Raw genomic sequence first — 113,686 nt, 5'->3', positions numbered from 1 at the left:
CCAACTGTGGCGCAAGACAAACAGCACCAGGATGCACAGCCCCGGCAGCAACGCCACCAGCCACTGGTAGCCCTGGCCCAGGCGGGCCATCCCGCCCTTGGCGTTGAGCAGGCCATGGGCCGCCACGGCAGCGAACATCGGCACCATGGGCAGGATGTAGTAGGCGCGCTTGAAGTGGGGCAGCGATAGTCCGACCAGGACCATCAGGCCGCAAGCCCCCAGGCGCAGTACCAGTTGCAACTGCGCGTCGACATGCCGTCGCGCCCACTGGCGCCGGAGCCCCCAGAGGGTCGCCAGGGCCAGCAGCATCACCGGGAAATAGCGATACAAGGCCAGCTGGAAGTAGAAGTAGAACGGCTCGCCGCTTTCATCCAGGCGCCCGCGAACCTGCATGTCGTAGACCTGCCGGACAAAACCGTCACCGCCGCTGATATAGGCAAGCTTCATCAGCAGCCACCAGCAGCCGGCCAGAAGCGCCAGCCCCGCGATGCCGTAACCCACTACACGCCTGAACATCGCCTTGCGCGCTTCTGGGGTACGAGCATCGCCCAGCAACCAGTAGAAGCAGATCACGCCACACACCTCCACCAGCCCCAGGGGCCCGCGGATGGCGAAAGCCAGCACCAGCAGCGGCAACACCGCCAGTTGCCGCCACCGCGAGCCCGTCTGCTCGCCAGTGTGCAGCAGGTAGAAGGCGCCCAGGCACAACAGGGAAATCATCTGGTCCAGGCAAACCGAGCGCGACTTGTCGAGCAACTGGCTGGTCAACGCCGTGAGCAGTACCGAGAGCAAGGCCCAGGTTCGCCCCTGGGGCGCCAGCAGGCGATACAACAGGGCCAGCACCCCGGCCGAGGCCAGGGCCGTGGGCAGGATATTGGCCAGGTGGTTGGGGGCGCCGAACGCCTGGGCGAACAGGTAGCTGAGAAAGGTCGCGGTTGCGGGGTAATCCGGATAGGGCTGGCCATAGGTGGTGGGAAACAAACTGGCACCGTGGCGAAACATCTCCTGCAGGAAAAACGCCCAACGCCCATCGAAGCCCTGGGGCTGCTCGTCCCAGATGCCCCAGGTGAACAACACCAGCGCCACCAGGTAGACCGCCCAGGACTCGACACCGAAACGCTTTTCTCGAACCATCTTCGCTCCACCAGAAAGTGCCGTTGCCAGGGCTCGGCGCAAAGCAGGCAATGTTGCCGGAGCGGGTACTGAACAGTGCCTGAACGACCCTTGAAAACCGCTGCGCTTCTTCAGCGGGCCAGCGCCAACCGGCGCCAGCGCACCTGGCCCACCACCAGCGCCAGCAGCACCAGGGCCATGGACAGCCCGTCGTCCAGGCTGATGCCTTGGCCCAGCAACAACATCGAGCCCGCGGTACCGAACAGCGGAATCAGCAGCGACAAGGGCGCCACCCGTGATACCGGGTACTCGCGCAGCAGCAGGTTCCACCCCCAGTAGCAGAAGTGCGTCGCGGCATAGACCTGGAACAACAGCGACAGCACGGCGGCCCAGCGGAACGGCCCAAGCACTTGCACGAACGGCGCCGGGCCGTGGGCCAGCCAGGTCAGCGCCAGCAACGGCAGCGGCGCGAAGAGACTGGCCCAGACCACGAAGGCGAATACCTCGCGCACCCCGCAGCGCTTGATGATCACGTTGCCCAGGCTCCAGCTCAAAGCGCTGGCCAACAGCAAACCATAGCCCTGGCTGGTGGCCTGCCCGGGGCTGGAACCGATGATCCGCAACAGGCCCCAAAGGGCGATCGCCATGGCCAGCCACTGTGCCGGGCGCAAGCGCTCACCGAACAACAAGGCTCCCCAGCCCAGGGAAAAGAACGCGCTGAACTGGATCAGCAACGACGCGGTGCCAGGGGCGACGCCCTGGTCGATCCCCAGGTTGATCAAGGCCCACATGGCCACGCCGAAGATCAACCCATAGGCCACCAGCCAACCCATGGCCACCTGCGGCCGTGGCACCAGGAACACCCAGGGCAACGCCGCCAGGGTGAAACGCAGGGCCGTGAGCAGCAATGGGTCGATGCTCGCCAGTCCGAGCTTGGTGATGGGAAAGTTCAGGCCCCACAAGGCCGTCACCAGCAAGGCCAGGAGCCAGTGTTTGTTCTGCATGTCGCACGATCCGTGGAAAGCGGTCGTGGGCCAGTCCCCGACCGGGTCGCCACTATCGCCGCTCGACCTGCTGGCCCGCTTGCAGTATCAGGTCAGATACCAGTAAATTCGGGCCATGCCACCCATCACCCTCGACCCGTACCAGGATTCCCCACGGGATGCGCTGGTCACCGCCATCGACTACCAGGACGGACAGCACTTCGCCGAGCACCAACATCGGCGCGGGCAGTTCGCCTACGCCGCTTGCGGGGTGATCAGCGTATTCACCGACCAGGGCAACTGGGTGGTGCCGCCACGCCGGGCAATCTGGGTTCCCGCCGAAGTGCCCCACGCCATGCACATGAGCGGCTCGGTACTGATGCTCAACACCTATGTCCACCCGCAGGCGGCGCAACGCCTGGGCCTGCCGGGGCATTGCCAGGTGCTGGAGGTTTCCGAGCTGCTGCGCCAGTTGCTGCTACGTGCCGTGGACGTTCCCGCGCACTACGCCACCGAGGGGGCCCACGGCCAGTTGATGGGCCTGTTGCTGCACGAGATCGCGGCGATGGCGCCGCTGTCGCTCAATGCCCCGCTCCCCGCCGAACCGCGCCTGATGAAGGCTTGCCGCAGCCTGCTGGAACAGCCGTCGCTGCAATGGCCAGTGGATGAAATGGCCCAACGGGCCGGCATGAGCCGCCGCACCTTCACCCGCCTGTTCCGCCAGCACACCGGCATCAGTTTCGTGGAGTGGCGCCAGCAAGCCTGCCTCTTGGCCGCCGTGGTACGCCTGGGCAATGGCGAACCCGTGACCCGGGTGGCCATGGACCTGGGCTATAGCAGCCCGAGCGCCTTCACCGGGGTGTTTCGCAGGATATTGGGGCAGGCGCCCAGTCGCTACTTCGCCCGGGACCGGGCCTGAAAGGCCGCAGGCCCGGCAGTTGAACGGCCAGGCCCGGCCTGCGAGATCCGCGCTACAGGAACACGGCGGACAACATGCCCAGCGCGCCCAGGCAGAAGCCGATCAGCGCGCCGCGCCCGGGCATCTGCTGGAACAGCGCCCAGATCACCAGCGGTTCCAGGAGCAGCAGCGAAGTCACCGAGACCACGGTGACGATCCAGATATCCCCTACCGCCATGTACCCCAGCCAGTAGGCCGCCAGCAGGCACAGGCCGCCCAGGCACATGATCAGCACTGGCACCAGGAGCCCGCTGCTCCCCGTGTCGCCGGCATGGGCCAGCCGCGCCACCACCACTTCACTGTAGATGGCGCAGAACTCGCCCAGCACCATCAGCCCTACAGCAGAAACTCCGAGTAATTCTTTGGACATGAAACAAACCCCTTCGTATTGAGAGCCCGATTTTTCAGCTCCCAGGCATTGATCGCTCCGCTGACGGAGCCGGCATGGCAATGCACAGGGGTACGAGGCAACTCGGTTACGTTGAGGAACTTGTTCATTTCCATCTCCTTTTGGGTGACTGACACCAACAGGGTTCACAGCCCTGCTTGTATAAGTGATTTGCTCCCCCGGTGTCATCCGCTCGTGAGCCTCCCTCACAAAAAAACCACGCAAACTCCACAGTCCACCCGCGCACTTGCCGATAGCCTGGGTCGGTCATCCTCAACCTGCAGGCAGCGCCTACCATGTCCCAGCCGTCCCTCCCTGTTCGTACCGTACGACCCAGCGAATGGGTCGCCACCTACTTCATCGGCGTCGCGGCGCTGGCCCTGGTGCTGACGCTCACGCTCTGCCTGATAGTGCAGGTCTCCAGACGGGATCCGTGGAGCGACCTGGGCAGTTCGATATCGTTCTACGTGACGGGGCTGCTGCTGAGCACGGTGGTGATCGGAATCAGCGCCGCACTGCCCAGTGCCCTGTTCTTTTGGCTGGCCCAGCGGTTTGCCTGGCACCGCCTGCCGATCTACTTGCTGTGCGGCGCCCTGGCCGCCCTGCCCACCATTGCGGTGGTAATGACCTTGCTTTTCGGTTCCTTCAACCTTTCATCCAACGCCCCCGGCGTGCTCCGCTATCTGCCTGAAGCGCTGCTGTTCAGCGCTTCGGGAGCCTTTCTGGGGGGCATCTTCTGGTGGCGCAGCGGACGTCACCTGCGCTGACGCCATTCCCAGGGACCGGCTTGCTGGCGAAAAGACACGGGCCATGACCTTGGCCAGCCCACCTACCTGCTCAAGCGATGTTTCCATGCCCTCGACACCCCCAACCCAACGTACCGTGCAACCTGAAGACTGGTTCGCCGCCTACTTCATCGGCGTCACCGCCCTGGCCCTGGTCCTGTCGGCAGGGCTCATGCTGATGATGCTGGCCGGCGCCGGTACCGTGCGCTGGACCGAGATTGTCCAAGTGCTGTTCATGGGCCTGCTGACCCTGGTGGCCAGCGGCCTGGTGATCGCTATTCTCACAGCCCTGCCCTGCGTCCTGTTCTTCTGGCTGGCCCATCGTTTTGCCTGGCGCAACGTGCTGATCTATCTGTTCTGTGGTGCGGTCTTTGCCTTGCCGACCATTCCCGTGGTGATGACCCTGATGCCCGACTCCTATATCGACCCGCCCGAAGATCCGCCAGTGCCCAGCCTGCTGGAAAACTGCTCGTCCATGGCGCCGCTGTTCAGCACTTCGGGGGCATTCCTGGGGTTGATATTCTGGTGGCGTAGCGGGCGTCACCTGCGCTGACCGGTCAGTGACCGATACCGGCATCGGGATCATGGGCCACCACCACCTTGCCGGGCTGGCCGCCCAGCTCCACCTGCCCATGGGCCAAGAGCAGGTTATCCACGGTAAAAGGGCTCAGGACCTCCCGCAGGGTGCAGCGGATAACGCCCTGGTCCAGCAGCTGCGCCACACGTTCCAGGATGCGATGTTGCTCGTGCATGTCCGGGGTCTGGAACAGCGCCCGGGTGAAGACCATCTCCCAATGCAAGGACACGCTCTTGCTCTTGAGCGGTACGGCATCGAAAGACTGATGATCGTCGATCAGCGCGATATGCCCATGGGGCTCGATGATCTCCACCAGCTCGGCGAAGTGCTCTGCGGTGTGGGCCAGGGCCGCGATATGGGTCACGCCCGGCAGTTGCAACTGCGCCAGCTGCGGCACCAGCGGGCGGGAATGATCCAGCACATGCTGGGCTCCCAACTCCAGGCACCACTGGCGGCTGGAGGGCCGCGAAGCAGTGGCGATCACCGTCATGCCGGTCAACTTGCGCGCCAGCTGGATCAGCATCGACCCCACGCCACCAGCCCCGCCGAGGATCAGCAAGGTCCCCTGGCTGGCCAGATCGCCGGGCACCCGGGCCAAGCGCTCGAACAACAACTGCCAGGCCGTCAGCGAAGTCAGTGGCATCGCCGCCGCCTGGGCGAAGGACAGGCTCTTGGGCTTGTGCCCCACCAGGCGCTCGTCGACCCGGTGCAACTGGGCATTGGCGCCATCGCGAGTGAAAGTCCCGGCATAGAACACCGTGTCGCCCGGTGCGAACAGGGTCACAGCACGGCCCACTGCACGCACCACCCCACTGGCATCCCAACCCAGGACCCGCACGCTATCGGGCACCGCCACCAGCCCCGCCCGGACCTTGGTATCCAGCGGGTTGACCGATACCGCGCGCACCTCCACCAGCAAGTCATGAGGGGCGGGCGACGGTACTGGTCGTTGCTGCTCGAAAAGGGCCTGGGGATCGGTCAGATCCGACCCTGGAAGATAGTGGATGACGTGCATTGCAAGGCTTTCCCGAAGACTGAAAGCGCACACTTAAATCCTTCATGCCCCATCGGCACAAGTACGGTACTTTTGCGTACCAGCTACGCAAAAGGGTCGTCAGGCAATGAAGAACAAGCACTACCAGGACATTCCCGGATGCCCGGTCGAGGTCACCCTGGACCTGATCGATGGACGCTGGAAAGGCGTGGTCCTGCACCAACTGCTCAACAATGACTACCTGCGCTTCAATGAACTGCAACGTCGCCTGCCCGGGATTTCCCAGCGCCTGCTGACCAAACAGCTGCGCGACCTGGAAGCCGCCGGCCTGGTGCTGCGCACGGTGTACGCCGAAGTCCCGCCGCGGGTGGAATATCGCCTGAGCGAAGAAGGTCGCTCGCTGCAGCCGGTAATCGAGGCGCTGTCCGCCTGGGGCCAGGGACGCATAGCCCGTCTGCAACAGGCCGCGAGCGCCTGAACACTGGAACCTGCATGTGCTCTCGCCTTTCCCATCCCTCAAGATTCGGCATTTTCCAGGGATCGACCCTGTTGGGCTGGTCGGCGCTCGAATCGAGCGATCCACCGATGGGCGTCGCTTGCGGCCAGCTTTTCGTCCCCCCGGCCTATGCCGCGCTCCAGAAACAGGTGCGTACAAGCAATGGCACAGACCAGAGCGACCTGCACCTGGTGGCCTACCACCTCGGCCCCCCTGCCGGCCATGGCAGTGAGCATCCTGGACGCAGACGCCCGACTGAACCGACGCACCTGCCCAGTGGGATGCCGGCGGCAAAACCTCCTACTTATTCACAATTCGTTAAGACTCGCCTGCGTATACTCCGGCGCTTGCCCGCAGCCCTCGCCTGCCTCCCGGACGTTCCCCATGTCACGACCTGCCCCATTGTTGTTCCTGCTGGCCTGCCTGCTGTTCTTCTTCGCCCTGGGCAACCATGAGTTGCAGGGCTCCACCGAAGCCCGGGTCGCCGGGATCGCCATGCAGATGCACCTGGATGACGACTGGGTCACCCCGCGCCTGTTCGGCACACCATTTTTGGAGAAACCGCCGCTGAGCCTGTGGCTCGATGCCGGCGCCATCCGCGCCTTTGGCGGCACGCCCCTGGCGGTACGCCTGGCCTCGGCCTTTGCCGGGCTGTTCAGCGTGATGCTGCTGTATGGCCTGTTGCGGCGTTTCGGGCGTCCCGCCGGGGTGGCGCTGATGGCCGGGCTGATGCTGGCGACCATGGCCAGCTACTGGAGCAACGTGCGCGGCGTGGGCGAGGATGCACTGCTGAGCCTGGGCGTGACCCTGGCCCTGCTGGCGTTTTTCCAGGCCCACCGGCGCCAGCAAGCACGACAACCAGCCCCCCTGGCCTGGCTGGCATTCGCCGCCGGGATCGCCATCGCTACCCTGAGCAAGGGGGTGCTGGGCCTGGCCATGCCGGGGGTGGTGATCTTCGCCTACCTGCTAGTGGACAGCCTGCTAGCCAGGCGCCTGGCCCTGGGCCATTGGCTGCGCCCTGCATTGCTGACCCTGCTGGGCCTGGTGCCCCTGGCGATCTGGCTGGCGCTGCTGTACCAGCGCGGTGGCCCGGCCGCCCTGGCGGAGGTGCTGTGGACCAACAGCGTCGGACGCTTCGGTGGCTCCTTCGTCGAGGCCGGCCACTACGAGCCCTTTTATTACTACCTGGCCAAGCTGCCCCAGGCCTTCCTGCCCTGGAACCTCCTGCTCTACCTGGGCCTGTGGCACTGGCGCAAGGAACTGGCGAACAACCGCTACCTGCTGTTCTTCGTGCTCTGGCTGCTGGCGCAGTTCGCCCTGCTGTGCCTGGCGTCGAGCAAGCGCACCGTGTACCTGATGTCGCTGACCCCGGCGGCGGCGGTGCTGGCGGCCGAGTACGGGGCGGTGCTGTACCAGCGCCTCGCCCGGCGTGCCGCGGGCAGTGGGTTCTGGAGCGCGGTGGGACGCCGACGCAAGGGCCTGGTCGTGGGGCTGATGAGCCTGGTGGTGGCCGCCTACCTGGCGAACGCCCAGTGGTTTGCACCACGCCTGGACCGTGAACTGTCGTTCGTGCCGGTAACCGACCAGATCATGGCGCTCGAGGCCGACGGCCACCCATTGGCGCTGTACCAGGCCAACGAACGCATCGCCGGGGCCAGCGTGTTCTACACCCAGCGCCTGCTCGGGGACCTGCAGACCGAGCCGCAACTCATGGCATTTCTCGCCGAGTCGCCCCGCCACATGGCGGTGCTCGGTGGTGCCGAGGCCCCCAAGCCACCACTGCAGATACAAAAGACGTTGATGGTGGGACGCCAGGCCTATTACTTCGTCAACCTGGCGCCCGCCAACTGACACAAGGAAAAACGGCACCCACCGGGGTGCCGTCGAGCTTGTCGGGCCGAGTAGGTCGCACCCGGCAAGCGCAGGATTACTGCGGATTCTTCAGCTTGACCACGTCACCGGACACCTTGGTGGTGTAGCCGTTGAGCACCCAGGCCCAAAACCAGGTTTCCTGGACTTGGGTATTGATCAGCGCATCGCCGCCCTTGGCCTTGATCGCAGCATTCTGGGCGCGCACGAAACGGCTGTTCTGCTGGATCGGGATGAACCCGAACAGCATGATCCCGGTAGCAGTCGCTTCACTGTGACCGATGACCGTGTACTGGCTGCTGTCCAGTTGCTGGGTTTTCATCGGGGTGCCGGTGCAGCCGGCAAGAACCAGGCCTAGACAGGCAGTGGCAACGACTTTATTGATGTACTTCAAGACACGACTCCATGGGGAAAAACGCCGGGGAATCATTTCCCGGGCGGCGGCACTCTACTCGGCAACTTGGCAAATAGCCATCACTGTACCCATCCAGGAAATGTCTCCTTCCATCATTCCCCACCGCCATAGCTAACCCCCGTGGCGGTCGCAGGAGTTGGCGACACCTGGCGCGCACCTCTTCAGTTCATCGGACGCAATCCAGCGCAGCAGCGTGGGACCGATACAACACCTGGATGTAATAGTTCCCCGAAATAAGGGAGAGATTTCCTACTGCAAACATGAATGGACCTCTCCTTAGCATCGAACCGGCTTTATCTATAATTCCAAGGAGGTACCAAATGGACGTGAAAGACCTCAGCCTTATCGATGTTCGCCAACTTCCCCATTCGCTCCAGGCCCTTATCGACTGCATCGGACTGGAGAACGCCTATCGCCTGACCTGTGAATACGGCGGCCGTCCTAAATACATCCCCAAGCATGCCCAACGCACCACCCTGGCCCAGATCCTCCCGGCCGATGCCCTCGATGCCTTGATCGAGCGCTTCGCCGGCCTGGCCCTGGAGATTCCCAAGGCCGACCACTTCTGCCGGCAGATCCGCAACCAGAACATCCAGCTGGAAAGCTTGGGCGGGATTTCGCGTAGCGTCCTGGCGGACAAGTACGGCCTGAGCCTGAGGCAAATCGGCAATATCCGGCGCCTGGAGGCCAGCACTTCCCGCTGATCGAGCCCCTCTGGCCTGTGCCGATGAGGCGCCCGGCAGGCCAGGGCACCGTCCTTCCATGAAGAGCCTGGACGCGAATCGCCAGAGCCACGCCCACTCGGTGACCTCAGGGCTTGAGGTTCACCGAGCGCCAGTCGCTGGCCTCGATCGACCCGAGCATCTTCGGTGTGCCGTCCAGGGTGTCGGTGGAGACGAACAGGGCTGCGCCGTAGCCCAGGGTCGGTGTCGCCAGCTTCAAGTCACGTTCCAGTTGCGCCATGCACTCACTGTGAGTCACCAGCACCAGGTTGTGTCCGGCAACCTTATGCGCCAGGGCATCGCGCAACATGCTGCCCTTGCAGTTGAAAAGCCAGTTATCGCCGCTGCTGACCTTGCTGAACATGTAGCTGGCAGTCTGCGCGGTACGGGTCAGGGGGCTGTTGTAGATATCGGTCCGGGCCAGGCCCAGTTGCTCGAACCGGGCGCCGAGTGCCACCGCCACTGCCCGGGCACGGTCGGTGATGCCATCGGCCGGGCCCAGGCAAGCGGCATTGGAACGATCGCAGCGCTCCACATGGCGCACCAGGACGATCATGTCGCCCTTGGCCCAACCGCTGGCCAACGCCTCGAGTCCGCTCGCATTGCCATGGGCCAAGTCGGGAACCGCCGCCGGCTGGAGCAGGTACAGGCCCAGCAGCAGGGTCAGGCCCAGGCCCAGCAACCAGGCCAGACGCCGTTTGTAACGGGCCAGGGTACGCCCCGGGAATGGGCCCTTGGCCTGTGCCAATACCAGTCTTGTGGTCACGTTCCAGCCGCCCTTTAGAGAAATGATCCGGGTATCGAGCAGCTCGTGCCGAGCCAGGCGGGCCTGATGGCAGACGAGCTTCGCCGCATGCACGAGGGCAGCGACCGGCCAGACTCTAGGGTGGCGCCCGTGGGGCGAGGGTGAAATCGATGTGAAAAAAAGCTCAACGCCCAGCGGGTTCATCCCGCAAAATAGCCGTCAAACCCTGAAACATTGTCTTGGCGCAATGCCGACGAAATCGTTTCAGCTATGGCACATCCCGCCGATACACCCCCTACAAAACACCTTGCTGGTCACCAAGAACAACAATCTTCCGGCCAACTGAGATCAAGAAGCACTACGTTCCTGGAGGAATTCAATGAATAGCTGGTTCGCCAACATCAGCGTCAACCTTAAGTTGGGCCTGGGCTTCGGCCTGGTCCTGGCCCTGACCACCGTTCTTGCACTGACCAGCTGGACCAGCCTGGGCGGCATGATCGACCGCAGTAACTGGATGAGCGACATCACCCAGTTGAACATCGGCCTGACCAAGCTGCGGGTCACCCGCTTGCAATACATGCTGACCAACGGCGACGAGACCGCCGCGCAGAGTGTCCAGGCCACCCTGGACGACTTCAGCGCCCAGCAGAAGAAGCTCCTGACGTCGTTCCAGAGCCCGGAAAACATCAAGCTGCTGCAAGGCCTGGGCGCGACCATCGCCGCCTATCAGGACTCGCTGAACAAGATGCGCAACGCCTACCGCACCGGCAACGCCGCGCGCCAAGCCATGAACCAGAATGCCGACGACGCCAACGACTTGATCAACGGGATCAACGAGCGGGTCAAGCAGATGTCCCTGAGCGACGAGCGTTTCGAGCAGTTCCAGGCCATCACCGAGGCCAAGGAAGCCTTCCAGCTGGCCCGCTATGAGGTGCGTGGCTACGTCACCACCAGCAACCCGGAGACCGAACAGAAGGCCGTCGCCCAGCTTAACGCCGCAATCACTGAGCTTGAGCAGTTGAACAAGCACTTCGGCCGCACCCAGGGCGATGCCCTGCAGCGCCTGGCCAGTGCCCTGACCCACTACCGCAGCTCGCTGCAGACCTTCAAGGCAGCCTTCTCCGACGCCGTGCAGGCGCGCAAGGAAATGACCGACCAAGGCGCCGACATTGTCGAGCGCAGCGACGCCCTGTACCAGATCCAGCTGGATCGCCGCGATGTCGAAAGCGCCCAGGCCCGTAGCCTGCAACTGACCAGCACCCTGCTGGCGCTGCTGGTGGGCGTACTGGCCGCGGTGATCATCACCCGCCAGATCACCCGCCCGCTGCGCGAGACCCTGGTGGTGGTCGAACGCATTGCCTCCGGCGACCTGACCCAGGACCTGCACGTTACCCGCCGCGACGAGCTGGGCGTGCTGCAACAAGGCATCGCCCGCATGGGCGTGACCCTGCGCGAGCTGATCGGTGGTATTCGCGACGGCGTGACCCAGATCGCCAGCGCCGCCGAGGAACTGTCGGCGGTGACCGAGGAAACCAGCGCCGGGGTCAACAGCCAGAAAGTCGAGACCGACCAGGTGGCCACCGCCATGCACGAGATGACCGCCACCGTGCAGGAAGTCGCGCGCAACGCCGAGGAAGCCTCCCAGGCCGCTGCCGCCGCCGACGGCGAAGCCCGCGAAGGCGACAAGGTGGTGGCCCAGGCCATCGAGCAGATCGAGCGCCTGGCCAGCGAAGTGGTGCGTTCCACCGACGCCATGAGCATGCTGCAACAGGAAAGCGACAAGATCGGCAGCGTCATGGACGTGATCAAGGCCGTGGCCGAACAGACCAACCTGCTGGCCCTGAACGCCGCCATCGAAGCCGCCCGCGCCGGTGAGGCCGGTCGTGGTTTCGCGGTGGTGGCCGACGAGGTCCGGGCCCTGGCCCAGCGTACCCAGAAGTCCACCGAAGAAATCGAGGAGCTGGTGGCCGGCCTGCAGAACGGCACCCAGCAAGTGGCGACCGTGATGCACAACAGCCGCGTGCTGACCGACAGCAGTGTCGACCTGACGCGCAAGGCCGGTGCTTCCCTGGAGAACATCACCCGCACGGTGTCCAACATCCAGTCGATGAACCAGCAGATCGCCGCCGCGGCCGAAGAACAGAGCGCCGTGGCCGAGGAGATCAGCCGCAGCATCATCAACGTGCGCGATGTGTCGGAACAGACCGCCGCCGCCAGCGAGGAAACCGCTGCCTCCAGCGTCGAGCTGGCCCGCCTGGGCGGCCAACTGCAAATGATGGTCAGCCACTTCCGCGTCTGACTTGTACCCCATGGCCGCCGCCTTTGAACAAGGCTGGCGGTCATGTGCAGGACACCAGATACCCGGCGCACGCAAGGTGCGCCACGCCTGGATGCTCGACTTCTGTAGCCGCTGCCGCAAGGCCCGCAGGGCCTTCCTGGGCCCTCAAGAGCGGCGTCCCCTTCGGGGCCCAGCGGCTACAAGAGGCAGGGTGGACAGGCATTTACAGCGCGCGCGGTTTGCCCTTACCTTTCCCGGTCTCCATCCTGCTGTCCGAAGGATTCGTTGCCAGGAACCCAAACATGCCCAGCCTCGGCTTTACCTCGGTCCCGCCCCTGCTCAAGTACCTGCTGTATGCCGAGCAATTGGGCATCGCCACGGAACCGGCGCTGGCGGCCGCGGGTTTGCAGGCGACGCAGTTGAACGACACCAGCCTGCGCCTGCCGGTGGAGGTCCACGAGCGCCTGCTGGACTACTTCTGCCTGCACTCGGGCGACCCGCTGTTCGGGCTCAACTCGGCCCGCTTCGTCAAGCCCAGCTCCTGGAACGTGCTGGGCTACATCACCATGAACTGCGCGACCCTGGGCGAGGCCATGGGCCGCATCATGCCGTTCGAGAAACTGGTGGGGGACATGGGTACCAGCCGCGCCGAGGTGCTAGGCGACGAAGTACGCCTGATCTGGAGCTGCCGCCACCAGCGCCCGGACATCCGCCGGCACCTGGTGGAAAACGTGCTCGCTTCCTGGTTGCTGTATGCCCGCTGGATCGCCGATTCGCAATTGTCGCCTCGCGCCGTGTGGTTCGAGCACCCGCTGCCGGAGCCAGCCCAGGTCGAGCCATACGAGGCGCTATTCGGCTGTCCGGTGCTGTTCCAGCAACCGTGCTCGGCTTTGGTGGCACCGCTGCACTACCTGCAACTGCCCCTGCGCCAGGCCGATGCGCGGCTGCTCAAGACCCTGGAAGACCATGCCCAGGCGATGATGGCCTCGCTGGTCGATGCGCCGGTGGCGCTGCAAGTGCAGAACGTCCTGCGCCAACTGCTCAAGGATGGCCTGCCGCGCAAGGAACAGGTGGCCGATCAACTGCAAGTGTCGGTCAGCACCCTGCAGCGCCAGTTGCTCAAGGCCGGCACCTCCTACCAGCAGATCCTCGACGACCTGCGCCAGGAACTGGCCGAGCACCACCTGCTGCACAGCGAGCTGTCGATCCAGGCCATCGCCGATCGCCTGGGCTTCACCGAGCCCCGCTCGTTCCATCGCAGCTTCAAGAATCGCACCGGCCTGACTCCCGGCCAGTTTCGCCAGGCCGCCCAGGGCCAGGGCTGAGCCCCTCAGGCGCTGATGGTGCGGGTGAACACCAGGCGGTTGCCGAACGGATCGTCGATGGTCATGTCCAGGCTGCCCCAGGGCATGGCCTGGATACGCGGATCGGTGAACGGCAGTTGCCTGGCCAGCAGCTGCTGCTGGAAGTCTTCCAGTTCGTCGGTATGGATGCGCAGCGCGGCCCCAGGGCTGCCGTCGCCCTGGTGCTCGGACAGATGCAGCACGCACTCGCCCCGGGAGACCTGCATGTACAGCGGCAGGTCGTGGGTACAGCGGTGCTGCCAATCGAGGTGGAAGCCGAGGAAGTCCAGGTAAAACGCCCGGGCCTCGGCTTCATCGAAGATGCGCAGGACGGGGGTGGTTTTGCCAAAGCTCATTAGGTGACTCCCTGACTGGAAACAGGTCGCTGAGAGCGACCCCGATTGCCAGCACTTCGGCGCCACGCGAGCTTTCTTTAATATCAATGCGCCACCACTGTGACGGCGATCAACAAATCAGCCTGGCGCATCGAAGCCCTGGCGCAAATCGCCCTCCCGGGGCAGGAAGCGCCCATGGCGCTGCTCGCTGGCCTGGCCGGCGGCATAACTGCTCACGCCATTGACCCAGACCCCGTCGATCCCCTGGGCCGGGCGCCGTGGTTCCTGGAAGTCGGCCACGTCCCGGACCCGCTCGGGATCGAACAGCACCAGGTCGGCCCAATAGCCCTCGCGGATCTCGCCGCGCTGGCGCAGGCCGAAACGCGCCGCCGACAGGCCGGTCATCTTGTGCACCGCGGTGTGCAGCGGGAACAACCCCAGGTCGCGACTGAAGTGGCCCAGCACCCGGGGAAAGGCGCCCCACAACCGCGGATGGGGGAACGGGTCTTCCGGCAGGCCATCGGAGCCGACCATCGTCAGCGGGTGGGCGAGGATGCGCCGCACGTCGCTTTCGTCCATGCCGTAGTACACCGCCCCCGCCGGTTGCAGGCGCTTGGCGGCGGCCTGCAGGTCCAGGCCCCAGTCGGCGGCGATCTGCGAAAGGTCGCGTCCGCCCTGCTCGGGATGTGGCGTGGACCAGGTGATGGTGATGCGATAGGCCTCGGTGACCTGCTTGAGGTCCAGGGTCGAGGAGCTGGCGGCATAGGGATAGCAGTCGCAGCCCACCGGATGCTCCTGCGTCGCCTGTTCCAGGGCCGCCAGCAGTTGCGGGCTGCGCCCCCAGTTGCCGGCGCCGGCGCACTTGAGGTGGGAGATGATCACCGGTGCCCTGGCCGAACGGCCGATCAGGAAGGCTTCGTCCATGGCCTCCAGCACCGGCTCGAACTCGCTGCGCAGATGCGTGGCATACAGCGCGCCGAAGGCCGTCAACTCCTCGGCCAGCTGCCGCACCTCATCGGTCTCGGCGCAGAAGGCGCTGGCGTAGGCCAGCCCGGTGGACAGGCCCAGGGCGCCCTGCTCCAGGCTGTCGCGCAATTGCCCGCGCATCGCCGCGATCTCGCTGGCGGTGGCCGTGCGGTACAGGTCCGCCAGGTGGTTGCTGCGCAGGGCGGTATGCCCCACCAGGGCCGCGACATTCACCGCCGGGCGGGCCGCATCCACCGCCGCGCGGTAGTCGGCGAAACGCGGGTAGACGAACATCTCGCGCGGCCCCAGCAGGTTCATCGGGTCCGGCGGATCGCCCTTGAGGGTCACCGGCGCGGCGCTGATGCCGCAGTTGCCGACCACCACCGTGGTCACCCCCTGGCTGAGCTTGGGCAGCATCTGCGGCTGGCGGATCACCACCGTGTCGTCATGGGTGTGCACATCGATGAAGCCCGGGGCCAGCACGCGGCCGGCGGCATCGATCTCGACCTCGGCGAGCGCGCCGGCCAGCTCGCCGATGCGCTGGATGCGCCCGTCGAGGATCGCCAGGTCGGCGCGATAGCCGGGACGATCGCTGCCGTCGATGACCAGGGCATTGCGGATCAGGGTGTCGTAGCGCATGTCAGTCTCCCAGGGGCAGGCTGTCGGCGCCGCCACGGTAATGGTCCAGGGCCAGCTTGATCCTGCGCAGGCGCTCTTGATTGTCGTCGGGCATGGCCAGGGCCAGCTCCGTGGCCAACACGTCGATGGCCAGCAGCATGCCGTAGCGGGCGGCGGTGGGTTTGTAGATGAACGGAGTCTCGGCGCTGTGCAATGGCAACAGCACGTCCGCCAGCCCGGCCAGGGGCGAGTCGGGCAAGGTGATGGCGAGCACGCCGGCGCCGTAGCTGCGGGCCAGGGTCACCGCGTCCAGCAGTTCCGGGGTGAGGCCGCTGAGGGAGCAGGCGATCACTGCGTGTTGCGACCCCAGGGAAGCGGCGGTCACCCGCATCATCACCGGGTCATGGCAGGCGGCGATGCAATAGCCCAGGCGCACCAGGCGCACCTGCAGCTCGGCGCTGCACAGGGTCGAACAGCCGCCGGTGCCGAAGGCGTGGATCATCCGCGCGCGCCCCAGCAGGCGCACCGCATCGGCGAACTGCGCCTCCTCGAAACCCGCCAGGTGGCGGTGCAGCGTCGCCTCGATATCGCCGACGATCTGCCGGTAGAAACCGGACGCCTCGGTGCTCGCCCCCGGATCGAGGAAGCGGCTGCCCACGCCGCTGGCCTGGGCCAGTTGCAGGCGCAGCTGGCGCAAGTCCCGGCAGCCGATGCTGCGGGCGAAGCGCGACAGGGTCGCGGCGCTGACCTCGGCCCGCCGCGCCAGCTCCTCGAGGCTGGCGGAGGCGGCGAAGCCCACGTCATCGAGCATCAGCCGGGCGATCCGCGCTTCCCCGGTGCTCAGATCGTCCAGGCGCGAGCGGATCTGGTAAAGGATGTCCATCTAGAGAAACTCCGCGAGAACCAGGGTCAGGCCGAAGGCGATCAGCGAGATCAGGGTCTCCAGCACGGTCCAGGTCTTGAAGGTCTGGATGACGCTCATATTGAAGTATTCCTTGACCAGCCAGAAGCCGCCGTCGTTGACGTGGGAGAGGATCACCGAGCCGGCGCCGGTGGCGATCACCAGCAGTTCCGGGTGGGGATAACCCAGGCCGACCGCCACCGGCGCCACCACCCCCGAGGCGGTGGTCAGGGCCACCGTGGCCGAACCGGTGGCGACCCGCATCAGCACCGCGAACAGCCAGCCCATCCACAACGGCGACAGCTGGAACTGGTGGGCCAGGCCGGTCACCTGCTCGGTCACCCCGGAGTCGATGAGGATGCGGTTCAGGCCGCCACCGGCGCCCACCAGGAGGGTGATGCCGGCGGTCGGCGCCAGGCATTCGTTGGTGAACCTGAGGATCGACTCGCGGTTCAGGCCCTGGGCCAGGCCCAGGGTCCAGAAGCTCACCAGGGTGGCGATCAGCAGGGCGATCACCGAGTTGCCGATGAACGACAGGAACTGGTTGAGCGCGGTACCCGGCGCGGCGATCAGGTTGGCCCAACCGCCCAGCAGCATCAGCACCACCGGCAGCAGGATGGTGCCCAGGGTCAGGCGAAAGCTTGGCAGTCGCACGCGCGGTTCACGGTTGATGAACTGCTGCTCCAGCGGGTTGTGCGCCGGCAACTGGATGTGCGGCACGATCAGCCGCGCATACAGCGGGCCGGCGACGATCGCCGTGGGCACGCCGATCAGGATCGCGTACAGCAAGGTCTGCCCCACCGGCGCCTGGTAGGCCTGCACCGCCAACATCGCCCCCGGGTGCGGCGGCACCAGGGCATGCACCACCGACAACCCGGCGACCATCGGCAAGCCGACCATCAGCAGCGATACCCCGACCCGCCGCGCCACGGTGAAGGCGATCGGCACCAGCAGCACGAAACCCACCTCGAAGAACAGCGGCAACCCCACCAGGAAAGCGATGCAGACCATGGCCCAGTGGGCGTTGCGCTCGCCGAAACGGGCCACCAGGGTGCGCGCCACCTGCTCGGCCCCGCCGGATTCGGCCATCAGCTTGCCGAGCATGGTGCCCAGGGCCACCACCAGGGCGATATGCCCCAGGGTCTTGCCGACCCCGGCCTCGTAGGCCGCCACCACCCCGGAGGCCGGCATGCCGGCCACCAGCGCCAGGCCCACCGAGACCAGGGTAATGACGATAAAGGGATTGAGCCGGTAGCGAGCGATCAGGACGATCAACGCGATGATGGCGACTGCGGCGTAACCCAGCAGTCCGTAAGCCGATACAGGAGCCACGGATACCTCCTTGAAAACAGCGTCGTTTCGAATGGTTATGAAAGTTTTTAATCACTTTAGGCAGTGAATTTCAAACCGTATGAAACTGATTTTCGTAAAGAGGCAGGCTTTGTCGTGCAGGGCTATGCAAAAGCCCCGGTGATGAAAATCGGCACCGGGTATTTTCATGCGCGGGACGGGCGAGCACGACGGCTCGCCCGTAGGCCATCAGTCGTGCTGGACCCGGGCGCGCTTGAGCAGCTTCTTGCAGCGCTCGGACAGGTGCAGCACCCGCAACTGCTTGCCGGCCTTGGCATAGCGCTCGCGCAGGGTCATGAGCGCGGCGATGGCCGAATAGTCGACGAAGCTCAGGTGCCGGCAGTCGAGGGTCACCCGCGCGGGGTCGTTGGCCGGGTCGAACTGGTTGAGGAACGGCGTGGTGGAAGCGAAGAACAAGGTGCCGTGCAGGTGGTAGAGCTTGCTGCCATCGGCCTCGAGGTGGCTGTCGGCGTACAGCTCGCGGGCCTGCTGCCAGGCGAAGTTGAGGGCGGCAATGACGATGCCGCAAAACACCGCCATGGCCAGGTCGGTGAACACCGTGATCACGGTCACCGCGAGGATCACCAGCACGTCGTTGAGCGGTACCTTGTTGACCACCCGCAAGGAAGCCCAGGCGAAGGTCTGCTGCGACACCACGAACATCACGCCCACCAGTGCCGCCAGGGGAATGCGCTCGATCAGCGGCGACAAGAACAGTATGAACAGCAGGATCAGCCCCCCGGCCACGACCCCGGACAAGCGCCCACGGCCGCCGGAACTGAGGTTGATCACGGTCTGGCCGATCATCGCGCAGCCGCCCATGCCGCCGAAGGCGCCGGAGACCATGTTCGCCGCGCCCAGGGCCACGCACTCGCGGTTGGTGTAGCCGCGAGTCTCGGTGATCTCGTCGGTGAGGTTCAGGGTCAGCAGGGTTTCCAGCAGGCCGACCATGGCCATCAGGAAGGCATAGGGGGCGACGATGCGCAGGGTTTCCAGGGTCCAGGGCACGGCCGGCAGCGCCAGCACCGGCAAGCCGCCGGCGATGTGCGCCATGTCCCCCAGGGTGCGGGTCGGCAGCCCCAGCAGGTACACCAGCAGACCCACGCCGAGGATCGCCACCAGCGCCGGCGGCACCGCCCGGGTCAGGCGCGGCAGCAGGTAGACGATGGCCATGGTCAGCGCCACCAGGCCGGCCATCAGGTACAGCGGCCGGCCGCTGAGCCAGTGCTCGCCGCTTTTGAAATGCTCCAGCTGGGCCAGGGCGATAACGATCGCTAGGCCGTTGACGAAGCCCAGCATCACCGGGTGAGGCACCATGCGCACCAGCTTGCCCAGGCGCAACAGGCCGAAGGCGACCATCACCAGCCCGCCCAGCAGCACCGTGGCCAGCAGGTACTGCACGCCGTGCTGCACCACCAGGGCGACGATCACCACCGCCATGGAGCCGGCCGCGCCGGAAATCATGCCCGGACGGCCGCCGAACAGCGCGGTCAGGGTGCAGATGAAAAAGGCGCCATACAGGCCCATCAACGGGTTGAGGTGGGCGACCAGGGCGAAGGCGATGCATTCGGGCAGCAGGGCGAAGGAGGTGGTGAGTCCGGCCAGGACATCGGCACGCAGACGTTTTGCTTTCATGATTGACCTGATAGTTGGGCCGCGCAGGGGGCCCGGGCAATGGCGGGGGGGAAACAGGCGGGAATGGTACGGAATCGAGACGCCGCCGACCAGCCGGCCGTCGGCGCGTAGCCAAGCCCTTGCCGGAACCGGCGTACCGGCTCAGGCAAGGGCGCGGCGGTTACTTGACGACTTTGCCTACGCCACGCCCGCGCGGGTCGGAAGCGGTTTCAAGGCGGGCGCCGTCGACCCGGATGGCCTGGATATCGCCCATCTCCCAACCCTGGTCCTCGAGGGTGTAGCCCATGGCCTTGAGTTCATCGGCGACCTGGCCGGTGAGCGGTGCATAGGCGTCGTAGTAGATCGTGTCCTTGGGCAGCAGCTGGTGATGCACGCGCTGCGCGGCCACGGCTTTCTCCAGGGGCAGGTGGAAGTCGTAGAGGTTGTTCAGCACCTGGAAGATCGAGGTGAAGATCCGCGACCCGCCCGGAGTCCCCAGGACCAGGGTGACCTTGCCGTCGCGGGTCACCAGGCTCGGGCTCATGGACGACAGCATGCGCTTGCCCGGGGCGATGGCATTGGCATCGCCGCCCACCACGCCGAAGGCATTGGCCACGCCGGGCTTGGCGCTGAAGTCGTCCATCTCGTCGTTGAGCAGGAACCCCGCGCCCTTGACCACCACGCCGCTGCCGTAGTCCCAGTTCAGGGTGTAGGTGTTGCTCACCGCATTGCCCTGGGCATCGACGATGGAGAAATGGGTGGTCTGGTGCCGCTCCAGCCCCGGGCGCACCTTGTCGGTGGGCGAGATGGCGTCGGGGTTGACCTGGGCCGCGCGCTGCTTGAGGTAGGCCGGGTCGGTCAATGGCTTGACCGGCACCTCGGAAAACGCCGGATCGCCCAGGTAGTCGGCGCGGTCGGCGAACACCCGCTTCTCGATTTCCGCCAGCAGGTGGATGTACTTGGCCGAATTGAGCTCCACGCCCTTGAAGTCGGCGGCGCGCGCTTCCTTGATGCCGATCAGCTGGGCCAGGGCGACCCCGCCGGAACTGGGCGGCGGTGCGGTGTACAGCACGTTGCCACGGAAGCTCACCTGCAGCGGCTGGCGCCACTGGACCTTGTAGTCCTGCAGGTCCTGCTTGGTGATCAGGCCCTTGTCGGCCTGCATCTGGGCCACCAGCAAGTCGGCGGTCTTGCCGCTGTAGAACTCCTTGGCGCCCTGGTCGGCGATGCGCTCCAGGGTCGCCGCCAACTCCGGCTGACGGAAGGTCTGGCCGGGTTGCATGCTGCCAAAGTAATCACCGAAGTTGGTACTGCCGTTGAACAGCTTCAAGGCATCCTCGCGGTACTGGTACTGCTTGTCCGCCACTTTGAAGCCGTTCCTGGCGTAGGCCACTGCGGGGGTGAGGAGTTCGCTCCAGGGCAGCTTGCCGAATTTCCGGTGGGCCTCCCACAGGCCCATCACGGTGCCCGGCACCCCGGCGGCGCGGGCGCCCACCAGGCTGAGGTTCTCGATCACCTCGCCCTTGTCATTCAGGTACATGTCGCGGGTCGCGGCCTTGGGCGCGGTTTCCCGGTAGTCGAGGAAATACGGCTTGCCGTCGATGAACAGCGTCATGAAGCCGCCACCGCCGATATTGCCGGCTTCGGGATAGGTCACGGCCAGGGTGAAGGCCGTGGCCACCGCAGCGTCCACCGCGTTGCCGCCCTTCTTGAGGATCTGCGCCGCGACATCGGCGCCGTACTGGTTGGGTGCGGCCACCGCACCGCCTTCGAGGGGCGCGGCGAAGACTGGAACGCTGGCAGCGAACGCCAGGCCCAGGGGGAGGGTCGTGCACGGCAAGATACGCATGGAGTCCGTCCTTTATCGTTGTTTTCAGACCAGACGAACCTTAGGCGCTTTGTTGCGCGGTGGGCAAACGCCCACGGCAAAACGGCCGCCCGCAGGCAGCCGTTTGTCGCAGATGGAGCAGTGGAGCAGCCGCTCCTCAGACCATCTCGTGCTCGATCCACTCCAGCACCGAAGTCCGCCGTGGCGCCCAGCCCAGCAGCTCGCGGGCCTTCTTGCCGCGTACCCGGCTGTTGGAGCCCAGGCCGTAGTTGGCCATCTCGTAGCCCCACTCGGCCTCGGCGGCCGGCAGTGGCCAGTCCTCGGGTTCGCCCAGGTGCAGGGCACGGGCCATGGCGCGGGTCATGTCGATGAAGGACGCCTCGCCGCTCTCGACGAAGTAGAAGCTGCCCGGGGTGTTGCCGGTCAGGGCCAGGGCGTAGAGCGCCACCACGTCCTCGATATGCACGTTGGACCAGATGTTCTGCCCCGGCCCGACGTGGCGCACCACACCGCTCTGGCGCGCTTGCTTGAGCAGGCGCGGCAGCTGCACGCTGTCACGCTGGACGCCCAGGCTGTGGCCGTAGATCAGGGTGTTGCACAGCACCGCCGAGTTCACCCCGTCCTTGGCCGCCGCCAGGATCAGGTTGTCGATGGCCACCCGGGCGGCCTTGTCCACGGTGGGCTCCGGCAACTGGTCTTCGTAGTAGACGGTATCGCTGGGCTTGCCGCCGGAAGCGTCGCCGACGATGCTCGAACCGCTGGTGTGCAGGAACGGCTTGTTCGAGCCCTTGAGCGCGGCCAGCAGCACTTCCACCGCACCACGATGGTCGCTGCTGGCCGCATTGATCACCGCGTCGGCGGCCCGGGCCTGTTCGCTCAGCAGGACGCTGTCGTCCAGGCTGCCCACCACGGGCTTGATGCCCAGGGCCGTCAGCTCGGCGGCTTGCTCGGCGCTGCGCACCAGGCCAGTGACCTGATGCCCGGCCCTGGCCAGGCCGGTGGCGATGGAACCGCCGATGAAACCTGCGGCACCGGTAACGAATACGTTCATGCAGAGACTCCCTGGGTGGATAAGTGATGGCGCCAGTATCGGCGCGCCTGTTCCGACGAAACAGCCAGGCTGGGCCAAATCACTCTTGCGCGGGGATCACGAATCCCCAGCCAGGGAAGCAGGACCTCAGCCCTCGAAGCTCGGGTCGGCGTAGTCGGCCAGCTTGCCCTGGATGAAATCCAGGAAGCACTGGATGCGCAGGGCCAGCTGCGAGTTGCGGTAGTACACGGCGTTGATCGGCTGGCGATAACCGCTGTTGAACTCGCCGAGGATCGGTATCAGACGCCCGGCGCGAATGTCATCGATGGTCATGAAGTGCGACAGGCAGGCGATGCCCTGCCCCTCCAGTACCAGGTGGCGCAGGGTCTCGCCGCTGGAGGCACTGATGCCCGGCTGGATCTGCCAGCGGTCGCCATGGGGATGGCGCAGCGGCCAGTGGTTGAGGCTTTCGGTCTGGGTGAAGCCCAACAGCGTGTGTGCGCTGAGCTCGGCGACGCTGTGCGGAGTGCCATGGCGTTCCAGGTAAGCCGGGCTGGCCAGGATGCGCAGCGGGCTGCAACCCAGGGAGCGTGCATGCAGGGTCGAGTCGGCCAGGGTGCCGATGCGGATCGCGATATCGGTGCTCTGTTCCAGGAGGTCGATGATCAGGTCGTTGCTGTTGAGCTCCAGCTGGATGTGCGGGTACAGACTGCGGAACTCGGCGATGTGGGGCACGATGGCATGCAGCATGAACGGCGAGGCGGCGTTGATCCGCAGGCGTCCCGAAGGGGTCTGCTGGCGCGACGACAGGCGCTCTTCCAGTTCGTCCATCTGGTCGAGGATCGACTTGGCCTGCTCGAAGAAATACTTGCCCTCCTCGGTCAGGTCCATGCGCCGGGTGGTGCGGTTGATCAGCGTGGTATCGAGCTTGGATTCCAGGCGCGACAAGGTGCGGCTGACCGCCGATGGCGTCTGCCCGACCTGCTCGGCGGCGGCGGAGATGGAACCGCACTCGATGACACAGACGAAGATCTGCAGTTCGTCGGATCTGGCTTTCACAGGGAACCCTCTATCGATTGCTAGCTGTAGCCCCTGCGCAGGCTGCGACGCACGGCGGCTACAGGAACGGCCTACCGATATTAGCGGCTTTGGGCCTCAAGGCCGAACACCTGGCGCAGGTGCTGCTCATAGCGGCGCACATCGCCCTCGACGTCCGGGCGTTTCATCACGTCGACGCAGAGGAAGGTCGGCAGGGGGCTCATGCCCAGGAACTGGTTGGCCTTGTGGAACGGCAAATACACTGCGTCCACGCCCTTGCCCTCGAAGAAATCGCTCGGGTCGTCGAAGGCCTGCTGTGGTGCATTCCAGGTCAGCGAGAGCATGTACTGCTTACCCTGGACCAGGCCGCCGCTGCCATACTTCTGCGAAGCGTCGGAACGGGTCCGGCCGTCGTTGGCATACAGGCTGCCGTGGCCCCGGGTGAAGACCTCGTCGATGTACTTCTTGACGATCCAGGGCTCGCCCATCCACCAGGCAGGCATCTGGTAGACGATCACGTCGGCCCACAAGTACTTCGCCACCTCTTCCTGGACGTCATAGCCCTGGTCGATGTGGGTGACCTTGACGTCCAGGCCGCCGCGATCCAGCACCGCCAGTGCAGCCTCGTGCAAGGTGGTGTTGTAGCGGCCGTCGGAGTGGGCGAATTGCTTGGCGCCATTGAGCAGCAGTACTTTTTTCATGAGCGGGCCCTGTCGCGGGAACGGCCCCTTGCATGCGTCGGGCGATGCCAGGCCGTCGGGGTGGAAAACGAGGGCGGCAGGTTAGTGAAGGGCCCGCGCAGGAATAAGCCCCGGGCGCTCAAAATACATTTTCCATAAAGGCACGAATCAGGCCTTGATTGTTGTCTTAGAATCCTTGGCCATTTCCTTTGCATGAGTGCATCGCCATGTCCCGCCAGGCTTTCATCCTCCACGCCAAGACCCGCCCCGAGCGCTCCGCCGAATTCGAAGCGCTGTTCCTCGGTTATGTCGCCGCCAGCCGGGCCGAACCCGGCTGCATCGAGTACCACATGCTGCGCGACCGGCAGGACCCGAGCCTGTTCATCTTCTACGAAGTCTGGGAGTCCCGGGAGGCACTGGACGTGCACTCCAACCTGCCGCACATGAAGCAGTTCCGCGATGCACGCATGGAGTACCTGGAACGCGACTTCGAGATCCGCGCCATCGACATGCTCAGCCCGGCTTCGGCTAGCCGCTGACCAGCAAGTGGACCCCCAGCAGGGCCAGGCCGATGAAGAACACCCGCTTGAACAGCAACGCGCTGATGCGCTGGCGCAGCCACTGCCCCAGCCACATGCCCAGCAGCGCCGGAACCAGCGCCAGCAACGAGGCCCCCAGCTCAGCGCCGCCCAGCTGGCCGCCCCAGGCCAGGCCGGCGGCCAGGGCCAGGGTCGAGACGGTGAACGACAGGCCCAGGGCCTGGACCAGCGCATCGCGGCCCAGGCCCAACGCTTGCAGGTAAGGCACCGCCGGAATCACGAACACCCCGGTGACCGCAGTGACCAGGCCAGTGGCCAATCCACACCAGGGCGCCAGCCAACGCTCATGGGCCGGGGCGATGCGCAGCTGCGGCAAGCACAGGCCCGCCAGGGCATAGAGCAACAGCGCCGCGCCCAGCCCCCGCACCACCCACGGCCCGCCATCGAGGCCCAGCCACCGGCAACCGCCCAGGGTGCCGGCGCAGGTCGCCAACAACAGCGGCCACAAACGCCTGAACAGGGCCGGCAGGTGCCCCCCCAAAGCCAGTTGCCAGAGATTGCTCAGGGTCGCCGGGATGATCAGCAAGGCCGCAGCCTGCGCCGGAGCCATAGCCAGCCCCAGGAGCCCCATGGCCACCGTGGGCAGGCCCAGGCCGATCACCCCCTTGACCATGCCAGCCATGACGAAGATGCCGAGCACCCATAAAGACAGGGCCAGGCCGAGATCCTGATAGAACGCGAGGGAAGTATTCATGGGCCTATCCTGCACCCGCCCGGCTGCGCTGAAAATCTGCCATATACTGAGCCAGCCTCTTGCCCGGCAAGAGGCTGATACTCGATGCCCTGGCTGTGGAGGCCCCGCATGCACTTCGACCTGGTCGACCTGCGCCTGTACTTGAATGTCCTCGAAGCCGGCAATATCACCGCCGGCGCCCACCGTAGCCACCTGTCCCTGGCAGCCGCCAGCGCGCGGATCCGCGCCATGGAAAGCGCCATGGGCATCGAGTTCCTCGAACGTGGCCGCCGCGGGGTCAGCCCGACACCGGCCGGCAAGGCCCTGGCCCAGCATGCCCGGACCCTGCTGCGGTACGCCGAGCACCTGCAACAGGACCTCACCGAGTACGCCAGGGGGGTCAAGGGCCAGGTGCGCTTGCTGTGCAACACCAGCGCCCTGAGCGAATACCTGCCGGAGTTGCTGGCGGACTTTTTGCGTGGCCGGCCCCAGGTCGACATCGAACTGCAAGAGCTGCCGAGCATGCGCATCACCCATGCCCTGCGCCAGGGCGCGGCGGAACTGGGCATCGTCTCCGACGCCGTGGATACCCATGGCCTGCAGAGCCGGCCGTTTCGCGACGACCCGCTGTTCCTGGCGATGCCTGTGGACCACCCGTTGCGCCAGCAGGCCGAGCCGCTCTTCAGCGATACCCTGGCCTATGACTATGTCGGCCTGGCCAGCCACAGCGCCCTGGCGGTGTACCTGGAAGAACAGGCCCTGCACCTGGGCCGGCGCATGCAGTTGCGAATCCGCGCCGAAGGCTTCGACGCCGCCCTGCGCATGGTGGCCCGTGGCGCCGGGCTGGCCCTGGTGCCCCAGGCCGCCGTGGAACGCAACCGCCACCTGCCCCTGTATGCCCGGGCCCTGGGCGAATCCTGGGCCCGGCGCCGGTTGCTGCTTTGCGCCCGGGATTTTGCCACCCTGCCGCTGTATGCTCAGGAGCTGTGCCAGGCCTTGCGCCAGCCTTGACTCTACCCCTAGGGGCAGACCTTAGCCTGCGGGCTTCTTCCTCAAGGACCAAGGCAATGAGCAAACGCATCCTGGTGATTCTCGGCCACCCCTCCCGCGCCAGCCTGTGCGCGGCATTGAGCGAGCGCTATGTCGCCGCGGCGCAACAGGCTGGAAATGAAGTGCGGTGCCTGTACCTGGGCGACCTGCGCTTCGACCCGGTGCTGCAGGAAGGTTATCGACGGATCCAGCCGCTGGAGGACGACCTGCAGCGAGCCCAGGCCGATATCCTCTGGGCCGAGCACCTGGCCTGGGTCTTCCCCATCTGGTGGGGCGGGATCCCGGCCTTGCTCAAGGGCTTTCTCGACCGGGTGTTGCTGCCCGGCTACGCCTTCAAGTACCGCCCCGGCAAGGCCTTTCCCGAGCAGTTGCTCAAGGGCCGCACCGCCGACCTGCTGGTGACCATGGACACCCCGCCCTGGTACTACCGCTGGTTCTACCGCATGCCCGGCCTGCACCAGATGCGCCGCACCACCCTGGCCTTCTGCGGCATCCGCACCTTGCGCACCCTGACTTTCGGCCCGGTGCTGGATGCCAGCGACCAGGCCCGCGCCAGCTGGTTGCAGCAGGCGGAGCGACTTGCCAGGCGCTGAATCTGCCCGATAATGCGCGGCATCCGGCGCCCCTGCCCGGTCCAGCACAAGGAAGCCGCCATGTACATCGGCCAAGCCGCGCGATTGTCCGGCACCACCATCAAGAGCATCCGCCACTACGAGGCCATCGGCCTGTTACCCGAGGCCCCGCGCCAGGGTCGCTACCGGCTCTATGACGCGCAGAGCGTCGAGCAACTGGTGTTCATCAAGTGCGCGCAACAGCTGGGATTCAAGCTCAAGGAGCTGCAACAGGTATTCGCCGCCCACCAGGGCCGGGCCTTTCCCTGGGACCAGGCCCACGCGGCCCTGGCGCGCAAGAAGCGCGAGCTGCAACTCAAGATCGATGAACTGCAACAACTGCACGCCCGACTGGACGCCTTCGAGGACAGCCTGCAACAGGCGCGCGATGAGTGTCCCTTGGGCAGCCTCTAGGGCCGCCCGGGAAGCGTCGTATCAGACTTGCGACAACGCGGCCGTGCTCCTGGGCCGGCGGAAGAACAGCCAGTAGACCAGGCTCAGCAACAGCAGGAAGGGTACGCCAAACACCAGGGTCATCTTGAATGCATCGGTGAAGAAGGTGGTGATCATCACCGCCCCCATCAAGAACAAGCCGAGCAAGGTGCTGTAGGGAAACAGGCGCATGCGGAACGACAGCGGCTGCTCGCCATGGCGCTGGTGGTAGCGCCGGAAGCAGTAGTGGGTGAGGAAGATCATGAACCAGGTGAAGATCGCGCCGAACATCGAGATCGCCATCATCAGGGCGAACGAGCTCTCCGGGTAGAACACGTTGATCAGGGTCGCCAGGGCGATGCCGGAGCTGGACAGCAGCAAGGCATTGAGCGGGATCCCGGTCTTGCTCAGGGCGCCCATGGACTGGGGCGCATAACCGGCGCGGGACAGGCTGAACATCATCCGTGTGGTGATGTAGAGCTGGCTGTTCATGGCCGACAGCGCGGCGATCAGGATCACGAAGTTCATCACCCCGGTGGCCCCGGGAATGCCGATGGTCTGCATCACCGTGACGAAGGGGCTCTGGGCCTTGCCCGCCTGGACCCAGGGCACGATGGCCAGCATCAGTGCCAGGGTCAGCAGGTAGAACACCACCAGGCGCAGGATGGTGGCGCGAAACGCCTGCTTCACCGCGTGCTGCGGATCCTTGGCCTCACCGGCCGCCACCGCGATCATCTCCACGCTCAGGTAGCTGAAGATCGACACGATCACCGCGATCCACATGCCCTGCAAACCGTTGGGGAAGAAGCCGCCGTGGGCGCTGTAGTTGTGCACGCCGTAGTCGGGGTTGCCGGAGCCGAACACCACGTACACCGCCAGGATGATGAAGCCGACGATGGCGGCGATCTTGATGGTGGAGAACCAGTATTCGAAGTTGCCGAAGGTCTTCACGCTGATGGCGTTGAGCAGGATCAGCATGCTGGAGAAGGAGATGATCCACACCCACTCCGGCACGTTGGCGAACCAGTACTTCATGTACATGGCGATGGCCGTGACCTCGGCCCCCACCGCCAGGACGATGGCCGCCCAGTAGGCATAGCGCACCAGGAAACCGGCCAGGGGCCCGATGTAGAACTCGGCATAGGCGCCGAAGGAGCCGGAGGTGGAATGGGCCACGGTCATTTCCGCCAGGCACCCCATCAGCAGCAGGGTGATCAGGGCGCCGATGGCATAGCTGAGCAGCACGCTGGGCCCGGCATAACCGATGGCGTAGGCGCTGCCCATGAACAGCCCGGTACCGATGGCTCCACCGATGGCGATCATGCTCATCTGGCCGGCGGTCAGCTGCCGCCTCAGGCCGTGCTCGCGATTGGAAATCGCTTCGAAACCCTTGTTGGTGGTGGTCACGTTCAGTGCCTCTTTATTGTTGTGTGCACGTGTTGATCTATTTGGCGGCGCGTCCTTGTGCCACGGGAGTGTTGCAGTGGCCGGCGCAGGATAAGCCTGCGCCAGCGGCTAGCGGCTTCAGGTCACGCTATGGCGCACCTGGAACTGCGCTTGCGCCCAGGTCTTGGCATCGAGGATCTCGCCGAGGATCTGCACCGCGTCCCACACCTCACTGAAGGTGGTGTACAGCGGAGTGAAGCCGAAGCGCATGATCCGCGGCTCGCGATAATCGCCGATCACCCCCCGGGCGATCAGGGCCTGGATCACCGCGTAGCCCTCGGGATGCTCGAAGCTCACGTGGCTGCCGCGCTTGGCGTGCTCACGCGGGGTCACCAGCTTGAGCTGGTGGCCGGCGCAGCGCTGCTCCACCAGTTCGATGAACAGGTCGGTCAGCGCCAGGGACTTGCGCCGCAGGCTGTGCATGTCGGTCTGCTCGAAGATCTCCAGGCCGCACTCGACCATCGCCAGCGAGGTGATCGGCTGGGTGCCGCACAGGTAGCGGGCGATACCGCTACTGGGTTCGTAGGCGGTGGCCATGTCGAACTGCCGGGCATGCCCGAACCAGCCGGACAACGGCTGGGTCACCAGGTCGCACAGCGCCGGGGCGACCCAGGCGAACGCCTGGGAACCGGGACCGCCATTGAGATACTTGTAGGTGCAGCCGATGGCGTAGTCGGCGCCGCAACGCTTGAGCTCCACCGGCACCGCGCCGGCCGAGTGGGCCAGGTCCCAGATGCTCAGGGCACCGGCCTCGTGGATCAGCCCGGTCAGTCGCTGCATGTCGTGCATGTGGCCGGTCTTGTAGTTGACGTGGGTGAGCATCACCACCGCGGTGTCCTGGTCGATGGCCGCCGGCACCTGTTCGGGGCTGTCCACCAGGCGCAGCGAATAGCCCTGCTGGAGCAGCTGGGTCAGGCCTTCGGCGATGTACAAATCGGTGGGGAAGTTGCTGCTTTCGGAGACGATCACCCGGCGCTCGGGCGCGCGCTCGGCCTGGACCCGCAAGGCGGCGCTGAGCACCTTGAACAGGTTGATCGAGGTGGTGTCGGTGATCACCACTTCCCCGGCATCGGCGCCGATCAGCGGCGCCAGGCGATCGCCCAGGCGCTGGGACAGGTCGCGCCAGCCGGCGCTGTTCCAACTGCGGATCAGGCCATCGCCCCACTCCTGCTCGATCACCTGCCGGGCCCGCTCCAGGGAGGCCACGGGACGCGCGCCCAGGGAATTGCCGTCGAGGTAGATGACCCCCTCGGGCAAGGCGAAGCGCTGGCGCAACGGCGCCAGGGCATCTTGTTCATCGAGACGCAGGCAGTGGTTTTTATCGATCATTGGAAGTCCTGTCTTGGTCAGTGCCCTGCCCGTCCCGACCGGGAGCGCAGGGCGTCGGCAATGGATAAACCCGGAAAATAATGAACGAAGCGATGGAGAATTTTCGTGCAAAGTGCGGCGTAATCCCGTACTAATCTCGAATTAAATTCTAAACCTTCAATAAAAAACGTGGATTTATGCCAGCCATGATTCTCGACGCCACCGACTTGCGCATCCTCCATCACCTGCAACAGGACGGGCGCATCAGCAATCAGGAACTGGCCGAGAAAGTCGCCCTGTCGCCTTCGGCCTGCCTGCGCCGGCTGCGCCTGCTGGAGAACGAAGGCATCATCAGCGGCTACCGCGCCCAGCTCGACGCCGAACGCCTGGGCATCGAACTGGAGGCCATCGTCCACGTGTCCCTGCGCCAGGATGTGGAAGGCTGGCACGAGACCTTCATCGCCAAGGTCCAGCAGTGGCCGGAGGTGATGGCCGCCTACGTGATCACCGGCGCCAGCAACTACGTGCTGCGTATCCAGGCACGCAACCTCAGGCACTTCTCGGACTTCATCGTCAATCACCTGAACCGCGCCAGCGGGGTCACCGACATCCGTTCGGAAATCGTCCTGCAGAAGATCAAGGAACAGAACAACCTGCTGGACCTGGTGCCACGCAAATGACCGCCGCGCCTCCGCTCAGCCGCGGGTCGGATGGCGCTGGGCCGTGGCGCTCGGGGCTTCGTCGAACAGCTTGCGGTACTCGGCGGAGAACCGCCCCAGGTGGGTGAACCCCCAGCCCAGGGCGATCTCGGAGATGTTGCGCGCCGCGCCTTGCTCGAGGATTTCCTGGCGCACGCCGTTGAGCCGATGGCGCTTGAGATAGGCCATCGGTGACAGCGCGAAGTATTTGCCAAAGGCCTCGAACAGCTTGTAGCGCGAGACTCCGGCGGCGGCTTCCAGGTCCTCCAGGCGCACCGCCTCGCGGGCATGCTCCTGCAGGTACTGGCGGGCCCGCACCAGGTAATACGGCAGCTTGAGCCCGAGCACCTGGCGCAACTCGCTGGAGTAGTTGTTGGGCTGGGCCAGGATCAGGCCCTTGATCAGCGAGTTCTCGATTTCCCGGGTGAAGGCCAGTTGCTCGTAGAGCGCGTTGCCCTGGGCCAGTTCGCCGAGGAAGTGCCGGGCCATGCGCCACCAGGAAGCGGTCGCGCCATGCAACGCATCCATGCCCGGCTCGAAGCGCAGCGGCTGCTGCAGCGGTCGTTGCAGCAGGGCCTCCAGGGCCTCGCTCATGGCCGGCCGGGAAATCACCACCTGCAGCTTGCGACAGTCGCCGGAGATGGCCAGCGCCTGGCTTTCATTGGGGGCGATGATCACCCCATGGGCGCTGTCGGAGCGCAACAGGCGGCCGTCCTTGCTCAGTTCCTGCTGGCCACACAGCGGCAAGCTCAGGCTGTAGCTGCTGAAGCGCTCGATATCCTCGATATCCACCACCACGTCGGTGCCGTACTCGATGATGCCCAGGGTGGTGGCCCGCGACCTGAGCACATGGGCGCTGTGGCGGAAACGGATCCGTTCCGGAGTGGCGGTCTCCAGGCGATGCGGGCCGCAGATGCCCGACATCCAGCGCCTGGCGCCTTCGAGGTCGTAGTGATCGACGCGAATATCGCGCAACTGCCCATCAGCCTTGTTGTTCATCACGGCACACCCACGGCAATTTTTCTTTAGCGCGCTCTGACGGCGCGTCTTGTCTGGCAGGGCAAGTTTTGCGCCAACCGGCGAAGCTGCCAACCCAGTGGATAACAATAACCGACTAAGTGGATAAACCGCCCGGCCATCCGGGTCGTGTTCACGACCGTGCAGCCACCTGCCGTGTAGAAATGCCCCACCCTATAGCCGCCACATGGGGCGCCGCCGGGGACTTTCACCCAACCTCCCGCGCTCGACCGCGACAACAGGCACCCTGGCCAATTTGTGGATGCGCTTGGCCGACTAAGCGGATAGCCACCCCTGCCCCGCTCTCACTCTAATGACCGTACCGATTGGCCTGAATAAAAAGGTACCGACCATGAGTGGTGCAAGAAGCGTCGAGCAATGGCAGGAGTTCATCCACGGCTGCCTGGATTTTCGCCCCGCTGACGGGGTGTTCCGCATCGCCCGGGAGATGTTCACCGAGCCCGAGCTGTTCGACCTGGAGATGGAGCTGATCTTCGAGAAGAACTGGATCTACGCCTGTCACGAAAGCGAACTGCCCAACAACCACGACTTCGTCACGATGCGGGCCGGACGCCAGCCGATGATCATCACCCGCGACGGCGAGGGCCGGCTCAATGCGCTGGTCAACGCCTGCCAGCATCGCGGCACCACCCTGACCCGGGTCGGCAAGGGCAACCAGTCGACCTTCACCTGCCCCTTCCATGCCTGGTGCTACAAGAGCGACGGCCGCCTGGTGAAGGTCAAGGCCCCCGGCGAGTACGCCGAGGATTTCGACAAGGCCACCCGCGGCCTGAAGAAAGCCCGGATCGACAGCTACAAGGGATTCGTGTTCATCAGCCTGGACGCGAGCGGCGAAGACTCCCTGGAAGACTTTCTCGGCGACGCCAGGATCTTCTTCGACATGATGGTCGCCCAATCGCCCACCGGTGAGCTGGAAGTGCTGCCGGGCAAGTCCGCCTATACCTACGACGGCAACTGGAAACTGCAGAACGAGAACGGCCTGGACGGTTATCACGTCAGCACCGTGCACTACAACTACGTGGCCACGGTGCAGCATCGCCAGCAGGTCAACAGCGAGGCCGGCACCGCCAGCGCCACCCTGGACTACAGCAAGCTCGGCGCCGGCGACGCCGCCACCGACGACGGCTGGTTCGCCTTCGCCAACGGCCACAGCGTGCTGTTCAGCGAGATGCCCAACCCGGCGGTGCGCTCCGGCTACGCCAGCATCATGCCGCGCCTGGTGGAGGAGTACGGCCAGGCCCGGGCCGAATGGATGATGCATCGCCTGCGCAACCTGAACATCTACCCCAGCCTGTTCTTCCTCGACCAGATCAGCTCGCAGCTGCGGATCATCCGACCCATGGCCTGGAACAAGACCGAGATCATCAGCCAGTGCATCGGGGTCAAGGGCGAAAGCGACGCCGACCGGGAAAACCGCATCCGCCAGTTCGAGGACTTCTTCAACGTCTCGGGCATGGGCACCCCGGACGACCTGGTGGAGTTCCGCGAGGCCCAACGTGGTTTCCAGGCGCGCCTGGAGCGCTGGAGCGATGTCTCCCGTGGCCATCATCGCTGGGCCACCGGGCCGACCGCCAACACCCGGACCCTGGATATCCAGCCGGCCATGACCGGCACCGAGATCACCCATGAAGGGCTGTACGTCAACCAGCACGGGAACTGGCAGCGCTTTCTCCTCGACGGCCTGCAGCGCCGGTCCCTGAAACTGCGGGAGGTATGACCATGAATGCGCAACTGCAATACCGCATCGAACAATTCTTCTATCGCAAGTCCGAGCTGTGCGACGCCCAGGACTGGGACGCCTACCTGCAACTGTTCGCCCCGGACAGCGTGTTCCACCTGCCGCAGTGGGACTCCGAGCACGTCTATACCCAGGACCCCAAGCGCGGCATGTCGCTGATCTACTACAGCAACCGCTCGGGCCTGGAGGACCGGGTGTTCCGCCTGCGCACCGGCAAGGCCGCGTCCACCATCCCGATGCCGCGCACCCTGCACACGGTCAGCAACCTGCGCATCGCCCCAGGCGAGCAAGAGCTGCTGCAGGTTCGCCTGAACTGGCACACGTTGTTCTACCGCCTGGCCACCTCCGAGCAGTTCTACGGTCACGCCACCTATGACCTCAAGCCCCACGGCGAGAGCTGGCTGATCCAGCGCAAGCACGTGCTGCTGCTCAACGACCAGATCAACTCGGTGCTGGATTTCTACCACCTCTGACTCGACGGATATTCCCCATGACGCACAAGGTCGCGTTCAGCTTCGCCGACGGCAAGACCCTGTTCTTCCCGGTGCACGCCAATGAAATATTGCTCGACGCCGCCCTGCGCAACGGCATCAAGATCCCCCTGGATTGCCGCGAGGGGGTGTGCGGCACCTGCCAGGGCCGTTGCGAGTCGGGCCAGTACAGCCAGGACTACGTGGACGAGGAGGCGCTGTCGGCCCAGGACCTGGCACAACGCAAGATGCTCAGTTGCCAGACCCGGGTGCAGTCCGACGCGGCGTTCTACTTCGACTTCGATTCCAGCCTGTGCCACGCCGCCGAGCCGGTGCGCTACCACGCCTCGGTCCAGGAGGTGCGCCAGGTTTCGGACAGCACGGCCATCCTGCGCCTGGACCTGGGCGCCAACCCGGTCCCGCTGGACTTCCTGCCCGGCCAGTACGCCCGCCTGGGTATCCCCGGCACCGGCACCAGCCGCGCCTATTCCTTCGCCAACCGCCCGGCGGCGGGCCAGCCGTTGCAGTTCCTGATCCGCCTACTGCCCGACGGGGCGATGAGCAACTACATCCGCGAACGTTGCCAGGTGGGCGACAGCCTGGAACTGGAAGCGCCGCTGGGCGCCTTCTACCTGCGCCAGGTCAGCCGCCCGCTGCTGCTGGTGGCCGGCGGCACGGGGCTGTCGGCGTTGCTGGCGATGCTCGAGCAGATCGTCGAGCAAGGCTGCCAGCAACCGGTGCACCTGTACTACGGAGTGCGCCACAGCGCCGACCTGTGCGAGCTGGAGCGCATCCAGGCCTACGGCGAGCGCCTGCCCGGGTTTCGCTTCACCCCGGTGATCAGCGATGCCGATCCGGCCTGGACCGGCAAGCGCGGCTACATCAGCGAACATTTCGACACCCAGGAGCTGCGCACCAGCGAGGCCGACATGTACGTCTGCGGGCCACCGCCGATGGTCGATTCGATCCGCGCCTGGCAGCAGCAACAGGGCCTGGAGCACGTCCAGCTGTATTACGAGCGCTTCACCGACAGCACCAACTGACTCCACCGGCGATCGCCCAACGCCCTGCCAGGACACCGGACACCGCCCCGACCACAGGTCGGCCCAGCGGCAGATGGCAGCAAGAACAGGGACTTGGGCATGTTCGGCTTTACTACGGGAGCTTGACGCGGAGTAATATCTGATCCCGTCGACATAAGACGCGACCGTTGCCTGCATCCGGGTAGCGGTCCTGATAACAACTAGAAGAGAGCGCAAGTTAGTGGATCAGACCTTGAAGCAGGGTGAACTCAAGCGTGGCTTGAAGAACCGCCATATTCAGCTGATCGCCCTGGGCGGGGCGATCGGCACCGGACTCTTCCTCGGCTCGGCCGGGGTCCTGAAGTCCGCCGGACCCTCGATGATCCTGGGTTATGCGATTGCCGGATTCATTGCCTTCCTGATCATGCGCCAATTGGGCGAGATGATCGTCGAGGAGCCGGTGGCCGGCTCCTTCAGCCATTTCGCCCACAAATACTGGGGCGGCTACTTCGGTTTCCTTTCCGGCTGGAACTACTGGGTGCTGTACGTGCTGGTGGGCATGGCCGAGCTCACGGCGGTGGGCAAGTACATCCAGTTCTGGTGGCCGGAAATCCCCACCTGGGTCAGCGCGGCGGTGTTCTTCGTGCTGGTCAACCTGATCAACATGATGAACGTGAAGTTCTACGGCGAGGCCGAGTTCTGGTTCGCCATCATCAAGGTGGCGGCCATCGTCGGCATGATCGTGCTGGGTTGCTACATGCTGTTCAGCGGTAGCGGCGGCGCCCAGGCCTCGGTGAGCAACCTGTGGTCCCATGGCGGTTTCTTCCCCAACGGCGGCACCGGCCTGCTCATGGCCATGGCCTTCATCATGTTCTCCTTCGGTGGCCTGGAACTGGTGGGCATCACCGCCGCCGAAGCCGCCGAGCCACGCAAAGTGATTCCCAAGGCCATCAACCAGGTGGTCTACCGGGTGCTGATCTTCTACGTCGGCGCCCTGGCGGTGCTCTTGTCGCTGTACCCGTGGGACGAGTTGCTGGTGAGCCTCAACACCGGCGGCGACTCCTACAGCAGCAGCCCCTTCGTGAAGATCTTCGCCCTGATCGGCAGCGACGCTGCGGCGCAGGTCTTGAACTTCGTGGTCCTGACCGCGGCGCTCTCGGTGTACAACAGCGGCGTGTACTGCAACAGCCGCATGCTCTACGGCCTGGCCGAACAGGGCGATGCCCCGCGCGCGCTGATGAAGCTCAACAAGCAGGGCGTACCGGTGCTGGCCCTGGGCATCTCGGCGCTGATCACCCTGCTCTGCGTGCTGGTCAACTACCTGGCTCCGCACGAGGCGCTGGAGCTGCTGTTCGCCCTGGTGGTGGCCGCCCTGATGATCAACTGGGCGCTGATCAGCCTGACCCACCTGCGCTTTCGCAAGGCCATGGCCGAGCAAGGCGTGGTGCCTTCGTTCAAGGCCTTCTGGTCGCCACTGAGCAATTACCTGTGCCTGGCCTTCATGGTCATGATCATCGGCGTGATGCTGATGATCCCGCCGATCCGCGCCTCGGTGTACGCGATCCCGGTGTGGATCGCGCTGATCTGGGTGTTCTACCGCCTGAGCCAGGCGAAGAAAGCCAGCCAACCGGCCCTGCGCTGAGCCATCAGGGGCCGCGTGCAGGCCCCTGTGCAAAGCCAAGCCCGGCCTTGCTCCAAGGCCGGGCTTTTTTTGCCCACGGACAAAGTGGTCTGCCACCATCGGCATAAGCGGCCTGAACCTCCAGGCCACGCACTCTCTAGAATCGGCCCTCTTCCCGGCGATATCGGCCCGGGAACCGGTTCCTGGATGGAGAGTGGCATATGAGCAGAACGACCGCGGGCCTGAGGCCGAGCGATTTCTTTTCCCCCACGGTGGCGGCGCTGATCTCGGTGCTGGTGAACTATGGCGGGACCTTCGTCCTGGTGCTCCAGGCCGCTGAACTGGCCCGCCTGACGCCGGCCCAGACCGCCTCCTGGGTCTGGGCGGTGTCTGTGGGCGTGGGCGTCACCGGACTCTGGCTGAGCCTGCGCCACCGGGCTCCGATCATCACCGCCTGGTCGACACCCGGGGCGGCGTTCCTGGGCACGGTACTGCCTGGCACGCCCTACGCCGAAGCGATCGGCGCCTACATGGTCTCGGCCCTGGGCTTCATGCTCCTGGGCCTGTCCGGGGCCTTCGACAAGCTGGTGCGGCTGATTCCCCAGGGGATCGCCGCAGGTTTGTTGGCCGGCATCCTGCTGCAGTTCGGGATCAATGCCTTTGGCGGCGCCAGCAGCGATCCCTGGCTGGTGATCGTGCTGCTGGTGTCCTATGCACTGCTGCGGCGCTTCACCTCGCGGTTCGCCGTGGTGGGTATCCTGCTCATCGGCCTGGGCCTGTTGGTGGCCCAGCAGCGGATCGACTTCGGCGCCTTGCAGCCGAGCCTGGCGACACCGCTGTTCACCGCTCCGCAATTCTCCGTCCAGGCCCTGCTCGGGGTGGCGCTGCCACTGTTCGTCATCACCCTCACCGGCCAGTACATGCCGGGCATGCTGGTGCTGCGCAACGATGGCTTCGCCACCAGCGCCAACCCGCTGCTCTGGCTCACCGGGCTGGGCTCGCTGCTGATGGCGCCGTTCGGTGCCCATGCCGTCAACGTGGCGGCGATCACCGCCGCCATCTGCACCGGCAAGGATGCCCACCCGGACCCGGGCAAGCGCTACCTCGCCGGCATCGCCTGCGGGCTGCTGTACGTCCTGGTGGGGACCTTCGGCGTGACCCTGGCCAGCCTGTTCCTGGTGCTGCCCAAGACGTTCATCGGCACCCTGGCGGGCCTGGCGCTGCTGGGCGCCATCGGCGGCAGCCTGGGCAACGCCATGGCCGATGCCAGGACCCGGGAAACCGCGCTGATCACCTTCCTCGCCACGGCGGCCAATGTCACCTTGCTGGGCATCGGCGGAGCATTCTGGGGGCTGCTGGCCGGCTTGGCCGCCCACCTGCTGATCCATGGCCGGTATTGCCGCTTCAGCGCCAGCAACGCGCGCTCCTGAGGCTGGCTAAGGGGTTCGCAGGACCTGGCCCAGGCGCGCCATGGCGGCATCGATTTCGTGGGCGCTCAAGGACGCATAACCCAGCAGCCAGCCTTGCTCCTGGTGTTCGCCGGCATACAGCCGGCTGAGCCCGGGCAGTTGCAGGCCGATGGCGGCCGCCCGGCGCTGGGTCTCGTGCTCGGTCCAGCCGGGCTCCAGCAGGCAGGGGATCTGCAAGCCGCCTGGCGGCGGCATGGCCCGGGCAATGCCCGCCAGATGGCGCTCGATGGCCTCGAGCATGGCCTGCCGGCGGCCGGCGTAGAGCTTGCGCATGGCCCGCACGTGAGCGTTGTAGTGCCCCTCCTCCATGAACCGCGCCAGGGTCAGCTGGAGGATCTGCGGCGTGTGGCCGTCCATGATGCTGCGGGCCGCGCTGAAGGGTGCCACCAACTCCTCGGGCAGGACCATGTAGCCCATGCGCAGGCCGGGGTACAGGGTCTTGCTGAAGGTGCCGATGTACAGCGTCCGCTGGTAGGGGTCCAGGCCCTGGACGCAGGCGGTGGGCAAGCCGTCGTAGTGGAACTCGCTGTCGTAGTCGTCCTCGATGATCCAGCGCTGATGCTCGGCGGCCCAGCGGGTCAATTCCAGCCGGCGCTCCAGGGCCAGGGTGGCGCCACTGGGGTACTGGTGCGATGGCGTCACATAGACGCACGGGGCGCCGCTGCGGTCGGCCCGCAGCAAATCGGTGCGCAGGCCCTGGTCGTCGACATCGATGGGCACGATCCGCGCCTCGGCGGCTTCGAAGGCCTTGCGGGCGCCGAAGTAGCCGGGGTTCTCCATCAGGATCGGCTTGCCCGCATCCACTAGCAGCTGGGCACACAGAAACAGCGCCTGGCGGGTACTGCTCAACACCAGGATCTGGCCCGGCGCAACCTTGGCCCCGCGCTCCAGGTTGAGGTAGGCGGCGATGGCCTTGCGCAGCGGCTCGGCGCCTTGCGGATCGCCATGCAGCAGCACCGTCGCGCGGGACTCCTTGAGCACCTGGCGCTGCAGGCGCTCCCAGGCCGCCAGCGGAAAGCTGCGGGTTTCCGGCAGGCCCGTGGCAAAGGCACGGACCACTTGCTGGTCACTGACCCCACCGCGCTCGAACAGCACCCGCCCCCGGCGGCTCAGGCCCGAACCCGGCTCCCGGGCGCTGGCCGGCTGCTCCTGCCAGCGCAGGCGTCGACGCGCCGCGCCGCGCAGCTGGGCACCGATGGTCTGGCTGACATAGCTGCCGGAACCTTCGCGGCGGACGATGAAGCCATCGCGCTGCAACTGCACATAGGCGTTCTCCACGGTATCGCGCGACACCCCCAGGGACTTGGCCAGGACCCGGGTCGCCGGCAGCTTCAAACCCGGGTCGAGGGCGCCATCGAGGATCAGCCCGCACAGGGCGCGCTGGATGCGCTGATGCAGGTCCAACGCCTGGAACTCCGGGTCGTTGAGCCGCATGTTCAGGGTCTCGAGTTCGAATATCTGGGCCATGTGGTCTGCCTGGGCAAGTGAAAGTCCGCCTGAAGGGCGACCACTTTAACCCCGGGAACCTGGCCGGTCACCTGCTGGCCGGTCGATGAAAAACGCCCCGGCTGGCGGGGCGTTGGCCTGGATCATTGCGGTGAACGTACGCGCCACAACTCGGGGAACAGCACGGTATCGAGCATCTTTCGCAGGTAGCCCACGCCTTCGGTGCCGCCGGTGCCGGGCTGGAAGCCGATGATCCGTTCCACGGTGGTCACATGGCGGAAGCGCCACTGGCGGAAGGAGTCTTCGAGGTCGATGAACTTTTCCGCCAGCTGGTACAGGTCCCAGTACTTCGCAGGCGCGGCGTACACCTGGCGCCAGGCCGCCTCCACCGACGGATCATGCTGGGTGGTGCTGGTGCTGTTCAGCGCCAGGCGCTGCGAATCGATGGCCAGGCCGCTGCGGGCCATCAGGGCGATCGCCTCGTCGTACAGCGATGGCGTGGCGATGGACTCCTGCAGCGCCTGCAACAGTTCCGGGCGGTGGGCATGGGGGCGCAACAGGGCCGCGCTCTTGTTGCCGAGGATGAATTCGATCTCGCGGTACTGGAACGACTGGAAGCCCGAGGACTGGCCCAGGTACGGGCGAATGGACTTGTATTCCGAAGGGGTCATGGTGGCCAGCACCGCCCAGGCATGCACCAGCTGGTCGAAGATCCGCGAGACCCGCGCCAGCATCTTGAACGCCGGCGCCAGCTGGCTCTGGCGCACCTGCTCGCGGGCGGCCTTGAGTTCGTGGAGCATCAGCTTCATCCACAGCTCGGAGGTCTGGTGCTGGATGATGAACAGCATTTCGTTGTGGTCCGGCGACAAGGGGTGCTGGGCGCTGAGGATGCGCCCCAGGTCCAGGTAGTCGCCGTAGCTCATGGAGTCGGAGAAATTCAGCTGGGCGTTATGCCATTCATCCGGCGGGTTGCTTGAAAAGGGACATTGGCTCATCGCGTGGGCTCCTCGCCTCGGTCGGCTGGGTCCGGCACCTTGCCTGGGCAAGGGTGCGCGAGTGGCCCGCCGTGTTAGTTATTGTAGGAATCAATCGGCCAACGGGCGCAGGATCGCCCGCACCGGACTGGCGTCCAGGTGGGCGAAGCGCAGTGGCAGGGCAATCAGTTCGTAGTCGCCTTCGGGCACCTGGTCGAGCACCACCCCTTCGAGGATGGCCATGCCATGCCGGGCCACGGCATTGTGGGCGTCCATGGTCTTGGACTGTTGCGGGTCCAGGGAGGGCGTGTCGATGCCCACCAGGCGTACGCCGAGGCTGGCCAGCAAGTCGATGGTGGCCTGGGCGACGGCGGTGAAGTCAGGATCCCAGGCGCTCAGCGGAGCCTCACGATAGGTCCGCAGCAGCACTCGCCGGGGCAGGTTGTCCAGGCGCCCGAGCAAGTCCTCGGGTTGTACCAGCGGGCCGCTGCCCAGGCAGTGCAGGACCCGACACGGGCCCATGTACACATCCAGCGGTACTTCGCCGATGGGCAAGCCGTCAGGGCGGTAATGCAACGGAGCATCGACATGGGCGCCGGTGTGGGGGGACAGGGTGATACGCCCGACATTCACCGGGCATTCGGGCCCGAACTGCCAGACGCGCTCCTCCTGGAATGGGGTATCCCCCGGCCAGGTCGGGGTCGCGGTGCTCAAGGGTGGGCTGATATCCCACCAGCGGGGAGTGTTTTCCATGGGTGCGGCTCATCGGTCGGTCCGGACTGAATGATACGAGCGAAGCCGGTAAAGATTCTTGCGAAATAACGCGGGCAACCCTGGATGTTTCGCAAAATCTGCCAATAAAGCTTGGTTTGGCGGATGAATCTTTCAAGCCTGCACGCAGCTCCACGCTTGCGGCGCAGCGTTTCTGGATAGCTGGGTGTCGAGTCCAGGCATCCCCCCTGGCGCCTTGAGCTATAGGGTGCGCTTTCCAGTTCGCGGCCTGCCAGGAGCACAGCATGTCCAAGCCCATCACCGTTCTGCGCGACACCCATCCACTGCCAGTCCTCGACGCCTGCAAATGGGAAAAACTCGAAGGCGATCCCCATACCGTCAACCTCAACGCCTACACCAGCGAGGATGGCAGCAAGATCATGGGCACCTGGATCTGCACCCCGGGCAAGTGGCGGGTGGCCTACGAGAAGTGGGAGTACTGCCACTTCCAGGAGGGCTACTGCGTGATCACCCCGGATGGCCAGGAGCCGATCCACCTGCGAGCCGGCGACATCTTCGTGGTCGAGCCCGGCATGCGCGGCACCTGGGAAGTGGTGCAGACCGTGCGCAAGTATTTCGTGTTCGCCTGAGTCCTGCCGTACGAGGCGAGGCCGCGTCCGGCCGGTCCACCCGGCCTGGCGACGCCCGGTTCGGCGCAATTTGCCAAATGTCGTTATAATCCCTGCCAAATGGCAAAGGCAGGAGTCACGCCCATGGTTGCAATGACCGGTAGCGACATCGCCGTGAAACGACGCGGCAAACCCGTATTGAAGGATCGGACCTCGCAGATCCTGCTCGGTGGCCGGGCGCGCTTCGACGACCGTATCTCCATCTATCGCCTGACCGAGGAAGGCATTCCGCTGGCGGCAATCGTCAAGTTCGTCTCTTCGGTGCCCATGCTCAAGGACGAACAGGTCCTGGCCAAGATCATCGGCCTGTCCGAGCGCACCCTGCACCGGCGCCTGAAGACCCCCGACGAACCGCTGAACCCGGAGCAGAGTGCCCGGGCGGTGCGCTTCGCCCAGGTCCTGTCCAAGGCCCAGGAGATCTTCGGCAGCAGCGAACAGGCCCAGGAGTGGATGGCCAAGCCGGTGATGGCCCTGGACGGCCACAAGCCGGTGGACCTGCTGACCAACCCCATCGGCTTCGAGCTGGTGGATGAGTTCCTCACCCGCCTGGAATACGGGGTCTATCAGTGATCAGCGTCCCCGGCGGCAGTGCCGTGCACTTCTGGCGCCTGGACGCCGCGCAGCACGCCGACAGCTGGGACAGCGGCATCGGCGCCGAGTTGTGTGGCGGGCGCTGGAACTCCAAGGGGGTCAAGGCCGTGTACGGCAGCGCCGACCCTGCCACGGCGATCCTCGAGGTGGCCGTGCACAAGGGCTTTGCCGCGCTCGACCAGGTGCCCCATGTGCTGACCGGGGCACTGATCCACGACCCGTCGACCATCTACCGCCTGGACGAAGGCAGCGTGCCCAATCCCAACTGGCTGGTGCCGGGCATTCCCAGCGCCGGCCAGCAGCAATTCGCCGACCAGTTGTTGGCCGAGCATCCCTTCGTGCTGGTGCCTTCCTCGGTTTCGCGCCACAGCTGGAACATCCTGATCAACCCGCTGTTGGCCAAGGGGTTGTACCAGGTAGTGATCCAGGAGCGCTTCGGCCTCGATACCCGCCTCAATCCGCCAGCGCGCACTCCGGCTGGCCGGCCCAACTGAGCGGGCAAAAAAAACGGGAAGCCGCCCGACGCGGATTCCCGGAAACGCCCCCATTCGGAGGGCTGCGATCATGAGACGGTATTCGTGGCGAGGGCTTGGCCCCCGCCACGCAGAGGGTCACTGCGGCTTGCGATAGCTGTTGACGATGGCCGAGAAGTCCTTGCCACCTTCCCCACGCTGGCTCATGGCCTGGTACAGCTGCTGGGCCACCGCGCCCAGCACCACCGGCTGGTGGGCCTGGCGGGCGGCCTCGGTGGCCAGCCCCAGGTCCTTGAGCATCAGTTCGGCGCCAAAACCACCGGTGTAGCCGCGCGCTGCGGGCGCGGTCTCGATCACTCCCGGCCACGGGTTGTAGGTGTCGGAGCTCCAGCAACGCCCGGTGGAGCTGTTGATGATCCCGGCCAGCACCTTGGTGTCGATACCCAGGGCATCACCCAGGGCCATGGCTTCGCTGACGCCGATCATCGAGATGCCCAGCAGCAGGTTGTTGCAGATCTTGGCGATCTGCCCGGTGCCCACCTCGCCACAGTGCACGATATTGCGGCCCATCTGCGCCAGTACCGGCTGCAGGGTGGCGAACAGCTCGACGCTGGCCCCGACCATGAAGGTCAGGGTGCCGGCCTGGGCGCCGCCAGTACCGCCGGACACCGGGGCGTCGGCCATGGCCACGCCCTGCTTGGCCGCGGCATTGGCCACTTCGCGGGCGGTCTGCGGGTCGATGGTGCTGCAGTCCACCGCCGGCACGCCACGGGCGATGCCCGCCAGCACGCCATCCTCGCCCAGCCAGACGCTACGCACATGGGCGGCGGCCGGCAGCATGGTGATCACCAGTTCGGCGCCTTCGGCAGCGGCCTTGGGCGAGGTGCTGATGCGCCCGCCCAGTTGCGCCAGCTCGGCCAGCACGCTCTGGTTGAGATCGAACAGGTTCAGCTGGTGGCCGGCCTTGATCAGGTTGCGGGCCATGGGCGCGCCCATGTTGCCCAGGCCGATGAATGCGATGTTCATGTCAGGCTCCTCAACGCAGGCTGATGGTGGTGTTCACACCGTCGTTGACGCTGTCATCGTCGAACCAGCGGCTGGTGACGGTCTTGGTCTGAGTGTAGAACTGCACCACTTGCTTGCCGTACGGACCCAGGTCGCCGAGCTTGGAACCGCGCGAACCGGTGAAGCTGAAGAACGGTACCGGCACCGGGATCGGGATGTTGATCCCCACCTGGCCAACGTCGATTTCGCTCTGGAACTTGCGTGCCGCCGCACCGCTCTGGGTGAACAGGCCGGTGCCGTTGCCGAAGGGGTTGGCGTTGACCAGGGCGATGGCCTGGTCGAGGGTGTCGACTTCCAGCACCACCAGCACCGGGCCGAAGATTTCCTGGGTGTAGATCTGCATGTCGGTGGTCACCCCGGAGAACAGGGTCGGGCCGACGAAGTTGCCTTGCTCGTAGCCTGGGACCTTGACGTCACGGCCGTCCAGCTCGAGCTTGGCGCCTTCCTTGATACCGCTTTCGATCAGGCCCAGCACGCGCTCCTTGGCCCGCTTGGAGATCACCGGGCCGACATCGGTGCCCGGCTCGCAACCGGCGTTGACCTTGAGCTTGCTCGCGGCTTCCTTGATGTCCGGCAGCCATTCGCGAGCCTTGCCCACCAGCACCGCCACCGAGGTGGCCATGCACCGTTGGCCGGCCGCACCGAAGGCCGCACCGGCCAGGGCGTTGACGGTCTGGGTACGGTTGGCGTCAGGCAGCACCACGGCGTGGTTCTTGGCGCCCATCATCGATTGCACGCGCTTGCCATGCTTGCCCGCCAGGTCATAGACATGGGTGCCGACGGCAGTGGAGCCGACGAAGGACACGGCCTTGATGTCGGCGTGGGTGCACAGGGCATCCACCACTTCCTTGCCGCCATGGACCACGTTGAGCACGCCGGCCGGGACTCCCGCCTCCACCGCCAGCTCCACCAGCAACATGGTGGACAGTGGGTCTTGCTCGGAAGGCTTGAGGACGAAGGTGTTGCCGCAGGCGATGGCCATCGGGAACATCCACAGCGGGATCATCGCCGGGAAGTTGAACGGGGTGATGCCGGCGCACACGCCGATAGGCTGGCGCAGGGTGTAGGTATCCACGCCGCCGGCGACGTTCTCGGCGAACTCGCCCATCTGCAAGGTGCCGATGGAGCAGGCATGCTCGACCACTTCCAGGCCGCGGAAAATGTCACCTTCGGCATCGGCGATGGTCTTGCCCTGCTCGGCGCTCAGGACCTGGGCAATGCGCTTGGAGTGCTCGCGAATCAGGGCCTGGAGCTTGAGCATGATGCGCATCCGCGCGCCGATCGGGGTCAGCTTCCAGGTCTGGAAGGCGCGTTGGGCCGCGGCAATCGCGGCGTCGACTTCGGCGGCGGTGGCAAACGGCACCTTGGCCAGCACTTCCTGGGTCGCCGGGTTGACGATGTCATGCCATTCCTGGCTCTGGGACTGGACCCATTGACCGTCGATCAGCAGCTTGACCTGCTGCAGGGTGGTGCCGCCGGACTGGAGGGATGCGTTCATGGGGTCTCCTGACTTCTTGGGTTCTTATGCAGGGAGCCAAGGCATTGCAGGCCTTGAAAAGAGAGGCGTCGCGAGTTGGTGTCGGACTGTTTTTGGAGTATAGATGTGCAAACTTCTAATAAGAACGCACATAAAATCCGGTCCATCATGCAAAAAAACATCACCTCCCTGAGCGGCCTGAACTGGGACGACCTGAAGTTCTTCCTGGAAGTGGCCCGTACCCGCAAGGCCAGCAGCGCGGCCAAGCGCCTGGCGGTGGACTACACCACGGTGTCGCGGCGCATCGGTTCGCTGGAAACCGCCCTGGGTACCCTGCTGTTCGAGAAGTCCCGTACCAACGGCTTCGTCCTGACCGCCGAGGGCCAGCGCCTACTGGGGTATGCCGAGTCGATCGAAAGCACCCTGCACATGGCCTGCGAGCAGGTCTCGGGTTCCGGCGTGGCCCTGTCCGGGCATGTACGCATGGGCTGCACCGAAGGCTTCGGCACCTTCTTCATCACCCCGCAGTTGAGCCACTTCCTCGGCGCCTATCCGGCGATCTCGGTGGATATCCTGCCGCTGCCGCACTTCATCAGCCTGTCCAAGCGCGAAGCCGACATCGTCATCGCCCTGGAGCGCCCGGAGCACGGGCCCTATGTGTGCTGCAAGCTATGCGACTACCGCCTGCAGCTGTACGCCACCCAGGAATACCTCGATCGCCACCCGCCGATCCGCCGCCCCAGCGACCTGGGCGAGCATCAGTTCATCAGCTACGTGGACGACCTGGCCTTCAGCTCCGAGCTGCTGTACCTGGCCAACGTGGTGCCCGGGGCCAGCGCCCACCTGCGCAGCACCAGCGTCATCGCCCAGTACGTGGCGGCGCAGCAGGGCCGCTCGCTGGCGATCCTGCCGTGCTTCCTCGCCGCCCAGGACCCACGCCTGCTGCCGGTGCTGCCCAAGGAAATCAACCTGACCCGGCAGTTCTGGATGTACTGCCGCGAAGACCTGCGCAAGCTCAAGCGCATCACCCTGCTGTGGGACTACATCAGGGAAGTGACCGAGCAGAACCAGCCCCTGTTGATGGGGGACAGCCGGAACATGTCGTTCAGCGCCTCCTAGATGGCCCTCTGGCACACGCGCAGCCTGGAGAAACGGCCGTAGGACTACAGCCGCTGTAGCGTGGATCGCCGATCAGTCGGCGATGACCACGATCGATACCCGGCGATTCTCGGTGCGCCCGGCCGGGGTGCTGTTGGAAGCCACCGGCTCGCTGCTGCCCAAGCCGCGCAACTGGATGTTCTCTTCACGCATGCCGACCTGGGTCAGCACCTTGACCACGCTCTTGGCGCGGCGCAGGGAGAGTTGCACGTTATAGGCTTCCTTGCCCGAGGCATCGGTATGGCCGTCGACCCGCACCTTCTGGATGTCGACGCTGAGCAGGGCCGTGCCGATACGCTGGACGATCGCGGTGCTGGCCGGGTTGAGGCTTTCCACGTCGCTGCCGAACAGGACCTTGCCCGACAGGCCGAAGGCCCAGCCTTCATCCGTCAGTTCGAAGCCCTCCTGTTTCAGTACCGCGATCTGCTTCGGGGTCAGCCCCTTGGGCGGCACGCTCTGGCAACCACTCAGGGCCAGCAGGGCCATGAACACCAGGGTGCTGAAAAGTCGAACCGGACGTTGCATCGATGAAAACAAGGGAATTAGCTCCTGTGTTGAACCTGGACGGGGGACTCCGCCCCCACTGTGTGTTGCCCGCCTCGCGCGCCACGCTTGGCCTGGTACATGGCCGCGTCGGCGGCGTTCAACAGACTGCCCGGAGTGGCGCCATGCTCCGGGTACACGGCGATGCCGATGCTCAGGGACGTCAGGATCGACAGGCTGCCCGGCAACTGGATCGGCACCTCCATGCTGCTGATGATCTTGTCGGCGATGCGCTGGGCATCCTCGACCCGGTGCAGCGGCGTCAGCAATACCGCGAATTCGTCGCCACCCAGGCGCGCCACCAGGTCGTCCTCGCGCAGTTGTGCGCGGATCCGCGTCGCCACCGCCACCAGTACCGCATCGCCGGCGGCATGGCCGAAGTTGTCGTTGATCTCCTTGAACCGGTCGCTGTCCAGGAACAGCACCGCCATGCGCTCGTTGTGCTTGTTGGCACTGCGCAGGGCGCGGATCAGCCGGCCCTCGAAGAACGCCCGGTTGGGCAGGCCGGTGAGGCTGTCATGGCTGGCCTGGTGGGCCAGGGTTTCATTTTCGCTCTGCAGGTGGGTCTGCCAGACCTCCAGCTCATCGAGGAGGGCATTGAAGTCATTGCCCAGGTTGTCCAGCTCGGCGATTTGCGCCGGCGGCACCCGCTGGTCGAAGGCTCGCTCGCGCCGGGCCGCGTGGGCCACGTCCGCCAGGCTGCGCAGGGGACCGGTGATGCCGCGCAATTGCCGGCGCGCCAGGTACAGCGCCGCCCAGGCGCTCAAGGCGATGCACAGCACGATGCCCACCAGGCCGCTGAAGAGAAAGCGCAACAGGTTGCCGCCATGGCCGGTGACGTTGACCGTGCCGATCTCCTGGCCCTGGCGGAAGATCGGCAGGCTGATGGGTTTTTCCAGGAAGGCACTGGCGATGTGCATTTCCAGGTTAGCCAGCAGGCCGCTGTCGGGGCGCTGCCAGCTGGCCAGCAACTGGCCCTGGCTGTCGTACACCTTGGCGTCGGCCACCTCTTCGGTGGAAGCGATCAGGGCCAGGGAATCGGCGGCCGCGCCGCTGTCGTTGAACACTACCGCGGCCTCCACCGTGTAACTGATGGAGCGGGCGATCAGGTGCAGGTTGTGGTCGGCGTACACCCGCAGCGCCAGCACGCCCAGGCAGGTCAGGGACAGGCTGGCCAGGCCGATCGCCAGCAAGGCGACCGCCAGGTGGCCGCGACCTATGACCGACCGCAATGTGGGGCGGGGGTTGGGCTTGAACAGTTTCATGGCGTGGCCGGGCGTCGACGGGACAGTTGCAGCACGCTGGGATGGATTCGCACCCCACTGCGGGCTACGGAGTCCAGGTTGACCTCGAACGACACCTGGCTGTCGCTGACCCGCAGGCAGAACAGGCTGCCCACGGTGCATTGGTCGCCGCCCTCGCTGATGCTCAGGACCGGCTGGCCGGTCAACGAACTGAAGAGCCGGGTGCGTTCCTCGACGGTCAGCTTGCCGACATAGACCGAGTCGCAGTCACTGGCCAGCGTCGGGTTGCTGGCCAGCAGGCGGCGCACCACCACCGCACGCCCGGTCGCCTGGGTGGTGCCCTTGATGAGATCGTCGGTGTATTCGGTGGGACCCACCACGCACAGCCGCAATTGGGCGGGCTCCACCGGCCAACGAGCGTAGCTGAGGATGCCCAGCACCACCTGCGTCACTGCCTTGGCACGCTGCTCGGCCAGGCTGACCGGTGCCGAAGGCTCCGGCTGAGCGATGGCCAACAGGCTGAACAGGCAGAGGAAGGTCGACAGCACGCACTGCCGCCACCCTAAAATGCGCTCTGTCCTCAAGACAGCCACGTCCATGCAGGGAATCTCGTTGATTTTCACGGAAATGATGCCGCAACGATAGCACAGCCCAGGAAAGTGCCGCGATATCGAAGCGCTGCAACGATGCCTGGAACCGGGGCTTCAGTCCAGCTCCAGCATCAGCCCGCTCAAGCGCTTGACCTTGCGCCGCACCGCCTCCTCGAACACCCCGGGACGAGGCTCGATCAGGCTGAACCAGTCCTTGGCGCGGGTGATGCCGGTGTAGATCAGTTCCTTGGTCAGTACCGGGTTCAACGCATCGGGCAGGATCAACGCAGTGTGGGCGAACTCCGAGCCCTGGGACTTGTGCACCGTCATGGCATACACCGTCTCGATATCATTCAGACGGCTGGGTAGTACCAGGCGCACTCCGCCCTGGCCGTCGTTGCGCGGGAAGGCCACGCGCAGGACCTGGCGCCCCCCCTGCTCCGGCAGGCGCAGGGCGATGCCGATATCGCCGTTCATCAGGCCCAGGCCGTAGTCGTTGCGGGTCATCAGCACTGGCCGGCCCTCGTACCACTGCTGGTCGCTGTCGATCAGCCGTGCCTTGAACAAGGCCTGGGTCACGCGCAGGTTGAGGTTCTCCACGCCCCAAGGCCCCTTGCGCACCGCGCACAGCAGCTGGAAGCGGTCGAAGGCCTGCAAGACGTGGCGCGCCCAGTCGCTCCAGAGCCGGTCGTCGACAGCGGTGCCGGCGGCGGGACGCTGGCTGCGCAGGACATTCAGGTAATGGCGATAACCTTGCGGCCCTTCGCCGTGACCTTCCAGCAACAGCCGCTCCAGGGCCCGATCCTGTTCACCCTTGAGCCCCAGGCAGTACAGGTCGGCATGACTGCGCGCCGCCAGCAGGCGCCGAGCTTCGTCGGCTTGCTGCTGGTTGACCCAGCGCGCCAGCTGGCCGATGCCGCTGCCTTCGCCGAAGCGCCGGGAGTGACGCAGCATCACCACTTGTTGGGCCAACGGATGCTGGTGCCCGGTGTCTTCCTGCAAGCCACTGGCGGAGAGGTCTTCACCGCTGACCGCTTCCAGCCAGGCCCGGGTGCGAGGGTCGTACCAACCGGCCTCGGCATCGCGACACAGATCGCCCAGCACCGCCCCGGCCTCCACCGACGCCAACTGGTCCTTGTCCCCCAGCAGCACCAGGCGGGCATGGGCCGGCAAGGCGTCCAGCAGGTTGGCCATCATTTCCAGGTCGATCATCGAGGCTTCATCCACCACCAGCACATCCAGTGGCAGGCGATTGCCGGCGTGATGGCGGAAGTGCCGGGTTCCGGGCCGATTGCCCAGCAGACGGTGCACGGTGGTGACGTCGCTGGGGATCTTTTCCCGCACCTCATCGGCCACCGACAGCGAGCGAACCTGCAGGCTGATGGACTCGGTCAGGCGCGCCGCCGCCTTGCCGGTGGGCGCCGCCAGGCGGATGCGCAGCGGCTTGCGCGCTTCCACCGCCGGGCCCTGGAGCAGGGCCAACAGGCGCACCACGGTGGTGGTCTTGCCGGTGCCCGGGCCGCCGGTGATGATGCTGAACGCGCCCCGGGTGGCCAGGGCGCAGGCGAGCTTCTGCCAGTCGACGGGACCGGATGGCCGGGCCGCGCCGAACAATTCGTCGAGGCGCCGGGCCAAGTGTTCCGGGGCCGCCTCGGTCTGGGCCAGGCGCTGGCGCAAGGCCTGGTCGATGCGCCGCTCGTAGGCCCAGTACCGCCGCAGGTAGAGGCGCTTGCCCGACAGCACCAACGGTCGTTGCCGGGAGGCCTCGCCATGATCCGCCGCCAGGGCCACCAGCCGGCTGCCGGCCAGCACCTTGCACCAGTGGGCGCCTTCCAGGCTGGCCAGGACCTGGGACGGCAACACCGGGGCACCGCCCTGTATATCGCCCTCGGGCGGCAGCGACAGGGCGAAATCCGGCTCCTTGAGTGTTTCGAACAGATCCAGGCAGACATGCCCATGCCCCAACTGATGGCTGGTCAGGGCCGCGGCCATCAGCACCAGTGGGTCGCAGTCCGGGTCCAGTTCCTGGAGGAAACCGACGAAGGCCCTGTCCAGGGCCCGCAGCCAGCCGCGGGCGACCCAGCGATCGAGCAACAGCAACAGGTCGGCACCACGGCTCAGGGGCGCCAGGTCCGGGACTTGGGGTGCCGGCTCGTCCAGGGCGCCAAACAGGTCCGGGGTCATAGCAGCACCCCCTGCTCCCAGGCCGGTTCGGCCTTGGGTGGCTCGGCCCGGCCCTGGAACATCAGGTCCAGGCGCTCTATCAATTGCCGTGGCGGCCGGGCGAAATACACACCCTGGCTGGCCGAATGGGTACCGCGCAGGAACAGGTACAAGGCGCCGCCCATGTGCCGGTCGTAGTCGTAGTCGGCCAGGCGGGCCTTCAACTGTCGATGCAGGGCCAGCAGGTACAGCACGTATTGCAGGTCGTAGCGGTTGTCGAGAATCGATTGTTCCATGGCCTGCTCGGTATAGGCGGCGTCATCGGCGCCCAGCCAGTTGGATTTGTAGTCAGCCACGTAGTAACGGCCGTGGTGCTCGAACGTCAGGTCGATGAAACCCTTGAACATGCCATTGAGCAGCACCGGCTCGGCGGTGACCCGGGCCGCGCCCTGGTGGGTCTGCTGGCGCACCAGTTCATCGAGCTTGAGCACATCGACCTTGCGGCTGGCGAACCAGAACTCCATTTCGACCCGGTACTGCTGCAGTTGTCCCAGCACCACCGGCGGCTGGCCGTCGCCGACGGGCATCGGCGTCTGCAACAGATGCTGCAGCCAACCGCTCAGGGTCGGAATCCAGCCTTGCCAGCCACGGCGGTTGCAGCGGCGGGCGACGGCATCGGTGATCGCCTCGGGGCTGGCATCGAAGCCCTCCCCGCCTGCCCACTCCAACAGCCCATGGAGGAAGGTGCCGGGATTCGGTCCGCGGGGGAAACGGTGAATATCGCCACTGCTGGCGACCGCTTCCCGAGGGGCCTCGGGGTCCAGGCGCTCGTCGTCGAACAGCTTCTGGGCCTGGGGATCGTCCGGCGCCTGGCTGGCGCTGCCCAGGGTGTCGCTAATGCGCAGGGCACTGTAGGACGCGATCCACCAGTGCTCCGCCGCACGCCGCGCGGGCACCAGCGGAGCGAGCAGGCGGGCCGGGTTGCGAGGCGGATGGAAACGCTGGTCGTCGATGGCCGGCAACTCGCCCACGCCGATGGCCGGGCAGCCTTGTTGCAGATCCAGCAGCCAGCGCCGCAGGTCCGTGGATTCAGTGAGCGCCGCACCGCCCCCCAAGAGATAACCCAGGGCCGAAAGATGCAGGATCGAACTGCCCTGGTTACCCCGCTTGAGATCGGCAACCCCCAGCCAGCAGGCGTGCCGGGCCCGGGTCAGGGCCACATAGAGCAGGCGCAGGTCCTCGGCCAGGCGTTCTTCGTCGGCCTGGGCGATCAGTTGCTCGGTGGGACGCAGGCTGACCTGGGGCTTGCCGGCACCATCGTGGTAATGCAACGGCAAGCGACTGCCGTCCACCGGTTTGGTGGAACAGATGAATGGCAGGAAGACCAGGGGATATTCCAGGCCCTTGGACTTGTGGATGGTGACCACCTTGACCAGCTGATCATCACTTTCCAGGCGCAGGATCTGCTCCTCGCCGGCCTGTCCGGACAGCGCCAGGTGCTCGGCCAGGTGGCGGATCAAGGCCTGCTCGCCATCCAGCCCGGCCGCGTTCTGCTGCAGCAGCTCGCACAAATGCAGGAGGTTGGTCAGCACCCGCTCACCATCGCTGCGGGCCATCAGCGCCTGGGGGAGCTGGAAGTCGTGCAGCAGGCGGCGCAGCATCGGCAGCACGCCCTGGCTGCGCCAGATCCCACGGTAACCACGGAACTGCATGACCCGTGCTTCCCAGGCCAGTTCGTCCTGGTTCAGGCGCTCCAGTTCCAGCAGCGGCAGGTCGAGGGTCAGGGAAGCCAGGGCCGCCCGTAACGGCCGCTCCACATCCGGTTCGGCGCAGGCCTTGAGCCACACCAGCAGGTCGCGGGCTTCCTGGGCGGCGAACACCGAATCCTTGTCCGAGAGATAGACACTGCGCACGCCACGGGCAGCCAGCTCGGTGCGGATGGCCTGGGCCTCCTTGCCGTCGCGCACCAGGATGGCGATGTCCGCGGGCAGCAGGCCCGTGCACCCTTGCTGGTCACGGACGAAACCGCTGTGGCCCTGCTGGCCACCGTTGAGCAAGCCGACGATGGCACTGGCACAGGCGGCGGCCTGTTGCTGGCGATACAAAGCACCGGATACCGGTTGTTCCGAGGGCAGCAGCCAGAAATTCAACGCCGGCAGCGGTTGTCCATCGACCTGCAAACGCTCTTGGCGATCCTGGGCCGCCACGGGCAGGAACGGCACCGGGTTGTTGCCATTGCTCTCGCGGAACAGGAAGGCACCGCGCCCTTGCGGGCGCTGCTCGGCTTGCAGGAAGACATGGTTGACCGCAGCGACCATGGCCTGGCTGGAGCGGAAGTTGGTGCCCAGGGTATGCAAGCGGCCATCGGTGGCCTGGCGCGCCCGCAGGTAGGTATAGATATCGGCGCCGCGAAAGGCATAGATCGCCTGCTTGGGATCGCCGATCAGGAACAGCCCGGTCGCCGGGTCGTTGTCCTCGATGCGGTAGATGCTCTCGAAGATCCGGTACTGCACCGGGTCGGTGTCCTGGAACTCGTCGATCAGGGCCACCGGGAATTGCTCGCGAATCAGGCTGGCCAGGCGGCCGCCTTCGTCGTTCTGCAAGGCGCCATCGAGGCGCAACAGCATGTCGTCGAAGCCCATCTCGGCGCGACGGCGCTTCTCTTCCTCGAACCGCGCCCCAACCCACTGCGCGGCGTGTTGCAGCACCGCCGCATCCGGGCTGGGCAAGGCCTCGAGGCTGGCCTTGAGCCCGGCCATGGCATCGAGACCGGGGTGGCTGGGTGGCTCGCCCTTCCAGGCTTCGCCCATGCCTTCGGGCGTCAGGCGGCTGAAACCGGTGCCGATATCCAGTTGCTCCAAGCTCTCGTCCTCGGCCCAGGCGCTGATCTTGTCGAACCAGGGCTCGAAATAGCGGGCCTGCATCTTGCGGCCATCGACACTCTTGCTCGCCACCCCTTGCCGGCAGATCTCGCGCAACTCCACGGCCCATTGGCGCCAGGGAGCCTTGATCTGCACCAGGGCCGCGCGGCGCTCTTGCAGGCAGGCATCGATCAGCTCGCCGGGCGTCTGTTGCTGTGGATCGCGTCGCTCATTGCCGAACAACGCCCGGACCCGGGGCAGCAGTTCGGCCGGCCCCACCCAATGGCTGCGCACCCAGTTCAGCGCCTCGCCTTGCAGTGGGTAGCAGAACAGCCGCCAGTAGTCGCGCAGGACCTCGCCCAGCAGGTCGCTGTGGTCGGTCTCCAGGGTCTGGGTGAACAGGCTGCCGCTGTCGAAAGCGTGCTCACGCAACATGCGTTGGCACCAACTGTGGATGGTGGAAACCGCGGCCTCATCCATCCATTGGGCGGCGATGTCCAGGCGGTTGGCGCAGGCCGCCCATTGCTCGGCGGAATATTCTTGGCGCAACTGTTCGATCAGGCCGTCCGGGGCCGGGATCTCGTCGCGGAAGAAGCGGGCGGCCTCGGCCAGGCGGGTGCGGATACGCTCGCGCAATTCCTTGGTGGCGGCATCGGTGAAGGTCACCACCAAGATCTGCGGCGGCAGCAGTTCGCGGCCAAAGCCCGCGGTTGCGCCGCCATGGCCCAGCACCAGGCGCAGGTAGAGTGCAGAAATGGTGAAGGTCTTGCCGGTACCGGCGCTGGCCTCGATCAGCTGGCTGCCACGCAGGGGAAAGGCCAGCGCCAGGGGAGTCTGTGCCGTCATGCGCCGGCCTCCTCGCCGAGGGCCGAGCGCCAGGGTGCATCGAGCAGCGGGCGATACAGGGTTTCGGCCCAGGCGCTGAAGGTTTCATCGGCGATCAATGCGTTGTAGTCGGCGAACTGCCGGGCCAGGGCCGGGCTTTCACGGCGCTCGCCCTGGCTATTCTGGCCATCGCCATCATAGGTCTTGCGCGCGGCGGCCGCGGCCTTGTCCGGATCGCCCTGGCCCAGCCAGGCGAAGGCGGTCTTGATCGCCACGGGCAACGGTTGGCGCATGCCCGCCTGCCAGGCGCGCAGCAAATCCCCGAGGACCTGCCGGGCCACTTGCGGCTCCAAAGGGGCCAGCAACAGGCTGTCATCGCTGGCCACCAGCGCGGTGGTCAGGCGGTAGTCGCTGGCACAGGCCAGCAGGTGGTTGATCCACGGCTTGATCAGCCGGTGCCATTTGCGGGTCTTGGTGGAACCGATGGCGTTGGCGATGGTGGTCACCGCCAGCAAGCCACCGTCGGCCCGCTGGTGCAGGGCACTGAGCCAGCCTTCGACCCTTACGCCTTGCAGTTCCAGGCTGATGGGCAAGGCGCTGGCCAGGGGTGTTGGCCACAGGGCCAGCAGCTGCCGATAGCGTTGCAGCAGGTCGGGCAGCGGCTCCATCAGTTCCCGTTGCAGGCACTCGCCAAACCCGGCCATGGGCAGCAAGCCGCTGGCCTGGAGACGCTGGGCCTGGGCCTGCAATGCCTGTTCCGGCTGTTCGACATCGGCCAGCGCGGCCGCAAGCAGGCTGTCGCTGAGGCTGTAGCGTTGCAGCGCATCGAGGACGAAGGGTTCTTCATCGGCCAGGGGGGCCTCCATCGCTTCGAAGAACACCTTGAGCCGCTGGCTGAAGAAATGCCGAACCGGATGGCGTAGGAAATCCTGCAATTGGGCCAGGCTCAAGGGTTCGTCCTGCACGTAGGGGTCCAGGCGCTCGGCCGCAGCCTGCTCTTCGCGGTCCTGGTGCAGCACCTGCCACTCCCGGGCATAGCTGAACAGCGGATCGCTGTCGTGGAAATAGCGAGCGCTGAAGGGTTGCAACGGATGCTCCTGGGTCAGTTCTTCCAACAGCGATTGGCCGTTGCCCGCCAGGTGCCAACCACTGGCCAGGTGATCGCGCAATTGGCCGATCAGCACCGACGCGGGGCGCTCGCTGTTGTCGCGGATACTGCGGCCGACCCAGCTGATATAGAGCTGGTCACGGGCCGAAAGCAGGGCCTCGAGCAGCAGGTAGCGATCGTCTTCGCGGCGCGAACGATCGCCCGGACGGTAGTCGCTGCCCATCAGGTCGAAGTCCAGCGGCGGCTGGGCCCGAGGATAGTCGCCATCGTTCATTCCCAGCAGGCACACCAGCTTGAAGGGAATGGCGCGCATCGGCATCAGGGTGCAGAAATTCACCGCACCGGCGAGGAAGCGCTGGGACAGGCGGCCCTGGTCAAGGCCCGCCAGCCAGGCTTCGCGGACCACGGTCAACGGTAGCTCATCTTGCAGGCCCACGGCTTCGCAGGTTTCCAGCCAGGTTTCACGCAGGTCTTCCAGTTGGCCCAGCAGGTAGTCGTCATGTTCGGTGCTGGCCAGGAAGAACTGCTCCAGCAGCTTGTGCAGGCGTTCGCCCCATTGTCGCGGGGCGGCGGGTTGGCAGAGTTGCTCGTAGGCCAGTTGCAGGGCATCGAGCAGGGCTACCAGCGGGCCGATGAGGGCTGCGTCCAGGCCACCGATTTCATCGTAGGGTTCGATTCCGTCGCAGGCCGCGGAACGACCGACGGCATACCCCAGCAACATCCGCCGCAGACCGAAACGCCAGCTGTTCTGCTCCAGCTCCTGAGGCAGGCCCAACGCGGCCCGTTGTTCGGCATTCATGCCCCAACGGATGCCGGCGCCTTCGATCCAGCGATGCAGGGTGGGCAAGTCGGCCTCGTCGACGCCGAAACGTGCACGCAGCGCCGGGACGTCCAGCAAGTCGAGGATCTCACTGACCGGAAAGCGGCTGTCCGGCAGTTTCAACAGGTGTTCCACGGCGATCAGCAGCGGATCGCGGCCCCGCTGGCCCTGGTCGGTGAGAGTGAAGGGGATGAAGCGCCGGTCATCACGTTCCAGCTGGCCGAACACTGCTCGAATATGCGGCGCATAGCTGTCGATGTCCGGGACCATGACGATCACATCCCGTGGGCGCAGGTCGGGGTCGGCGCTGAAACGGGCCAGCAACTGGTCGTGAAGGATCTCCACCTCGCGCTGGGCGCTATGGGCAATGTGGAAACGGATCGACTGGTCCTGCTGCAGATCGACCTCGGGCCAGAGTTCGCGGGTTTCGCCGAGGGGGCGCAGTTCGAGGATGTCATCCTGCAGTTGCTGGAGCATGCTGGCGGGACGGCTCTCGCTGAACAGGTCGATCCGTCCATCGCGAAAGGCCGCGCGATAACTGTTGGGATCGTCGTAGCTGTCCAGCAGGTTGATGTAGTCCCGGCCTTGTTTGCCCCAGGCGGCCAGCAAGGGGTGAGCGTGCTGGTGCAGGGTCTGCGGGTCCAGGGCTTGAGGCATGCCGGCCTTGCGCGCCTGGCGCTTGTACTGGTGGCGCAGCAGGTCCTTGTCGGCAACGATATCGGCCCAGTGATGGCGGCAAGGGTTGTGTACGCAGAGCAGCACTTGGCTGAAACGGGCCAGGCCAGCCAGGGCCTCCAGCACTTGGGCCGGTAATGAGGAGATGCCGAACACGATCACCCGGGACGGCAAGCCAGAGGGGGCGGTGTCCAGGTGGTTGATGCGCTCGATGAAACGCTGATGCACACCTGCACGGCTCTGGGCCATGCCTTCGGTGCCAACATCCAGGAGCAGCGCTCGCCATAGCTCGGCCTGCCAGCAGTTGGCCGGGGTCAAGGGCTTGGGTTCGCCACGGACGTTGCGCAGTTGGTGGCGGCCTGCGGCCCAGTCTTCCAGCCAGTCGGCGCGGTACACCTGGTACTGGTCGAACAGGTCGGCCAGGCGCTCGGCCAACTGATAGCGTTTGCGCAAGTCACTGTCGTGGGTCAGGAAGCGTTGCAGGGGTTCGAAATGGGGCTCGTCGATCAGCTCCGGTAGCAGGCGCATCAGGCGCCAGGTCAGCGGGGCCTTGTCCAACAGGGACTTGGGCGGGATTTCGTCGCGTCCCAGGACCTGGCGATACAGCTGCCACATGAAGCTACCGGGCAGTTGTACGTCGATGGCAGCAGCGATGCCACAACCGCCGGAGTCGTCGTCCTCGGGGTCTTTGGCCAGGGCCAGTTTCAGCCATTGGGCAATACCGTTGCTCTGGACCAGGGCGATTTCATTTTCCAGGGGAGCCAGTGGGTAACGCCGCATCCAGCTGACCACCAGGCTGCGCAACTCGTCCAGGCGGTTGCCATGAACCACCATGAAACCAGGGTTGATGGACGAGACGTCCGGCATAAGGGCTCCCTTGGAGAATGCAAAAAGCTCGGGCGGAACCTTAGCACTGTCACGGCAGGCTGGCAGCCGAGCCGATCTAGGAGGCGTGGGCCGCTATGGCTTTTCGTCCGCGCAAAGACAAAACCCCAACTGCTTTCGCAATTGGGGTTTCGGAATTTAATCTTGACGATGACCTACTCTCACATGGGGAAACCCCACACTACCATCGGCGATGCATCGTTTCACTTCTGAGTTCGGGATGGGATCAGGTGGTTCCAATGCTCTATGGTCGTCAAGAAATTCTGTAGCTGAGCCGTTGTTTGGGCAACGTTCCAGCGAATGGGCATGCAATAGGTTCGTGTGTCAAACTTTCGGTTGGTCATCTTCACACACCGCAATCTGGTCTCTGTCGAGTTCGCAAATTGCTTGGGTGTTATATGGTCAAGCCTCACGGGCAATTAGTATTGGTTAGCTCAACGCCTCACAGCGCTTACACACCCAACCTATCAACGTCGTAGTCTTCGACGGCCCTTTAGGGGATTCAAGATCCCAGTGAGATCTCATCTTGAGGCGAGTTTCCCGCTTAGATGCTTTCAGCGGTTATCTCTTCCGAACATAGCTACCCGGCAATGCCACTGGCGTGACAACCGGAACACCAGAGGTTCGTCCACTCCGGTCCTCTCGTACTAGGAGCAGCCCCTCTCAAATCTCAAACGTCCACGGCAGATAGGGACCGAACTGTCTCACGACGTTCTAAACCCAGCTCGCGTACCACTTTAAATGGCGAACAGCCATACCCTTGGGACCGGCTTCAGCCCCAGGATGTGATGAGCCGACATCGAGGTGCCAAACACCGCCGTCGATATGAACTCTTGGGCGGTATCAGCCTGTTATCCCCGGAGTACCTTTTATCCGTTGAGCGATGGCCCTTCCATACAGAACCACCGGATCACTAAGACCTACTTTCGTACCTGCTCGACGTGTTTGTCTCGCAGTCAAGCGCGCTTTTGCCTTTATACTCTGCGACCGATTTCCGACCGGTCTGAGCGCACCTTCGTACTCCTCCGTTACTCTTTAGGAGGAGACCGCCCCAGTCAAACTACCCACCATACACTGTCCTCGATCCGGATAACGGACCTGAGTTAGAACCTCAAGGTTGCCAGGGTGGTATTTCAAGGATGGCTCCATGAGAACTGGCGTCCCCACTTCAAAGCCTCCCACCTATCCTACACAAGCAAGCTCAAAGTCCAGTGCAAAGCTATAGTAAAGGTTCACGGGGTCTTTCCGTCTAGCCGCGGATACACTGCATCTTCACAGCGATTTCAATTTCACTGAGTCTCGGGTGGAGACAGCGCCGCCATCGTTACGCCATTCGTGCAGGTCGGAACTTACCCGACAAGGAATTTCGCTACCTTAGGACCGTTATAGTTACGGCCGCCGTTTACCGGGGCTTCGATCAAGAGCTTCGCTTGCGCTAACCCCATCAATTAACCTTCCGGCACCGGGCAGGCGTCACACCCTATACGTCCACTTTCGTGTTTGCAGAGTGCTGTGTTTTTAATAAACAGTCGCAGCGGCCTGGTATCTTCGACCGGCATGGGCTTACGGAGCAAGTCCTTCACCCTCACCGGCGCACCTTCTCCCGAAGTTACGGTGCCATTTTGCCTAGTTCCTTCACCCGAGTTCTCTCAAGCGCCTTGGTATTCTCTACCTAACCACCTGTGTCGGTTTGGGGTACGGTTCCTGGTTATCTGAAGCTTAGAAGCTTTTCTTGGAAGCATGGCATCAACCACTTCGTCACCTAAAAGGTAACTCGTCATCAGCTCTCGGCCTTGAAATCCCGGATTTTCCTAAGATCTCAGCCTACCACCTTAAACTTGGACAACCAACGCCAAGCTGGCCTAGCCTTCTCCGTCCCTCCATCGCAATAACCAGAAGTACAGGAATATTAACCTGTTTTCCATCGACTACGCTTTTCAGCCTCGCCTTAGGGACCGACTAACCCTGCGTCGATTAACGTTGCGCAGGAAACCTTGGTCTTTCGGCGTGCGAGTTTTTCACTCGCATTGTCGTTACTCATGTCAGCATTCGCACTTCTGATACCTCCAGCAAGCTTCTCAACTCACCTTCACAGGCTTACAGAACGCTCCTCTACCGCATCACTTACGTGATACCCGTAGCTTCGGTGTATGGTTTGAGCCCCGTTACATCTTCCGCGCAGGCCGACTCGACTAGTGAGCTATTACGCTTTCTTTAAAGGATGGCTGCTTCTAAGCCAACCTCCTAGCTGTCTAAGCCTTCCCACATCGTTTCCCACTTAACCATAACTTTGGGACCTTAGCTGACGGTCTGGGTTGTTTCCCTTTTCACGACGGACGTTAGCACCCGCCGTGTGTCTCCCATGCTCGGCACTTCTAGGTATTCGGAGTTTGCATCGGTTTGGTAAGTCGGGATGACCCCCTAGCCGAAACAGTGCTCTACCCCCTAGAGTGATACATGAGGCGCTACCTAAATAGCTTTCGAGGAGAACCAGCTATCTCCGAGCTTGATTAGCCTTTCACTCCGATCCACAGGTCATCCGCTAACTTTTCAACGGTAGTCGGTTCGGTCCTCCAGTCAGTGTTACCTAACCTTCAACCTGCCCATGGATAGATCGCCCGGTTTCGGGTCTATACCCAGCGACTAAACGCCCTATTAAGACTCGCTTTCGCTACGCCTCCCCTATTCGGTTAAGCTCGCCACTGAATATAAGTCGCTGACCCATTATACAAAAGGTACGCAGTCACAGAACAAAGTCTGCTCCCACTGCTTGTACGCATACGGTTTCAGGATCTATTTCACTCCCCTCTCCGGGGTTCTTTTCGCCTTTCCCTCACGGTACTAGTTCACTATCGGTCAGTCAGTAGTATTTAGCCTTGGAGGATGGTCCCCCCATATTCAGACAAGGTTTCTCGTGCCCCGTCCTACTCGATTTCACTTCTAAGATCCTTTCGCGTACAGGGCTATCACCCACTATGGCCGCACTTTCCAGAGCGTTCCGCTAAAATCAAAGAAGCTTAAGGGCTAGTCCCCGTTCGCTCGCCACTACTAAGGGAATCTCGGTTGATTTCTTTTCCTCAGGGTACTTAGATGTTTCAGTTCCCCTGGTTCGCCTCTTGCACCTATGTATTCAGTGCAAGATAACCATCTTATGATGGTTGGGTTCCCCCATTCAGAGATCTCCGGATCAAAGTCTGTTTGCCGACTCCCCGAAGCTTATCGCAGGCTACCACGTCTTTCATCGCCTCTGACTGCCAAGGCATCCACCGTATGCGCTTCTTCACTTGACCATATAACCCCAAGCAATCTGGTTATACTGTGAAGACGACATTCGCCGAAAGTTTGAATTCACAAACTTTACCTTAGCCTGATCCACCACCAGTGAAAGTAGTGGTCAGTCTATCTTTCTATCACATACCCAAATTTTTAAAGAACGATCTAATCAAAAGACTAGAAATCAACATTCGATTTGAATGCTCATTTCTAAGCTTTCCGAAGCAGTTTATGGTGGAGCCAAGCGGGATCGAACCGCTGACCTCCTGCGTGCAAGGCAGGCGCTCTCCCAGCTGAGCTATGGCCCCATAACAAAATTGGTGGGTCTGGGCAGATTCGAACTGCCGACCTCACCCTTATCAGGGGTGCGCTCTAACCAACTGAGCTACAGACCCAATTTCGAGCTTGTAACTGTTAGCTTGGAGCTATCAGCTTGGAGCTTAAAGCTGCTTCTATCGTCTTCTTCAATGAATCAAGCAATTCGTGTGGGAGCTTATGAAGCAGCTGATGTCGTCGATTAAGGAGGTGATCCAGCCGCAGGTTCCCCTACGGCTACCTTGTTACGACTTCACCCCAGTCATGAATCACACCGTGGTAACCGTCCTCCCGAAGGTTAGACTAGCTACTTCTGGTGCAACCCACTCCCATGGTGTGACGGGCGGTGTGTACAAGGCCCGGGAACGTATTCACCGCGACATTCTGATTCGCGATTACTAGCGATTCCGACTTCACGCAGTCGAGTTGCAGACTGCGATCCGGACTACGATCGGTTTTGTGGGATTAGCTCCACCTCGCGGCTTGGCAACCCTCTGTACCGACCATTGTAGCACGTGTGTAGCCCAGGCCGTAAGGGCCATGATGACTTGACGTCATCCCCACCTTCCTCCGGTTTGTCACCGGCAGTCTCCTTAGAGTGCCCACCATAACGTGCTGGTAACTAAGGACAAGGGTTGCGCTCGTTACGGGACTTAACCCAACATCTCACGACACGAGCTGACGACAGCCATGCAGCACCTGTGTCAGAGTTCCCGAAGGCACCAATCCATCTCTGGAAAGTTCTCTGCATGTCAAGGCCTGGTAAGGTTCTTCGCGTTGCTTCGAATTAAACCACATGCTCCACCGCTTGTGCGGGCCCCCGTCAATTCATTTGAGTTTTAACCTTGCGGCCGTACTCCCCAGGCGGTCAACTTAATGCGTTAGCTGCGCCACTAAAGTCTCAAGGACCCCAACGGCTAGTTGACATCGTTTACGGCGTGGACTACCAGGGTATCTAATCCTGTTTGCTCCCCACGCTTTCGCACCTCAGTGTCAGTATCAGTCCAGGTGGTCGCCTTCGCCACTGGTGTTCCTTCCTATATCTACGCATTTCACCGCTACACAGGAAATTCCACCACCCTCTACCATACTCTAGCTTGCCAGTTTTGGATGCAGTTCCCAGGTTGAGCCCGGGGCTTTCACATCCAACTTAACAAACCACCTACGCGCGCTTTACGCCCAGTAATTCCGATTAACGCTTGCACCCTCTGTATTACCGCGGCTGCTGGCACAGAGTTAGCCGGTGCTTATTCTGTCGGTAACGTCAAAACAGCAAGGTATTAACTTACTGCCCTTCCTCCCAACTTAAAGTGCTTTACAATCCGAAGACCTTCTTCACACACGCGGCATGGCTGGATCAGGCTTTCGCCCATTGTCCAATATTCCCCACTGCTGCCTCCCGTAGGAGTCTGGACCGTGTCTCAGTTCCAGTGTGACTGATCATCCTCTCAGACCAGTTACGGATCGTCGCCTTGGTGAGCCATTACCTCACCAACTAGCTAATCCGACCTAGGCTCATCTGATAGCGCAAGGCCCGAAGGTCCCCTGCTTTCTCCCGTAGGACGTATGCGGTATTAGCGCCCCTTTCGGGACGTTATCCCCCACTACCAGGCAGATTCCTAGGCATTACTCACCCGTCCGCCGCTGAATCCGTGAGCAAGCTCACTTCATCCGCTCGACTTGCATGTGTTAGGCCTGCCGCCAGCGTTCAATCTGAGCCATGATCAAACTCTTCAGTTCAATACTGCTTGGGTTTTTAAGAAACCCTAAACTTGGCTCAGCAATCTCAAATGACTATGTGATTTCTCGCATGGTCACTCGTGATGCTGATAATCTTTTTGACTATCAGTCTGACTACACAAGCACCCACACGAATTGCTTGATTCAGTTGTTAAAGAGCGGTTGGTCAAGATCTTTCGTCTCAACCGAGGCGCGCATTCTACAGCAGCCTCATTTACTGTCAAGTGATTTTTTAAGAAGTTTTCAAAGTTTCCTTTGCAACTTCAACCACTTGCGCTTCCGATCTCTCGTTAGCGGGAGGCGAATTCTACAGCGTTACTCGCTGCTGTCAACACCTCTTTTTAACCGCTTTCGATCGAGAGGATCGAAACGCTGACAAGGCCACTTTCGCTGCCTCACCAGCTGCTTTCGGGCTTCGATGAACTGAAGCGTGACCGCTGTCGAAATCTTCGTAACTCATTGAATCTCAAGGAGTTTTCCGTTTCGACTGCGCCGGAAGTGGGGCGAATTATAGAGACATTAAACTCGCCGTCAACACTTATTTTCATAAATCTGTCACATCAATCAAAAAAGCCCATGAATGCCAAGACCGGTCCTCTCGGGCCGGCCTCGGACAGCATCCTGCTTAAAGGCTAGGGAAAGCGAATTGAGAAGCCTCATGGCTGGCCCGCTGCGGCCAGCGCTGGGTAATGGCCTTGCGGCGAGTGTAGAAACGCACACCATCGGGGCCATAAGCATGCAAGTCGCCGAACAGCGAACGCTTCCAGCCACCAAAGCTGTGGTAGGCCACTGGCACCGGCAGCGGTACGTTGACCCCCACCATGCCCACTTCGATCTCGTCGCAGAACAAGCGTGCAGCCTCACCATCCCGGGTAAAGATGCAGGTGCCATTGCCATACTCATGATCGTTGATCAGTTGCATGGCCTCTTCCAGGCTGTTGACCCGCACGATGCACAACACCGGCCCGAAGATCTCTTCTTTATAGATACGCATCTGCGGAGTCACGCGATCGAACAGGCAGCCACCCAGGAAGAAGCCCTCCTCGTGACCCGCCACGCTCAAGCCACGGCCATCCACCACCAGCTGTGCGCCGGCAGCCACACCGTCCTCTACATAACCGCTGACCTTGTCCTTTGCCTGGGCGGTGACCAGTGGCCCCATGTCCAGGCCGCAGGAAGTACCGGCACCGATCTTCAGCGCCTTGATCTGCGGCACCAGCTTGGCCACCAGGGCATCAGCCACCTGGTCTCCCACGCACACCGCAACCGAAATCGCCATGCAACGCTCGCCGCAGGAACCATAGGCCGCGCCCATCAGCGCACTGACGGCGTTATCCAGGTCGGCATCCGGCATCAGCACCGCGTGGTTCTTCGCCCCGCCCAGCGCCTGGACGCGCTTGCCGCGCTTGGTGCCCTCGGCATAGATGTATTCGGCGATCGGCGTCGAGCCGACAAAACTCAGGGCCTTGACCTCCGGAGCCTCGATCAGCGCATCCACCGCGGTCTTGTCGCCATGCACCACATTCAGCACGCCCTTGGGCAGCCCGGCCTCATGCAGCAGTTGGGCGATCAACAGCGTGGAGCTGGGATCACGCTCGGAAGGCTTGAGGATGAAGCAGTTACCACAGGCAATCGCCAGCGGGTACATCCACAACGGCACCATGGCCGGGAAGTTGAATGGCGTGATACCCGCCACGACCCCCAGCGGCTGGAAGTCGGACCAGGCATCGATGTTCGGCCCGACGTTACGACTGAACTCGCCCTTGAGGATTTCCGGCGCCGCACAGGCGTACTCGACATTCTCGATACCGCGCTTGAGCTCACCAACGGCATCCTCCAGGGTCTTGCCATGTTCTTCGCTGATCAGCTGGGCGATACGCGCTTCGTTCTGCTCCAGCAATTGCTTGAAGCGGAACATCACCTGGGCACGCTTGGCTGCCGGTGTATTGCGCCAGGCCGGAAATGCCGACTTGGCGGAATCGATGGCCTGCTGGATGGTCTCACGGCTGGCCAACGGCACTTTATGGATCGCCTGGCCAGTGGACGGGTTGAAGACATCGCTGCTGCGACCGCTATCACTTACCAACTCACCATGGATCAGGTGGGAAATCAGGCTCATGCGCAAACTCCTGGAAAGAGGAAAGGCACAGGCGCGAACCACTTCGCGCCTGCTGCTATATAAGAAGGATCGGATCAGTCGAGCTTGTTCAGCACTTCGCCAACTGCATCGAACAAGCGGTCGAGATCCTGGGGCTTGCTGTTGAAGGTCGGGCCGAACTGCAGGGTGTCGCCGCCGAAGCGTACGTAGAACCCGGCTTTCCATAGGGCCATGCCCGCCTCGAATGGACGCACGATCGCGTCGCCATCGCGAGGCGCGATCTGGATCGCCCCCGCCAGGCCGAAGTTACGGATGTCGATCACGTTCTTCGCGCCCTTGATACCGTGCAAGGCCTTCTCGAAGTGCGGCGCGACCTCGGCCACGCTCTGCACCAGGTTTTCCTTCTGCAGCAGATCCAGGGCCGCCAAGCCAGCCGCACAGGCCACCGGGTGCGCCGAATAGGTGTAGCCGTGGGGGAATTCCACCGCGTACTCGGGAGTCGCCTGGTTCATGAAGGTCTGGTAGATCTCGGAACTGGCGATCACCGCGCCCATGGGGATCGCGCCGTTGGTGACCTGCTTGGCCACGCACATCAGGTCCGGCGTCACGCCGAAACTGTCGGCGCCGAACATCGCGCCAGTACGACCAAAGCCAGTGATCACTTCATCGAACACCAACAAGATGCTGTGCTGGTCGCAGATCTCCCGCAGGCGCTTGAGGTAGCCCTGTGGCGGCACCAGTACCCCAGCGGAACCGGCCAACGGCTCGACGAACACCGCGGCGATGTTGGAAGCGTCATGCAATTCGATCAGTTTCAGCAACTCGTCGGCCAAGGCGATACCGCCCTGCTCCGGCATGCCGCGAGAAAATGCGTTGCTGGCCAGCAAGGTATGCGGCAGGTGGTCGACATCCGCCATGGCCTGGCCGAACAGCTTGCGGTTGCCATTGACCCCACCCAGGCTGGTGCCGGCGATGTTCACGCCGTGATAACCACGGGCCCGGCCAATCATCTTGGTCTTGGTCGGCTGGCCTTTCAGGCGCCAGTAGGCACGCACCATCTTCACCGCGGTATCTGCGCATTCGGAACCGGAGTCGGTGAAGAACACATGGTTCAGGTTGCCCGGGGTCAGGGCGGTGATTCTCTCCGCCAGCTGGAACGACAGTGGGTGGCCGTACTGGAAGCCCGGCGAGTAATCCAGGGTTCCCAGCTGCTTGCTCACCGCCTCCTGGATTTCCTTGCGCGAGTGGCCGGCGCCACAGGTCCACAGGCCGGACAGCGAGTCATAGACCTTGCGCCCCTTGTCATCCACCAGCCAGCTGCCCTCGGCGCCAACGATCAGGCGCGGGTCGCGCTGGAAGTTGCGGTTGGCGGTATAGGGCATCCAGTGAGCATCTAGCTTGAGCTGACTGGCCAGGGACTGGTGGGCGTTTTCCGGCATGTTCATGGCAAAACCTCGCAAGGCAATGAAGCGGCGTAGGAATGATGCAGCGTTGTTGCGGCTAACTTGCCACGGCTATAAAGTCGATGAAATCCAACTTTAATAACCTTCAGTCAGCCGCCTACTAAACTATGAGCCTTCATAGAGCCGACCCACTGGCGCAAGTCAGCGACTTCGACATCCGCCTCTTGCGCATCTTTCGCAGCGTGGTGGAATGCGGCGGTTTTTCCGCCGCCGAGACGGTGCTCGGCATCGGCCGCTCGGCCATCAGCCAGCAGATGAGCGACCTGGAGCAAAGGCTCGGCCTGCGCCTGTGCCAACGTGGGCGCGCCGGGTTCTCCCTGACCGAGGAAGGCCGCGAGGTCTACCAGTCGACCCTGCAACTGCTCAGCGCCCTGGAAAGCTTTCGTACCGAGGTCAACGGCCTGCACCGCCATTTGCGCGGCGAGCTGATCATCGGGCTCACCGATAACCTGGTGACCCTGCCCCACATGCGCATCACCCACGCCCTGGCGCAATTGAAGGAACGCGGCCCGGACGTGCAGATCCAGATCCGCATGATCGCCCCCAGCGAGGTCGAGCAAGGGGTGCTCGATGGCCGCCTGCACGTCGGCGTGGTGCCCCAGGCCAGCGCCCTGTCCGGCCTGGAATACCAACCCTTGTACGACGAACGTTCGCTGCTGTACTGCGCGGTCGGCCACCCATTGTTCTATGTGGATGACAAGCAACTGGACGATCAGCGCCTCAACGCCCAGGAAGCCATTGCTCCGACCTTCCGCCTGCCGGCCGAGATCCAGGCCCGCTACCAGGCGCTGAACTGCACCGCCAGCGCCTCCGACCGCGAGGGCATGGCCTTCCTGATCCTCACCGGGCGCTACATCGGCTACCTGCCGGATCACTACGCCAGTCTGTGGGTACAGCAGGGCCGGCTACGGGCGCTCAAGCCCAGGTCAAGGTTCTACGACCTGAACCTGTCGACCGTCACCCGCAAGGGCCGGCGTCCGCACCTGGTACTGGAAAGCTTCCTGGAAAGCCTGGCGGCCACCCGATGAGCCGCTGGCTTTTGTCGCACCAAGGCTTGTCTGTTCAAGCCGGGTAGGCTATCAACGCACAGGCTGCCCCCTACAGACTCGCTCGGAAACCTCCATGACCCTTGAAGTCCCTGCCCACAGCGCTGCCCACCCAGGCAAACCGACCAGCCGCATCCGCCAGAAGAACGAACGTGCCATCATCCAGGCCGCCGAAGACGAATTCGCCCGCCACGGCTTCAAAGGCACCAGCATGAACACCATCGCGCAGAACGCCGGGCTGCCCAAGGCCAACCTGCACTATTACTTCACCAACAAGCTGGGGTTGTACGTCGCGGTGCTGAGCAACATCCTCGAGCAGTGGGACAGCACCTTCAACAGCCTCACCGCCGAGGACGATCCCGCCGAGGCGCTGACCCGCTACATCCGCGCCAAGATGGAATTTTCCCGGCGCCAGCCACAGGCCTCGCGCATCTTCGCCATGGAGATCATCAGCGGCGGTGAATGCCTCAGCGAATATTTCAGCCAGGACTACCGCGCCTGGTTCCAGGGCCGGGCCAGTGTGTTCCAGGCCTGGATCGACGCCGGCAAGATGGACCCGGTGGATCCGATGCACCTGATCTTCCTGCTGTGGGGCAGCACCCAGCACTATGCCGACTTCGCCACCCAGATCTGCCAGGTCACCGGCCGCAGCCGCCTGACCAAGCAAGACATGGAAGCCGCCACCAACAATCTGCTGTGCATCATTCTCAAAGGCTGCGGTCTGTCACCTGTGAAAAAAGCCTGAACCCATGCCCTTTACCCTGGCCGGTCTTTGCGAATACCGCGAGGAGATTCGCAAAAGCCGCTTCATCACCTTCGCCGCTCCCATCACTTGCGCCGCCGAGGCCCAGGCTTTCATCCAGGCCTACAGCGACGCCGATGCCTCGCATAACTGCTGGGCCTGGAAGCTGGCCGACCAGTACCGCAGCAATGACGACGGCGAACCCGGCGGCACGGCCGGACGACCGATCCTGGCCGCCATCGAAGCCCAGGACTGCGACCAGGTAGCAGTCCTGGTGACCCGCTGGTACGGCGGTATCCAGCTGGGCACCGGCGGCCTGGCCCGGGCCTATGGCGGTGGCGCCAACAAATGCCTGCAAGGCGCCGAACGCATCGCCCTGGTCAACCGAGTGCCGTTGCGCTGCACCTGCGGGTTCAGCGAACTGGCACTGGTCAAGCTGCGAGTCGCCGAACTGGGCGGGTTGCTGGTCCAGGAGGACTTCACCGCCAACGGCGTGGAGCTGCAACTGGCCCTGGGTGAAGAGCAGATCGCCCCCCTGCAACGGCAATTGGCCGACCTGAGTCGCGGACGCATCATGCTGCAACGTTGAACCTGCATGCCTGGCCTGTGCATAGACACTCGGCGTCTAGGCAATTGCCCACATCTACTGTGCACCCGGCTGTGGATAACCTGAGCAAACAACGCTGTAGCCCTTTTGCAACGTGGCTTCGCCGAGATTGATCAGTTTTCGTACAAAACTTCCCACTGTGGATTTTTTGTACCGTAAAACAGCCAGTTAGCTGGGCTTATCACGCTTGGAAGATAAGCCAGCCAGGCTTATGCCCAAGCTTCGGGCTTGCGCACAAATACTGTGGAGCAAGCTGTGGATAACCCGTGCAAGGCTGCGCGCACCGCAGGTTGCGCAGGGCCTGGGCGCAGCTGCTTACTTTTTATCCAACCTCGCCTTCACTATGGCAAAGATGCCGGCGGCAGCTCGCCTCCATGGCTATCGGCACGCACTGGCAACAGCTGGGCCACGCACCAGGCCAGTTCGAAGAACAGGAACACGCCGATCAGCACCGTGGCCCCCTGGGCCAGGGCATAGACCTGCCAGGTGGCGAACAGGATGCGACCCAGTGCGTCATAACGACCGAATGCCGGTTGAGGATCGCGAATCCGCAACAGCGACCACACGCAGACGATCGATCCCATCAAGTTGGCCAGCAACAGATGCATGGGCTCGAATGGCGGCAACCGCCCTGGCAGATCCAGCGCCAGGGCCAACTGCTCCAGCAGCCCATGCAAGGCCATGAAACTCCAGGGCGTCACAAAGGCCATAGTGACCAACAGGTCATACCAGCCGCTGGCCCGGACCAATTTTCGGTACTGCGCGTTCGACCACATAATCATCGCTCCATGGATTAAAGGAGCGCGCAGGCTAAAGCCTAGAGTATGCTCCAGGGTCAACCCCCTTCGAGTCCCCCCTATGCGCATTGGAGACTTGGCCAGCGCCCGCACCGGCAACTGCGATACCCTGCGCGTCTATGAACAGCGCAACGCCCAGCCGGACCACGCCGTCGCGCGATTGCTGCAAGGCAAGCTCGACCTGATCGAAACCCGCCTCAACGAACGGGACCATTTGCGCCGCGAGCTGCAACAAGGCTCGGCAGGCCTGTCCACTGAATCCGTGATCTTCATTCATCAAGGAGCCTGACTATGTCCACGGCAAAAACCGCACTGATCATCGGCGCCTCCCGGGGCTTGGGCCTCGGCCTGGTCCAGCGCCTGCTCGAAGACGGCTGGCAGGTCACCGCCACCGTGCGCAACCCGCACAAGGCCGAGGCCCTGCACGCCCTGGGCAAGGTGCGGATCGAACAACTGGACATGGACGACCAGCACGCCGTGCTCGCCCTGAGCCAGAGACTCAAGGGCCAGGTGTTCGACCTGCTGTTCGTCAACGCCGGGGTCAAGGGCCCGGACAACCAACTGCCGGGCCAGGCCACCCAGGCCGAGGTCGGCCAGCTGTTCTTCACCAACGCCGTGGCGCCGATCAACCTGGCCCAGCGTTTCGTCGAGCAGATCCGCCCCAATACCGGGGTCCTGGCGTTCATGAGCTCGGTACTGGGCAGCGTGACCATGCCCGACGCTCCCGAGCTGGCGCTGTACAAGGCCAGCAAGGCGGCCCTGAACTCCATGACCAACAGCTTCGTCAGCAGGCTCGAACAACCACTGACCGTGCTCTCGCTGCACCCGGGCTGGGTCAAGACCGACATGGGCGGCGAAGGCGCCGACATCGACGTGCTGACCAGCACCCGCGGCTTGATCGCCCAGGTCAACGCCTACACCGGCAAGGGCGGCCACCACTTCATCAACTACAAGGGCGAGACCATTCCCTGGTAACCCCGGAGCAGGTGGCCGCCGCCACAACCTGCGGCCACCTTCGGCAAAGGCTCTGGAACCGGGCCCCGGACAGCGGTTTTGTCCCCCGGCAAAACTTTCGCTAGACTGCGCCACGCGCCCCACGGCGACCCTGGATCAGCAGACAGGGCAACACTGAGCTGGCTAACCTGAACCCACTTTCAGAGGAGCCGGCCACCATGCCTGCGACCCGTACCTGGTTAAAGAATCCCCTGGCCATCTTCACCGGCAACGCCCTGGACGCCCGCGGCGGCCTGGTGCTGCAAGACGGCCTGATCGTCGAAGTCCTCGGCCTCGGCCAACAGCCCGCAAGCCCCTGCCAGGAAGTCTTCGATGCCCGCGAGCACGTGCTGCTGCCGGGCCTGGTCAACACTCACCATCACTTCTACCAGACCCTGACCCGAGCCTGGGCCCCGGTGGTCAACCAGCCGCTGTTCCCCTGGCTCAAGACCCTGTACCCGGTCTGGGCCCGCCTGACCCCGGAAAAACTCGCCCTGGCCACCAAGGTGGCGCTGGCCGAACTGCTGCTCTCCGGCTGCACCACCGCCGCCGACCATCACTACCTGTTCCCGGACGGCCTGGAAAACGCTATCGATGTGCAAGTCGAAGCCGTGCGTGAACTGGGCATGCGCGCCATGCTCACCCGCGGTTCGATGAGCCTTGGCGAAAAGGACGGCGGCCTGCCACCGCAACAGACCGTGCAGGAGGGCCAGGTGATTCTCGACGACAGCCAGCGCCTGATTCAGCAGTACCACGAACGTGGTCCCGGCGCGCAGATCCAGATCGCCCTGGCACCCTGCTCGCCGTTCTCGGTGACCCCGCAGATCATGGCCGCCAGCGCCGAAATGGCCGAGGCCCTGGACGTACGCCTGCACACCCACCTGGCCGAAACCCTCGACGAAGAAGACTTCTGCCTGCAGCGCTTCGGCCTGCGCACCGTGGACTACCTGGACAGCGTCGGCTGGCTCGGCCCGCGCACCTGGCTGGCCCACGGCATCCACTTCAACCCGGACGAAATCGCCCGCCTCGGGCAGGCCGGCACCGGCATCTGCCATTGCCCGAGTTCGAACATGCGCCTGGCGTCCGGCATCTGTCCCAGTATCGAGTTGACCGACGCGGGAGCGCTATTCGGCCTGGGCGTGGACGGCTCGGCGTCCAATGACGCCTCGAACATGATCCTCGAAGCGCGTCAGGCGCTGTACATCCAGCGCTTGCGCTACGGTGCCGAGACGATCACCCCGGAGCGCGTACTGGGCTGGGCGACCCGGGGCTCGGCAAGCCTGCTGGGCCGCACCGACATTGGTGAGCTGGCGGTGGGCAAACAGGCGGACCTGGCCTTGTTCAAGCTCGATGAGCTGCGTTTCTCGGGTAGCCACGATCCGGTTTCGGCACTGCTGTTGTGCGGTGCGGATCGGGCCGACCGGGTGATGATTGGCGGCAAGTGGCGGGTACTCGATGGCCAAGTCGAAGGGCTGGACCTCAAAGGCCTGATCGCCGATCACAGCCAGGCGGCCCGGCAACTGATCGCCAATACCTGACCCATGCCTCCAGCGGCGAGGGAGCAGATCCCTCGCCGTGGACCGGTTCGTGCCCAATCCCCTGGGCCTCTACAACCTCACCGGCAATGCCAGCGAATGGGTCAACGATTGGTACGACAAACACTGCTATCGCGAATCGCCCGTGGAGAACCCGCAGTGGCCGCAAACCGGCATTTATCGGGCGCAACGTGGAGCGAACAACGAGTTTGCCAACGACCCGACCTTCTCGCCTTCGGCCAGCACCGTGCGTCGTTGGCACTGGGGGCACATGCGGCCTGGAACGCCCCCGGCGTCAGCTTTCGCTGCGCCATCCAGTCGGCACAGCCGCTTTAAAGGCCGAGCAGCGAGAGCATGATGAAGGTGGCGAACAGCACGAAGTGAGTCATGCCTTCGATGGCGTTGGTCTCGCCATCGTTGAGGTTGATCGCGCTGACGATCAGGGTGATGAACACCATCACCGTCTGCACCGGCGTCATGGCCATCTGGAACGGTTGGCCGGTATACAGGGCCATGGCCTCCATCACCGGCACTGTCAGGATCACCGTCGACAGGGAGGCACCCAGGGCCACGTTGACCACCGACTGCATGCGATTGGCCAGGGCCGCGCGCAACGCGGTGAGGATCTCCGGCGCAGCGGAAATCGCCGCCACCAGGATCGCGGTGATCACCGGTGGTGCGCCGGTGCCTTCCAGGCCCAGGTCCAGGGTCTTGGACATCACCTCGGCCAGGGCGCCGATCACCACTACGCCCAACACCAGGGCGCCGATGCTCCAGGCCAGGTTGACCGCATGGGGTTGCGCCTGGTCTTCCTTGGCCCGGCGCTTTTCCGGGTAGCTGTAGCTGAAGAAGTAACTATGAGGCCCGACCTGCATGCGCAGGAACAGGGTGTAGAGCACCACCATCGCACCGATGGTGAAGGCCGAGTAGACCTTCCAGTCGCTTTCGGGAATGAACTCCGGCACCACCATCGACACGCCCATGGCGGTGAGGATCATCACGCTGTAGGTCCGCGCCGAATCGTCGTTGTAGGGCTGCTCGCCATGCTTGATGCCGCCCATCAGCGCGGCCAGGCCGAGGATGCCGTTGATATCCAGCATCACCGCCGAGTAGATGGTGTCGCGCACCAGGGTCGGCGAAGCCTCGTTGCTCATCATGATCGCCAGGATCACCACCTCCACCAGCACCGCCGCCAGGGTCAGGATCATGGTGCCATAGGGGTCGCCGACCTTTTCCGCCAGCAGCTCGGCGTGATGGGCCACCCGCATCGAAGCCACGACGATGAAGCCGATGAGCACCAGCCCGGCGAGCAGCGCGATGCCCTGGCCGCTGGTGAGCAAGAGGTGTTCCAGGGGATAGGCGGCCAAGGCAGCCAGTAGCGCAAGCAGCAGGAGCTTTTCTTGCTTGAGGGAAGTGAGCATTGCAGTCCTTTGACGGAAATAAAAACGGACATAGAAGATGAGCTGAAGACTGCTGCGAGTCACTAATGTTTCGTTACATACTCGTGCCCGAGTGCAGGTAAAGCCCCTCCTCGCCCTCGGTCAGGTTTTATCGGACATTCGCGCCGTCCACTGTAGAATGGCGGCTTTTTCGCACCCGGCGAGCACCGCGAGCCAATGGCCAGGCCCCACGGAAGGGCACCGCCCGGCCCCAGGCTTCTCGCCGCTCCCGCACCTGATGAGACAACACCATGTATGACTGGCTGAACGCCTTGCCCAAGGCTGAACTGCACCTGCACTTGGAAGGTTCCCTGGAGCCCGAGCTGCTGTTCGCCCTGGCCGAGCGCAACAAGATCGCCCTGCCCTGGAGCGACGTCGAGACCCTGCGCAAGGCCTACGCCTTCAACAACCTGCAAGAGTTCCTCGACCTGTACTACCAGGGCGCCGACGTGCTGCGCACCTCCCAGGACTTCTACGACCTGACCTGGGCCTACCTGCTGCGCTGCAAAGAACAGAACGTGATCCATACCGAACCCTTCTTCGACCCGCAGACCCACACCGACCGTGGCGTGCCTTTCGAAGTGGTGCTCAACGGCATCGCCAGCGCCCTGAAGGATGGCGAGCAGCAACTGGGCATCACCAGCGGCCTGATCCTCAGCTTCCTGCGCCACCTGAGCGAAGAAGCAGCGCAGAAGACCCTCGACCAGGCCCTGCCGTTTCGCGAAGCCTTCGTCGCCGTGGGCCTGGACAGCTCCGAGATGGGCCATCCGCCGAGCAAGTTCCAGCGGGTGTTCGACCGGGCCCGCGCCGAGGGTTTCCTGACCGTGGCCCATGCGGGCGAAGAAGGCCCGCCGGAGTACATCTGGGAAGCCCTGGACCTGCTCAAGATCCAGCGCATCGATCATGGCGTTCGGGCCTTCGAGGACGAGCGGCTGATGCAGCGGATCATCGACGAGCAGATTCCGCTGACCGTCTGCCCGCTGTCCAACACCAAGCTCTGTGTGTTCGATCACATGTCCCAGCACAACATCCTGGAAATGCTCGAACGCGGGGTGAAGGTGACGGTCAACTCCGATGACCCGGCCTACTTCGGCGGCTATGTCACCGAGAACTTCCATGCCTTGTACACCGACCTGGGCATGACCCGGGAACAAGCCCAGCGCCTGGCCCAGAACAGCCTGGACGCCCGCCTGGTCAAGCCCTAAGGCCAGCCTGGCGTAGTCGCTGCCACAGCCGGCACCTTCCCCGGCGCCCTCTTGCCAGGGCGCCTGGGACTACGCAACGCCCCTCTACACCTCGCTCAATTCCTCCAGGGTCCGGCCCCGGGTCTCCATCCCGAAGCGCCAGACCACCGCCGCCGCGACCACGAAGCACGCTGCCCCCAAAGCGAACACGCCCCCCTGCCCGGCGACCGGCAACACCAGCCCGGTCACCAAGGGCCCCAGCAGCGAACCGATACGGCCAACCGCCGAAGCGAACCCCGAGCCAGTGGCCCGGGCCGAGGTCGGATACAGCTCCGGGGTGTAGGTGTAGAGCACCGCCCACATGCCGAACAGGAAGAACTGCATCAACAACCCGGTGCCGATCAGCAGGCCGGCATTGCCGCCGAACACTGCGCTCTGCCCGTAGAAGAAGGCCATGATTCCGCCACCGAGCAAGGTGACGATGCACACCGGCTTGCGTCCCCAGCGCTCCACCAGCCAGGCGGCCATGAGGAACCCCGGGATCCCGCCCAGGGAAATCAGCACCGTGTAGTACACCGACTGGGTCACCGCGAAACCGGACTGCTGGAGCAAGGCGCTGAGCCAGGAGGTCAGGCCATAGAACCCCAGCAAGGCGAAGAACCACAGGCTCCAGATCATCACCGTGCGCTGGCGATACTGCGGCGACCAGATCTGGCGCAATGCGGAAAAAAACTGCCCTGGCGCACTGTCCATGCGCGGCAGGCGCACGGGCTCGGGCAACTGGCTGGTGCCTAGCGATGCCCGCACCTTGTCCTCGATGCCTTGCAACACCCGCTCGGCATCGGCGTGGCGCCCGGCCTGCTCCAGCCAGCGCGGCGACTCGGGAATGAAGAAGCGGATCGCCAACACGAATACCGCTGGGATCGCCAACACCAGGAAGATGTCGCGCCAGCCGATCAATGGCAGGAGGAAGTACGACAGCACCCCCGCGGCGACGAAACCCAAGGGCCAGAAACCATCCATCAAGGCGATGTAGCGTCCGCGTCGTTGCGCCGGGATCATCTCCGAGAGCATCGACTGGGCAATGGGGAATTCCATGCCCATGCCGATTCCCAGCAGCACCCGGAACAGGGTCAGGCTGTCCACGTCCTGGGCCGTGGAGCACAGGTAGCTGGCCACGCCCCAGAGCACGATGCTCCACTGGAACACCGGCTTGCGACCGAAACGGTCGGCGAGCATTCCCGACAACGAAGCGCCCAGCACCATGCCGAAGAAACTCGAACTGGCCAGCAGCCCGGCCTGGGCCGAGCTCAAGCCGAACTCGGCTTTGATCGAGCCCAGGAGGAAGGTCATCATCGCCAGGTCCATGGAGTCGAAGAAGAACGCCAAGGCGATGATGATGAAGATCAGCCGGTGATAGCCGCTGATGGGTAACCGCTCCAGGCGCTCCGCAGCGCTGTATTCCTGTATGCCCATGCCCCGTCCCCCACAGTCGAATGCTTGACCGTCGGAGTGTGCGGGATCGAGACCGGGGCTGATTGCCGAGGGCGACCTGTTCGCATCCATCAGCGACGCCCAGGGGCGGAGTGCCGGATGGCTGGGCGACGCCGTGGGAGGGTTATGTCCTGGGAGTGACGGGCTATACCGGGCGGCGGGCGCTGATCTGGGCGCAGCGTCTCTGCAACAGATCGCGCAACAGCTTCACCGGTTTGCTCAGGTGCGCCCGGTGGGTGCAGAACAGGTTCAGCGACGCCCGCTCGCAGGTCAGCTCCGGCAGCAGCACTTGCAGGCGCCCCTCCAGCACATCGGCGGCCACATCCAGCCAGGACTTGTAGACGATCCCGGCCCCGGCCAGGGCCCAGCGCCGGACCACATCGGCATCGTCGCTCAGGCGATCGCCACTGACGCTGAGGCTCACCTCGCGCTTGCCGTCATGAAAGCTCCAGAGATCGTGGGCCCGGCTGTCGAGCATGTACAGCAGGCAGTTGTGCTGGGCCAGCTGCTCCAGCTGGCGCGGCTCGCCATGGCGCGCCAGGTAGCCGGGCGCGGCGCACAGTACCCGGCGGTTGTCCGGGGCTACCGGCAGGGCCACCAGGCTGGAGTCCTCCGGTTCACCGTAGCGCAGGGCGATGTCCACCGGCTGGCGGAACAGGTCGGCAATCCTGTCCCCCAGCAACAGGCGCACGCTGAGCTTGGGATGCTCGCGCTGGAACTCGTCGAGCCAGGGCAGCAGCAGGTTGCGCCCGAAATCCGAGGGAGCGGAAAGCTGCAACACGCCGCTGACCTGGTCCTGCCCGCTGGCCAGCAGGCGCCGGCCTTCATCCAGGTTGCCCAAGGCAGCGCGGGCGTACTCGAGAAAACCCTCGCCCTCGGCAGTCAGGCGCAGGCTGCGGGTGGAACGAGCCAGCAAGCGTGCGCCCAGGTTGTGCTCGATGCGCTTGAGGGCGGCGCTGGCCACCGCCGGCGAAAGGTCCATGACCCGGGCCGCCGCCGACAGGCTGCCCAGGTCAGCGGCACGCACGAACAACTGCAAGTCATCGAATCGCAACACGGCCAGCCCCGGATTATCAAAAAAACATTGAAAGAGACTGCTCTTTTAGCCGGTTTTATCGTGCGCAGAAATAGCCAATCATCACTCCATCGTCCAATTCCACCGAGGAATACCCCGATGTCCGAACCTTTCACCGCCATTGCCACCCTGGTCGCCCGACCCGGCCAGCAGCACGTGCTGCAGCGCGAACTCAGTGCCCTGGTGGCGCCCAGCCGCGCCGAAGCCGGCTGCCAGTATTACCAACTGCACCAGGACGCCGGGCAGCCGGGCACCTTCTACGTCCTGGAGCGCTGGGACAACCAGGCGGCCCTGGACCTGCACAACGGCACCGCCCACTTCCAGGCCTTCCTGGAGCGCACCCGCGAGGCCCTCGAACACTTCGAACTCAAGCGCCTGCAACTGATCGCCTGACCCTCTTCAATCGCTTTTAAAGGACCCCATCATGAAAGCCATCGCCTACTACCAATCGCTGCCGATCGACGATCCACGCGCCCTGCAAGACATCGAACTGCCGGAGCCCACCCCCGGTCCCCGCGACCTGCTGGTGGAGGTCAAGGCCATCTCGGTCAACCCGGTGGACACCAAGGTACGCCGCAACGTCCAGCCCGAAGGCGGGGCCGCCAAGGTCCTGGGGTGGGACGTGGCCGGAGTGGTCAAGGCCGTGGGCAGCGAGGTCAGCCTGTTCAAGGCTGGCGACAGGGTGTTCTACGCCGGCTCCATCGCCCGTCCCGGGGCCAACAGCGAACGGCACGTGGTCGATGAGCGCATCGTCGGGCACATGCCCAGCAGCCTGGGTTTTGCCGAAGCCGCCGCCCTGCCGCTGACGGCGGTCACCGCCTGGGAACTGTTGTTCGATCGCTTGCAGGTCAGCCAGGAGCCAGCTGACAAAGGCCAAAGCCTGTTGATCGTCGGCGCCGCTGGTGGCGTCGGTTCGATCCTCACCCAGCTGGCGCGGCAGTTGACCGGGCTCAAGGTGATCGGCACCGCCTCCCGCGAACGGACCCAGGCCTGGGTTCGCGAGCTGGGTGCCCATGCCGTGGTGGACCACAGCCAGCCACTGAGCGCCGAACTCAAGCGCATCGGCATCGAGCAGGTGACCCACGTGGCCAGCCTGACCCAGACCGACGCTCACCTGGATCAACTGGTCGAAGCCCTGGCGCCCCAGGGCAAGCTGGGGCTGATCGACGACCCGCAGAGCTTCGACGTGACCAAGCTCAAGCGCAAGAGCCTGTCGCTGCACTGGGAATTCATGTACACCCGCTCGCTGTTCGAGACCGTCGACATGCAAGAGCAACACGTGATCCTGACGCGGGTCGCCGAGCTGATCGACGCTGGCATCCTCAAGACCACGGTCGGCGAGCACTTCGGCCGGATCGACGCCGCCAACCTGCGCCGCGCCCATGCGCTGCTGGAGAGCGGCAAGGCCAAGGGCAAGATCGTCCTGGAAGGTTTCTGAGGCAACGCCAGGCAGCCAACACCACGCCAGCGGCGTGGTGTTGGCCACCTGTCCGAGAATTGATTCCGGTCATGGTTTTGACCTTGTTCAGGTCTACACTGGGGCTCCCTTGCAGTGCAGTCTTTTACCGTTAGGAGGTCAGCAATGAAGATCCTGATAAAAGAATTGGCAACCCCTCAAGGCTCCCAATGGCAAGTGCGCCTGGACCAGCACGCCGTGACATTCCGCAGCGAGGCCGAGGCCCGGGCCTTCACCCAGACCCTGCAGGGCCGGCTGCAAGCCCCGCATACGATTCCCCAGCCACAACGCGCCGCCGGTTGACTCAGCGATTGGCGGCCTGCAGTGCCCGGGCGTTCTGCAAGCGCCGGGTCATGGCCGCCATGCTCGCCGCCAGCACGCCACACAGGCAGATGACCATCGCCATCGGCGTGGCGCTGCCGTCGTGCAGCACGCCCACCAGGTAGGCCGCGCCCGCGGCCACACTGAACTGCAGGCACCCCAGCAGCGCCGAGGCGCTGCCAGCCCGTGCGCCCTGGCCATTCATGGCACAGGCCGCGGCGTTGGGGATGATGCACCCCAGGCTGGCGATGCATACGAACAGCGGTAGCAGCAGCGGCCACAGCGCCGCGGTATGCAAGGCACTGATGCCCAGTAGGGTCAGGCCCGCAGCCAGGTAGATCCACACGGTACGGACCAACAGGAAGGCCGGTCCGCGCTTGGCCAGCAACCGCGCGTTGACCTGGGCCACCAGGATGAATCCACCAGCATTGATCCCGAAGAACCAGCCGAAATGCTCCGCTGGCACCCCATAGAGCTTGATGAGAACGAAGGGCGAACCGGCGATATAGGAGAACATCCCGGCAATGGCGATCCCGCCGGTCAGGGCATGGCCCAGGTACACCCGGTCCTTGAGCAGCAGGCTGTACTGGTACAGCGCCCCGGACAACGGCAGGCGCGGCCGATCCGCCGGCATGCTTTCCGGCAAGCCCAGGGCCACCGCCAGCCCGGACAGGGCGCTGAACAGCGTGAGCATGATGAAGATCGACTGCCAGCCATGCAGATTGACCAGCAGGCCACCGAGCATCGGCGCCAGGATCGGCGCCAGGCCCATCACCAGCATCAGTTGCGAGAACACCTTGGCCGAACCCACGGCGTCGCATGTGTCGCTGACCACCGCCCGGGAAATCACCATCCCGGCGCAACCGCCCAGGGCCTGGACGAAGCGCGCAGCGATCAGCCATTCCAGGCTCGGCGCATAGGCGCAAGCCACCGACGCCAAGGTGAACAATCCCACCCCGGCCAGCAGCGGCGGACGACGGCCGAAGCGATCGGCCAGCGGCCCGTAGAGCAGTTGCCCGATGGACAGGCCCAGGAAGTAGGCAGCCAGGGTCAGCTGGACGTGCTTTTCATCGGTGGCGAACGCCTGGGCCATCGCCGGGAAAGCCGGCAGGTAGAAGTCGATGGCCAAAGGGCCGAATGCGCTCAGGGCGCCGAGAATCAAGATAATGCGTAGGTTCATGGCATCCAAGCGAGCGTCGGGTCAGCGGCCAGATAGTTTATCCGTGCTTGGACGCCTTGAACATTCCGATAGGCCGCTAACGATCAGGCGACCTGCACCGCATAACCTTCTTCGCTGATCAGGCGGACCACTTCATCGTTGGACAGGCGGCTCTCGACCCCCACTTCCTTGGCCGCCAGGTCCACCCGCACGGTGGCTGCCGGATCCTGGCTCTGCAAGGCCTGGGTGATGGCTCGCACGCAGTGGCCGCAGGACATGCCTTGAACGTTGAATACTTGCATTGCGCTTCTCCTGTGTTGAAGTTGGGCAGAGTCTTGGCCTTGCCACCATGGCAAGGTCAAGTTCCAGCGCAACCTGCCGGGCTGGAAATCGACGCCGCGCTCGGCCAAGCTTCACTCCTTATGTCATCAAAGCGGGAGATTCAGCCATGCGCTGGTCAACTTTCAGCCTCGTCGGCCTGCTGGGCCTGTGCGCGGCGGTGCCAGCGGCCCTGGCCGCCGGCGAGGATTACGGCGTACTGATCATTTCCAGGGAGCGGCTGGAAGTCGCCACCTCCTGTGAAATCGGCCTATACATCCAGGACCAGCTGGCCGGCCGGCTGTTCCAGGAACAGAGCACGTCCTTCAACCTGCCCGCAGGCAAGGTGGCGCTGAGCCTGAAGCTGCTACCGGGCCAGGCGCCAGGCTGCAATGCCGGCATGCTGGCGCCCAACGCCCAGGAGGTCAGCCTCAGGGCTGGCGAAGTACTGAAATACCGCATCGCCACCAGCCCCTCCGGCCTGTATCTCAAGCCTGCCTCCCTGGGCTACTGACAGCTCGCCCGGCGTCCATCGGTGCCGGGCCTGTGCATGTTCTCCCTGGGACAAAATGAAGCACCCGCGCAATGCCCCTTGACCTTGCCTGCGTGGCAAGGTTGATCCTGTAGCCAACCGTCTACAGGGAGTGGTCTCCATGTCCGATTCAATCACCTTCAACCTGCCGATCGCCGGCATGACCTGCGCCAGCTGCGCCGGACGCGTGGAACGCGCCCTGGGCAAGGTCGCCGGCGCCGCTGCGGTGAGCGTCAACCTGGCCACGGAACAGGCCCGGGTCGAGGCACCGGGAGGCAGCCTGCCAGCCTTGCTGGCCGCCGTGGAAAACGCGGGCTATAGCGTGCCCGTGCAGAGCCTGGAACTGAGCATCGGCGGCATGACCTGCGCCACCTGCGCCGGCCGCGTCGAGCGCGCCTTGAGCAAGGTGGCGGGGGTGCGCAGCGCCAGCGTCAACCTGGCCACCGAGCGGGCCCACCTGGAGCTGCTGGGCCAGGTCGATCCGGCGCAATTGATCGAGGCCGTAACCAAAGCCGGTTATTCCGCCAGCCTGTGGCAGGCCGAGCAACGCCATGACGGCGATCCCGGGCAACACCTGCGCCGCGAGCGCTGGAGCCTGGCACTGGCCATCTTGCTGGCCCTGCCATTGGTGCTGCCAATGCTGGTGGAGCCCTTCGGCCTGCACTGGATGCTCCCGGCCTGGGCCCAGTTCGCCCTGGCCACGCCCGTGCAATTCATCTTCGGCGCACGCTTCTACGTGGCGGCCTGGAAAGCCGTGCGCGCCGGCAGCGGCAACATGGACCTGCTGGTGGCCCTGGGCACCAGCGCCGGCTATGGCCTGAGCCTCTATGAGTGGGCCACGGCCGCGCCGGGCAGCATGCCGCACCTGTACTTCGAAGCCTCGGCGGTGGTCATCGCCCTGGTGCTGCTGGGCAAGTACCTGGAAAGTCGCGCCAAGCGCCAGACCGCCAGCGCCATCCGCGCCCTGGAGGCCCTGCGGCCGGAGCGGGCGATCCAGGTGATCGACGGCCGCGAACAGGAAGTGGCCATCAGCGCCCTGCGCCTGGGCGACCTGGTGCTAGTCAAGCCCGGCGAGCGCTTCGCGGTGGACGGCGAAGTCGTCGAAGGCCAGAGCCACGCCGATGAGGCCCTGATCAGCGGCGAAAGCCTGCCGGTGCCCAAGCAGCCCGGCGACAAGGTCACCGGCGGCGCCATCAACGGCGAGGGCCGATTGCTTGTGCGCACCCAGGCCCTGGGCGCGGAAACCGTGCTGGCACGGATCATCCGCCTGGTGGAGGACGCCCAGGCCGGCAAGGCGCCGATCCAGAAACTGGTGGACAAGGTCAGCCAGGTATTCGTGCCCACCGTGCTGGTGCTGGCGCTGGTTACCCTGGTGGGCTGGTGGTTGGCCGGCGCCTCCCTGGAAACCGCCCTGATCAACGCCGTGGCCGTGCTGGTGATCGCCTGCCCCTGCGCCCTGGGCCTGGCCACCCCCACCGCGATCATGGCCGGTACCGGCGTCGCCGCGCGCCACGGCATCCTGATCAAGGACGCCGAAGCCCTGGAACGGGCCCATGAGGTCAGCTCGGTGGTGTTCGACAAGACCGGCACCCTCACCTCGGGCACCCCGCGCATCGCCCATATGCAAGCCGTGGATGGCAATGACGACAGCCTCCTGCAACTGGCCGGCGCCTTGCAGCGCGGCAGCGAACACCCATTGGCCAAAGCCGTGCTGGACCTGTGCCAGGAGCGCCAGCTGGCGGTCGCCGATGTCAGTGCCAGCCAGTCCCTGACCGGCCGTGGCATCGCCGGCACCCTCCAGGGCCGGCAACTGGCCCTGGGCAACCGTCGCCTGCTGGAAGAAAGCGGCCTGAACCCGGGCGACCTGGCCCAGGCCGCCAAGGACTGGGAGCACGAAGGCCGGACCCTGTCCTGGCTGATCGAGCAAAGCCCGCAATCCCGGGTACTGGGCCTGTTCGCCTTCGGCGACACGCTCAAGCCCGGCGCCCTGCAGGCGGTGCAGCAGCTCAGCGCGCGGCACATCAGCAGCCACCTGCTGACCGGTGACAACCGCGGCAGCGCCAAGGTGGTAGCCGATGCCCTGGGCATCACCGACGTCCACGCCGAAGTGCTGCCCGCGGACAAGGCCGCCACCGTGGCCGAACTGAAGAAAAGCGGGGTGGTGGCCATGGTCGGCGACGGCATCAATGACGCCCCGGCCCTGGCCGCCGCGGATATCGGCATTGCCATGGGCGGCGGCACCGACGTGGCCATGCACGCGGCCGGTATCACTTTGATGCGCGGCGAGCCACGCTTGATCCCGGCCGCCCTGGAGATCAGCCGCAAGACCTACGGCAAGATCCGCCAGAACCTGTTCTGGGCCTTCGTCTACAACCTGATCGGCATTCCCCTGGCCGCCTTCGGCCTGCTCAACCCAGTGCTCGCCGGCGCGGCCATGGCCTTGTCCAGCGTCAGCGTGGTGAGCAATGCGCTACTGTTGAAAACCTGGAAACCCAAAGACCTGGAGAATGCCGGATGAACATCGGCCAAGCAGCGCGCAAGAGCGGCCTGAGCGCCAAGATGATCCGCTACTACGAGTCCATCGGCCTGCTCAAGCCGGCCCACCGCAGCGACAGCGGCTATCGCCTGTACGGCAACGAAGACCTGCACAGCCTGGCCTTCATCAAACGCTCCCGGGACCTGGGCTTCTCCCTGGAGGAAGTGGGCAAGCTGCTGACCCTGTGGCAGGACCGCCAGCGAGCCAGCGCCGACGTGAAGGCCCTGGCGCGCCAGCACATCGACGAGTTGAACCAGAAGATCCGCGAACTGGCGGGCCTGCGCGACACCCTGCAAGACCTGGTGGAGCACTGCCACGGCGACCACCGCCCGGAGTGCCCGATCCTCAAGGAGCTGGCCTCCGGCAGTTGTTGTGGATCTTGAGTGCGACATGCTTGGTGTAGCCGCTGCCGCAGGCTGCGCACGGGCGCGCAGCGCTCGCAAGATCGAGTCCTGAAGGTCCTGCGGACTTTGGCGCAGCCTCGCAGGCTCGACAGCGGCTAAAGGGAGCCGAGGTGGTCTGCAGAAATGAAAAATCCGGCCTCGGCCGGATTTTTCATGGTCACTGCATCCAGGGCGGAGACGGTGGCTCATCGGATTTGCCCGCCGGTCTTTCGTCCTCGGCACGAGCGGCCCGGCGACGCTCCTCGTCGAAACGCGCCGCTTCGATTTCGCGCATCACGCTGCCCACGTCCGCCCGCTGCTGGGAGTCGGCGAACTCACCGGTCAGCACGCTGCCCGGATGCAGGGCGCCCGCCTCGTACAAGGCCCACATCTCCTTGGCATAGCGGGTGCGCTTGAGCTCCGGGGCGAAACGTCCGAAGTAGGCGGCCATGTTGCCGACGTCGCGCTCGAGCATGCTGAAGGCATGGTTGTTACCGGCCGCATCCACCGCCTGGGGCAAGTCGATGATCACCGGCCCTTGCGGTCCCAGCAGCACGTTGAACTCGGACAGGTCGCCGTGCACCAGGCCGGTGCACAACATCAGCACGATCTGGGAAATCAGGAAGGCGTGGTATTCACGCGCCTGTTCCGGCTCCAGCACCACATCGTTCAAGCGTGGCGCGGCATCGCCGTATTCGTCGGCCACCAGTTCCATGAGCAACACGCCTTCGAGGAAATCGAACGGCTTGGGCACCCGGACCCCGGCATTGGCCAGGCGGAACAGCGCGGCCACCTCGGCGTTCTGCCAAGCTTCCTCGGCCTCCTTGCGCCCGAACTTCGAGCCCTTGGCCATGGCCCGAGCCTGGCGGCTGTTGCGAACCTTGCGCCCCTCCTGGTACTCCGCTGCCTGGCGGAAACTGCGTTTGTTGGCCTCCTTGTAGACCTTGGCGCAACGTATCTCCTTACCGCAGCGCACCACATACACAGCTGCTTCCTTGCCACTCATGAGTGGACGCAGCACTTCGTCTACCAGACCGTCTTCGATCAGCGGTTCAATGCGTTTTGGAGTCTTCATCAGCTTTTATTCTGGTTCCCTTGTTACCAAACACGCGAAAGTCACTCGTTATACGGCAATCCTCCCACGACGGGAAAGAGCTGCCGGTCTCCCCTGCCCGACAATGCACGCAATATGCCGCTCCAGCCCTTGACCGCCGGTGGACAACGCCGGCCGGGCGCCCGGGAGCAGGATTTTTCTGCCTGCCGACTCAATTTTCCACAGCCTGGGCCGAAGCCCTTAGAGACAAGGGAGTTTGTCCGACAATCCAATAATGACGTCAGCATCCGGCCAAGGTTCGATCACGCCTGCCGCAACCGCTCCAGGGATGGCAACCGTACAGACTCCAAGCTGCCCAGGGTTCCGCGAGCGCCTACGCTTCGTGGACAGACAAGACAACAAGAAAAACCGGAGCGCAGATGAACATCAGACAAAAACTCACCTGGGCCTTTGCCGTCATCGCCTGCCTCCCCGTGGTGCTGGTCGCCACGCTGGTGGTGATGAACCTGCGCAGCGATGCCGAGGACGGCTTCGTCGACAGCAGCAATCGCGAGATCCGCCAAGTGGCCAACGCCATGCAGCTGTTCTTCGAGGGCATCAGCCAGAACATCGATTACCTGGCGGCCCAACCCTTGCTCACCCAGGCTGGCGACAACCTCAAGACCTGGATGAACGCCGAAGCCGCCAAGGCCCCCGAAGGCGAGCAGGACAAGCGCATCTTCGAACTGTTCGCCGCCATGGCCGCCAGCCATCCGGCTTATTCCTACGTGTCCTACGGCGTGAGCAATGGCGGCTACGTCTCCTGGCCCGCCGACCTGAAGCTGAGCAACTACGACCCCCGTGTACGCCCCTGGTACCAGACCGCCCAGGCCAATCCGGGCAAGACCCTGCGCACCGCGGCCTACTACTGGGCCAACGACGATGCGGTGCTGGTCAGCACCGTGCGCTCCCTGGGCAACCAGTTGGGCGCCCAAGGCGGCGTGGTCGCGGTCGACGTCTCGCTCAAGCAACTCACCGAGATCGTCAAGCAGATCAAGCTGGGCGAATCCGGCTACCTGATGCTCCTGGAAAACAACGGCACCATCCTGGTGGACCCCAAGCAACCGGAGCACAACTTCAAGACCCTGGGCAGCCTCGGCGGCGGCTACGAGCAACTGGCCAAGGCCGGCAAGGGCCTGGTGCACGTGGAGCTGGGTGGCAAGCGCTACATGGCCAACATCTGGCCTTCCGAACAACTGGGCTGGACCTTCATCGGCCTGATCCAGCAGGACGAAGTCATGGGCCAGGCGACCCAGCTGACCTGGATCATCGCCATCATCGCCGGGGTCCTGGCGGTGTTGTTCGCCGTGTTCGGCGCCAGTTTCGCCGGCCTCATCGTGCGTCCGATCCGGGGCGTGGCCAGCGGCCTGGAAGGCATCGCCCAGGGCGAGGGCGACCTGACCCGCAGCCTGGACATCCGCGGCCGCGATGAAACCGCGCAACTGGCCAATTGGTTCAACCAGTTCCTCGCGGCGATCCGCAAGCTGATCCAGAACATCGGCCAGGCCGCCCAGAAGATCCTCGCCACCTCCCACTCCTCGACCCAGGTCTCCAGCGACATGGCCGAGGCCGCCGGACGCCAGCGCGAAGCCGTGGACATGGTGTCCACCGCGTTCCATGAAATGGTCGCCACGGCCAACGAAGTGGCACGCTCCTGCAGCCAGGCCGCCGAATCCGCCGACAGCGGCCAGCGCCAGGCCCGCGAAGGCCAGCAGCAGATCGACGCAGCGGTGCACAGCGTCGATCGCCTGAGCCAGGAGATCGAACAATCGGCGCAATCGATGCAGCAACTCGAGCGCGACAGCAACGATATCCAGTCGATCCTCGGCACCATCCGCTCCATCGCCGAGCAGACCAACCTGCTGGCCCTCAACGCCGCCATCGAGGCCGCGCGCGCCGGCGAACAGGGCCGTGGTTTTGCCGTGGTGGCCGACGAGGTCAGGGCGCTGGCCAAGCGCACCGCCGACTCCACCGCCGAGATCGACGGCCTGCTGGGCAACCTGGCCAAGCGCACCAGCGCGGTGACCCAACAGATGCATGCCAGCCTGGAAGTGTCCCAGCAATCGGTGGAGCGCATTGGCCTGGCGCGCAACAGCTTCGGCCAGATCCGCGAATCGGTGGATGTGATCCGCGACATGAACACCCAGATCGCCACCGCCGCCGAAGAACAGCATCAAGTGGCCGAAGACATCAACCGGCACATCAGCCAGATCCATGGTGACGCACAACTGGTGGCGGAACTGGCCAACTCGGCGCGCCTGGACTCCCAGAGCCTGGCGGACCTGTCCAACGAGCTGGACGGCCTGGTCCGGCGCTTCAAGACCTGACCCGTGGCGGCGAGGGGAATGCCCCTCGCCTGGCCGGCGCCGTCAGCGCTCGACGATGGCCGTCACGCCCTGCCCGCCCGCGGCACAGATCGAGATCAACCCACGCCCCTGGCCGGCCACGCTCAACAGCTTGGCCAGGTTGGCGACGATGCGCCCGCCGGTGGCGGCGAAAGGATGTCCCGCCGCCAGGGAGCTGCCCTTGATATTGAGCCGCGAACGATCGATCGCACCCAAGGGCGCCTCCAGGCCCAGGCGCGACTTGCAGTACTGCGGGTCTTGCCAGGCCTTGAGGGTGCACAGCACCTGGGCGGCGAAGGCTTCGTGGATCTCGTAGTAGTCGAAGTCCTGCAGGCTCAAGCCGTTGCGTGCCAGAAGGCGTGGCACGGCGTACACCGGAGCCATCAGCAAGCCTTCGGCGCCATGGACGAAGTCCACCGCTGCCGCCTCGCCGTCACGCAGGTAGGCCAGGATCGGCAGGCCGCGCTCCCGGGCCCATGGCTCGCTGCCCAACAACACCAGGGAGGCGCCGTCGGTCAGGGGCGTCGAGTTGCCGGCAGTGAGGGTGCCCTGGCCGCTGCGGTCGAACGCCGGCTTGAGTCCGGCGAGCTGGTCCAGGGTCAGGTCCGGGCGCAGGTTGTTGTCCCGGGTCAGGCCGAGGAACGGCGTCAGCAGGTCATCGTGCCAGCCCTCGGCATAGGCCGCGGCCATGTGCAGGTGGCTGTCCAGGGCGAGCTGGTCCTGCGCGTCCCGGGGAATGCCCCAGGCCTTGGCCATCTGCTCGCAGTGCTCGCCCATGGACAAGCCCGTACGCGGCTCGCCGTTGCGCGGCAACTCCGGCTTGAGGTGGCGCGGGCGCACCTGGGACAAGACCTTGAGCTTGTCACCCAGGCCCTTGGCCCGGTTGGCCTGGAGCAGGATCTTGCGCAGCCCTTCGTTGACCCCGATCGGCGCATCGCTGGTGGTGTCGACACCGCCGGCGATGCCGCAGTCGATCTGCCCCAGGGCGATCTTGTTGGCCACCAGCAGCACCGCCTCCAGGCCCGTGCCGCAGGCCTGCTGGATGTCATAGGCCGGGGTGGTGGGCGACAGCCGCGAGCCCAGCACGCATTCGCGGGTCAGGTTGAAATCCCGGGAGTGCTTGAGCACCGCTCCGGCCGCCACCTCGCCGATGCGCAGCCCATGCAGGTTGTAGCGCTCGATCAGGCCCTCGAGGGCAGCGGTGAGCATGGCCTGGTTGCTGGCGGTGGCGTAGGGACCGTTGGAACGGGCGAAGGGGATACGGTTGCCGCCGATGATCGCGACGCGACGCAGTTGTGTCATGGAAAGCTCCCTGTTCGGTGAATGCGACTGCGGTGGGTATCTGCTCCACCAGCGTAGGTTCTCATCCGGCGCCTGCTCGACCCTGGAAGGAAAACCTCCGATCGAACGACCCGAAGCCATTCGTGGTCCACACTTTGAACCCCAACCCGCGGAGTGCGTTCCATGTCCGACCGTTATATCGACTTCGCCAACTCGGGCATCGGCCAGCGCCTGGTCGGGGCCCTTGGCCTGCCCTCGCCGGCGCGCCTGGAGCGCTGGCAGGCTGGCCGCCTGCGGCCCATCGAAGGTGCCTTGCTGATCGGCGGCGGCCCCCTGGCGCGACAGGTGGCGGACCTCGCGCCACGCCTGACCGATGCGATCTACAGCTATGGCAGCGACCCGGCCCTGGCCGGCCCCTGGATTCCCGGACACGGTCCCAGGCTCAAGGCCGTGGTGTTCGACGCCAGCGAACTACTGCAGATCGACCAGCTCAAGCAATTGCGCGAATTCTTCCAGCCGCTGCTGCGCAACCTGGCGCCCAGTGCCCACTTGGTGCTGCTCGGGCGCCCGCCGCAAAGCCTGGACGCGCCTTTCGCCGCCAGTGCCCAGCGAGCCCTGGAAGGCTTCAGCCGTTCCCTGGCCAAGGAGTTGCGCAACGGCGCCACCCTGCAGCTGTTGTATGTGGGGGCCGGCGCCGAAGACCAACTGGAGGGCGCATTGCGCTTCTTCCTTTCGCCCAAGAGCGCCTTCGTTTCCGGCCAGGTGCTGCACCTGCAGCCCTGCACCGCCCAGGTCCGGGACTGGAGCCGGCCGCTGGCCGGGCGCAAGGCCCTGGTCACCGGAGCGGCCCGGGGCATCGGCGCGGCCATCGCCGAGACCCTGGCCCGGGATGGCGCCCAGGTGCTGTTGCTCGACGTGCCCCAGGCCCGGGCCGACCTCGAGGCCCTGGCCGCACGCCTTGGCGGGCAGGCCATCAGCCTGGATATCTGCGCCGAAGACGCAGCGCCAAGGTTGCTCGAACAGTTGCCCCAGGGCCTGGACATCCTGGTGCATAACGCCGGCATCACCCGGGACAAGACCCTGGCCAACATGACTCCGGAATACTGGGATGCGGTGCTGGCGGTCAATCTCGGGGCACCGCAGGTACTGACCCAGGCGCTGCTGGACAGCCAGTGCCTGCACGAGCACGGCCGGGTGATCCTGCTGGCCTCCATCAGTGGTATCGCCGGCAACCGCGGCCAGACCAACTACGCCGCCAGCAAGGCCGGGCTGATCGGCCTGGCCCAGGCCTGGGCGCCACGGCTCAAGGCCCGGGACATCAGCATCAATGCCGTGGCCCCGGGGTTCATCGAGACCAGGATGACCGCCAGCGTACCCTTCGCCTTGCGCGAGGCCGGGCGACGCATGAGTTCCCTGGGCCAGGGCGGCCTGCCCCAGGATGTCGCCGAAGCCGTGGCCTGGCTCGCCCAGCCCGGGAGCGGCGCGGTCAGCGGGCAGGCCCTGCGGGTCTGCGGTCAAAGCGTGCTGGGAGCGTGAAGATGACAGGACACTGGCATGAGCTGAACATCCCCGCGCCACTGCCGACGCTGTTTCTCAAGGCCGCCTTGCGGCGCAAGATCAGCGGCACGCACTTGCCCGACCAGGGCCTGCGTTGCTGGATCAGCCTCGACCCCGGGCAACTGGCGGCCTACCGCAAGGTCTGCGGGTTTACCGACAACGGCCTGCTGCCCGCCACCTACCCCCATGTGCTGGCGTTCCCGCTGCAGATGCAACTGCTGACCGCCAGCGACTTCCCCTTTCCCTTGCTGGGGCTGGTGCACCTGGGCAACCGGATCCGCGTGCTACGGCCCATGGGCAATGTCAGCAGCGTGCGGGTCGGGGTCCGGGTGGATAACCTGCGCGCCCACGCCAAGGGCGCGACCTTCGACCTGGTGACCAGCATCGACGACCTGCTGGGGCCGCTCTGGGAAGCCCGCGGCGAGATGCTTTGTCGCGGGGTCAAGCTGGCCGCTTCCGGGCCAGCGGCCCCCTCTGCCGAGCGTGAGCCAGGCCCAGGCCTGGAGGCCGTGGCCAACTGGCGGGCGGAGAGCGCTATCGGCCGGCGCTATGCCAAGGTATCGGGCGACTACAACCCGATCCACCTGAGCGCCTGGAGCGCGCGACCGTTCGGTTTTCCCCGAGCCATCGCCCACGGCCTGTGGAGCAAGGCCCGAACCCTGGCGGCACTGGAGCAGCACCTGCCCACGGCGGGCGTGCAGATCACGGTGCGCTTCGCCAAGCCCCTGCTGCTACCCGGCGAAGTGCGGCTGCTGGCCAGCGCCGCCGGCCCCAGCGGCGAGTTGCAACTGCTGGGCAAGGGCGAACTGCAACATATGCAGGGAGACTGGCAACCACTGCCCTGAACGCCGTCACCCTCGGCGAATCAGCACCACCCCCAGGATGATCAGCAGCAATCCGGCCATCTTGCCGAGGCTGATCGGCGCCTCGCGAAACCCCGCCCAACCGAAGTGGTCCAGGGTCAGGGCCATGCTCAACTGGCCGGCCAATACCAATGTCATGAACAGCAAGGCGCCAACGCGCGGCCCGGCAAACGCCGCGACGGTGATGAAGAACGCCCCCATCAAGCCCCCGCACCAATGCCACCAGGTCAGCCCCTTGAGGGCGCTCAACGATGGCGTCTCCCGCTGTATCAGCACCAGGAGCAGCAACGCCACAGTGCCGACGAAGAAGGAAATCATCGCCGCGGCGAACACGCTACCGACCTGCTTGGCCAACTGGCCATTGACCCCGGCTTGCAAGGCAATCAGGGCACCGGCAACGAACGGCAGGCACAGTAGCCACCAGACTGGAGTCAACATCGAAAGCTCCCACAAAAATTAAGGCGCGCAGTATAAGCCAGTGCCTCGACTGGCAACACGGGCCGGCCAGCGCTCCAGCCAGGCTTTTCGCCCTATTAATTGTATGTATATAACTTTGGTCGAGAGCCATCAGCGGCGCTGCCCCGCAAGCTCATTAGTTGTTGTTTTAGATAATCTTTCTTGAATACACACAGACTCTTTCAATACTTTCAGGCTATTCATTTATAAACATCTGGCAGACGAAAAATAAGTCATTAATACCAACTTCATAATTGTTCGAAGTTCCCTTCGCGACTTTCATCTGGACAACGGACGACGACATCTCCAGCAGCAGAACTGGCGAGCCATCGAAAACAACAGACGTTGTCACAGGTGCAAGGAACAACTCTCATGAACATTCAATCCGGATGGAAGACGTTAACGGCCCTGACCATGATCCTGACCCTCAGCCTGGCCGGCTGCAGCGGTGGCGGCGGTGGCCACAAGAGTGGCGGCGGCAGTTCTTCATCGCCCGCCAGTACCGATAGCGGCACTGGTGGCACTGGCGGTGGTACCGGCGGGACAGGCGGTGGCACGGGTGGCGGAACCGGTGGTACCGGCGGGACAGGCGGTGGTACGGGTGGCGGAACCGGTGGTACCGGCGGAACAGGCGGTGGTACGGGTGGCGGAACCGGTGGTACCGGCGGAACAGGCGGGACGGGAGGAACAGGCAGCACCGGCACACCCCTGACCACCAGCAGCCTGGTATCGGACCTGGGCACCACCATCAGCGGTGTCGGCACCGGAGTCAGCGGCGTGGGCGACTCTCTGAGCGGCACCCCCGTAGTCGGCGGCGTGGTGCAAAGCGCAGTCAATACCACCGGCAACGTGGTGGATACCGTGGGTGATGGCCTGACCGATGGCCTGGGCAAGCTGGGTACCGATACCAAGGCCCTGAGCAAGACCACCGCCACCGTCGGCAACGTGGTCAGCGACGTCGGTACCGGGGTCACCGATCTGAGTGGCAAGCTGGCCACCAGCACCCAGAGCGTGCCGGTAGTCGGCGGCGTGGTGACTCGGGTCGCCCCGACGCTTGGCAGTGTCGGCGCCCGAGTGACCATGCTCGGCAATACCCTGAGCACCACCACCAGCAGCGGCCCCCTGGGCACCCTGACCGATAACCTGGGTAACCAGGCCCTGGTGCCGGTGGTCAGCATGGCCGAAGGCCTGACCGGCAAACTGGGTAGCACCACAGGCCTCGGGACTCCGGTCAACGGCTTGCTCAGCGGCGTGGCCCAGGCAGTGGACGGCACCGGCGACAAGGTCAGCGGCGCCGGCAATGGCAGTCCGGTGACCAACCTGCTGGGTACCGCCCTGAACAACACTGGCGCCAGCGTGGGCACCGCCGGCGGCTACCTGGCCAGCTCCGGCTCCGGAAGCGGTACGGGTAGTGGTGGCACTGGGCTCAACAACGGCCTGCTGGAGACCGTGGGCGGCGCCGTGGCCAACCTGAGCAACGGCCTGAACGCCGGCAACACCAACGGTACCGTCAGCGCTGGCGGTGTCACCGGTGCCTCCGCCGGTGGCCTAGTGGCCTCGGTCGGTGGCGCCCTGGGTGGTAGCGGTACTCCCAACCTGGTGGTCACCGCACCACTGGCCAGCGTCGGAGCCAGTGTCGGCTCGGCACTCAATCCAGTCACCAACGCGGCCAGCGGCCTGACCCAGCAAGTGGGTGCAGCCACCGGCACCGGAGCACCGGTCGCCGGCCTGCTGAACCAGGTGGGCGGTGCGGTGAGCAACGTCGGTACCAGCCTCGCCGGCAGCACCGGCACCGGCCAGACCGGTACGGCACTGGGTGGCACCCTGAACGCGGTGGGCGGCACCGTGGCCGCGGCAGGCGGCCTGGTCAACGGCGGTACCGCTCCCAGCGGTGGCCTGCTGGGTAACTTGAATATCGGGGCTTCCGCCAGTGGCGGCGCCTCGACCGGAACCACCAGCGGTGGCCTGGGCGGCGTGGTGGGAGGCCTCACAGGCGCCTTGGGCGGCACTCGATAATTTGCACCTGGCCGATTCGACGGCCCCACCTACAGCGCCTACGCTTGGTTGAAGGCGGGAGATTCAAATGGGTCTCTCGCCTTTTTGTTCATCCTGGGCACGACATTACTGCGCCGCCCCGAGCCTGTAGCCGACGGCCACCAGGCATGAGCACCTTGGCATCGCCGCAATTCGACCATGGAGTGTCCTATGCGTATGTTGGCCAGCTTGTTGTTACTCGGGTGCTGCTCCAGCGCCTATGCCGACTCCCTGCCGCGCTTTCTCAACAACAACGACAGTATCAACAACCTGCCGACCCCCAACCTGCCAGTGGACGCTTACCGTCCGACCAGCCCGAAACTGCAGCTTCCCGACGAGCCTACGGCGCCCAAGGGCCAGCAACCGTTGCAGATGGGCACCAAGCTCACCGTGCGCCAGCTGCAGATCGAAGGCGGCACTGTCTATCCCCTGGAAGAGCTGGCGGCCATCTACCGGCCGCTGATCGGCCATGAGGTCAGCTTCAGCCAACTGATAGAGGCTACGCGCAGCATCACCCAGCGCTATCAGGACGACGGCTACCTGCTGTCCTACGCGTTCATTCCACAGCAACGTTTCGACCAGGGCACCTTGCGGATCGTACTGGTGGAGGGATACATCCGCGACTACCAGTTGCAGGGCGATATCGGCCCGGTGTCGGCCTATCTGGACAAGCTGGTGGCCAAGCTCAAGGCCGAGCGGCCGCTGACCCGCAAGACCTTCGAACGCTACACCACGCTGATGAGCCGGGTGCCCGGGGTAACGTTGCAAGCCGTGGTGCCACCACCGGGCACCACCGATGGCGCGACCGGACTGGTGGCCGTGGCCAGCCGCAAACCCATCACCACCACCCTCAACAGCAACCAGGACAACCGCAATGGCATGCAAGCCCTGGTGGGCATCACCAGCAACTCGCAGACCGCCTGGGGCGAGCAGTTGACCCTCAGCGGGCTATTCCCGCCAGGCAAGGACAAGGAGCACTACTACCGCCTGGACTACAACCAGCTCCTGGGCTCGGAGGGCACCCAGCTGAGCCTGTACGGTGCGCGCTACCGTGCAGATCCGCATAGCGACATCCTGCTCAGCAACGGCCTGGTGCTGGAACCCCATCGCGAGAACGACCGGTTCTCCATTGGGGTCAGCCACCCTTTCATCGCCTCGCCCAACGAGATGCTCACCCTCGGTACACGCCTGTACGCGGTGAACGACAAGACCCGCTATCGGGTGAATGGCCTGCCTTTGTCAGTGGAAGAAAAGACCGACATTCGCGCCCTGGCCTTGGAAGGCGACTGGAGCAAGTCGGACCAACGCCAGCTACGGATCCTCAGCGCCGGCCTGTACCGCGGCCTCGACAGCATGGGCGCCAAGACCAACAACACCCTCTACGACCTGGACTTCTTCCGTGTGCGCCTGGCCGGCGTGCAGAGCAATCGCTTCCTCGACAACTGGCAGGGCGTGCTGTCCGGCGCCCTGTACTGGAGCCGGGACAACTTGCCGGACAGCGAACGGGCCAGCTTCGGCGGCCAGAACTTCGCCCGGGGCTACCCCGATGACCAGACCACCGGCGACAAGGGCTGGGGCGTGGCCTATGAGGTCAACTACAGCTTCAACCGCGAAGGAACCTGGGTCCGGGTGCTGCAGCCCTACGTGGTGCTGGATCGCTCCAAGACCTGGTTCAACGAACTGCCAGTCAGGGGCAGCAGCCTGTCGTCGGCCGCCGTCGGCCTGCGCTTTGGCGACACCAAGCACTACAACATCGCCGTGGAAGCCGCCAAGCCCATGTCCGACGAAGCCCTGGACACCTACAACCGCCGGCCGCGCTACAGCCTGAGCTTCAGCTACCAGCTCTGAACGAACAGTTGCGTGACTTTTGGCCCGCTTCGGCGGGCCTTTTTTTGCCGCCCTGCCAGGTCGCGAGGACACCAAGGCCCCGGCAATCCGGGACCCATGGCGAGAAAGGGGATCAGGGCCCGACGACCTGTAGCCGGGGCTCGGGAAACAGGTTGTTGAGGGTTTCCAGCAGGCGCACGTGATAGATCGGCTTGCGGAACAGGTCCAGGACCTGCAGGCGCAACAGGTCGCTGACATCGTCCATGTCGGCATGACCCGACATGACGATGACCGGCAGGTGCTGGCGCGAAGTGTGCTCGCGCAGGCGCTTGATCAACGACAAGCCGCTCTCCTCCGGCATGCGCAGGTCGGTGATGACCAGCGCAATATCCGGATGGCGGGTGAGATGGTCCAGGGCCAGCTTCACCGAGAGGGCGGTGAAACAGGTGAAACCCTCGCCTTCCAGCAGTTCGGCGAGTTCCATCAGTGCATCTTCTTCGTCATCCACAAGAAGCAGTTGCTGGCGTGGGGTGGAGGGAGTGTTCATGAATCCTGCCTTGAGCTGACTGTCCGACGGCCTTCGCTGCTGTTGCAGTCACAGGCCTCAAGGTGTGGGGCGTGTAACCGCCGTTCCTCCCAGGGCAGTGAGAATGTTGTTGAAGATCGCCAGAACCCGGTCGCCCATTGGGGTGACGAATACGACCACGACCACGGCGACCATCGCCACCACGATCGCGTATTCGATGGCCGAGGCGCCCTCGGTCCGAGCCAGCAGCAGTCGCGCGCGAAGCAGCAGATATTCAAGCGACATCAGGTACCTCCTCGCTGCATAACGCAGCCATGCAGTCTCGCTGGCTCACGGCGTGGGACGGGTGACGGCAGTGCCTCCAAGGGTAGTCAGTACGTTGTTGAAGATGGCGAGTACCTTGTTACCCAGCGGCGTCACGAATGCCACCACGACCACGGCGACCATCGCCACCACGATGGCGTACTCGATGGCCGAGGCACCTTCGGTACGGTCAAGAAACAGGCGCGCCCTGAGCAACAAATATTGAAGGATCATCCTAGCTCTCCTTTGCGCCAGACGGCGCCGGGGTAACCGCACCGAACCCATTTCCCCGGTGCCAATTGAGCATTGTCAACAAAACAGGGCCCAGCAACTGTAAGAACGGATTAATCACTAAGTATTAGTCGGAAGGTAAACGCCAGAAATCCAGACAGTGTTGAGAGCGTTGTACTTTTGTCAGCTATTTTTTGGCCAGGTAATGGCATTTCGTCCTAGCTCTACTACCTTCACATAGCGAAATAGTTGCATGTTCATAGCTGCCTGATTGCGAATCGACTCGTTTGGAATCACGGGCTGTCACGGGCTGTAGTGCAGCAGGAAAGGGAGAGCCCTCATGAACAGTCGCGTCACTATCGGCCTGGCAGGACTTCTTTTGCTCGGTGCGGTGTTTTTCGGGTACTGGGGCCTGGTGCTCAGCCGTCAACCCGAACCTGCTCCAGCCGTAGCACCACCCCCCACTCCCAGCACCGTCGTGGAGCAGACCGCCAGCACCGCCCAGGACCAGACGCGCCAGCCGGTGGTGGTGCTGGTGCACGACGTACCACCGTTCGTGCCCCTGGCCGCCGGCGACCTGGCCCTGGAAAAACTGCGCACCGCACCGCCCGGCAGTCTCAGCGCCATCGACCAGGCCGTGGGCCGTACCCCCTGGCGCCAGCTGAGCGCCGGCACCTGGCTCAACGAGCAGAGCTTCGCCAGCGGTGGTGCCCTGGCCCGGATGATCCACAGCGATGAGCGGGCACTGGCGGTGGCGGTCGACGAAGTGATCGGCGCAGCAGGCCAACTGAGCCCCGGCGACTATGTGGACGTACTGCTGTTCCTGCGCCAGGACAACGCCAACCCGCAACAGTCGGCGCAGATCGCCGTACCGGCGATCCGCGTGTTGGCCGTGGGTGAACAACTGGGGCTGACCAACGATGGCCAGCCGGGCAACGCCCTGAGCAATGAGGAACGGCTCAAGCAGGATCAGCGCCGGATCAATGCTCGTACCGTGGTCCTGGCGGTGCCCGAGCAACTGCTGAGCCGGATGATGCTGGCCACCCAGGTCGGCGTGCTGCGCCTGGCGGTGCGCAGCAGCGAGGAGCAGCGCCTGGCCCACTACTGGGCCGGCAACGAAGAGGCGGTCGAGCACCTGGATACCGCCAGCAGCAACCTGTTCCAGTTCACCCAACTGGCCCTGGGCAGCGCGCCCCGCAGCCCGGTCGCCCAAGGCGCCGCGCCACGCCCGGCGGTGGAGGTGATCCGTGGCAACCAGGTCACCCAACAGACCCCCTGATTGAGCAAGGATGCAATACATGCGCAGTCGTTCCACGCCGACCTTCATCGCGCTGCTGGCCCTGGGCCAACTGCTCTGGAACCCGGTCCAGGCCGCTCCGGCAACGGGCTGCTCGGGCCTGCTCCCGTTGCCCGCGGTGTTGGAAGTCGGCGAAGGCCTGCAACAACAGCTGCAGTCGCCAGTGGCGATTACCCGGCTGGCGGTGGGCGACCCAAAGATCGCCGACGTCCAGGCCACCGGCGACCGGGCCTTCTTGCTTACCGGCATGGGCCAGGGAGCCACCAGCCTGATGGTCTGGACCGCCTGCTCCAGCACCCCGCGCCAGAGCATGGTGTTCGTCGAGGGCCGGGCCAGCACCGATATGCAGGCTGCTCGCGTATCAAGGGCCGATGAAGCGCCACTGCCCAGCCAGGTGCAGACCGACATCCGCTTCGTCGAGGTCAGCCGGACCAAGCTCAAGGAGGCCAGCGTCTCGCTGTTCGGCCGCGGGCACAATTTCCTGATCGGCTCGCCCAATACCGCCCCGGTCACCAGCGGCACCTCCGGCAGCACCACGCCAGTCTTCGGCAGCATCCCGCTGAACAATGACTCGTTCAACATCGGCTTCGGCGGCGGCCGGGTGCTGACCCTGATCAACGCCCTGGAAGGCAGCGGTTTCGCCTATACCCTGGCCCGGCCGAGCCTGCTGGCCCTCAACGGCCAGAGCGCGAGCTTCCTCGCCGGAGGCGAGATCCCCATCCCGGTGCCCAGCACCGGCAGCAACAGCGTGACCATCGAATACAAGGAGTTCGGCATCCGCCTGACCCTGACCCCCACCATCGTCGATCGCGGGCGCATCTCGCTGAAGGTGGCCCCCGAGGTCAGCGAGCTGGACTACAGCAACTCCGTGGCCATCGCCGGTACCCGGGTGCCAGCCCTGACCATCCGCCGTACCGATACCAGCATCTCCCTGGCCGACGGCGAGAGCTTCGTCATCAGCGGCCTGATCAGCACTCGCAACAGCTCCCAGGTCAACAAGTTTCCCGGGCTGGGCGACGTGCCGGTGCTCGGCGCCTTCTTTCGCGACAACTCCATCAGCCGCGAGGAACGCGAACTGCTGATGGTGGTCACCCCGCACCTGGTCCAGCCCCTGGCGGCGGATGCCAAGCTGCCGGCCCTGCCCGGCGAGCGCCTGCGCAACTACGATCCGAACTTCTATCGCATGTTCTTCCTGGAGAACGGCAACTTCGATAAACGCAGTGGGTTGTCGCAATGAGCCAGAACCAGAACCTGAGCCAGACCTTCCTCGCCATCACCCGCAACAGCACCGACCTGGAGTGGCTGCAAGGCGCTCTGGCGCCCCTGGGCCAGGTGGTGGGCGCCGATGGCAGCCTGGACGAGTTGCTGGCGCTGGTGGACGTGACCTGCGCCAACCTGGTGTTCGTCGGCCTCGACCGCGAGCACGTGGTGGCCCAGGCGGCGCTGATCGAGGGCGCCCTGGAGGCCAAGCCAATGCTGGCGATCGTCGCCCTGGGCGATGGCATGGACAACCAGCTGGTGCTCAACGCCATGCGCGCCGGGGCCCGCGATTTCGTCGCCTATGGCTCACGCTCCAGCGAAGTCGCCGGGCTGGTCCGGCGCTTGAGCAAGCGCCTGCCGGCCGTCACCCCCAGCACCCAGCTAGGCGGCCTGACCGTGCTCTACGGCGCCCAAAGCGATGGCGACGGCGCGCTACTGGCCGGACACTTGGCATTGGTGGTGCAGAAGAGCGGCCAGCAGACCCTGCTGCTGGACCTGGGACTGCCCCGGGGCGACAGCCTGGCCCTGCTGGGCCTGGAGAGCTCGTTCCACTTCGGCGATGCCTTGCGCCATCTGCGCCGCCTGGATGCCACCCTGATCGACAGCGCCTTCACCAGCGCCGAGGCCGGATTGCGGATCCTCGCCTACGCCAGCCACGACGAGCCCCTGGAGCACACCAGCGCGGCGGAGCTGTACATGCTGCTCAGCGCCCTGCGCCAGCACTTCCAGCACATCGTGGTGAACCTCGTGGGACAACCGGACAGCGAGGCCCTGCGCACCTTCGTCAGCCACTGCGACAAGCTGCTGTGGTGCACCGACCAGAACGTGCTCGACTGCCGGCGCAACCTGGAGGTGCTCAACCACTGGCGGGAAAAGGGCATGAAGCTGGAGCACGCGCGCCTGTTGGTGGACCGCTACCTGCGCTCGGTCGCCCCGGACTCCGACACCCTGGGCAAGACCTTCGGCCTGGAGGTGATCGCGGTACTGGCGTTCAGCCCCGAGCTGCGTCTGAACGCCAAGAACCAGGGCGTCACCCTGTTCGAGCTGGGCCCGCGCGAACAACTGACACAAGCCCTGCGGACCCTGGGCGAACGCCTGGCCAAACGCTCCCAAGGCCTGCCCCAGCCCAAGGCCGGCTGGCTGAACCGGATCATGGGGGGCCGATGAGCGGAGAACAACTCTTTGGCGCGTCGAACCGCGCCAGCGGCAACGCCGACCACGAAGGCCTGAAGCTGGTCCTGCATCGCTACATCATCGATGCCATCGAGGAGTCGGGAAAGAACCTGCTGGAAAGCTCGCGGCAGAACCTCTCGCAGTTCGTCACCGACAAGGTGGCCGAATACATCGCGCGCATGCACCTGGCCATTTCCCGCTACGAAATGGAACGCCTGGCGGAGGAGATCGTCGATGAGCTGACCGGCTTCGGCCCCCTGGAAGTGCTGCTGCGCGATCCGGCGGTGACCGAGATCCTGGTCAACGGTCCGCACCGGGTCTTCGTCGAACGCGACGGAGTGCTGCACCAGAGCGACCTGCGCTTCATCGACGCGCACCACGTGGAGCGCGTGATGCAACGGATCCTCGCGCCATTGGGGCGGCGCCTCGACGAGTCTTCGCCGATGGTCGATGCGCGCCTGCCAGACGGCAGCCGGGTCAACGCGATCATTCCGCCGATCGCCCTGGACGGACCGTGCCTGTCGATCCGCAAGTTTCGCAAGGACATGCTCAAGAGCAGCGACCTGATCGCCATGCAGACCATCGACCAGGCGATCTTCGAGTTTCTCCAGGACGCGGTGGGCAAGCGCTGCAACATTCTCATCAGCGGCGGCACCGGCACCGGCAAGACCACCTTGCTGAACATCCTCAGCCAACTGATCAACCCCCATGAACGCCTGGTGACCATCGAGGACGTGGCCGAGTTGCAACTGGGCCATCCCCATGTGGTGCGCCTGGAGACCCGTCCGCCCAACGCCGAGGGCCATGGCGAGGTCAAGGCCAGCGACCTGATCCGCAACGCCCTGCGGATGCGCCCGGACCGCATCATCCTCGGCGAGATCCGCGGCGTGGAGGTGCTGGACGTGCTGACCGCGATGAACACCGGCCACGACGGCTCCATGAGTACGGTGCATGCCAACAATGCCCAGGATGCCCTGCTGCGCCTGGAGACCCTGGTGGGCCTGACCGGCCGCCACGTCGCCGAGCGCACCCTGCGGCAGATGATCTGCGCGGCCCTGGACGTGGTGATCCAGCTCAGCCGCCTGCCCGACGGCCGCCGCTGCGTCAGCGAGGTGGTGGAAGTGGTGGGCATCCGCGACGACATCTATGTCACCAACACCCTGTTCCGCCTGGATCGGCGTACCGGCTTCGGTTTCCTGCGCGAGGCGCTCAACCCCGCCGGGGACAAGCTGCGCCGGGAAGTCGGGCTGGGCCTGAATTGAACCGTCGGGGCGAGCCATGATCGCGCTGCTGCTGACCCTGATCTGCCTGGTCTTGCTGGGACTGTCCGGGTGGACGTTCTATCACGGCATACGCAAGACCGAACGCGAGCGGGTGCTCACCCGTTTGGCCGAGGGACAGCCCCACCAGGCACCACCCCCCAAATCCTGGAGCGGCCTGGAACGCGCCTTCGCCCGCGCCGGCCTGGGCCAGCCCGGCGAACGCCTGGGGTGGTGGCTGGCAGCCTGGGCCCTGTGCATGCTGCTGGGCTACCTGGCGGCCGGCTGGCTCGGCCTGCTGGGCGCCGCCCTGGGGCCACCCATGGCGCTGCGCCTGTACGTCAGCTGGCGCTACCAGCGGCGGATCAAGCGCATGATCGAACAGCTGCCACCCTTGCTGGATCACAGCGTGCGCAGCCTGAAGTCGGGGCGAACCCTGGCGGATGCGGTACTGGGAGCCATCGAATCGAGCAGCGACCCACTCAAGCAAGCCATGGGCCGAGTGCAGCGCAACGTACAACTGGGGGTCAACCTGCCGGAGGCGGTCAGCGACTTCGCCGAGTTCTACGATCAGGACGAACTGCGCATGTTCGCCCTGGGCCTGAAGGTCAACCATCGCTACGGCGGCAATGCCAGCGAGCTGCTGGAGAACCTGATCAAGTTGATCCGCGAGCGCGAGCAAGGGGCCCGGCAACTGAGCGCGATGACCGGGGAAACCCGCATGACCGCCTGGGTCCTGGGTGCCTTGCCGTTGTTGCTGGTGGGCTACTTCATGTTCAGTAACCCCGGCTACATGCTCGGCATGTGGCATGACCCCACCGGACAGAAGCTGCTGATCACCGCCGTGTGCCTGCAGATCGTCGGCTGCCTCGCGCTGTGGCGCATGCTGAGGAGTATCTGAAGTGTTGCTGCTAGCGGCGCTGCTGCTGTTCCTCGGAGCCGCGTTGTTGCTTGGCAACATCGTGCTGGAGCAGCGCCGGCGCGAGCGCCAGGTGGCCCAACGGCTGCAGGGCCACATGACCCGCGACAGTCGCCTGGGCAGTTGGCTGCGCCAGCTTGGCGAAAGCCGCTTCGGCCAACGCGCGGTGAGCATGGACAGCGAGACCCAAGTGCTGCTGAACCGCCTGGGCTGGCGCCGCGCCAACCAGCGTTCGCTATTCGCCGCCCTGCAACTGGCCACGCCACTGGTGGTGGTCTGCCTGACCCTGCTCATCCAGGAAGTGGCCTACTCCCAGACCGCGAACCAGTGGCTGTTGCCGATGCTTTCCGCCGGTGTCGGTTACCTGCTACCCAAGCGCGCCCTGGCCTACTTCGCCCAACGCAGGCAGAAACACCTCGCCCTGGAGATCTCCACGTTCATCCCACTGCTGCGCATCCTGTTCGAATCGGGCATGGCCGTGGAACAGGCACTGCGGGTGCTGAGTACCGAGGCGCAGAAACTGCTGCCTGAGCTGACCCATGAATTGCGCCTGATCCTGGCACGGGTCGACTCCGGCCTGGAACTGGGCCACGAACTCAACCAGACCGCGGTGCTGCTGGCGGTGGATGAGTTCACCGACACCTGCGTGATTCTCCAGCAATTGATCCTGCAAGGCGGTGGTGCGATGAAATCGCTGCAGGCGCTCAAGCAGTTGCTGGATGACCGGCGCCTGACTCGCTTGCAGGAATACATCTCGAAAATGTCGGCCAAAATGTCGGTGGTGATGATGCTGTTCCTCTTCCCCGCCCTGTTGATCGTCCTGGCCGGGCCGGGCTTCACCGCCATCGCCCGGGCCTTCGCATCCTAGAGGAAACCTGATGAAACCACTGATCGCCATCACCTGCCTGGCACTGCTCGGCGGTTGCGCCAGCCACGGCCCGGCGCCCTGGGCGGCCCTGACCGGTTCCAGCAGTTGCGCCAAGCTCAGTTCCGAACAGGAGCTGACGGTGAACCTGGCCGACGACATGGCCAACGACGGCAAGCTGTATGCCAGCCTGGCCAACCTGCAGAGCCTGCCGGACAACCTGGCCGAGGTCCGGGTGCGCAAGGCCCGGGTCTATCGTTTGCTGGGCCGCAGCGAAGCCGAGCCGCTGTATCGCAGCCTGCTGGGGTCATGCCTGGCGGCCGAAGGCGAACACGGCCTGGGCCAGCTGGCCGCCGCCCGGGGCGATAACGGCCAGGCCCAGGCCCACCTGCAACGGGCTGCCAGCCTGGCGCCGACCAACGAGAAGATCCGCAACGACCTGGGGGTGGTCTACCTCAATCAGCTGCGGCTCGAGGACGCCCGCTTCGAGTTCCTGACCGCCATCGAGCTCCAGCAGTCCGATCCCTTGGCGGCCATCAACCTGGTGACCCTGTTGCTCTACCAGGACAACTGGCAGCAGGCCTCGCAAGTGGTCAGCCGCGCTCGCCTGAACCCACAGCAGTTCGCCCAGGCCCAGGCCCGCGCCGAAGAACTCAAGACCTCCGGAAAACCTGTCGCCAAGGTGACCCAGGTGGCCAGTGGCGCGGCCAGCCTGCAACCCGACGCCACATCCGCCAAGGAGCGCTGAAGATGAAACTGTCCATGCTCTGCTGTCCCGTGCTACTGGTCCTGCCCCTGGCGGCCCAGGCCATCGACCCCGGCCCGGCCTCGCCCCAGCAGCAGGAAACCGAAGGCTGGCTGTTGCTGCAAAGCCGTAACCTGGAGGCCTCGCCACAGCCACAGGCCGCCACCGCCCGCGAACAGGAACTGGCGCTGCAACGCTGGCTGAAGAAATACCAGTACGAAATCCCGGACTTCTACGATCCGGATGCCGGCGGGAAGATCGATACCAAGTAGCTGGCAAGGCATCGCCTGGCGCCGCACAGGCGCCAGGCGATCAGTGCTCGGTGACGCGCTGGCGCAGCCCCGAATTGCTCGGCGACAGGGCAAGGGCCAATTGCGTGCGGTTGTGCATGTGGGTCAGGCGCAAGACCTGGGAAACGTAGAGCTTGACGGTGTTCTCGGTGATACCCAGCTCGCAGGCGATCTGGTAGTTGGTCTGGCCCTTGCCCACCAGGCGGGCCACGTCCAGCTGGCGGGGCGAGAGCTGGTGGAAGATCGTCGGAATCTCGACGGCATCGGCATCGGCCCCTGGCTCACCTTGGGTTCCAGGGTCGGCGGGGCTGCGACGGACCTTGTCCAGGTCCTGGTAGAGGTCGTCGATGGACTCCGAAAGAAACTGCAGCTTCTGGTTCAGCTGCCCCAGGTGCAGGTTGTTCTGTCGCTCCTGCAAGGCGGCCTCCTGGCGCCGCAAGCCCTCGAGCAGCTCCGCCAGGTCGATGGGTTTCTGGTAATAGTCGGCCACCCCTACCCGCAGGGCCTTGATCACATCCTGCTTGTCGGATTGGCCAGTGAGCATGATGGCCTCGAACACCCGGTGCTTGCCGGCGATGCGTTGCAGTTCCTGCACCAGTTCGATGCCGTCCAGGTCGGGCATGTGCAGGTCGAACAGCACCAGGGCGATCTCCGGATCCCTGGCGAAGCTGTCCACCGCATCCCGACTGGACTGGCAAGGCACGCAGCGATAGCCGCTGCCTTCCAGGAACTCGCAGAGTTCCTCGACGATCAGGGGTTGATCGTCCACCACCAGCACTTTCATCTGTGAAGTGAGCTTGTTCACGTGTGACTCCGTGCGGGCCCGGCACCGGCCGGCCACTCCTGTGTGCCTCGCATGATCCAGGCCGCTGAACTAGAACCTAGACCTACTTTCCGACTATGTACATAGCGTTAAACGGCCCGGCGACTAATGGACCACCATCACAGTTAAGACCATTCCAGCCAGGACAAAAGGCGCGAAGGGATATTTTTTTGACGGCCGTGCAGGTTCCTCCCGGACAGGTAGGCCAAGTGCCTGTCTGGCCAACCTGCAAAGCCGGACAGACAACCACCAGAGCCCGCTGCATAGCCCGGCGCCGATGAACGCGCCCAGCAAATGCTGGAGATCGGAGGCCAGGCCCAGGGCCGCCATGAGTTTCACATCCGCCGCCCCCATCTTGCCCACGGCATAACCGGGCAAGGTCAGCGCCAGGGCCACCACCAGGGCCCAGCCCCCTTCGGCGAGCGGTGCTCCCAGCCAGGTGCTGCCGGCCCACGCCAGGTACAGCGCCGCCAGCAGCGCAGCACCCAGGGTCAGGATATTGGCGATCCGCCGTTGGCGCAGGTCCTGCAACGCACAGAGTGCCAACCAGCTCCACAAAACCAAGAAATGCATCGGCCAGAACAGTCCCTTTCGGCGGTTTGATCCTATGCTCAATGGACATAGTGGTTGTCAGGGTAGACGCACTCATGAAACCGGGCCTCCCTAGAAAACAAAAAGGCGCTGCGGCAATCGAGTTCGCGGCGGTTTTCGTGATTTTTTTCGCGGTGTTCTACGGCCTGGTCAGCTACAGCGTGCCGCTGTTGATGATGCAATCCTTCCACCAGGCCACCGCCGAGGCCCTGCGCCAGGCCGTCAAGGTCGACCCCAACACCCCCAACTACGCCACCACGGTGCAAAACCTTGCCCTCGGCGTGATACAGGCCCAGACCGGGTGGATTCCGTCGGCCTTCAACTTCGGCGCCAACGACTACAGCGCGACCTACAGCGGCGGCGTACTGACTGTCAGCGTGAACTATCCCATCAGCAAGCTGAACCAGGTAATGCCCCAGGTAGTACTGCCGCTGATCGGCCCGGTGCCCAGCCTGCCCAGCAGCCTGTCCGTCACATCGAGCCTGCAATTTTGAGTCCTGGCGACAAGCTTTTCGGGCGTTTCCTCGGCCGCCCGCCAGCGGCCAGCGACCTTGCGCCAGAGCCCCCCACCCAGAACAGCGGCTTGCTGCTGGTCCTCGATGCGTCAGCAAGGGTGCTCAGCATCGCCGGGCCTTTGCGCCATGCCCTGGCACAGCTGCCGCCCGGGGCCGACCCGCTCCGACTGGTCGACTACGTGGTGCCCGCCAGCACCCAGGCCCTCGAAGGCGGTCCCGCCGACTGGAGCGGCCAGGTACTGGACTTGCAATTTCGCGGGCTCGCCGGCCAGGTCCTGTACCTGCGTGGCTGGGTCCAGCAGCAAGGCGCAAACTGGCATCTGCAATTACTGGACATCGGCGACCTGATGCAGCAACGCCAACAGGCCCTGTGCCGCGAGCGCAGCCAGATCTTCGCCGCCCAGAGCAGTGAACAGATCCGCCAATGCAGCCTGGTGCGCCTGCCGGAAGTACTGCACGACCTGCTCGCCGACCTGGCCCATGCCTGGCGTATCCCCTGCCTGGGCCTGGCCTTGCTGGACGAGCAGGAACAAGGCTGGGTGCTCCACAGTTGCTACCACGCCCACGACGCCCCGCGCCTGTGGCAGGACGGCCAGCCCCTGGGCAGCGGCCTGGACAGCCTGAGCGGCAACACGCCCCTGCGCCTGAACCAGGTCCAGGGGCTGAACGAACACCCGCGCCTGCAAGGCATCTTCGCCCACCGCGAAGGCTGGCTGGTGCCCTACCGCGATGACCATGGCGTAGCCGCGTGGCTGCTGTGCGGCGGCTATGCGGTCCAGCGCCAGGCGCCGGAGTTGCTCGAGCGCGACTGGCTGATGCTCACCGCGGCCCTGGCCGGACCACTGCTCGGGCGCCTGCGCGAACACCGCCATCATTTGCAGATGGAGCGCCTGGATGCCCTGCAGGGGTTGCTGGGTGCCGGCTGGTGGGAACTGTTCCCGGCCACCGCCGAAGTGCAACTGGCCAGCCAACTGGCCGCCAGCCTGCACCTGGCCGAGGACCATGGCCGCCTGGGCCTCGAGGCCTGGCTGGAGCTGTTCCACCCGGCCGATCGCGCCGAACTGAGCAGCCGCCTGCAAGCGTTGCAGCTGGGCAAGCCATTGCTGCTCAGCGTACGCCTGCACCATGGCGATCCCGCCGGCGCGCCACTCTGGTATCGCCTCCAGGGCCAGGTCCTGGGTCGGGGAGAGAACCAGCGGCTGGTGGGTTTCATGCTGGACATCAGCGACATCAAGAACCAGCAGCAACAGGCCGCGGCGGCCCACGCCCGGCTGGACAACCTGATCGCCAGCTCGCCGGCGGTGATCTACGTCCAGCGTTATGTCGAAGGCGCGCTGCAACCCAGCTTCTTCAGCGCCAGCCTGCAACCATTGCTGGGCTGGGGCCTGGAGGACTGCAACGACGGCAAGCTGGTGGAACGGGTCCACCCCGAAGACCGCGACCTGTACTTCCAGCGCTGCCGGCAGTTGCTGCGTGAAGGCAACGTGCATGCCCGCTACCGCCTGCAAGACAATCGGGGCACCTATCATTGGGTGCTGGACGAGGCCCGGCTGCTGCGCGACGACCTGGGCCTGCCGGTGGAAGCCGTGGGCCTGTGGCTGGACGTTACCGAGGCGACCCTGGCCGCCGAGCAGGTCCGCCAGAGCGAGGAGCGCTACCGGATCCTGGTGGAGGACTCGCCGGCGATGATCTGCCGCTACCGCCCCGACCTGACCCTGACCTTCGGCAACCGGCCCCTGGCGGCCTACCTGGAATGCGCCGCCCAGGACCTGCCGGGCAACAACCTGGGGCAGTGGCTGTCCACCGAGCAGCGCGAGGGCTTCGAGCGTCGGATCAGGCTGTTGAGCCCGGAATACCCCGTGAGTACCGCCGAGATCAACTTGCAGTTGCCAGGCCGCGAGCATGCCTGGTGGGTGTGGTCCGATCGCGGGGTGTTCGACGACCAGGGCCAGTTGCTGGAGATCCAGGCCGTGGGCCGCGACAACACCGAGGTCCGGCGCTCGCAACAGCAACTGACGCAAAGCGCGAAGATGGCCACCCTCGGCGAAATGGCCACCGGCCTCGCCCATGAGATCAACCAGCCGCTGAACGTGATGCGCATGGCCATCGTCAACGTGCTCAAGCGCCTGGGTAACGGCGACGTGCAAATCGACTACCTGACCGACAAGCTCAACCGCATCGACGCCCAGGTCCAGCGCGCGGCGCGGGTGGTGGATCACATGCGGGTGTTCGGCCGGCGCTCGGAGGTGGAACAACAGCCCTTCAACCCGTCCCAGGCCATCGAAGGCACGCTGTCGCTGCTGGCCGAAGGCATGCGCGGCAAGGGCCTGGAGCTGCGGATCAGCGAGCTGGGTTTCGCGGTCCAGGTCATGGGGTTCGTCGACCAGCTGGAGCAGGTGCTGATCAACCTCTTGGTCAACGCCCGGGACGCGCTGCTGGCCAAGCGCCAGGCCCAGGGCGACTTCAAGCCGTGGATCTCGGTGCATGGCCAGCGCGACGAGCAGTGGGTGCGGTTGTGGGTCGAGGACAACGGCGGCGGCATCGACCCGCGCTTGCTGGAGCGGATCTTCGAACCCTTCTTCACCACCAAGCCGGTGGGCGTGGGCACCGGGCTGGGCTTGTCGGTGAGCTACGGGATCATCGAGAACATGGGCGGACGCCTGAGCGTGACCAACGGCCCGGACGGCGCGCGCTTCTGCATCGAGCTGCCGATAGTCCCGGCCGATCAGATCACCAGGTAGGCCTTGCCGGTCTGGCCACAGGTCAGGTTGGCGCCGACCTCGACATCCATGAGGTTGACCCCCAGTCCCGACAACAGGTTGTTCAGCAAGGGGTCGAGCAGTGGGCCCAGGAGCCCGGTGATCACTGGCGTCAGCAGGTTGGTGACGCCACTGATGGCCGACGCCAACCCCGTGACTATGGATCCCAGCGGATTACCATTGACCGGTTTGTAGACCACCAGGTTGATGCCTGCCAGGGTCCCGGCCAGGCTGCCGACCACGTTGCTGGTGGGCGCCGCCGTCTGGTAGCTCGGGGGCTGGTTGACGTTGGGCGGCACCGGATAGGGCGAGGCCGAGCTGGAGTACACCAGGTCCTGGTCGGTCCGCCCCACTTGGGAGTCGACCATGATCGCGATCCCGCCGCCGGCATAGTGCACCACCGGATCGCAATACCCCGGCAGCACCAGCAGCTGATAACAGGTGCGGATGCCCAGGTCCACCAGGGGCAGCGGTGTCACCGTGGGCTCGGCGGAAGAAGAAAAGGCATTGCTGGGATCTATCTTGCCGACCTTGAGGTCGGCCAGGGAGCTGGTGGTGTGCACGCTCAAGCTCTTGGTCCCGCTGTTGCCGTTGACCGGACAGCTGTAGTCGGTGACATAGGCGACCGCCCCACCGGCATCCAGGCTCAGGTCGATCTCCGATGACGGCGCCAGGTCGGGATACAACTGCTGGCATCCCGCCCCCAGCAGGCACAGGGCCGAGCCCAGCGTCTGCACCAGGTTCAGGCTCAACAGGCCGTTGAGTACCGGCGTCAGCGGCGCCACCAGGTTACCCACCGCGGCACTCAAGCCCGAGACCAGCGGCAGCGACAGATTGGCCCGTATCAGGGTCCGCACTTGGGCGGTACGGACGTAGATCCGGTTGGGTCCGGTGGGGTCGGCCTTGGCCAGGGCCGGATTACCGACAGCCGACAGTTGCGGGGGTTCGATGACCTTGGTCTGCACGGTGATGTTGGCCAGCCCCAGGACGTTGATCGGCACTGTCGCGGCCACCGCGCTGTTGCTGTTGGATAGCTGGATAAAGGCCTGCAGCAGCTGGAACAGCTGCACACTGGCATTGAGCGCCGTGCTCGGCAGGCCGGTCTGCAGCTTGAGGATATCCCCCAGCTTCAGCGGCGCGGCGTTGAGCGCGGCGATCTGCAGGTTGCCCAGGGCGGTGAGGATGTCGGCCGTGGCGCCGTTGGCCTGGACCACGGTGATCGCCGCCTGGATCAGCTTGGTCAGGGTGGTGGTGGTATTGAGCAACTGGGTGTAGTTGCCTGCCGCCACATTGAGATTGATCGCCAGCTGGTCGAGGAAGCTCAAAAGGTTGATGTTGGTATTGAGCAAGCCGTTCCAGCCCACGGCCGTGAGGTTCAGGCTGCCGCCCAGCAAGCCGCCCACCAGTGGATTGAGAATGCTCGACTGCGCGGTGCTGACCGTGCCCAGGGTACTGCGGATGCTCAACTGCGCCACCGGTGGCATCGGTGCCGCGGCCACTGCCGTGGCACTGAGCTGGGTGGTGAGATTGACCGGGCCCGGAGTGAACAGCGCGGCGATTCCTCCAGCCACGCTGATGGGCACGGTGTTGCTGACGATCACCCGTACCGCCACCGCCTGCGTGGGATCGACGGTGAAACTGCGCAGGCCATTGGCGCCGGTGACCAGGGTGCCGCAGGTAGCGGCCAGGGTACTGCCGGTGGCGGGAGTGAAGCCGTTGCGGGTGGCGTTCTGGTTGGCATAGGCGGCCGCCGTCAGGCCGGCCTGGCAAGTGCCTCCGCGGCTGACCGCCTCCAGTGCCGCGTTATCGGCGACCCGTTGCAGCTTGCGTTGCTCCAGGTACAACCGGCCGCTATCGACCACCAGCAGCATGAACACCAACGCCAGGCCGAACGTGACCGCCGCCATCAGGCCGATGGCGCCACGCTGGCGGGCAGGACCGGAAAACCGCTTGAGGGGAGACATCGAGGCACTCCTTTACCGACATTCAGCCCAGGGGCTGCCTCCATCGATGCCAAGCAGTGTAGTCAAGCTCCGCCGCCAGCGCTGGCAAGGTGCCAGCCCGGCGGACTGACGGCGCAGCGCCCCGGCGCCCGGATCGGCGCCAGGGCGCCCTGGGTCTAGCGGGGTGGGTAGTTCTGCAGGATGCGCGTCACCGTGGCACGCACTGCCGAGGCCCGGTCGGCGGGATTGGGCGAGCTGCTGAGCAACTGCTCGTCGCTGCCGCGCCATACCAGCTTGCCGTCCTTGCCATCGAGCAGGTCGACCTGGATGGTCGCCACCTTGTAGGTGATGTTGCGGGTCTCGTTGTACACAGGTCCGCCCCAGTAGCCATTCCACGGGCCGCCCCATCCGCCGCCGTAGTTGGTGGTGACCTGCTGCTGGCGATCCTCGACGATCAGGTAGGCCTGGACATCCAGGTCAGCCCGGGCGCCCCCACGAGCCGGACGCAGGCCGCGCTGGTCCAGTTGCTCGGCCACCGCCTGGCGGATGCGCTGCTCGGTGAGATCGCTCCTGATCCGCGGATCATCGGGACGGTACTGCAGCGCGGGTTCCTTCCAGCTCCAACTGCGATAGGCGCCAAAATCCCTGCTGGCGTCGAAGTCATGGTTCACCTGGTTGGCGGCACAGGCGCTGAGCAAGGCGGCACAGGCCAGTAATGCGATGCGATGGGACATGTCGTTTCTCCGCTTGAAGTCAGGACACCGGCCTAGCTCGGAGGATAGGCCGCCATGGCCTTCTGCACCGCTTCGCGCAGTGCATCGGCGCGCTCGCCCAAGGTGCCTTTGCTGCTGGTCTCGGCACTGGCGCTCCATACCGGCTGGCCATTGCCGGCGTCGTACAAGTCGACCCTGACCACCACCACTTCCACTTCGTAGGTACGCACCACCGGTACGCTGCCATACATGCCGTAGCCCGGTCCGTAGCGGTGATAACGATCATAGCGATCGTAGCCGCCATAACCGCCATAGCCGTAGTCCTCCTGGACCTGGCGCAGGCGTTTTTCCAGGCGCAGGTCGGCGCTGACCCACAGGTCGGCCGGACGGTTGTCCTGCAATGGGCGCAGGCCTCGCTGGTCCAGGGCGCCACTGACCGCCTCGGCGACCTGCGCCGAATCGGCCCAGGCCGAACCATTGGGCAGGCGGCCGTTGAGCCAGGCCCAGCTACGGTAGCGTCCGTAGTCCCGGGGCGCCGCCGGATAGGCGCTGCGGTCGAAGGTCGTGGCCGCCTGCGGTGGCGCCGGTGGCAGCGGCCTGGAACTGGCGACATAGGGATTGCTGCCTTGGCAGGCGGCAAGGGCCGAACACAAAAACAACAGACCCAGGCGGCGTTTCATCGAGTACTCCGTCAAACCGGCCGGCACAGCCAATGCAGATAACGTCCAAGCCCGGCGAAACTTGGGTGTCGGCGATGAGCCAGCTCCATCTCCAGCAGATCCGTCAGCTCGGCACGGGACTGGAACTCCACGGGCATATAGTCGTGAAATACCCGCACCCCGCTTTGGGTTTCGACTCGCCACTTGCCATCAAGTTGCGCCGCCAGCTCGCGAGGATCAAGCGGTTGTTGCGGGGTCAGGCTCTGTTTCTCTCCCGCCATGTCGTTCTTGCGCAACTTGCGAAAATGCCCCTTGAGCAGGTTGCGATAGACCAGCGCGTCGCGGTTGTAGAAC

General features: G+C 64.7%; 102 protein-coding genes, 2 tRNA genes, 3 rRNA genes and 2 pseudogenes (2 of these 109 only partly in view). 53 read left to right on the top strand and 56 right to left on the bottom strand.

Annotated features, from left to right (window positions below):
* Both H7A76_RS06230 and H7A76_RS06225 read right to left on the bottom strand, forming a co-directional pair.
* Positions 1-1,134: the 5' portion of a glycosyltransferase family 39 protein gene (locus tag H7A76_RS06230; RefSeq protein ID WP_185697693.1), read on the bottom strand. 507 nt of this gene lie to the left of the window's left edge; 1,134 of the gene's 1,641 nt are visible here — the first part of the coding sequence; its start codon is at positions 1,132-1,134; its stop codon lies off the left edge, out of view.
* Positions 1,135-1,244: 110 nt separating this feature from the next.
* On the bottom strand, positions 1,245-2,117 hold the full coding sequence (locus tag H7A76_RS06225; RefSeq protein ID WP_185697692.1) for an EamA family transporter: 873 nt from the start codon (positions 2,115-2,117) through the stop codon (positions 1,245-1,247).
* 115 nt (positions 2,118-2,232) lie between these two features.
* Here H7A76_RS06225 and H7A76_RS06220 point away from each other — a divergent pair, with 115 nt between their 5' ends.
* Positions 2,233-3,015: a helix-turn-helix transcriptional regulator gene (locus tag H7A76_RS06220; RefSeq protein ID WP_185697691.1), complete on the top strand. Its 783-nt coding sequence runs from the start codon at positions 2,233-2,235 to the stop codon at positions 3,013-3,015.
* A gap of 52 nt (positions 3,016-3,067) precedes the next feature.
* Here H7A76_RS06220 and H7A76_RS06215 read toward each other — a convergent pair whose 3' ends face one another.
* Positions 3,068-3,385, bottom strand: coding sequence for a hypothetical protein (locus H7A76_RS06215; RefSeq protein ID WP_185697799.1), 318 nt, complete (start codon positions 3,383-3,385; stop codon positions 3,068-3,070).
* A 5-nt stretch (positions 3,386-3,390) separates the two neighbouring features.
* Positions 3,391-3,552 (bottom strand): hypothetical protein, encoded by a 162-nt coding sequence (locus tag H7A76_RS06210; protein ID WP_185697690.1) that lies wholly within the window; start codon positions 3,550-3,552, stop codon positions 3,391-3,393.
* A gap of 186 nt (positions 3,553-3,738) precedes the next feature.
* Here H7A76_RS06210 and H7A76_RS06205 point away from each other — a divergent pair, with 186 nt between their 5' ends.
* Together H7A76_RS06205 and H7A76_RS06200 are read left to right on the top strand one after the other, a co-directional pair.
* Positions 3,739-4,209, top strand: a complete 471-nt coding sequence (locus H7A76_RS06205; RefSeq protein WP_185697689.1) for a hypothetical protein — start codon at positions 3,739-3,741, stop codon at positions 4,207-4,209.
* An 85-nt stretch (positions 4,210-4,294) separates the two neighbouring features.
* Positions 4,295-4,780, top strand: coding sequence for a hypothetical protein (locus H7A76_RS06200; RefSeq protein WP_185697688.1), 486 nt, complete (start codon positions 4,295-4,297; stop codon positions 4,778-4,780).
* A 4-nt stretch (positions 4,781-4,784) separates the two neighbouring features.
* Here H7A76_RS06200 and H7A76_RS06195 read toward each other — a convergent pair whose 3' ends face one another.
* Positions 4,785-5,819 (bottom strand): zinc-binding alcohol dehydrogenase family protein, encoded by a 1,035-nt coding sequence (locus H7A76_RS06195; RefSeq protein WP_185697687.1) that lies wholly within the window; start codon positions 5,817-5,819, stop codon positions 4,785-4,787.
* Between the two features lie 106 nt (positions 5,820-5,925).
* Between H7A76_RS06195 and H7A76_RS06190 the strand changes: the two genes are divergently transcribed.
* Both H7A76_RS06190 and H7A76_RS06185 read left to right on the top strand, forming a co-directional pair.
* The gene (locus H7A76_RS06190; RefSeq protein ID WP_185697686.1) at positions 5,926-6,276 is read left to right on the top strand and encodes a winged helix-turn-helix transcriptional regulator; all 351 of its coding nucleotides are present in this window, start codon (positions 5,926-5,928) and stop codon (positions 6,274-6,276) included.
* A 402-nt stretch (positions 6,277-6,678) separates the two neighbouring features.
* Entirely contained in the window at positions 6,679-8,145 is a 1,467-nt protein-coding gene (locus H7A76_RS06185; protein ID WP_185697685.1) for an ArnT family glycosyltransferase, read from the top strand.
* 76 nt (positions 8,146-8,221) lie between these two features.
* Here H7A76_RS06185 and H7A76_RS06180 read toward each other — a convergent pair whose 3' ends face one another.
* On the bottom strand, positions 8,222-8,593 hold the full coding sequence (locus H7A76_RS06180; protein WP_409519176.1) for a hypothetical protein: 372 nt from the start codon (positions 8,591-8,593) through the stop codon (positions 8,222-8,224).
* A gap of 305 nt (positions 8,594-8,898) precedes the next feature.
* Between H7A76_RS06180 and H7A76_RS06175 the strand changes: the two genes are divergently transcribed.
* Positions 8,899-9,282: a transcriptional regulator gene (locus H7A76_RS06175; RefSeq protein WP_185697683.1), complete on the top strand. Its 384-nt coding sequence runs from the start codon at positions 8,899-8,901 to the stop codon at positions 9,280-9,282.
* A 106-nt stretch (positions 9,283-9,388) separates the two neighbouring features.
* On the opposite strand, the gene H7A76_RS06170 is transcribed toward H7A76_RS06175, so the two are convergent.
* Positions 9,389-10,066, bottom strand: coding sequence for a histidine phosphatase family protein (locus tag H7A76_RS06170; protein ID WP_409298362.1), 678 nt, complete (start codon positions 10,064-10,066; stop codon positions 9,389-9,391).
* A 358-nt stretch (positions 10,067-10,424) separates the two neighbouring features.
* Between H7A76_RS06170 and H7A76_RS32750 the strand changes: the two are divergent.
* From H7A76_RS32750 to H7A76_RS06160, 3 genes and pseudogenes are all read left to right on the top strand, one after another.
* Positions 10,425-11,486: pseudogene (locus tag H7A76_RS32750) on the top strand (methyl-accepting chemotaxis protein); the annotation flags it as partial.
* Positions 11,481-12,344, top strand: coding sequence for a methyl-accepting chemotaxis protein (locus H7A76_RS32745; RefSeq protein WP_409519181.1), 864 nt, complete (start codon positions 11,481-11,483; stop codon positions 12,342-12,344). The pseudogene H7A76_RS32750 and the gene H7A76_RS32745, both read left to right, overlap by 6 nt.
* A 281-nt stretch (positions 12,345-12,625) precedes the next feature.
* Complete coding sequence (locus tag H7A76_RS06160) at positions 12,626-13,648, top strand: AraC family transcriptional regulator (RefSeq protein WP_185697680.1); 1,023 nt, start codon at positions 12,626-12,628, stop codon at positions 13,646-13,648.
* A 5-nt stretch (positions 13,649-13,653) separates the two neighbouring features.
* On the opposite strand, the gene H7A76_RS06155 is transcribed toward H7A76_RS06160, so the two are convergent.
* The 9 genes from H7A76_RS06155 to H7A76_RS06115 form a co-directional block, all read right to left on the bottom strand.
* Complete coding sequence (locus H7A76_RS06155) at positions 13,654-14,022, bottom strand: glyoxalase superfamily protein (protein ID WP_185697679.1); 369 nt, start codon at positions 14,020-14,022, stop codon at positions 13,654-13,656.
* 117 nt (positions 14,023-14,139) lie between these two features.
* Positions 14,140-15,606: an amidohydrolase family protein gene (locus tag H7A76_RS06150; RefSeq protein ID WP_185697678.1), complete on the bottom strand. Its 1,467-nt coding sequence runs from the start codon at positions 15,604-15,606 to the stop codon at positions 14,140-14,142.
* A 1-nt stretch (position 15,607) separates the two neighbouring features.
* Positions 15,608-16,468: a MurR/RpiR family transcriptional regulator gene (locus H7A76_RS06145; RefSeq protein ID WP_185697677.1), complete on the bottom strand. Its 861-nt coding sequence runs from the start codon at positions 16,466-16,468 to the stop codon at positions 15,608-15,610.
* Positions 16,469-17,818, bottom strand: a complete 1,350-nt coding sequence (locus H7A76_RS06140; protein WP_185697676.1) for a gluconate:H+ symporter — start codon at positions 17,816-17,818, stop codon at positions 16,469-16,471.
* Between the two features lie 207 nt (positions 17,819-18,025).
* Entirely contained in the window at positions 18,026-19,471 is a 1,446-nt protein-coding gene (locus H7A76_RS06135) for a SulP family inorganic anion transporter (RefSeq protein ID WP_185697670.1), read from the bottom strand.
* Between the two features lie 160 nt (positions 19,472-19,631).
* Positions 19,632-21,299, bottom strand: coding sequence for a gamma-glutamyltransferase (ggt, locus tag H7A76_RS06130; RefSeq protein WP_185697669.1), 1,668 nt, complete (start codon positions 21,297-21,299; stop codon positions 19,632-19,634).
* 136 nt (positions 21,300-21,435) lie between these two features.
* Positions 21,436-22,329, bottom strand: a complete 894-nt coding sequence (locus tag H7A76_RS06125) for an NAD-dependent epimerase/dehydratase family protein (RefSeq protein ID WP_185697668.1) — start codon at positions 22,327-22,329, stop codon at positions 21,436-21,438.
* A 126-nt stretch (positions 22,330-22,455) separates the two neighbouring features.
* Positions 22,456-23,367: a LysR family transcriptional regulator gene (locus H7A76_RS06120; RefSeq protein WP_185697666.1), complete on the bottom strand. Its 912-nt coding sequence runs from the start codon at positions 23,365-23,367 to the stop codon at positions 22,456-22,458.
* Between the two features lie 80 nt (positions 23,368-23,447).
* Positions 23,448-24,047 carry an NAD(P)H-dependent oxidoreductase gene (locus tag H7A76_RS06115; RefSeq protein WP_185697665.1) on the bottom strand — a complete coding sequence of 200 codons (600 nt, stop codon included), beginning with the start codon at positions 24,045-24,047 and terminating at the stop codon, positions 23,448-23,450.
* Positions 24,048-24,253: 206 nt separating this feature from the next.
* On the opposite strand from H7A76_RS06115, the gene H7A76_RS06110 reads away from it, so the two are divergent.
* Positions 24,254-24,565, top strand: a complete 312-nt coding sequence (locus H7A76_RS06110; RefSeq protein WP_185697664.1) for a putative quinol monooxygenase — start codon at positions 24,254-24,256, stop codon at positions 24,563-24,565.
* On the opposite strand, the gene H7A76_RS06105 is transcribed toward H7A76_RS06110, so the two are convergent.
* Positions 24,555-25,319 carry a sulfite exporter TauE/SafE family protein gene (locus H7A76_RS06105; RefSeq protein WP_185697663.1) on the bottom strand — a complete coding sequence of 255 codons (765 nt, stop codon included), beginning with the start codon at positions 25,317-25,319 and terminating at the stop codon, positions 24,555-24,557. The two genes, H7A76_RS06110 and H7A76_RS06105, sit on opposite strands and share 11 nt — an antisense overlap.
* A 108-nt stretch (positions 25,320-25,427) precedes the next feature.
* Between H7A76_RS06105 and H7A76_RS06100 the strand changes: the two genes are divergently transcribed.
* From H7A76_RS06100 to H7A76_RS06090, 3 genes are read left to right on the top strand one after another with little or no spacing between them, the layout of a single operon-like run.
* A complete protein-coding gene (locus H7A76_RS06100) occupies positions 25,428-26,309 on the top strand; it encodes a LysR substrate-binding domain-containing protein (protein ID WP_185697662.1) in 882 nt (293 codons plus the stop codon).
* 56 nt (positions 26,310-26,365) lie between these two features.
* Positions 26,366-26,941: an NAD(P)H-dependent oxidoreductase gene (locus H7A76_RS06095; RefSeq protein ID WP_185697661.1), complete on the top strand. Its 576-nt coding sequence runs from the start codon at positions 26,366-26,368 to the stop codon at positions 26,939-26,941.
* Positions 26,942-27,001: 60 nt separating this feature from the next.
* The gene (locus H7A76_RS06090; protein ID WP_185697660.1) at positions 27,002-27,373 is read left to right on the top strand and encodes a MerR family transcriptional regulator; all 372 of its coding nucleotides are present in this window, start codon (positions 27,002-27,004) and stop codon (positions 27,371-27,373) included.
* 21 nt (positions 27,374-27,394) lie between these two features.
* Here the strand turns inward: H7A76_RS06090 and H7A76_RS06085 are convergent, their stop codons facing one another.
* Both H7A76_RS06085 and kynU read right to left on the bottom strand, forming a co-directional pair.
* A complete protein-coding gene (locus H7A76_RS06085) occupies positions 27,395-28,798 on the bottom strand; it encodes an amino acid permease (protein ID WP_185697659.1) in 1,404 nt (467 codons plus the stop codon).
* A gap of 117 nt (positions 28,799-28,915) precedes the next feature.
* Positions 28,916-30,166 carry a kynureninase gene (gene kynU, locus H7A76_RS06080; RefSeq protein ID WP_185697658.1) on the bottom strand — a complete coding sequence of 417 codons (1,251 nt, stop codon included), beginning with the start codon at positions 30,164-30,166 and terminating at the stop codon, positions 28,916-28,918.
* Between the two features lie 185 nt (positions 30,167-30,351).
* Between kynU and H7A76_RS06075 the strand changes: the two genes are divergently transcribed.
* Positions 30,352-30,825: an Lrp/AsnC family transcriptional regulator gene (locus tag H7A76_RS06075; RefSeq protein WP_185697798.1), complete on the top strand. Its 474-nt coding sequence runs from the start codon at positions 30,352-30,354 to the stop codon at positions 30,823-30,825.
* Between the two features lie 15 nt (positions 30,826-30,840).
* On the opposite strand, the gene H7A76_RS06070 is transcribed toward H7A76_RS06075, so the two are convergent.
* Positions 30,841-31,842: a helix-turn-helix domain-containing protein gene (locus H7A76_RS06070; RefSeq protein ID WP_185697657.1), complete on the bottom strand. Its 1,002-nt coding sequence runs from the start codon at positions 31,840-31,842 to the stop codon at positions 30,841-30,843.
* Positions 31,843-32,212: 370 nt separating this feature from the next.
* Between H7A76_RS06070 and antA the strand changes: the two genes are divergently transcribed.
* The 5 genes from antA to H7A76_RS06045 all read left to right on the top strand — a co-directional run bounded on the left by antA (position 32,213) and on the right by H7A76_RS06045 (position 38,162).
* Complete coding sequence (gene antA / locus H7A76_RS06065; protein WP_185697656.1) at positions 32,213-33,598, top strand: anthranilate 1,2-dioxygenase large subunit; 1,386 nt, start codon at positions 32,213-32,215, stop codon at positions 33,596-33,598.
* A 2-nt stretch (positions 33,599-33,600) separates the two neighbouring features.
* On the top strand, positions 33,601-34,092 hold the full coding sequence (antB, locus tag H7A76_RS06060; protein ID WP_185697655.1) for an anthranilate 1,2-dioxygenase small subunit: 492 nt from the start codon (positions 33,601-33,603) through the stop codon (positions 34,090-34,092).
* Positions 34,093-34,109: 17 nt separating this feature from the next.
* Positions 34,110-35,132 carry an anthranilate 1,2-dioxygenase electron transfer component AntC gene (antC, locus tag H7A76_RS06055; RefSeq protein ID WP_185697654.1) on the top strand — a complete coding sequence of 341 codons (1,023 nt, stop codon included), beginning with the start codon at positions 34,110-34,112 and terminating at the stop codon, positions 35,130-35,132.
* A gap of 220 nt (positions 35,133-35,352) precedes the next feature.
* Positions 35,353-36,753: an amino acid permease gene (locus H7A76_RS06050; protein WP_185697653.1), complete on the top strand. Its 1,401-nt coding sequence runs from the start codon at positions 35,353-35,355 to the stop codon at positions 36,751-36,753.
* Between the two features lie 200 nt (positions 36,754-36,953).
* Positions 36,954-38,162, top strand: coding sequence for a benzoate/H(+) symporter BenE family transporter (locus tag H7A76_RS06045; RefSeq protein WP_185697652.1), 1,209 nt, complete (start codon positions 36,954-36,956; stop codon positions 38,160-38,162).
* A 6-nt stretch (positions 38,163-38,168) separates the two neighbouring features.
* Here the strand turns inward: H7A76_RS06045 and H7A76_RS06040 are convergent, their stop codons facing one another.
* The 3 genes from H7A76_RS06040 to kynB all read right to left on the bottom strand — a co-directional run bounded on the left by H7A76_RS06040 (position 38,169) and on the right by kynB (position 41,374).
* Positions 38,169-39,668, bottom strand: a complete 1,500-nt coding sequence (locus H7A76_RS06040; RefSeq protein WP_185697651.1) for a PLP-dependent aminotransferase family protein — start codon at positions 39,666-39,668, stop codon at positions 38,169-38,171.
* Positions 39,669-39,790: 122 nt separating this feature from the next.
* Entirely contained in the window at positions 39,791-40,642 is an 852-nt protein-coding gene (kynA, locus tag H7A76_RS06035; RefSeq protein ID WP_185697650.1) for a tryptophan 2,3-dioxygenase, read from the bottom strand.
* 90 nt (positions 40,643-40,732) lie between these two features.
* On the bottom strand, positions 40,733-41,374 hold the full coding sequence (gene kynB / locus H7A76_RS06030) for an arylformamidase (RefSeq protein WP_185697649.1): 642 nt from the start codon (positions 41,372-41,374) through the stop codon (positions 40,733-40,735).
* A 263-nt stretch (positions 41,375-41,637) separates the two neighbouring features.
* Here kynB and H7A76_RS06025 point away from each other — a divergent pair, with 263 nt between their 5' ends.
* The 3 genes from H7A76_RS06025 to H7A76_RS06015 all read left to right on the top strand — a co-directional run bounded on the left by H7A76_RS06025 (position 41,638) and on the right by H7A76_RS06015 (position 43,106).
* Positions 41,638-41,982 (top strand): cupin domain-containing protein, encoded by a 345-nt coding sequence (locus tag H7A76_RS06025; protein ID WP_085598879.1) that lies wholly within the window; start codon positions 41,638-41,640, stop codon positions 41,980-41,982.
* Positions 41,983-42,105: 123 nt separating this feature from the next.
* Positions 42,106-42,591 (top strand): antitoxin Xre/MbcA/ParS toxin-binding domain-containing protein, encoded by a 486-nt coding sequence (locus H7A76_RS06020; protein WP_085598877.1) that lies wholly within the window; start codon positions 42,106-42,108, stop codon positions 42,589-42,591.
* A complete protein-coding gene (locus H7A76_RS06015; RefSeq protein WP_185697648.1) occupies positions 42,588-43,106 on the top strand; it encodes an RES domain-containing protein in 519 nt (172 codons plus the stop codon). The genes H7A76_RS06020 and H7A76_RS06015 overlap by 4 nt, the downstream gene beginning before the upstream one ends.
* A 117-nt stretch (positions 43,107-43,223) precedes the next feature.
* Here H7A76_RS06015 and mmsB read toward each other — a convergent pair whose 3' ends face one another.
* Both mmsB and H7A76_RS06005 read right to left on the bottom strand, forming a co-directional pair.
* Entirely contained in the window at positions 43,224-44,111 is an 888-nt protein-coding gene (gene mmsB / locus H7A76_RS06010) for a 3-hydroxyisobutyrate dehydrogenase (protein WP_185697647.1), read from the bottom strand.
* Positions 44,112-44,121: 10 nt separating this feature from the next.
* Positions 44,122-45,648, bottom strand: a complete 1,527-nt coding sequence (locus H7A76_RS06005; protein WP_022642130.1) for a CoA-acylating methylmalonate-semialdehyde dehydrogenase — start codon at positions 45,646-45,648, stop codon at positions 44,122-44,124.
* A 147-nt stretch (positions 45,649-45,795) separates the two neighbouring features.
* Here H7A76_RS06005 and H7A76_RS06000 point away from each other — a divergent pair, with 147 nt between their 5' ends.
* Positions 45,796-46,746, top strand: a complete 951-nt coding sequence (locus H7A76_RS06000) for a LysR family transcriptional regulator (RefSeq protein ID WP_185697646.1) — start codon at positions 45,796-45,798, stop codon at positions 46,744-46,746.
* Positions 46,747-46,818: 72 nt separating this feature from the next.
* On the opposite strand, the gene H7A76_RS05995 is transcribed toward H7A76_RS06000, so the two are convergent.
* The 13 genes from H7A76_RS05995 to H7A76_RS05935 all read right to left on the bottom strand — a co-directional run bounded on the left by H7A76_RS05995 (position 46,819) and on the right by H7A76_RS05935 (position 67,370).
* A complete protein-coding gene (locus H7A76_RS05995; RefSeq protein ID WP_409302968.1) occupies positions 46,819-47,310 on the bottom strand; it encodes an OmpA family protein in 492 nt (163 codons plus the stop codon).
* A gap of 17 nt (positions 47,311-47,327) precedes the next feature.
* Positions 47,328-48,593, bottom strand: coding sequence for a diguanylate cyclase domain-containing protein (locus H7A76_RS05990; RefSeq protein WP_185697644.1), 1,266 nt, complete (start codon positions 48,591-48,593; stop codon positions 47,328-47,330).
* Positions 48,590-49,171 (bottom strand): YfiR family protein, encoded by a 582-nt coding sequence (locus H7A76_RS05985; protein ID WP_185697643.1) that lies wholly within the window; start codon positions 49,169-49,171, stop codon positions 48,590-48,592. The genes H7A76_RS05990 and H7A76_RS05985 overlap by 4 nt, the downstream gene beginning before the upstream one ends.
* A gap of 105 nt (positions 49,172-49,276) precedes the next feature.
* The gene (gene recD / locus H7A76_RS05980) at positions 49,277-51,346 is read right to left on the bottom strand and encodes an exodeoxyribonuclease V subunit alpha (RefSeq protein ID WP_185697642.1); all 2,070 of its coding nucleotides are present in this window, start codon (positions 51,344-51,346) and stop codon (positions 49,277-49,279) included.
* Positions 51,343-55,032 (bottom strand): exodeoxyribonuclease V subunit beta, encoded by a 3,690-nt coding sequence (recB, locus tag H7A76_RS05975; protein WP_185697641.1) that lies wholly within the window; start codon positions 55,030-55,032, stop codon positions 51,343-51,345. The genes recD and recB overlap by 4 nt, the downstream gene beginning before the upstream one ends.
* Positions 55,029-58,481, bottom strand: a complete 3,453-nt coding sequence (gene recC / locus H7A76_RS05970; protein ID WP_185697640.1) for an exodeoxyribonuclease V subunit gamma — start codon at positions 58,479-58,481, stop codon at positions 55,029-55,031. Before recC ends, recB begins: the two co-directional genes overlap by 4 nt.
* 160 nt (positions 58,482-58,641) lie before the next feature.
* Positions 58,642-58,757 (bottom strand): 5S ribosomal RNA (gene rrf / locus H7A76_RS05965).
* Positions 58,758-58,897: 140 nt separating this feature from the next.
* Positions 58,898-61,789: ribosomal RNA gene (locus tag H7A76_RS05960) — 23S ribosomal RNA — on the bottom strand.
* Positions 61,790-62,004: 215 nt separating this feature from the next.
* Positions 62,005-62,080, bottom strand: a tRNA-Ala gene (locus H7A76_RS05955).
* A 10-nt stretch (positions 62,081-62,090) separates the two neighbouring features.
* A tRNA-Ile gene (locus H7A76_RS05950) sits at positions 62,091-62,167 on the bottom strand.
* A gap of 123 nt (positions 62,168-62,290) precedes the next feature.
* Positions 62,291-63,827, bottom strand: a 16S ribosomal RNA gene (locus H7A76_RS05945).
* The 16S, 23S and 5S rRNA genes sit together here with 2 tRNA genes alongside, the layout of an rRNA operon.
* A 625-nt stretch (positions 63,828-64,452) precedes the next feature.
* Positions 64,453-65,946 carry a CoA-acylating methylmalonate-semialdehyde dehydrogenase gene (locus H7A76_RS05940; protein ID WP_152899181.1) on the bottom strand — a complete coding sequence of 498 codons (1,494 nt, stop codon included), beginning with the start codon at positions 65,944-65,946 and terminating at the stop codon, positions 64,453-64,455.
* A 74-nt stretch (positions 65,947-66,020) separates the two neighbouring features.
* On the bottom strand, positions 66,021-67,370 hold the full coding sequence (locus H7A76_RS05935; protein WP_185697639.1) for an aspartate aminotransferase family protein: 1,350 nt from the start codon (positions 67,368-67,370) through the stop codon (positions 66,021-66,023).
* A 125-nt stretch (positions 67,371-67,495) separates the two neighbouring features.
* Between H7A76_RS05935 and H7A76_RS05930 the strand changes: the two genes are divergently transcribed.
* From H7A76_RS05930 to H7A76_RS05920, 3 genes are all read left to right on the top strand, one after another.
* A complete protein-coding gene (locus H7A76_RS05930; protein WP_185697638.1) occupies positions 67,496-68,416 on the top strand; it encodes a LysR family transcriptional regulator in 921 nt (306 codons plus the stop codon).
* A 94-nt stretch (positions 68,417-68,510) separates the two neighbouring features.
* A complete protein-coding gene (locus H7A76_RS05925; RefSeq protein ID WP_185697637.1) occupies positions 68,511-69,179 on the top strand; it encodes a TetR/AcrR family transcriptional regulator in 669 nt (222 codons plus the stop codon).
* A gap of 4 nt (positions 69,180-69,183) precedes the next feature.
* Positions 69,184-69,765 (top strand): YigZ family protein, encoded by a 582-nt coding sequence (locus H7A76_RS05920; protein ID WP_185697636.1) that lies wholly within the window; start codon positions 69,184-69,186, stop codon positions 69,763-69,765.
* A gap of 359 nt (positions 69,766-70,124) precedes the next feature.
* On the opposite strand, the gene H7A76_RS05915 is transcribed toward H7A76_RS05920, so the two are convergent.
* Positions 70,125-70,559, bottom strand: coding sequence for a hypothetical protein (locus tag H7A76_RS05915; protein WP_185697635.1), 435 nt, complete (start codon positions 70,557-70,559; stop codon positions 70,125-70,127).
* Between the two features lie 82 nt (positions 70,560-70,641).
* On the opposite strand from H7A76_RS05915, the gene H7A76_RS05910 reads away from it, so the two are divergent.
* The 4 genes from H7A76_RS05910 (at position 70,642) to H7A76_RS05895 (ending at position 73,466) form a co-directional block, all read left to right on the top strand.
* On the top strand, positions 70,642-70,869 hold the full coding sequence (locus tag H7A76_RS05910) for a hypothetical protein (protein WP_409519175.1): 228 nt from the start codon (positions 70,642-70,644) through the stop codon (positions 70,867-70,869).
* Between the two features lie 2 nt (positions 70,870-70,871).
* Positions 70,872-71,555: an SDR family oxidoreductase gene (locus H7A76_RS05905; RefSeq protein WP_185697634.1), complete on the top strand. Its 684-nt coding sequence runs from the start codon at positions 70,872-70,874 to the stop codon at positions 71,553-71,555.
* 197 nt (positions 71,556-71,752) lie between these two features.
* Entirely contained in the window at positions 71,753-73,111 is a 1,359-nt protein-coding gene (locus tag H7A76_RS05900; protein WP_185697633.1) for an 8-oxoguanine deaminase, read from the top strand.
* A 37-nt stretch (positions 73,112-73,148) separates the two neighbouring features.
* On the top strand, positions 73,149-73,466 hold the full coding sequence (locus H7A76_RS05895; RefSeq protein WP_312026238.1) for an SUMF1/EgtB/PvdO family nonheme iron enzyme: 318 nt from the start codon (positions 73,149-73,151) through the stop codon (positions 73,464-73,466).
* Here H7A76_RS05895 and H7A76_RS05890 read toward each other — a convergent pair.
* Positions 73,441-74,529 carry a calcium:proton antiporter gene (locus H7A76_RS05890; RefSeq protein ID WP_185697632.1) on the bottom strand — a complete coding sequence of 363 codons (1,089 nt, stop codon included), beginning with the start codon at positions 74,527-74,529 and terminating at the stop codon, positions 73,441-73,443. The genes H7A76_RS05895 and H7A76_RS05890 overlap by 26 nt on opposite strands.
* A 269-nt stretch (positions 74,530-74,798) precedes the next feature.
* On the opposite strand from H7A76_RS05890, the gene H7A76_RS05885 reads away from it, so the two are divergent.
* Entirely contained in the window at positions 74,799-75,752 is a 954-nt protein-coding gene (locus H7A76_RS05885) for an adenosine deaminase (protein WP_185697631.1), read from the top strand.
* Between the two features lie 84 nt (positions 75,753-75,836).
* Here H7A76_RS05885 and H7A76_RS05880 read toward each other — a convergent pair whose 3' ends face one another.
* Complete coding sequence (locus H7A76_RS05880; protein ID WP_185697630.1) at positions 75,837-77,207, bottom strand: MFS transporter; 1,371 nt, start codon at positions 77,205-77,207, stop codon at positions 75,837-75,839.
* A gap of 163 nt (positions 77,208-77,370) precedes the next feature.
* Positions 77,371-78,282: a LysR family transcriptional regulator gene (locus H7A76_RS05875; protein WP_185697629.1), complete on the bottom strand. Its 912-nt coding sequence runs from the start codon at positions 78,280-78,282 to the stop codon at positions 77,371-77,373.
* A gap of 117 nt (positions 78,283-78,399) precedes the next feature.
* On the opposite strand from H7A76_RS05875, the gene H7A76_RS05870 reads away from it, so the two are divergent.
* The 3 genes from H7A76_RS05870 to H7A76_RS05860 all read left to right on the top strand — a co-directional run bounded on the left by H7A76_RS05870 (position 78,400) and on the right by H7A76_RS05860 (position 80,059).
* A complete protein-coding gene (locus H7A76_RS05870; protein ID WP_185697628.1) occupies positions 78,400-78,693 on the top strand; it encodes a putative quinol monooxygenase in 294 nt (97 codons plus the stop codon).
* 31 nt (positions 78,694-78,724) lie between these two features.
* The gene (locus H7A76_RS05865) at positions 78,725-79,738 is read left to right on the top strand and encodes a zinc-binding alcohol dehydrogenase family protein (protein ID WP_185697627.1); all 1,014 of its coding nucleotides are present in this window, start codon (positions 78,725-78,727) and stop codon (positions 79,736-79,738) included.
* 144 nt (positions 79,739-79,882) lie between these two features.
* Positions 79,883-80,059, top strand: a complete 177-nt coding sequence (locus tag H7A76_RS05860; RefSeq protein ID WP_022642106.1) for a hypothetical protein — start codon at positions 79,883-79,885, stop codon at positions 80,057-80,059.
* Position 80,060: 1 nt separating this feature from the next.
* On the opposite strand, the gene H7A76_RS05855 is transcribed toward H7A76_RS05860, so the two are convergent.
* Complete coding sequence (locus tag H7A76_RS05855) at positions 80,061-81,257, bottom strand: Bcr/CflA family multidrug efflux MFS transporter (protein ID WP_185697626.1); 1,197 nt, start codon at positions 81,255-81,257, stop codon at positions 80,061-80,063.
* 83 nt (positions 81,258-81,340) lie between these two features.
* On the bottom strand, positions 81,341-81,538 hold the full coding sequence (locus H7A76_RS05850) for a heavy-metal-associated domain-containing protein (RefSeq protein ID WP_185697625.1): 198 nt from the start codon (positions 81,536-81,538) through the stop codon (positions 81,341-81,343).
* A 146-nt stretch (positions 81,539-81,684) separates the two neighbouring features.
* Here H7A76_RS05850 and H7A76_RS05845 point away from each other — a divergent pair, with 146 nt between their 5' ends.
* The 3 genes from H7A76_RS05845 to cueR all read left to right on the top strand — a co-directional run bounded on the left by H7A76_RS05845 (position 81,685) and on the right by cueR (position 85,005).
* A complete protein-coding gene (locus H7A76_RS05845) occupies positions 81,685-82,068 on the top strand; it encodes a hypothetical protein (RefSeq protein WP_185697624.1) in 384 nt (127 codons plus the stop codon).
* A gap of 139 nt (positions 82,069-82,207) precedes the next feature.
* Positions 82,208-84,604, top strand: coding sequence for a heavy metal translocating P-type ATPase (locus tag H7A76_RS05840; RefSeq protein WP_185697623.1), 2,397 nt, complete (start codon positions 82,208-82,210; stop codon positions 84,602-84,604).
* Positions 84,601-85,005 carry a Cu(I)-responsive transcriptional regulator gene (cueR, locus tag H7A76_RS05835; RefSeq protein WP_185697622.1) on the top strand — a complete coding sequence of 135 codons (405 nt, stop codon included), beginning with the start codon at positions 84,601-84,603 and terminating at the stop codon, positions 85,003-85,005. Before H7A76_RS05840 ends, cueR begins: the two co-directional genes overlap by 4 nt.
* Before the next feature lie 178 nt (positions 85,006-85,183).
* Here cueR and H7A76_RS05830 read toward each other — a convergent pair whose 3' ends face one another.
* Complete coding sequence (locus tag H7A76_RS05830) at positions 85,184-86,080, bottom strand: PA4780 family RIO1-like protein kinase (protein WP_185697621.1); 897 nt, start codon at positions 86,078-86,080, stop codon at positions 85,184-85,186.
* Between the two features lie 398 nt (positions 86,081-86,478).
* Between H7A76_RS05830 and H7A76_RS32740 the strand changes: the two are divergent.
* Together H7A76_RS32740 and H7A76_RS32735 are read left to right on the top strand one after the other, a co-directional pair.
* A pseudogene (locus H7A76_RS32740) lies at positions 86,479-87,567 on the top strand (cache domain-containing protein); the annotation flags it as partial.
* A gap of 90 nt (positions 87,568-87,657) precedes the next feature.
* Positions 87,658-88,425: a methyl-accepting chemotaxis protein gene (locus H7A76_RS32735; protein ID WP_371857902.1), complete on the top strand. Its 768-nt coding sequence runs from the start codon at positions 87,658-87,660 to the stop codon at positions 88,423-88,425.
* Positions 88,426-88,467: 42 nt separating this feature from the next.
* On the opposite strand, the gene H7A76_RS05820 is transcribed toward H7A76_RS32735, so the two are convergent.
* Positions 88,468-89,745, bottom strand: coding sequence for an acetyl-CoA C-acetyltransferase (locus H7A76_RS05820; protein WP_185697619.1), 1,278 nt, complete (start codon positions 89,743-89,745; stop codon positions 88,468-88,470).
* Positions 89,746-89,907: 162 nt separating this feature from the next.
* On the opposite strand from H7A76_RS05820, the gene H7A76_RS05815 reads away from it, so the two are divergent.
* Positions 89,908-91,260 (top strand): 3-oxoacyl-ACP reductase, encoded by a 1,353-nt coding sequence (locus H7A76_RS05815; RefSeq protein ID WP_185697618.1) that lies wholly within the window; start codon positions 89,908-89,910, stop codon positions 91,258-91,260.
* A gap of 2 nt (positions 91,261-91,262) precedes the next feature.
* Entirely contained in the window at positions 91,263-92,126 is an 864-nt protein-coding gene (locus tag H7A76_RS05810; protein ID WP_185697617.1) for a MaoC family dehydratase, read from the top strand.
* A 6-nt stretch (positions 92,127-92,132) separates the two neighbouring features.
* Here H7A76_RS05810 and H7A76_RS05805 read toward each other — a convergent pair whose 3' ends face one another.
* Positions 92,133-92,582: a DMT family transporter gene (locus H7A76_RS05805; RefSeq protein WP_185697616.1), complete on the bottom strand. Its 450-nt coding sequence runs from the start codon at positions 92,580-92,582 to the stop codon at positions 92,133-92,135.
* 390 nt (positions 92,583-92,972) lie between these two features.
* On the opposite strand from H7A76_RS05805, the gene H7A76_RS05800 reads away from it, so the two are divergent.
* Together H7A76_RS05800 and H7A76_RS05795 are read left to right on the top strand one after the other, a co-directional pair.
* Entirely contained in the window at positions 92,973-94,616 is a 1,644-nt protein-coding gene (locus H7A76_RS05800) for a collagen-like triple helix repeat-containing protein (protein WP_185697615.1), read from the top strand.
* Between the two features lie 189 nt (positions 94,617-94,805).
* The gene (locus H7A76_RS05795) at positions 94,806-96,482 is read left to right on the top strand and encodes a ShlB/FhaC/HecB family hemolysin secretion/activation protein (protein ID WP_185697614.1); all 1,677 of its coding nucleotides are present in this window, start codon (positions 94,806-94,808) and stop codon (positions 96,480-96,482) included.
* 112 nt (positions 96,483-96,594) lie between these two features.
* On the opposite strand, the gene H7A76_RS05790 is transcribed toward H7A76_RS05795, so the two are convergent.
* Genes H7A76_RS05790 through H7A76_RS05780 form a run of 3 tightly spaced genes read right to left on the bottom strand, consistent with a single transcriptional unit; the run spans position 96,595 to position 97,524 of the window.
* Positions 96,595-97,008, bottom strand: a complete 414-nt coding sequence (locus tag H7A76_RS05790) for a response regulator (RefSeq protein ID WP_185697613.1) — start codon at positions 97,006-97,008, stop codon at positions 96,595-96,597.
* Positions 97,009-97,065: 57 nt separating this feature from the next.
* Positions 97,066-97,272 carry a Flp family type IVb pilin gene (locus H7A76_RS05785; protein WP_185697612.1) on the bottom strand — a complete coding sequence of 69 codons (207 nt, stop codon included), beginning with the start codon at positions 97,270-97,272 and terminating at the stop codon, positions 97,066-97,068.
* Between the two features lie 45 nt (positions 97,273-97,317).
* Positions 97,318-97,524: a Flp family type IVb pilin gene (locus tag H7A76_RS05780; protein WP_185697611.1), complete on the bottom strand. Its 207-nt coding sequence runs from the start codon at positions 97,522-97,524 to the stop codon at positions 97,318-97,320.
* A 337-nt stretch (positions 97,525-97,861) separates the two neighbouring features.
* On the opposite strand from H7A76_RS05780, the gene cpaB reads away from it, so the two are divergent.
* The 8 genes from cpaB to H7A76_RS05740 are packed head-to-tail and all read left to right on the top strand — an operon-like array spanning position 97,862 to position 105,311.
* Entirely contained in the window at positions 97,862-98,800 is a 939-nt protein-coding gene (cpaB, locus tag H7A76_RS05775) for a Flp pilus assembly protein CpaB (protein ID WP_185697610.1), read from the top strand.
* Positions 98,801-98,819: 19 nt separating this feature from the next.
* Positions 98,820-100,055, top strand: coding sequence for a type II and III secretion system protein family protein (locus H7A76_RS05770; protein WP_185697609.1), 1,236 nt, complete (start codon positions 98,820-98,822; stop codon positions 100,053-100,055).
* Complete coding sequence (locus H7A76_RS05765; RefSeq protein ID WP_185697608.1) at positions 100,052-101,245, top strand: pilus assembly protein; 1,194 nt, start codon at positions 100,052-100,054, stop codon at positions 101,243-101,245. Before H7A76_RS05770 ends, H7A76_RS05765 begins: the two co-directional genes overlap by 4 nt.
* Entirely contained in the window at positions 101,242-102,513 is a 1,272-nt protein-coding gene (locus H7A76_RS05760) for a CpaF family protein (RefSeq protein ID WP_185697607.1), read from the top strand. Before H7A76_RS05765 ends, H7A76_RS05760 begins: the two co-directional genes overlap by 4 nt.
* Before the next feature lie 16 nt (positions 102,514-102,529).
* Complete coding sequence (locus tag H7A76_RS05755; protein ID WP_185697606.1) at positions 102,530-103,411, top strand: type II secretion system F family protein; 882 nt, start codon at positions 102,530-102,532, stop codon at positions 103,409-103,411.
* Position 103,412: 1 nt separating this feature from the next.
* Positions 103,413-104,297, top strand: a complete 885-nt coding sequence (locus H7A76_RS05750) for a type II secretion system F family protein (RefSeq protein ID WP_185697605.1) — start codon at positions 103,413-103,415, stop codon at positions 104,295-104,297.
* A gap of 10 nt (positions 104,298-104,307) precedes the next feature.
* Positions 104,308-105,042, top strand: coding sequence for a tetratricopeptide repeat protein (locus tag H7A76_RS05745; protein ID WP_185697604.1), 735 nt, complete (start codon positions 104,308-104,310; stop codon positions 105,040-105,042).
* A gap of 2 nt (positions 105,043-105,044) precedes the next feature.
* Positions 105,045-105,311, top strand: a complete 267-nt coding sequence (locus H7A76_RS05740) for a DUF3613 domain-containing protein (protein WP_185697603.1) — start codon at positions 105,045-105,047, stop codon at positions 105,309-105,311.
* 40 nt (positions 105,312-105,351) lie between these two features.
* On the opposite strand, the gene H7A76_RS05735 is transcribed toward H7A76_RS05740, so the two are convergent.
* Positions 105,352-106,134, bottom strand: coding sequence for a response regulator transcription factor (locus H7A76_RS05735; RefSeq protein ID WP_185697602.1), 783 nt, complete (start codon positions 106,132-106,134; stop codon positions 105,352-105,354).
* A gap of 123 nt (positions 106,135-106,257) precedes the next feature.
* Positions 106,258-106,725: a prepilin peptidase gene (locus H7A76_RS05730; protein WP_185697601.1), complete on the bottom strand. Its 468-nt coding sequence runs from the start codon at positions 106,723-106,725 to the stop codon at positions 106,258-106,260.
* A 74-nt stretch (positions 106,726-106,799) separates the two neighbouring features.
* On the opposite strand from H7A76_RS05730, the gene H7A76_RS05725 reads away from it, so the two are divergent.
* Together H7A76_RS05725 and H7A76_RS05720 are read left to right on the top strand one after the other, a co-directional pair.
* A complete protein-coding gene (locus H7A76_RS05725; RefSeq protein ID WP_185697600.1) occupies positions 106,800-107,237 on the top strand; it encodes a TadE/TadG family type IV pilus assembly protein in 438 nt (145 codons plus the stop codon).
* Positions 107,234-109,999: an ATP-binding protein gene (locus H7A76_RS05720; RefSeq protein ID WP_185697599.1), complete on the top strand. Its 2,766-nt coding sequence runs from the start codon at positions 107,234-107,236 to the stop codon at positions 109,997-109,999. The genes H7A76_RS05725 and H7A76_RS05720 overlap by 4 nt, the downstream gene beginning before the upstream one ends.
* Here H7A76_RS05720 and H7A76_RS05715 read toward each other — a convergent pair.
* The 4 genes from H7A76_RS05715 to H7A76_RS05700 all read right to left on the bottom strand — a co-directional run.
* Positions 109,984-111,981 carry a pilus assembly protein TadG-related protein gene (locus H7A76_RS05715; RefSeq protein WP_185697598.1) on the bottom strand — a complete coding sequence of 666 codons (1,998 nt, stop codon included), beginning with the start codon at positions 111,979-111,981 and terminating at the stop codon, positions 109,984-109,986. The two genes, H7A76_RS05720 and H7A76_RS05715, sit on opposite strands and share 16 nt — an antisense overlap.
* A gap of 155 nt (positions 111,982-112,136) precedes the next feature.
* Complete coding sequence (locus tag H7A76_RS05710; protein ID WP_185697597.1) at positions 112,137-112,694, bottom strand: DUF4136 domain-containing protein; 558 nt, start codon at positions 112,692-112,694, stop codon at positions 112,137-112,139.
* 32 nt (positions 112,695-112,726) lie between these two features.
* Positions 112,727-113,353 (bottom strand): DUF4136 domain-containing protein, encoded by a 627-nt coding sequence (locus tag H7A76_RS05705; RefSeq protein ID WP_185697596.1) that lies wholly within the window; start codon positions 113,351-113,353, stop codon positions 112,727-112,729.
* A gap of 11 nt (positions 113,354-113,364) precedes the next feature.
* Positions 113,365-113,686, bottom strand: partial view of a methyltransferase gene (locus H7A76_RS05700; protein ID WP_185697595.1) — the final stretch only. It continues 428 nt past the right edge of the window; only the last 322 of its 750 coding nucleotides appear in the window; its start codon lies beyond the right edge, outside the window; its stop codon occupies positions 113,365-113,367.

Source organism: Pseudomonas sp. MSSRFD41 (assembly GCF_014230245.1).
In the GTDB taxonomy this organism is placed as follows: domain Bacteria; phylum Pseudomonadota; class Gammaproteobacteria; order Pseudomonadales; family Pseudomonadaceae; genus Aquipseudomonas; species Aquipseudomonas piscis.
This window is presented reverse-complemented; position numbering and strand designations above follow the sequence as displayed.

Coding starts and splice junctions, on each gene's coding strand:
- H7A76_RS06225 (WP_185697692.1), bottom strand. CDS start 2,117: ATGCAGAACAAACACTGGCTCCTGGCCTTGCTGGTGACGGCCTTGTGG.
- H7A76_RS06220 (WP_185697691.1), top strand. CDS start 2,233: ATGCCACCCATCACCCTCGACCCGTACCAGGATTCCCCACGGGATGCG.
- H7A76_RS06215 (WP_185697799.1), bottom strand. CDS start 3,385: ATGGTGCTGGGCGAGTTCTGCGCCATCTACAGTGAAGTGGTGGTGGCG.
- H7A76_RS06210 (WP_185697690.1), bottom strand. CDS start 3,552: ATGAACAAGTTCCTCAACGTAACCGAGTTGCCTCGTACCCCTGTGCAT.
- H7A76_RS06205 (WP_185697689.1), top strand. CDS start 3,739: ATGTCCCAGCCGTCCCTCCCTGTTCGTACCGTACGACCCAGCGAATGG.
- H7A76_RS06200 (WP_185697688.1), top strand. CDS start 4,295: ATGCCCTCGACACCCCCAACCCAACGTACCGTGCAACCTGAAGACTGG.
- H7A76_RS06195 (WP_185697687.1), bottom strand. CDS start 5,819: ATGCACGTCATCCACTATCTTCCAGGGTCGGATCTGACCGATCCCCAG.
- H7A76_RS06190 (WP_185697686.1), top strand. CDS start 5,926: ATGAAGAACAAGCACTACCAGGACATTCCCGGATGCCCGGTCGAGGTC.
- H7A76_RS06185 (WP_185697685.1), top strand. CDS start 6,679: ATGTCACGACCTGCCCCATTGTTGTTCCTGCTGGCCTGCCTGCTGTTC.
- H7A76_RS06180 (WP_409519176.1), bottom strand. CDS start 8,593: ATGATTCCCCGGCGTTTTTCCCCATGGAGTCGTGTCTTGAAGTACATC.
- H7A76_RS06175 (WP_185697683.1), top strand. CDS start 8,899: ATGGACGTGAAAGACCTCAGCCTTATCGATGTTCGCCAACTTCCCCAT.
- H7A76_RS32745 (WP_409519181.1), top strand. CDS start 11,481: ATGGGCGTGACCCTGCGCGAGCTGATCGGTGGTATTCGCGACGGCGTG.
- H7A76_RS06160 (WP_185697680.1), top strand. CDS start 12,626: ATGCCCAGCCTCGGCTTTACCTCGGTCCCGCCCCTGCTCAAGTACCTG.
- H7A76_RS06155 (WP_185697679.1), bottom strand. CDS start 14,022: ATGAGCTTTGGCAAAACCACCCCCGTCCTGCGCATCTTCGATGAAGCC.
- H7A76_RS06150 (WP_185697678.1), bottom strand. CDS start 15,606: ATGCGCTACGACACCCTGATCCGCAATGCCCTGGTCATCGACGGCAGC.
- H7A76_RS06145 (WP_185697677.1), bottom strand. CDS start 16,468: ATGGACATCCTTTACCAGATCCGCTCGCGCCTGGACGATCTGAGCACC.
- H7A76_RS06135 (WP_185697670.1), bottom strand. CDS start 19,471: ATGAAAGCAAAACGTCTGCGTGCCGATGTCCTGGCCGGACTCACCACC.
- ggt (WP_185697669.1), bottom strand. CDS start 21,299: ATGCGTATCTTGCCGTGCACGACCCTCCCCCTGGGCCTGGCGTTCGCT.
- H7A76_RS06125 (WP_185697668.1), bottom strand. CDS start 22,329: ATGAACGTATTCGTTACCGGTGCCGCAGGTTTCATCGGCGGTTCCATC.
- H7A76_RS06115 (WP_185697665.1), bottom strand. CDS start 24,047: ATGAAAAAAGTACTGCTGCTCAATGGCGCCAAGCAATTCGCCCACTCC.
- H7A76_RS06110 (WP_185697664.1), top strand. CDS start 24,254: ATGTCCCGCCAGGCTTTCATCCTCCACGCCAAGACCCGCCCCGAGCGC.
- H7A76_RS06105 (WP_185697663.1), bottom strand. CDS start 25,319: ATGAATACTTCCCTCGCGTTCTATCAGGATCTCGGCCTGGCCCTGTCT.
- H7A76_RS06100 (WP_185697662.1), top strand. CDS start 25,428: ATGCACTTCGACCTGGTCGACCTGCGCCTGTACTTGAATGTCCTCGAA.
- H7A76_RS06095 (WP_185697661.1), top strand. CDS start 26,366: ATGAGCAAACGCATCCTGGTGATTCTCGGCCACCCCTCCCGCGCCAGC.
- H7A76_RS06090 (WP_185697660.1), top strand. CDS start 27,002: ATGTACATCGGCCAAGCCGCGCGATTGTCCGGCACCACCATCAAGAGC.
- kynU (WP_185697658.1), bottom strand. CDS start 30,166: ATGATCGATAAAAACCACTGCCTGCGTCTCGATGAACAAGATGCCCTG.
- H7A76_RS06075 (WP_185697798.1), top strand. CDS start 30,352: ATGATTCTCGACGCCACCGACTTGCGCATCCTCCATCACCTGCAACAG.
- H7A76_RS06070 (WP_185697657.1), bottom strand. CDS start 31,842: ATGAACAACAAGGCTGATGGGCAGTTGCGCGATATTCGCGTCGATCAC.
- antA (WP_185697656.1), top strand. CDS start 32,213: ATGAGTGGTGCAAGAAGCGTCGAGCAATGGCAGGAGTTCATCCACGGC.
- antB (WP_185697655.1), top strand. CDS start 33,601: ATGAATGCGCAACTGCAATACCGCATCGAACAATTCTTCTATCGCAAG.
- antC (WP_185697654.1), top strand. CDS start 34,110: ATGACGCACAAGGTCGCGTTCAGCTTCGCCGACGGCAAGACCCTGTTC.
- H7A76_RS06045 (WP_185697652.1), top strand. CDS start 36,954: ATGAGCAGAACGACCGCGGGCCTGAGGCCGAGCGATTTCTTTTCCCCC.
- H7A76_RS06040 (WP_185697651.1), bottom strand. CDS start 39,668: ATGGCCCAGATATTCGAACTCGAGACCCTGAACATGCGGCTCAACGAC.
- kynA (WP_185697650.1), bottom strand. CDS start 40,642: ATGAGCCAATGTCCCTTTTCAAGCAACCCGCCGGATGAATGGCATAAC.
- kynB (WP_185697649.1), bottom strand. CDS start 41,374: ATGGAAAACACTCCCCGCTGGTGGGATATCAGCCCACCCTTGAGCACC.
- H7A76_RS06025 (WP_085598879.1), top strand. CDS start 41,638: ATGTCCAAGCCCATCACCGTTCTGCGCGACACCCATCCACTGCCAGTC.
- H7A76_RS06020 (WP_085598877.1), top strand. CDS start 42,106: ATGGTTGCAATGACCGGTAGCGACATCGCCGTGAAACGACGCGGCAAA.
- mmsB (WP_185697647.1), bottom strand. CDS start 44,111: ATGAACATCGCATTCATCGGCCTGGGCAACATGGGCGCGCCCATGGCC.
- H7A76_RS06005 (WP_022642130.1), bottom strand. CDS start 45,648: ATGAACGCATCCCTCCAGTCCGGCGGCACCACCCTGCAGCAGGTCAAG.
- H7A76_RS06000 (WP_185697646.1), top strand. CDS start 45,796: ATGCAAAAAAACATCACCTCCCTGAGCGGCCTGAACTGGGACGACCTG.
- H7A76_RS05995 (WP_409302968.1), bottom strand. CDS start 47,310: ATGCAACGTCCGGTTCGACTTTTCAGCACCCTGGTGTTCATGGCCCTG.
- H7A76_RS05990 (WP_185697644.1), bottom strand. CDS start 48,593: ATGAAACTGTTCAAGCCCAACCCCCGCCCCACATTGCGGTCGGTCATA.
- H7A76_RS05985 (WP_185697643.1), bottom strand. CDS start 49,171: ATGGACGTGGCTGTCTTGAGGACAGAGCGCATTTTAGGGTGGCGGCAG.
- recD (WP_185697642.1), bottom strand. CDS start 51,346: ATGACCCCGGACCTGTTTGGCGCCCTGGACGAGCCGGCACCCCAAGTC.
- recB (WP_185697641.1), bottom strand. CDS start 55,032: ATGACGGCACAGACTCCCCTGGCGCTGGCCTTTCCCCTGCGTGGCAGC.
- recC (WP_185697640.1), bottom strand. CDS start 58,481: ATGCCGGACGTCTCGTCCATCAACCCTGGTTTCATGGTGGTTCATGGC.
- H7A76_RS05940 (WP_152899181.1), bottom strand. CDS start 65,946: ATGAGCCTGATTTCCCACCTGATCCATGGTGAGTTGGTAAGTGATAGC.
- H7A76_RS05935 (WP_185697639.1), bottom strand. CDS start 67,370: ATGAACATGCCGGAAAACGCCCACCAGTCCCTGGCCAGTCAGCTCAAG.
- H7A76_RS05930 (WP_185697638.1), top strand. CDS start 67,496: ATGAGCCTTCATAGAGCCGACCCACTGGCGCAAGTCAGCGACTTCGAC.
- H7A76_RS05925 (WP_185697637.1), top strand. CDS start 68,511: ATGACCCTTGAAGTCCCTGCCCACAGCGCTGCCCACCCAGGCAAACCG.
- H7A76_RS05920 (WP_185697636.1), top strand. CDS start 69,184: ATGCCCTTTACCCTGGCCGGTCTTTGCGAATACCGCGAGGAGATTCGC.
- H7A76_RS05915 (WP_185697635.1), bottom strand. CDS start 70,559: ATGTGGTCGAACGCGCAGTACCGAAAATTGGTCCGGGCCAGCGGCTGG.
- H7A76_RS05910 (WP_409519175.1), top strand. CDS start 70,642: ATGCGCATTGGAGACTTGGCCAGCGCCCGCACCGGCAACTGCGATACC.
- H7A76_RS05905 (WP_185697634.1), top strand. CDS start 70,872: ATGTCCACGGCAAAAACCGCACTGATCATCGGCGCCTCCCGGGGCTTG.
- H7A76_RS05900 (WP_185697633.1), top strand. CDS start 71,753: ATGCCTGCGACCCGTACCTGGTTAAAGAATCCCCTGGCCATCTTCACC.
- H7A76_RS05890 (WP_185697632.1), bottom strand. CDS start 74,529: ATGCTCACTTCCCTCAAGCAAGAAAAGCTCCTGCTGCTTGCGCTACTG.
- H7A76_RS05885 (WP_185697631.1), top strand. CDS start 74,799: ATGTATGACTGGCTGAACGCCTTGCCCAAGGCTGAACTGCACCTGCAC.
- H7A76_RS05880 (WP_185697630.1), bottom strand. CDS start 77,207: ATGGGCATACAGGAATACAGCGCTGCGGAGCGCCTGGAGCGGTTACCC.
- H7A76_RS05870 (WP_185697628.1), top strand. CDS start 78,400: ATGTCCGAACCTTTCACCGCCATTGCCACCCTGGTCGCCCGACCCGGC.
- H7A76_RS05865 (WP_185697627.1), top strand. CDS start 78,725: ATGAAAGCCATCGCCTACTACCAATCGCTGCCGATCGACGATCCACGC.
- H7A76_RS05860 (WP_022642106.1), top strand. CDS start 79,883: ATGAAGATCCTGATAAAAGAATTGGCAACCCCTCAAGGCTCCCAATGG.
- H7A76_RS05855 (WP_185697626.1), bottom strand. CDS start 81,257: ATGAACCTACGCATTATCTTGATTCTCGGCGCCCTGAGCGCATTCGGC.
- H7A76_RS05850 (WP_185697625.1), bottom strand. CDS start 81,538: ATGCAAGTATTCAACGTTCAAGGCATGTCCTGCGGCCACTGCGTGCGA.
- H7A76_RS05845 (WP_185697624.1), top strand. CDS start 81,685: ATGCGCTGGTCAACTTTCAGCCTCGTCGGCCTGCTGGGCCTGTGCGCG.
- H7A76_RS05840 (WP_185697623.1), top strand. CDS start 82,208: ATGTCCGATTCAATCACCTTCAACCTGCCGATCGCCGGCATGACCTGC.
- cueR (WP_185697622.1), top strand. CDS start 84,601: ATGAACATCGGCCAAGCAGCGCGCAAGAGCGGCCTGAGCGCCAAGATG.
- H7A76_RS05830 (WP_185697621.1), bottom strand. CDS start 86,080: ATGAAGACTCCAAAACGCATTGAACCGCTGATCGAAGACGGTCTGGTA.
- H7A76_RS32735 (WP_371857902.1), top strand. CDS start 87,658: ATGGCCGAGGCCGCCGGACGCCAGCGCGAAGCCGTGGACATGGTGTCC.
- H7A76_RS05820 (WP_185697619.1), bottom strand. CDS start 89,745: ATGACACAACTGCGTCGCGTCGCGATCATCGGCGGCAACCGTATCCCC.
- H7A76_RS05815 (WP_185697618.1), top strand. CDS start 89,908: ATGTCCGACCGTTATATCGACTTCGCCAACTCGGGCATCGGCCAGCGC.
- H7A76_RS05810 (WP_185697617.1), top strand. CDS start 91,263: ATGACAGGACACTGGCATGAGCTGAACATCCCCGCGCCACTGCCGACG.
- H7A76_RS05805 (WP_185697616.1), bottom strand. CDS start 92,582: ATGTTGACTCCAGTCTGGTGGCTACTGTGCCTGCCGTTCGTTGCCGGT.
- H7A76_RS05800 (WP_185697615.1), top strand. CDS start 92,973: ATGAACATTCAATCCGGATGGAAGACGTTAACGGCCCTGACCATGATC.
- H7A76_RS05795 (WP_185697614.1), top strand. CDS start 94,806: ATGCGTATGTTGGCCAGCTTGTTGTTACTCGGGTGCTGCTCCAGCGCC.
- H7A76_RS05790 (WP_185697613.1), bottom strand. CDS start 97,008: ATGAACACTCCCTCCACCCCACGCCAGCAACTGCTTCTTGTGGATGAC.
- H7A76_RS05785 (WP_185697612.1), bottom strand. CDS start 97,272: ATGTCGCTTGAATATCTGCTGCTTCGCGCGCGACTGCTGCTGGCTCGG.
- H7A76_RS05780 (WP_185697611.1), bottom strand. CDS start 97,524: ATGATCCTTCAATATTTGTTGCTCAGGGCGCGCCTGTTTCTTGACCGT.
- cpaB (WP_185697610.1), top strand. CDS start 97,862: ATGAACAGTCGCGTCACTATCGGCCTGGCAGGACTTCTTTTGCTCGGT.
- H7A76_RS05770 (WP_185697609.1), top strand. CDS start 98,820: ATGCGCAGTCGTTCCACGCCGACCTTCATCGCGCTGCTGGCCCTGGGC.
- H7A76_RS05765 (WP_185697608.1), top strand. CDS start 100,052: ATGAGCCAGAACCAGAACCTGAGCCAGACCTTCCTCGCCATCACCCGC.
- H7A76_RS05760 (WP_185697607.1), top strand. CDS start 101,242: ATGAGCGGAGAACAACTCTTTGGCGCGTCGAACCGCGCCAGCGGCAAC.
- H7A76_RS05755 (WP_185697606.1), top strand. CDS start 102,530: ATGATCGCGCTGCTGCTGACCCTGATCTGCCTGGTCTTGCTGGGACTG.
- H7A76_RS05745 (WP_185697604.1), top strand. CDS start 104,308: ATGAAACCACTGATCGCCATCACCTGCCTGGCACTGCTCGGCGGTTGC.
- H7A76_RS05740 (WP_185697603.1), top strand. CDS start 105,045: ATGAAACTGTCCATGCTCTGCTGTCCCGTGCTACTGGTCCTGCCCCTG.
- H7A76_RS05730 (WP_185697601.1), bottom strand. CDS start 106,725: ATGCATTTCTTGGTTTTGTGGAGCTGGTTGGCACTCTGTGCGTTGCAG.
- H7A76_RS05725 (WP_185697600.1), top strand. CDS start 106,800: ATGAAACCGGGCCTCCCTAGAAAACAAAAAGGCGCTGCGGCAATCGAG.
- H7A76_RS05715 (WP_185697598.1), bottom strand. CDS start 111,981: ATGTCTCCCCTCAAGCGGTTTTCCGGTCCTGCCCGCCAGCGTGGCGCC.
- H7A76_RS05710 (WP_185697597.1), bottom strand. CDS start 112,694: ATGTCCCATCGCATCGCATTACTGGCCTGTGCCGCCTTGCTCAGCGCC.
- H7A76_RS05705 (WP_185697596.1), bottom strand. CDS start 113,353: ATGAAACGCCGCCTGGGTCTGTTGTTTTTGTGTTCGGCCCTTGCCGCC.